Genomic DNA, 115,343 nt, shown 5'->3' on the forward strand with positions numbered 1-115,343 from the left:
TACTCACCACTGTAAGTCCACTCACTTAAGTGTGCTTTCGGTTGAGCTAGTGCATCTTGGAAATCACGTAAACCTTCCATACCCTCAGTAAGTAGACCAAAACGGTCAACCATGAAGATTTGAGAACGAGCTTGCTCATCGCTAATGCCTTCAGCAACCATAGTACTGATAATTTGCTCAGCGATACCACAGCCAGCAGAACCTGCGCCAACAAACACTACTTTTTGCTCAGAAAGCTTAGCACCTTTTACACGACATGCAGCAAGTAATGAACCCACAGTCACAGCAGCTGTTCCTTGGATATCATCATTAAAGCTACAAATTTCGTTACGGTAACGTTTCAGTAAAGGCATTGCGTTCGGTTGTGCAAAATCTTCAAACTGTAACAGCACACTAGGCCAGCGACGTTTAACGGCTTTAATAAATAATTCTAAGAATTCATCATACTCGTCTTGTGAGATACGCTTATGACGTGCGCCCATGTACATTGGGTCATTAAGCAGTTTTTCGTTATTTGTACCAACATCAAGCATTACAGGTAATGTATAAGCAGGGCTAATACCACCACACGCTGTGTAAAGTGATAATTTACCGATTGGAATACCCATGCCACCAATACCTTGGTCACCTAAACCAAGAATACGCTCACCGTCCGTTACAACGATAACTTTAACTTTACCTTTTGTAGCATTACGTAAAATATCATCAATTTGGAAACGATCTTCATAAGAAATAAATAAACCACGGGCACTGCGGTAAATATCCGAGAATTTTTCGCACGCATCACCTACTGTTGGTGTGTAAATGATAGGCATCATTTCTTCAAGATGATCACGCACTAAGCGGTAGTATAAGGTTTCGTTGTTATCTTGAATTGCGCGTAAGTAAATGTGCTTATTTAGGTTGTCGCTAAAGCTTGAATATTGCTGATAACAACGCTCAACCTGCTCTTCGATAGTCTCGTAACGAGGAGGTAATAAGCCAGCTAAGTTGAAACTTTCTCTTTCTTTTTGTGAAAAAGCGCTGCCTTTGTTTAATAGCGGCGTTTCAATAAGGCCTGGGCCTGAATAAGGAATATATAGATAATTTGGATCGGTATTTGTAGTCATATTTCCAAGCTTTGATGCGTCATAATTATGACCTGACATTATTACTGTTGAAGGTGAAATTGCAATGACAATCCACCTTGTCAGACCATTGAAGAAAATGAATTTTATGCTCTAAACTGCATACTCTTTAGTATACATGAAAACTCAGCAGCTTTAAGGCTGCTGAGCACGTTTTTAATGGCTTTTATCACTTAAAGCGATACCTTCACGACGCGGATCAGCAGCGCCGTAAAGTTTACCCTCTTTTAGTTCAACAGCATGTAAACCAGAGTTTAAATCTAAGATGCGAATATTGTGTCCACGGTTAACAAAATCAGCTTTATGATTTGCAAGCTCGGTGCCTTTTTCAAGGCTGGTATAATTATTTCGGTTTGTAATGCGTGGTAAGTTTATCGCTTCTTGCGCGTCTAAATTCCAATCAAGCACACCAACAACCACTTGCGCTACATAATCAATGATACGACTACCACCGGGTGAACCAACCACTAAGCGCAAGCTACCGTCTTTGTTAAACACCATTACAGGCGACATTGAGCTTCGCGGGCGTTTACCTGCTTCAACACGATTTGCTAAAGGTTTACCATCTTTTGTTGGCGATAAAGCAAAATCAGTCAGTTGATTGTTTAAAATATACCCGTTCACCATGACTGTTGAACCAAACGCCATTTCAATAGAGCTTGTCATCGAAACCGCATTACCTTCACTATCAACAATAGATACATGAGTTGTTGATGGCAATTCATACGCATCATCTTGTGCATAAGCAAGTGAGTTAGGCGGCGTGCCTGCTTCGGCATGAACATCTTTCTCTGAAATAAGTTTAGCGCGACTGGTAATGTACTCTTTGTTTAACAAGCCTGCGGTAGGAATTGCCATAAAATCAGGGTCACCCATGTATACATTTCTGTCGGCAAAAGCTAAACGCGATGCTTGAGTAAAATAATGAAGCGCTTGTACTGAGTTAGGTTCAAGTTTTGCCATTTCTTTGTGCTCAAGCAAGGCTAGAATTTGTAACACAGCAACTCCCCCACTACTAGGTGGTGCCATTGAGCACACTTCATATTGATGATAATCAACACACACTGGCGCACGCTCTTTGCTTTGATAGTTTGCTAAATCCTCTACGCGAAGTGTGCCTGGCGCTACAATTGAATTTTGCACTGCATGAACAAGTTGTTGTGCATTTTCGCCTTTGTAAAAAGCATCAATACCTCGTTTTGCTATTTCTTTATAAAGTGCTGCAAGCTCAGGGTTTTTCTTAACAGTGCCAATAGCGAGCGGCTTTCCGTCTGGAAAAAAGTAATCACGAATAACAGGTAACTTTGTAACCCCAGGATTTAGTTCTTTAGCTAGTAACTTATGCAAGCGAGGCGAAACAACAAATCCTTGTTCTGCAAGGGCAATTGCAGGTTGAAATAACGTTTCCCACGAAAGCTTGCCGTAGCGCTTATGAGCTGATGCAAAGGCATGTAAAATACCCGGAACACCCACTGAGCGACCACCAACCACCGCTTCAATCCATTTTACCGCTTTACCGTGCTCATCTAAAAACAGTGTTTCATCCGCATTACTAGGCGCAGTTTCACGGCCATCAAAACTTGTTAAGGTCTTTGACTTGTTATCAAAGTACATCATAAAGGTGCCACCACCTATGCCTGATGATTGTGGCTCAACTAATGTAAGGACGAGTTGAGTAGCGATTGCTGCATCAACGGCTGTACCGCCTTGTTCAAGCATTTTTTGCCCTGCTTTTACAGCATAAGGATTGGCTGCTGCGACCATATATTTATCGCCTTCAACGACTTGCTTATGAGCAAATCCCGTTGCAGCTTCTGGTTCTCTTGTTTCAATTTTTGCCGGTGCTGCTAAAAGTGTTGAACAATACAGTAATGAAGAAGAGAGCACGATAAGTGCTTTGGTTTTAAAAAACATAAAAAACTAAATCCCGGTTGTTTAATTGGCATCTTGGTGTGAAACGTGCACAATATGCAAAAAATTTCTAAGCTATAAAAATAACATGATCAACCTGCCCCTGAAACCACTATATGTACTTCCTCCCCTATGTTTAATCTTACTAAGCTCTTTTTTTGCGGCATTTAATCTAAATGATTATTTAGAATTTAACCGGTTGTTAGTTACAAATGGTGAATATTGGCGGATTTTCACTAGTCAATTCGTTCATGCAAATTGGCCTCATCTTTTATTAAATTGCGCTGGTATTTTTTTAATATGGGCATTACATGCTGAACATACATCACCATTTAGATACGCTTTTAACATCGCTGTTCTTGCACTTTGGTGTGGATTAGGCGTGTGGTTATTTTGCCCTGATATTTATATTTATACGGGACTTAGTGCATTACTGCATGGTGTAATAATTTGGGGATCGGTAAAAGACGTACAAGCAGGCCTATTTTCAGGCTGGTTGTTGTTCGTAGGCACATGGGCGAAAGTTATTTGGGAGCAAATTGCAGGCCCTAGTGATTCAGTTAGCCAATTAATTGCATCAAATGTGGCTATAGATGCTCATTTGATTGGTGCACTTGGTGGCACAGTACTGGCTTTGCCAGTATTTTTAAATGTTTTAAAGTCTACATATAAAAACAGCCACTAATAAGTGGCTGTTTTGTATAAGTTCTAAAACTAAAGCGTTTCTTTGAACAACTTATAAATACGACGGTATTCATCTAACCAGCTTGATGGCTGTACAAAGCCATGTGGTTCAACTGGGAAAATAGCTGTTTCAAAGTTTTCTTTTTCAAGCTCAATTAAACGCTGCACTAAGCGTACTGAGTCTTGGAAGAATACGTTGTCATCTACCATAGGTGCGTTGATTAATAAGCGATTTTTCAAACCTTCCGCAAAATAAATTGGTGAACTCTTCTCATACGCAATTGGGTCAACATCTGGGTGATTTAAGATGTTCGACGTGTAAGGACCATTGTAGTGAGCCCAATCAGTTACCGGACGAAGCGCTGCACCTGCTTGGAATAGATCAGGTTGTGTAAATAGCGCCATAAACGTCATGAAACCACCGTAAGAACCACCGTAGGTGCCTACCGCTTGTGTATCTACGTTAGCGTTGTCTGCCATCCAGCTTACGCCGTCTGCTAAATCTTGAATTTCTGGCGTACCCATTTGGCGATAAATTGCTGTACGCCAGTCACGCCCATAACCTTTAGAGGCACGGTAGTCCATGTCCATGACTACGTAGCCTTCTGAAGCCAGTAGTGAATGGAACATAAACTCGCGGAAGTAACCAGACCAACCCATGTGTGAGTTTTGTAGGTAACCAGCACCGTGGTTAAAGATAACCGCTTTACGGTTTTTACCTGTTTCGCCCTCTTTATAATCAGCTGGGTAATATACTTTTGCGTAAATTGGCTGATCAGTGTGGCTTGAAGGCACAGCAACAATCTTAGGTGCAATTAACTTCTTCGCTAAGAACTCACCAGATACCGTATGCGTTAGTTGAGTTGCTTGGGTATTTGCTTTTGCATCAGCAACATATAGCTCAGGCGGCGACATAATCTTAGAGTGGGTTAGCAATAGTTTGCTTTCATCTGGACTTAACTGGTAGTCAGTCATGCCATCAAGGTTAGTGACTTGCTCAGACTCACCGTTTGCAGGGTTTACACGATAGATTTCGTAGAGACCTGGGTGCTCAACGTTTGCTTTGTAGTAAATCGCTGAGTTATCAGCCGTTAACGTTAAGTTAGAAACAACAAATTGGCCTTTAGTAAGCTGCGTTGCTTTACCGTTAAGTGGCTTTTTGTAAATGTGGCTGTAACCAGACTCTTCAGATAAGTAGTAAAGCGTGTCTGAGTTGTTCAACCAACCAAAATCGTTGTATGCGTAGTTTACCCATGCATCGTCATGTAAACGGTGCTGTGAAACAAGTTTGTTGTTTTGTGTATCAACAGTGGCTAACCAACGGTCTTTGTTATCCCATGCTTCAAGCATAAGAGCCACGTGTGAACCATCTGTGTTCCACTGGATAGCACTTTGATCCCAACCCCAATCCATCATTAGGTTGATAGCGCGTGGCGCTTTTTCAGACTTGTAAGTTTTGCCATCACGAGCGTAGTTTTCTTTCTTAACAGCTGCAAGAACGTCTTCATCAAAACCTGGTAAGGTATCGAATGCAAGGGTTGTTTGCTCGCCTGATTTAAGGTCGATGTAAATAACATCTGAGCTGATTGGTTTTTCATCCGCAACGCGACGACGTACTTTTTCAGCTTTTACGCGAGCATCATCAGCAATGTAATTAGGCATGATATCGCCTTCATCACGCCATGAGCGGTTTTCAGTGGTTACTGCAACGAGTGCTTGGCCATTTGGTGAAAGCTGTACATCTGCTAAACGTTTATCTTTGCCTAAATAGAACTGTGAATTAGCAATACTGTCGTTTTGCTCATTAATTTGCTCTTTACGCGCTTCACGGTCTTTTTTGTTTTTGTGAGTCAGCGCAATGTAATCAATTAGTTTGTGCTGCTCTTTTGCAATATACGTGTCTGGCTCTTGCACACCTTTAGGTGCATCGTCTAGGTGTAAGTTAACTAATTCAACTTGACGGCCTGTTGCCAAATCAAGTTTATAAAATGCATTACCTTGGCGATACGCAAGGCTGCCATCCGTTAAGAACTGCGGCTTTGATTGCTGTGCGCTGTCGTGCGTAATTTGTGTAATTTGACCGGTGCTTAAGTTTTTAACAAAGATATTACCTTCAAATGCATACGCCTGTTGCTTCTTATCAGCTGAGTAAACTGCGTTTTTTGCACCTACGGTGTGCAATTTGTTTAACGCTAATTGTGATGCAGACTGACTATTAACCGCTTGAACATATAAATCGCGTAACTCACTACCCTGTTGCTTTTGTGCATAAACAATGCTGTTAGAATCACCATTCCAGAAAGCACGTTCTGGCTGACGGCCTAACCAATCAGGGTGAGCCATTGCTTGCTCTAACGTGATTTCAGCTGAGCCTGTGTCAGCAGGGGTAACAACAACTGGGGCTACATTGGTTACTTGTTCTTCAGAAGGTGTTGAGGCGGTTGATTGACAACCAGCTAGCATAAAGCTAGATGCGACTGCGAGAGCCACTAACGTTTTATTAGCAGTGGTTTTGAATTTCATAGTGCTTCTTACGGGGTTATTATAATTCGCCCTATTTAAGCAGAAGCACTGATGAAATAGCAATTTTTATAGGATAAACAGCCAAACTTTTCCGTTTAATTACAGCTTATTTCAAGCTGATATCAAGCCACACCATACGATGATCAGATGATGCATTACGATCTTTAATCAAACGGTATAATTCTGAACTTTTTATTGGCCAAAATACCCCGCCGTCGTTGATCTCAATACCATAATTAGAAGGGAGTACGTAATCAGCACGGGCTTGCCAATAAGCCGTGTAGTTTTTTGCATATTCTTCTTTATAGGATTGTTTAGCCCCTTTGCTAGAAGGTGTAAATGAGGTATTTATTAGAGGATTTTTCAAAATTTGGTCTGTTGTTTCAGGACGAGCTTTACTTCCTTCAGGTGCTGCATTTAAATCACCAACAATCACAAAGCGACTTTTCGCTTTTAAGCCCCCTTTTTGACCTTTATCATCATAAATGTAGTTAGCATTGTTGATGTAATCAGCAATCAGGCGCACTTCATCGTGGTTACGCTTACCGTTACGGTCTTCATCACCATCAAAAACTGGTGGAGTTGGGTGTGAAGCAAGTAAATGAACCGTTTTTCCTTTAACATCAATTGGTAAATCCCAAAATGATTTAGAGCTTAGGTGAATTGCTTGCCATTCCTCAGCAGAATACCAGTTTTTACCTGTTTTAGGGTCGATAGGCATTTGTGCATTAGGCATATCTTTATATTTGAATGTTTGTAAAGTACGCGCTTTATCTAAATCAATTGGGTAGCGAGAAAGTACTGCCATTGCATAATGCCCTTCAAAGAAGCCAAAGCCTTGCGCGTCGCCTTTGTAATGCCCCTTTACACCATCGTTATCTAAATCAAACTCAGTAGGTAACCCCGTATTGACTGGTGCAATAAAATAATACGGATAATCAATTGCAACCTGCTTATTTTGCGATACTTGCAGGTAGTTTTTACGAAATACGTTAATGCCTTTGTCGGCATCAATATAATCAAACTCGTTCAGTAGAATAACATCTGGTCTTACACGTTGAATAATCTCTGCTATGTTGCGAATTTGCTGGTGGTTACTTGCTAATGCTTTGCTTAATGCATCTTTATCGACCGCCTCACCTTTTTTAGCATAGTTTGTTGCATCCATGCTCACGTTGAAAGTGGCAACACGCAGATCTGCAGCCGCTAAATTATTAGCAAATAAGCCTGCAGCGAGTGCTATTGAAGAACTTAATAAGGAATTTTTCATGAAATAAATCCGTCTACTATTAGTAGTAAAATAATACTGCTGACAATGATCCATAAAATCATCGCCATGATAAAAGGTTTAATGCCCGCTTGTTTTAAGACTGAAATTGATAAACCACTGCCGATTAAAAATAAGGTCATTACTAAAACTTGCTTAGCACCGATGTTAAGGGCATGCCACAATGTTTGATACTCTGGAAAACTTGAGTTAATAAGCGCAGCCGCCAAGAAACCTATAATAAACAAGGGTATACTGGCTTTTTCATCAGACTTCCAAAACACACCCGCGATGCTTGTATAGGGGATGATCCACATCGCTCTGGTGAGTTTAATAGTTGTTGCAATAGCAAGTGCTGATGCGCCATAAGCAGCGGAAGCCCCTACTACACTACTGGTATCGTGAATCGCAAGTGCCGCCCAAACCCCAAATTGCTGCTCAGTCAGGCCAAAGTAATGACCAATCATTGGGAATAACACTAAGCCGAGGGCATTTAATAAAAACACCACAGCGAGTGATATAGCTACTTCGTGATCTTTGGCCTTTATAACCGGCGCCATTGCAGCTATGGCGCTACCACCACAAATGGCAGTACCAAATGAAATAAGTACACCGGTGTTTTTATTTAATTTAAATAACTGCGATAAAATTTCGCCAAGGCCAATAATCGCGGTAATACTAACGATTGTAAGCACAATAGAGCTACGCCCTACTTCTATTACTTGACTAAAATCAACAGCAAAGCCGAGGCCAATAACCGCTAATTTTAGCATCCATTTACTCATTTTTTGTGACTGTGCTGCAAATGGGTTACCTAATAACATGGCAAACAAAGCACCAACAACAAGTGCCGTAGCTGAGCCAACAAATGGCAAAGCAGATGCTATAAATAACGCTATAAATAGTATTTGTTTTGGGCGTTCGGCTATCACAACGGCGCTCTGATTAGTTTGTTGGTTAACTTATGTACTACAGGTGCGACAAAAATAACGGTAGGAAATGCCACACAAAAAGCAAAAGCCCATGCTTTAAGCCAAATGGTTGCAATGCTATCGATTAAACCAACATTAAAAATACTGATCACCAATGACATAAATCCAGACATAAACAGCGCCATAAAAAACGCAAATACGACTGTTCTAAATCGAGGATGTAACATAACAAGCTAATATTAATATAAAAATATTAGTCTATAGGAAGAAAAACCTGACGCAAGTGCTTTGAGACAAGAGGTGTTATTCTACTAGAGGAATTAAAAGCCGAGATAAACTCGGCTTCTTAGAATTTAAACTGATCAGTTTAAAATAAGTTGGGTACTGGTAGCAGCTACGCCTGGGTAATCGTGCTCGGGCAGCACTTCAGCAAGTGCCGCTAAACGCTCACCAAGCTGATGAAGATTATTGGCCGAAACATTAATATGCCCCATCTTACGACCCGGTTTAGCCGTTTTACCATACCAGTGACTTGTAACGTCTGGCGTTGCAAGTACTGAGTGTGGAATAGAAGGCTGGCCTAGTACATTGATCATAGCAGTAGGACGAAGTAACTCTGTACTACCTAATGGTAAACCAGCAACTGCACGCATATGATTTTCGAATTGTGAGCAATGTGTACCCTGCTGTGTCCAGTGACCAGAGTTATGAACGCGTGGTGCAATTTCGTTTACTAATAACGTACCTTGCACATCAAAAAACTCAATTGCTAATACACCTACATAATCAAGTTCTTGCGCAAGCTTGTTAAATGCAACCTCAGCTTGTTCTTGGATCGCTGCTTTTTCTTTACCCGCAACTGAAAGCGTAAGTACACCGTTAATGTGTTGGTTTTCAGTGAGGGGATAAATAACTGTGTTACCCGCTTTGTCGCGTGCCCCAATAATAGATACTTCACGGTCAAACGGAATCATCTTTTCAGCGATAATCGAGTGCGGTGCAGTTTCGGTGCCTGATGCGATGAAATCTGCCATTTCTGACCAGATTTGGTCAATTTCATCATCAGACTTTAAGCGCCACTGCCCTTTTCCATCGTAACCCGCTTGGCAAGTTTTGATCACAAGCGGCTTGCCTAAGCGCTCTACAGCAGCAATAAGGTGTGCTTTTTCTGTAATTAATTGGTAAGGCGCACATTCAACATTTGTTTTATCAAGTAATGCTTTTTCAAGGGCGCGGTCGCCACCGGTTTTAATCGCTGCTTTACCTGGGTAAAACTTATTGCTTTGACAGCATAGCGTTAGTACATCATCAGGAATGTGTTCAAACTCAGCTGTAATGGCGTCTGCGTTATCAATAGCTTGTTGTAATGTGCTATTGTGAACTTCACCGGTTAACGGATGAATGATTTTTTCAATACCCACATCGTAGGCAACAACATTTAAATCAAGCGGTGCACCCGCTAAGCTCATCATGCGAGCTAACTGACCTGCACCTAAAATTAGAATATTCATATTACTCTGCAGGATTAGGGTTAGCTAAGATAGTGTCTGTTTGTTCTTTACGGAAAGCTTCAACTTTTGCGAAAATTTCTGGCTGTTGGCAACCTAAAATTTGTGCCGCTAAAAGGCCAGCATTTGCAGCACCCGCTTCACCGATAGCCAGTGTACCTACCGCAACACCTTTAGGCATTTGGCAGATAGATAATAAAGAATCAACACCATTAAGTGTTTTAGATTTAACTGGCACGCCTAAAACTGGCAGTGAGGTAAACGCCGCGGCCATACCAGGTAAGTGCGCAGCACCACCGGCACCGGCGATAATAATTTTAATGCCACGATCTGCAGCTGAGCTTGCATAGTCAGCAAGTAATTGAGGGGTACGGTGAGCAGAAACAACTTTAGTTTCGTATTCAATGCCAAATTTTTCTAGCATTAATGCCGCATGTTCCATCGTTGGCCAGTCTGATTTGGAACCCATAATAATGCCAACTGTCATAAATACACCTCAGTTAAATTGTTTTCTAAAAAGCGGACTTTTGTCCTTATTTTGTGGCGGGTATTATATACCCAAACCACATCAAGATGCGAGTTTCAGTTGGAATTAAAAGCGATTTAGGCAAGGCATTGATTGCAAATAATAGTGGTTCTATTGTTAAAATCGATAACGCAGTATAAATCGCTTTTAAACCACATCAAGATGCGACTCTAGAAGCACAAAAAAGCCATGACATGCATGGCTTTTAATCACTCATAAGCACATTATGCTTCTTTGCTTGCTAGGTACTCAGTGTATGTACCTTTAAAGTCGATAATTTTGCCGTCTTTGATTTCCCAAATACGGTTAGCAAGTGATGATACAAATTGTCTATCGTGTGATACGAACAACAAAGTCCCTTCGTATGCTTCAAGTGCTAAGTTAAGCGCTTCGATAGATTCCATATCCATGTGGTTGGTTGGCTCATCCATTAATAAGATGTTTGGTTTATGCATCATAATTTTGCCAAACAACATACGGCCTTGCTCACCACCTGAAATAACTTTTACTGACTTTTTAATGTCGTTTTGTGAAAACAGCATACGACCTAAGAAACTACGAACAACTTGCTCGTCGTCACCTTCTTGTTGCCATTGTTCCATCCACTGGAATAAGTTCATATCTTGTTCGAACTCGTCAGCATGGTCTTGTGCGTAATACCCAATATTAGCGTTATCAGACCATTTAAACTCACCTTGTTTAGGTGCTAAACGACCTGCAAGGGTATTTAATAATGTAGTTTTACCAACACCGTTCTCACCGATGATCGCAATACGCTCGCCTACTTCAACTAAGCCTTCAAGGCCACTGAAGAGCATGTTATCGAAACCTTGTGCTAAGTTTGTTAGCTCTAAGGCATTACGAAATAATTGCTTTTCTTGTTCAAAGCGAATAAATGGGCTTTGACGCGAAGATGCTTTAACTTCTTCAAGCTGAATTTTATCAATTTGTTTAGCACGTGATGTCGCTTGCTTTGCTTTTGAAGCGTTTGCAGAGAAGCGCGATACAAACTGTTGAAGCTCAGCAATTTGGCTTTTCTTCTTCGCGTTTTCGCTAAGTAGACGCTCGCGAGCCTGTGTTGCAGCAAACATGTACTCATCATAGTTACCAGGGTAAATACGAAGCTCGCCGTAATCGATGTCAGCCATGTGTGTACATACTGAGTTTAAGAAGTGACGGTCGTGCGAAATGATGATCATGGTGCAGTCGCGCTGGTTTAACACGTCTTCTAACCACTTGATGGTGTAGATGTCCAAGTTATTGGTAGGCTCATCGAGTAGCATGATGTCTGGATCAGAAAACAGTACTTGTGCAAGTAACACACGCAGTTTAAAACCCGGTGCGATTTCAGACATAGGGCCGTAGTGCTGTTCTGTGCCAATACCAACACCAATCAGTAACTCACCCGCTTTTGCTTCTGCTGAGTAACCATCCATTTCGGCAAACTCAGTTTCAAGGTCTGCTACACGCATACCATCTTCTTCGCTCATTTCAGGCAAGCTGTAAATACGGTCACGTTCTTTTTTTACTTCCCACAGCTCTTTATGACCCATGATTACCGTGTCGATTACAGAAAACTCTTCGTAAGCAAACTGGTCTTGGTTTAGTTTTGCAACACGCTCGTTTGGATCTGTACTGACGTTACCTGAAGATGGTTCAAGCTCGCCACTTAGGATTTTCATGAAGGTTGATTTACCACAGCCATTCGCACCGATTAAACCGTAACGGTTACCATCGCCAAATTTTGCTGAGATATTTTCGAATAAAGGTTTAGCACCAAATTGCATGGTGATATTAGCTGTACTAATGATAGCGGTACCCTCCAGCGGGTAAAAAAGTAAAACGAAACTGTGTGCAATTTTAAACTAAAGCCGCCTAGCACGCTATGAAAGATTGTTTAAAACAACCTAGTCATTTTACAACTTAATTAACTAGGTCTATCTTTAGTGAACATGCTCACTTTTATTAGTGAACGCGCTCACTTTAAAATTACTTTAAATAAAACAAGATAATAGCTATGGGCAATCATAATAAGACACACCAGCATATTTTAAATACTGCGTGGCAGCTTTTCGCAGAGCATGGATTTAATGATACGTCTACACGTCAAATATCTTCTGCTTGTGGTGTTGCTGTCGGTACTTTGTTTAAACATTTTGAGAGTAAGATCGCGATTTTGGAGGCATGTATTGAATTGAGGTTTAATGATGTATTAGAGCGCGCTAAAGAAACCGATATTCATCGCCCTCCCCGATTAAAGATCAATCATTACGCACAATACTTTTACCAATTTTATTGCTTACATCATCAATTTTATAAAGTGCTATTTAGTGAGCGTTTATTTTCTAAAACATTCCAACAGCGACATATGGAGTTAATTCAAACTTTAGTGTTTTCTGAACAACCACAGTTTAATAAAGTAAAGGCTGCCATCTTGTTGGATTGTTATTTTATGACCCTTATTTATGGGTTAAGTGCTGAAATCCCTAATACCAAACTAATGCTCAGAACGTTGAGTCAAAAAGTGTCTATTTTTTAACTAGAGTAAGCCATTGATAATTCAACATAGTGAACCTAAAATGAATAAATTTTCCCCACAAAGCGGTTCTTTCATGATTTTTTTTCACTTTTTCATGCATTTTAGCTTTGATAATCTCATTCTTTTAGTTAATTTAGACCTATTAGGGACAACAATTAAACAAGGTACTTTATGAAAAGAACACACGCTGCCATTTTTCTCGCTGGCTTAACGATAATCCCAACAGCAAATGCCATTGAGATTTATAAAGATGAAACAAACAGTGTCACTTTTGGCGGCTTTATTGATGCAAGAGTTATTAACACTCAAGGGGAAACCGAAATTGTAAACGGTGCATCACGCATTAACTTTGATTTTAAACGACAATTAAAAAATGGCTGGCAAGCTTTTGCACTACTTGAATGGGGTGTAAACCCTGTTGGCAGCACAGACATAATCTACAATAACCGCTTTGAATCGATTCAAGATGAGTTTTTATATAATCGATTAGGTTATGTAGGATTAAAACACGATGACTATGGCCAAGTAACAATCGGAAAGCAATGGGGTGCATGGTATGACGTGGTCTACAATACAAACTATAGCTTAGTGTGGGACGGTAACGCTGCAGGTGTCTATACATACAATAAAGATGATGGTGCGGTAAATGGCACAGGCCGTGGTGATAAAGTACTCCAATACCGGAACACTTGGGGGAAATTTCATGTTGCATTGCAAGCTCAGTTGAAATCGGATGACTTTTATACCTGCGACATAGCGGATATATCTCGTAGTTCATGCGAATTATTATTTGAGCAAGGTAACCCTGCGGCGCAAAATGTTGAGTTTAACTCGACTTATGGCGCAGCTGTTACCTATAGAGCAACTGATAACCTAAAATTTACTGCCGGTATTAACAGAGGTGAATTCGATATTGTTTATGCAGATGGCCGTGACCAGCTTGTTACCGATTTAATTTACGGTGTAGGTATAACGTATGGTGACTTTTACAAACTAGGTTGGTATGCCTCTGCCAATATAAATAAAAATGAAAACCACGATACCGATAATTTAGGTCGTTTGATAAAAGATGCTGTCGGTTTAGAGTCTATCTTAAGCTATCGCTTTGATAACGACATTCGTACTTTCGTTGCTTATAACGTATTTGACGCAGGTGATGATTACGTAATTCAACCTAACTTTAACGCCGACCCACAAGACGTATTTAAACGCCAATTTGCTGTAGTAGGCGCGCACTACTTTATGAGCGATGACACTATTTTGTATATAGAAGCTCGTAAAGATTTTAGTGACTTTTCGAGTAATAACGCTGAGCAAGAAGCTCAAATGTCACAAACAGAAGATGATGGTATAGCCATTGGATTTAATTACACTTTGTAATTAGCAATTAACGCTTAAGCCCACCTTGGTGGGCTTTTACCTACCCTATTTTATGCACTACTCAAATATTTTGCTTTTTAGCCGCAATACCAATCAATAAACTAATTCTAGTTACATCAATTTCAAGCATTTCGTTTATGCTCTTTTACTAACTAAAAGAATCGGAGCGTTAGCTCGGATTATAGGATTTGTTATTGGTGTGGTGTTAATTATATTTAAATTAAAAAAGCATTGGGCGTTTTTAAAACAAACGTTTAAACCTTTATGAGCGGTACAAACTTGTTTTATAAACATAGCAGATCCATTACAGATAATTTGAGTTAGCCTAAAGATAGATATTTTTGTCAATTGATACGATCTGCTATGTTCCAGACTCTATAATCGGTGCAGCCCAATTGGAGTTGCATCTAGCTCGAGATTTTGGCAATAATTTGAGAGCATATAATCCAAATAGCTCAAGTCCTTAAGCTGCTCTAAATTGACAGGTCTCACTGTACATAATGGCCTGTGCCCTGCGATATTTATGTGAGTTAGATAAAAACGCTTACCCGAACCTTTAATCCCAAAACCACTTAAACCAAGCGAGCTTGCTAAAGAGGTATATGGCTCAAAGTCAAAACGATAAAAATTCATATCATTTATATCATTAGGGCTGACCTTATAACTCTGATTATAAGAAAAGAAATCGCTTGAAATTACAGCCATCTCATTAAACATGGCTTCAATTTCATCAAAGCCCTTAAGTACATAATTTCCCATGACGACCTCTTTTAAGCACAAAACCTATGAGAACAAACGCCTTATTTAGGGTTCATTAATATTTGGCTAAAATGTATTCGTAACCAAAGTTTCATTGTGTCTACTGAGTAACTCACTCAACTCTTTCTTACTTTGCTCAGGGGTGTTGCCCGCAGTATCTATGACAATACGTGCTGTTTCCCACAAGTGATAATCTCTTGAAATCACACTTTCCCATGATGGAAGTAAAAGATTTCGAATATCTGTTTGCCTGTTTTCTACACGTTGTCGATGTTCGGCTTTATTCGAGCAGATAACTTCAATTTCTATATAGGGTGATGAAGCTTTATTTGCTACGTTTATCCAACCTTCTCGAGATTCCAAAACTGGATTTGTTGAGTCAGCTACAACACAAAGGCCGCTTTTTAGATTTTCTAACGCAAGAGCAAAAGCTACCTTGTAACCTTCGTCATGTAACTTGTTAAAACCACAGTTTTTTAATTCTTGCTCAATAGTATCAATACGAATATGAACTGCGCCCAAGGAAGAAGCTAAAAACTTTGAAAGTTCAGTCTTACCTGTTGCGGGTAGACCGCCAAGGATATATAACATAAAGCCTATGAATTCCTTCCATGTTGCTTTTTAAAAGTGTGCATTTAGGGTGTTTGACACTTAAAATATTGTCATAAAAATTCAAGAAAAACGATCGCATTCGATAAACAGAGAAGATTCCACGCTTGAGTTCCTATAACTACTTACCCTGTTTACCAAAATACTTAAATTTAACGTTATGCTGAGATAGACCTTAACTTAAATACAGTATGATGTGTTCCTTTAGCGTTAGTGACTATTACAATGAATAATCACGTTCTACCTTCGCAATACGCGTTGTAAACGCGCTGTACCATTTGTCTTTACCCAGCTGTTGTGCGGTTAAGTGTTCTACGTTTTGCTTCCACGATTTAATGGCATCTAGATTTTGCCAATAAGATACTGTAATACCCAAACCATCACGAACAAACTCCATTCCTAAATAGCCAGGTTGTTGCTCTGCAAGCTCCACCATTCTATTCGCCATTTCTTCATAGCCAGCGGTATCGTCAGATAAGGTATTCGTGAAAATCACGGCGTAATAAGGCGGTTTTGGCGTATTCGCTATCATGGTTGTTACTTCCCTCTACTTGGTTCAAAACCATCGTAACATGGGATTTCTGTGTTAAACGTATCCCAGTTTGCTTTAGAGCTCACAAAGTTATGACTGATTGGACGCTCGTTTATATCGCTATCTAGTAAACCTAAGCGAATACGTAAGCGGTTTGAATCGTCTTTATTCTCGCTATATACAGGCGAACCACAGCAGCTGCAAAAATAGCGAATTCTACCTGGTTTAAATTCAAAGGCACTTAGATGCTGTTTGCCTTCTGTGAGGTTAAAACCATCTCGTTGAATAAAGCCATTGGTTGCGTAGGCTGTACCTGAGTTTTTACGGCATAAAGAGCAATGACAATGAATAATTGAGTCAATGCCACCAGCAATAGTTACTTTTACTTTGCCGCACAAACAACTTCCTTGATACATAGTCCCTCTCAGGTTTAAAGATTAATAACCGCGATGCTTCCAAAACTCAGTGGCAGTGCCTTCGGCTTCCTTTAATAAGTTAAAGGATTTATCGGCAATTATATGGCCATTTAACTCAATAGTCATGCGCCAAATACCGACTTTATTATCAACAGGCGCCCATATCGTATCACCTAAATAAAACTGCCAATCGTTTGTTTTAACGTACTGCTCTCCCTCAAACGGTGGCATGATCTCGCCATCCTCATCGGGGATATCTGGGTGGAAAACGCAAAATTTAATTTTTTGTCCTTTGGCCTTTTTAATATTAATAATAAAGCCAAATTCAATATCTAACTGTGCAGGAACGTCTGTTGTAAATTCGGTGATTTGAGGCAGGTCTTTTTCTTTTGCATCCCAATGACTGTAAATACCGTAACTTTCAATACTGGTAATTGCTTTGGCCTTTGCCATAGTTGCTGGCGCTCCTTTGTGAAAATAAGGCGCTATTTTATAGTAGCAACTCTAGCAGAACAAGATTGTACTATTATAGTAATTAGCAAACGTACTTTACCCAGTGAGCGTCATGTTGTTGAAAGCCGCATTTAGTCAAAAGTTTAATACTGGCGCTGTTATTTGGGTTAACTAAAGCGACCACACTGTTTAGTGGTGCCGTTACAAAGGTAGCCAGTTTTTCAAATAGCATATCTAATACCTTTTGCATTATTCCTTTGCCAAAGTATTGCGATGCCAATTCAAAGCCCAACATGCCCTGCCCGTCAATTATGTTAAATAAGCCCACGCTACCAATAACTTGCCCACTACTTCGTAAAACAATAACTAAACGAATGCCTTGTTGATTATAAAAACGTTCTATGTCGCCTTGAATAAAGTCATACACGTCACCTTTCGTTATATCAGTGTCGTAATCGTTAAACGTTTGTACTTGCGGATCTTTTAAAATATCCCATATCGCTTGGCAATCTTTATGACGAATTGGGCGTAAGTCAAAGGCTAAGTCATCGTGGCTAGACACGTTAATTTCTTCTTTTTTCTTTATGAGCTGGCATTATTGTCTTACTATAAACGCAATTTCAAGCAATTAGATTAAGTTCGATGAGTGAAGAATTTAAAGTAATTCAACCTACCACTACAGTTTACTGTAAAGAACGTGGCGAAGGCTGGACCTTAACAGGCATCACCAGTATTGATGAACACACATCTGTGATGTTCGATGGCGTAAGGTATACCTTACCAGCCCGTGAAATTGTTGAGGTATTATTGCCACAACAACTCGAGCACGAGAAAAAACAACAATAAAAAAGCCAGCATCAAGCTGGCTTTTTCGTGTTTAAGATTAACGTAATGCGTTAATACGCTCATCAAGAGGTGGGTGCGATGAGAATAACTCGGCAACACCTTTACCGCTTGCAATACCAAACGCCATCATTGAACCTTCTAGTTGTGATGGGTGGTTTTGTTTTAAACGCTCAAGGGCGCTACGCATTTTATCTGCACCTACAAGCTTAGCAGCACCGGCATCCGCAGAGAATTCGCGTTTACGGCTATAGTAAGCAACAATCACACTCGCTAACACACCAAATAGCACTTGGAAAATCATATCGAACAAGAAGTATGTCCAGCTACTACCGCCCTCTTCTTCATCACTATTAAGAAAATTATCAACAATACCTGCCAATACTTTCGCCATAAAGATAACAAAGGTATTCACTACACCTTGGATAAGGGTAAGCGTAACCATGTCACCATTTGCAATGTGAGATACCTCATGAGCCAATACCGCCTCAGCTTGATCTTGGTTCATATTGTGTAATAAACCTGTGCTCACAGCTACCAGCGAGTTGTTCTTACTTGGGCCGGTCGCAAAAGCGTTCATTTCAGGGCTATCGTAAATAGCCACTTCTGGCATCGCGATACCTGCTTTATTCGCTTGCGCTGCTACCGTCGAAACTAACCATTGTTCTGTTTCAGAACGAGGCTGTTCAATAACATGTGCACCGGTTGATTTTTTTGCCATCCATTTCGACATAAATAACGAAATAAACGAGCCACCAAAACCAAATACAGTTGAAATAACTAAAATGCCGCCTAAACTGCGATGGCTAATACCGAGTACGCTCATCACAATAGACAACACAATACCTAACACTAGCATTACCGCTAAGTTAGTCAGTAGAAACAAAAATACACGCTTCATAAAAACCTCAGAATAAACATACCAATTGTATTAACTAACGACATGGTTAAAAATCGTTAGTTAATAAAATTATCTGGGTGTTCTACCAACTCAGTTTAGGGCTTATGCAATTGGTTGCAAGGAACTAATTACAACCAATTGTGACAGAGTATGTCAAAAGTAACAACTCAATTATTATGGGTTGATAGATAAAATTTCAAGTAAGGTTTTGTAAATTTTTAATTTAGGGGTGCCGTCTGTATACGGACTAATCGCTAAAAGGGGGAAAGGTAATGCGGATTTTAAGGTTTCTAAATTGGCGTCTTGTTCACGCATATTTGGGTCTACATGATTTGCAATCCAGCCCACACAATTTATACCTAGCGCTTTGAAATGAGCTGCTGTCAGTAAAGCGTGATTTAGGCAACCTAGTTTCATACCCACGACTAAAATCACATCAAGCTGCTGTGATTTAACCCAATCACTGAGCAAATCGGTTTCGTTGATAGGTAAACACCAACCCCCTGCTCCTTCTGTAAGAATATAATCGGTATTGAGTGCTTTTACATTCGCATAAGCAGCATCGAGCTTGTCAAATGTCAGTCTGTCGCCTACTTTGGCAGCTGCAATATGCGGTGCAATGGGTGGCTCATAGGTAAAGGGGTTAACTATGTTATATTTAACCCCAATTGATGAGCTTTCCATTAAGGTTAATGCATCATCATTAACTAGTTGGCCAAATGCCTCTTCTGCACCTGCTGCAATGGGTTTAAAACCAACCGCACGCTGTTTATGTTGTGCTAGTAAGTTTAATAATAAACTGGTGACATGGGTTTTTCCGGCATCAGTGTCTGTACCCGTAATAAAAAATTCTTTCATTTTTAAGTTAATTCTATTTTTCTAGTACTAAAAGGACAACTTGATAGCTCACTCTAGCATGCCCATCAACCAGAGGGTAAGCCTTACAAACACGATTAAGTGCCTGCCTTGTTAATAACCCTTGGCGCTTTTGCTTAGTTTGCAATGAGGTAGCGCCAATCGCTTTTATCGAGCGCAGTGCTTCTAAGGGAGAGTTATAGGCATCTATATAACATCTATCGGCTGCAAAATTCAGTTTAAACCCCGCCAATTTTGCATACTCAATAATGTGAATAGCACAATGAAACTGATTAATATGGTTTTGCTCGTCTAAACAAGCAAAAGCCTGTTTGATCTCTTTGAGGGATCCATCTACCACGCAGCTTAAATAAACCTTACCACCTGCTTTTAGGGAATAAAAAAGACTTTTAAGTAGCCCTTTTAAATCAGCAGACCATTGCATTGCAAAATTACTAAACACACAATCAAGGGAGTTTTGCTGTAATGGTAGGTTATCCATATCAGCACACACTTTTAAACAACGCGGGCTTTGCTCTGTGCTTAGCATGGAATGACTTAAGTCCATTGCCAATACAGTATCAAAATGTGTTTTAAGCATTGCAGTGTTAACTAAAGGCCCTGCCCCTAAATCAAGGCAAGTACCCTGCTGATGTTTACTTGCCATCATTTTAAATAAATGCGCAGCCGCTTGTTTTTGTACATTAGCATGGCTCGCGTAATTTGCAGCCGCTTTAGAGAACTTGGTTTGTGTTGTTAGCTTATTACTGTGTTGAAAGCTTAAAGGCGCTTGCAGTTGAACACTCATAAACACTCCACTAACGAATCAACCAGCTGTTTTATATCGTCAGCTTGATGCGCGCTACTTATGGTTACTCTAAGTCGTGCCGTATTAAATGGCACCGTTGGCGGTCTAATAGCTGTTAACCACACGCCTTTATTTTTAAGCTTATTAGCAACGGCAAGCGTGTGTTCTGCATCACCCAATACCAAAGGCTGAATTGCCGTTGTTGATTCCATTAATGCTAAGTTATGTTCTTTTGCAAGCGCTCTAAAGTAGGCAATATTCTCTGTAAGCTGAGCGCGTCTCTTATCCGCTTTTAATAACTTTTCGAGTCGCTCTAAAGTACAACTTGCCATCAGTGGTGACATCGCCGTTGAATAAATGTATTCGCGATTAAACTGCAACATGTAATCAATCATTTGTTTTGATGTAAGCAGGCAAGCACCACTACTTGCTAGTGCCTTGCCAAAGGTGACGATCAGTAAATCAGGCTTGATTGCCTCACAACTTCCTAAACCTTGCTCGCCCAATACGCCAAAGCCATGAGCATCGTCAATCATCAGCCACGCATTGTATTGTTTAGCAAGTTTACAGAGTGCCTCAATGGGGGCTTGATCGCCATCCATCGAAAACACCCCTTCACTTACTATGAGCTTATGCTTGGCTTTTGACTTTTGTAACCGAGATTCTAAATGCTTAAGGTCGTTATGATTAAACCGCACCATGGCAGCGGCAGAGTGAAGACCGCCATCAATTAAGCTGGCATGATTGAGCTTATCTTGAAATATTGCCGATGATTGCGCCACGGTTTTATCTTGAAACAATGCTTTTAATACGCTGCTATTAGCACTAAATCCGCTATTAAATAACATGGCGCTTTCATAGCCTAATAACTCGCATAAACGCTGCTCAAGCTTTTGCTGCGCTTGATTATAACCATTTACTAGCGCTGAACTGTGGCTACCTAGTTGCTGCGCTTGTATTTCAATAAAATCATCCGCAAAGCCAAGGTAGTCATTACTGGCAAAATTTAAATACTGTTTGCCTGCAACCTGAATAAAGCGCCCGCTTGATTGCTCAACAAGTTGACGCTTTCTCAGTAATGCATCTGCTTGTCGCTCAACAAGATGCTCGGCAATAAAATCAAAAGCCATTTAATTGCTACGCTTCGTAAAATAATTCAGATGTTGCTTTATCGGCAACCTTTGATGAAAGTGATGCTTCTACTGCTTCATCTGAGTAATCTTCACGTGTTTCTGGGTTCATGCCTAATTTTTTAATCAGCATCATGTCTGCGTCTGCTTCAGGGTTTTCTGTAGTCAGTAGTTTATCACCGTAGAAAATTGAATTAGCACCAGCAAAGAAACACATAGATTGCATTTGTTCATTCATCGCCGTACGACCCGCTGATAAACGAACATAGCTTTTCGGCATCATGATACGTGCAACAGCAATGGTACGAATAAACTCAAAATGGTCTAAGTCTTCGACATCTTCAAGTGGTGTGCCTTTAACCTTAACCAACATATTAATTGGTACACTCTCTGGTTGCTGCGGCAAATTAGCTAATTGCATTAATAAACCAAAACGGTCAGCAGCCTGCTCGCCCATACCAACAATACCGCCAGAGCATACTTTCATGCCGGCATCACGCACGTTATCGATGGTGTTTAAACGGTCTTGGTAAGTACGGGTTGTAATGATCTGCTGGTAATACTCAGGTGAGGTATCTAGGTTATGGTTGTAGTAATCAAGACCCGCGTCTTTTAATGCATGGGCTTTTTCGTTATCTAACATGCCAAGGGTCATACAGGTTTCAAGGCCTAGCTCTTTAACCTCTTTTACCATTTTTGAAATATAAGGCATGTCACGTTCTTTCGGATCAGACCACGCAGCGCCCATACAAAAACGGGTTGCGCCTTTTTCTTTAGCAACACGCGCTTGCTCAACCACTTTTTCTACTTCCATAAGGCGTTCACGGTCTAAGTCTGTTTTATAATGACCTGACTGAGGACAATATTTACAATCTTCTGGGCAAGCACCGGTTTTAATCGATAATAAAGTAGAAATTTGTACTTCATTTGGATTGAAGTTTTCACGATGTACGCTGGCCGCTTTAAATAACAAATCATTGAACGGCATTTCAAATAATGCTTTTACTTCTTGGTGAGTCCAATCGTGACGGACAACTGCGTGCTCCATAATAGTCTCTTTTTTTAAATTATTGGGACGGTTAGATTGGCTTAGTCTACGACTTGACGTAACATTGTCAACGAATCAAAGTGATATAAAGTTTACATATGATTAATAAGCAACCAATAGATTTAGATTTTGATCGTGAGCATATTTGGCACCCTTATACTTCTATGACTCAGCCCCTTCCCGTGTCCCCTGTCAGCCATGCCAATGCAAATCGTATTTTCTTAGAAACAGGCGAAAGCCTAATAGATGGTATGGCTTCTTGGTGGAGTGCCATCCATGGTTACTGCCATCCTGTTTTAAATGAGGCAATCACCACGCAAGTTAGCAAAATGAGTCATGTTATGTTTGGTGGCTTAACTCATGAGCCTGCTGTTGAGTTATGTAAAAAGCTAGTCAGTATCACACCTAAATCACTCGATAAGGTGTTCTTAGCCGACAGCGGCTCAGTGAGTGTTGAAGTCGCCATAAAAATGGCCTTGCAATACTGGTTAAGCCAAGGATACACCAGCAAGCAAAAGTTAATGACGCCGCTCAAGGGCTACCACGGCGATACCTTTGCAGCCATGAGCGTTTGCGATCCAGTCAATTCAATGCACAGCATGTATTCAGGGTTTTTACCTGAGCATGTTTTTGTACCTGCGCCGAGTGCTAAATTTAATGGTGAGTTTAGTCCTGCAGAAGCTGATACACTTGAAAGCTATTTTGCTGCCCATCATCAAGATGTTGCTGCATTTATCATTGAACCCATAGTGCAAAATGCTGGGGGCATGAATTTTTATCATCCTGATTACTTAAAGCACCTGCGCATTCTGTGTGATAAGTATGATGTTTTACTTATTTGTGACGAAATCGCCACAGGCTTTGGCCGCACCGGCACCTTGTTTGCTGTTGAACACGCCAATATAGAGCCTGATATTTTATGTATTGGTAAAGCATTAACGGGTGGCATGATGACGTTATCAGCTACATTAACCACCAGCAAGGTTGCTGTTGGTATCAGTGAAGGTGAAGCAGGCGTATTAATGCATGGCCCAACGTTTATGGGTAACCCGCTTGCTTGTGCCACGGCCTGTGCAAGTATTGATTTACTATTAGAGCAGCCTTGGCAAGAACAAATTAAATATATAAATGATGTACTAACTACGCAGCTTGCTAAGTGTAAGCAGCTCGATGCGGTCGTTGATGTGCGAACATTGGGGGCAATTGGCGTTGTAGAGCTTAATCGAAGTGTAGATGTAGCAAAAATTCAACGCTTTTTTATAGAGCAAGGTGTGTGGATCCGCCCGTTTGGTAAATTAATTTACTTAATGCCACCTTACATAAGCGATGAACAAAGCTTAACTAAGTTGTGTAATGCTATTTATGCAGCCATTGAACAACAGGCGTATTGCTAAAAAGGAAGCTGATGCTTCCTTTTCCTTTAAACTTTACCATTCAAACATATAAGCCATTTTACTGATCATTCTAAGCGGTACTTTATGTTCACAGCGCTTCGCGTAAAGATGCTGCAATGATTTATCTTTAATTTCACCCACGATCACTTCTTTTACTTGATAACCCAATGCAGTAGCCGCTTGTGCGTAAGCGATAAATTCCCACTTTTTGATATTGGTGTTATCGACAATCACTAACGGGATTTCTTCAGCTAGCGCATTAATAAAACGCGCTAGGTTTAGGTTGTGGTATTCAGGTAACTTGTACTTATCAAATTGATACACACCTTCGCTATTGTAAAAATAATCATCTGTTGCGCACACTACATAATCACTTTCATTACCAGCCACCAGCTCATCAGCTAGGCTTTGCGCATAATATGATTTACCCGAGCCGGGTAAGCCGCGAAGAATAAAAACTTGTTTCATAGCACCTGATATACAAATTAATTAAAGATTAAAGGACCAATATCCTATTGAGAATTGTTAATAATGCCACAAAATAACCGATTAGCGCAGCGAGAATTTAAATAAACGCAAATTTTACGCAAAATATTGCTGCTATTTTACTCAATTGAAGAAAAACTACTAAAGAGTATGCCTGAATAGTTTTTTTATTTGATTTACGAGGGTAAGATAGTCGATTCAAGTGCAATGCACAGCATATTAAATATTAGGCAACTTATATCATTGGAGTGAAGATGAGCCATTTAGCGATTTCAGAGCTATTAAAAGGCAAGGTTGCGGTAGACAGCCAAGTAACAGTAAAAGGCTGGATCCGTACACGCCGCGATTCAAAAGCAGGAATTTCATTTTTAGCCGTTCATGACGGTTCGTGTTTTGATCCTATTCAAGCGGTAGTACCTAATTCACTTAATAATTATGATGAAGTTACACGTTTAACAGCAGGCTGCTCAGTATCGATTACGGGTGTACTGGTTAAATCAGAAGGTCAAGGTCAGTCTTTCGAAATTCAAGCTAACACTGTTGAAGTATTAGGTTGGGTAGAAAACCCAGATAGCTACCCTATGTCTGCTAAGCGTCACAGCATTGAGTATTTACGCGAACACGCGCACCTTCGCCCTCGCACTAATATCATGGGCGCAGTAACACGTGTACGTAACTGCTTAGCTCAAGCGATTCACCGTTTTTATCACGAGCAAGGTTTCTACTGGATCAGCACACCAATCATCACAGCAAGTGACTGTGAAGGCGCCGGTGAAATGTTCCGCGTATCTACATTAGATATGCAAAACTTGCCGCGCACAGACAAAGGTGACATCGATTACAGTGAAGATTTCTTCGGTAAAGAAGCGTTCTTAACAGTATCTGGTCAATTAAATGGTGAGACATATGCCTCAGCAATGTCAAAAATCTATACCTTTGGCCCTACTTTCCGTGCTGAGAACTCAAATACGTCTCGTCACTTAGCAGAGTTTTGGATGGTAGAACCTGAAGTTGCATTCGCAGATTTAGAAGATATCGCAAAACTTGCTGAAAACATGCTGAAATATGTTTTCAATGCGGTTTTAACAGAGCGTCGTGACGATATGGAATTCTTTGCACAGCGTGTTGAGAAGACAGCTATCTCTCGTTTAGAAGAGTTCGTGACTAAAGATTTCGCGCAAGTTGATTACACCGATGCTATCGAAATCTTAAAAGCATGTGGCAATAAGTTCGAATTCCCTGTTGAATGGGGTGTGGATTTACAATCTGAGCACGAACGTTACCTTGCTGAAGAACACTTTAACGCACCAGTTGTAATCAAAAACTACCCGCGTGATATTAAAGCCTTCTACATGCGTCAAAACGAAGACGGCAAAACAGTGGCAGCGATGGACGTAGTTGCACCAGGTATTGGTGAAATCATCGGTGGCTCTCAACGTGAAGAACGTCTAGATGTATTAGATAAACGTCTAGAAGAAATGGGCTTAAACAAAGAAGATTACAGCTGGTACCGTGACCTACGTAAATACGGTACGGTTCCACATTCTGGTTTTGGTCTAGGTTTTGAGCGTTTAGTTGCTTATGTAACAGGTATGGGCAACGTTCGTGACGTTATCGCCTTCCCACGTACTAAAGGTAGTGCAACATACTAATTTTAGTCATTATAGAAACCAGCCTATTGGCTGGTTTTTTTGCCTAAAAATCATTATAAAACAATTCATTCTAGAAATTTTTAGTTAATGTTCTATAGTCATAAGACCTGCCAAAAAAGGATCTATTATTGGTTATGTTCATTCGCTCACTAAAAGTACTCACACTGACTTTCGTTTTCCTAGGTAAGTCTAGCTTCGCACTTGATGAAGATATTAATACAAAACCTATTTTAATTGCGGGTTCAACATCTGTGACCGAGTTACTAATCCCGCTTAAAGATGATATAAGCCTCGCTTTAGACAATACATTGCAGATAAGACCGATGGGCAGTGACAAAGGTGTAAAAGCGATTGCTGAGGGTCTTATCGACATAGGTACAACATCACGGTACCTAACGAAGCAAGAGCAAGAACAATGGCCTCATTTAAGGCAGATAATCATAGCGCAAGATGCGTTAACATTTATTGTTAACAGCGAACTAAATATTAAAAATTTGAGTATCACGACTCTCAAAAATATTTATCAAGGTAAAATAACCAAATGGTCAGACGCCTCTCAGTTAACGCCTGAATTAAGTAATAAAAATGATGAAATACTGCTTTTTAGTAAAGCGACTCATCATGGCAGCTTCGATGTGTTTTTAGAATTTTTAGAACTGGACTATATCAAAGACCCTGAAAGCAACTTTATACGACTCAAAAATGCGGGTAATAGCGGTTTATTTTCAAATCAAAAAGTCGAACTGTATAACCAATTTAATCAAGCTCTTGGTATAGTTCAGCGTATTCCAAATGCGATTGCCTATGACTCGTATGGCGCCATTAGTAACCTTGAGAATGATCGCCGCATCAATAAAGTAACGACTCTATCGATAAATGGCGTTAAACCTAATTTGCAAACCATAAGTGATGGCGAGTATGCGTTTGTACGACCGCTCATTTTAATTGTAAACACACAGTCTCCTCGCTCTAAGGAGATAGGTGTGAAACTTACTGCATTACTTAAATCGCAAAAACTAAAAGATAAAATACGTGAACATGGTTACCTACCCGTTCAGTTTTAGCCTCAAAAAATAAAAAAAGCTGTGCACCTAAGTGCAACAGCTTTTAACAACCAGAATCGTTATGAGTTACAGAGCGGTTTCTAGCTCTGGTAACACATCAAATAGATCAGCAACTAAACCATAGTCAGCGACTTGGAAAATTGGCGCATCAGGATCTTTATTGATGGCAACAATCACTTTTGAGTCTTTCATACCCGCTAAGTGTTGAATTGCACCACTAATACCCACAGCAATATATAAATCTGGGGCAACAATTTTACCGGTTTGACCGACTTGCATATCGTTCGGTACAAAGCCCGCATCAACAGCAGCACGTGAAGCGCCAATGGCTGCACCAAGTTTATCGGCAATACCATTTAGTAGTGCAAAGTTTTCACCATTTTGCATACCGCGGCCACCTGAAATAACCACAGGTGCTGCCGTTAGCTCAGGGCGCTCTGATTCAGTTTGTTCTTCTGATACAAACTCACTCAAGCCAACTGAACCTTTACCCGTAACACTTGTTACAGACACTGGTGCTTGCTCTGATGAAACATCAAAGCTACTGGCACGAACGGTAATCACCTTTTTGCTATCAAGCGATTTAACTGTCGCAATTGCATTACCAGCATAAATAGGACGCTTAAAGGTATCTGCATCAATTACGTCAATGATTTCTGAGATTTGTGCAACATCTAATAGTGCAGCAACACGCGGCATAAAGTTTTTACCGGTTGTTGTAGCGCTCGCGACAATGTGTGAATAGTTATCTGCTAAAGATAAAACCAGATCCGCTAGGTTTTCTGCAAGCTGATGAGCATAAGCTGCATCATCGGCAATCAGTACATTGCTAACACCTGCAATTGACGCTGCTTGCTCGCTCATTGCAGCTAAGTTTTCGCCGGCAAGTAGCAAATCTACATCAAAGCCTAGTTTAACAGCAGCAGTAATCGTTTTATTGGTTTCAGGCTTTAGAACACCTTTATCGTGTTCGGCTATCACTAATGTTTTCATTTAGATCACCTTCGCTTCTGTTTTTAACTTTTCTACCAATGTTGCTACATCTTCTACAATGATGCCGCCACTGCGCTTTTCTGGCTCATTTACTTCTACCAGCTGCACGCGAGGCGCAAGATCTACACCTAGACTATCAGCAGCAATTACATCAAGTTGTTTACGTTTTGCCTTCATAATGTTTGGTAATGAAGCATAACGCGGTTCATTTAAACGTAAGTCTGTGGTTACGATAGCAGGTAGTTTAAGAGCAACTGTTTGTAAACCTCCGTCTACTTCACGCGTTACATTAACTGTACCCGCTTGTACATCAACTTTAGACGCAAACGTACCTTGGCCACGACCTGTTAAAGCAGCAAGCATTTGACCAGTTTGATTGTTGTCAGAGTCAATCGATTGCTTTCCTAAAATAACCAGCTCAGGTGACTCTTGCTCTACAATCTTGCTAAGTAATTTAGCAACATGTAAAGACTCAAGCTTTTCTTCTGTTTCAATATGAATGGCTTTATCAGCACCCAGTGCTAAGGCTGTACGTAATTGCTCTTGAGATGATTTATTACCAATAGTCACAGCAACAACCTCAGTGACCGTCCCTGCTTCTTTTAAACGAATAGCTTCTTCAATTGCAATTTCACAAAACGGGTTCATCGCCATTTTTACATTAGCTAGATCAACATCCGTTTTGTCGGCTTTAACGCGTGCTTTGACGTTGTAGTCAATTACTCTTTTAATTGGAACAAGGACTTTCATCGTGACTCCATCAATTGTGTGTTCTCAAAGTTGACCTACACGTCAACTTATTTATTTTATGAATTCAGACTACTTCCTGTTGACGTAAACGTCAACCTAAAATAACCTTAAAGTATTCACAGCCTGTAACGTTTCATTTGCAAGTATGAAATAAGGTTCTTTACAGCAGGTCCGTCACCGAGAAGAGGTTTATATGGTCGAACGCGAAGTCATGGAATTTGATGTAGTCATCGTAGGCGCAGGCCCAGCAGGTTTATCAACTGCAATTAGATTGGCTCAACAAGCACAAGAAAAACAACAAGAATTAATGATCTGTGTGGTAGAAAAAGGCTCTGAGGTGGGCGCGCACATTTTATCGGGTGCGGTTTTTGAAACCAAAGCATTGGATGAATTACTACCCGATTGGCAGTCATTAGGTGCTCCGGTTACCACTAAAGTAACGCAAGATGATATTTACTGGTTCAATAACAGTGAAAAAGCCACCAGCATCCCCCACTTTGCTAGCCCTAAAACATTCCATAACGAAGGCAATTACATTGTTTCTATGGGTAATGTGTGCCGTTTTTTAGCTGAACAAGCGGAAAACCTAGGGGTAGAAATCTTCCCAGGCTTTAGTGCGCACTCATTAATTATTGAAGACGAGACCGTAAAAGGCATTATCACTGGCGATATGGGTCTTGATAAAGATGGCAATGAAAAAGATGGTTACATGCCAGGTATGGAGCTAAGAGCCAAATACACGGTATTTGCTGAAGGCTGCCGTGGCCATTTAGGTAAAGAGCTAATCAAACACTTTGCCCTTGATAAAGATGCGTCACCACAGCATTACGGTTTAGGTTTCAAAGAAATTTGGCAAATCGACCCGAGTAAACACAAAGAAGGCACAGTAGTTCATGGCACTGGTTGGCCTTTAACCGGTGATACCAGTGGTGGTGCATTTATGTATCACAGCGACAACAATCAAGTAGTTGTAGGTTTAATAGTTGATCTTAACTACTCAAACCCGCATTTGAGCCCGTTTGATGAGTTTCAGCGTATGAAACATCACCCCGTTTTTAAAGATGTTTTAGAGGGCGGTGAACGTATAGCCTATGGTGCAAGAGCCATTGCTAAAGGTGGCCTGCGCTCATTACCAAAAATGCACTTCCCGGGTGGATTGCTTGTTGGTTGTGATGCTGGCACATTGAACTTCGCTAAGATCAAAGGTAACCATACTGCAATGAAATCGGGCATGGTGGCTGCTGATGTGATCATTGCAGCCCTTTGCGACGGTAAAGAAAATGCCGATTTAGCTGAATATAAATCAGCCTTTGAACAGAGCTGGGCGTACAAAGAGCTCTATCAATCGCGTAACTTTGGCCCTGTTATGCACAAACTCGGTAAGTTCTTAGGGGGGGCTTATAACACTCTCGATCAAAATCTATTTGGTGGCAGCTTACCGTTTAATTTTGAAGACAACATGCCAGATCATGCCACATTAATTGCAGTTGATCAGGCCGAAAAAATCGATTACCCGAAAGCAGACGGCAAGCTTAGCTTCGATAAACTTTCATCGGTGTTTTTATCAAATACCAATCATGAAGAATCGCAGCCATGCCATTTAAAGCTAAAAGATAACTCGATTCCAATTAAAGTTAATTTGCCGCAATTTGATGAACCAGCACAACGCTACTGCCCTGCTGGCGTTTACGAAGTACAAGAGGTTGAAGGTGAGAAAGAGTTTGTGATCAACTCACAAAACTGTGTGCACTGTAAAACGTGTGACATAAAAGACCCAAGCCAAAACATTACATGGGTAACACCTGAAGGGGCTGGCGGACCAAACTACCCTAACATGTAATAACGCACGTTACTCATTTAATTAAAATTTATCCTAAATTGCAGGGGCTTCGGCCCCTTTTTTAGGCTATGCTGAAATTGTCGTGTTTAAAATAGTGAGCAAAATATGCCGTCTTCAAGTGTAACCTTTCGTTTTTTAGCTGAACCTACCGATGTTAATTTTGGCGGTAAGGTTCATGGTGGTGTAGTAATGAAGTGGATTGACCAAGCTGGTTATGCCTGTGCTGCAGGTTGGAGTGGTCATTACTGCGTTACAGTCTCTGTTGCGGGTGTAAAGTTTCAGCGCCCTATTTTGGTTGGTCAAATTGTCGAAGTAAAAGCCAGTATTGCCCACACAGGTAAAACCAGCATGCAAATCTTTATTCAAGTGCGCTGCGGCGACCCAAAAACACAAAATCTCGTTGAAACCAATCATTGTGTAATTAGTTTTATTGCCATGGATGAAGCAGGTTACCCAATTGAGGTGCCTACTTACACTGCGGTTACTGATGAAGAAAAGAAAATCGAGAACTATGCAATAAAAATGAAAGAAATAGCCATAGAAACAGAAACATTGCTACAAAAAGCATAATTTGGCCCAGCTTGGTATTTTTAAACTGTACCTAGTAACTTCTACAGGGCAGCCTGAAATTGTTACGAGCGCCAAACTGAACACTTGGTTACAGTATCAACAAACTGAACAAAAAATCATTCATTTAGGCCTAAAAACAATGCTTTAGGCCTAAATAACAGTCTGGCACGGTCACTGCAATACTCCTTGGGAATGAAGCGAAACATTCGTTTATTTATTTTATAAAGGAGCTATTAAATGATTAAAGCAATCTCAATTTCTGCAATTTCTCTAGCACTACTAGGTTTCAACAATGCTGCACATGCAGATATTACCGAGATGGATTCACCACGTATTTATACTGGTATTGGTTATGGCCAATATTCATTTGAATTTGAAGACAGTGAAAACGACACTGACTTTGATGACGATTCACAAATGCTAAAAGGTTATGTTGGTACCCAATTCAATAAATACTTAAGCCTTGAACTTGCGTACCAAAATTTCGACGAAGCAAGCGATATTGATTCTAAAGTTGAGCTTGATGGTATCTCACTAGCTGCCCGTTTAGCGGCACCAATCACCGATAGCTTTTCTGTTTACGCAAAAGGTGGCTGGCTTGAATGGGATGCAGAAGTAGAGCAAGATTTAGGCGAACTTGGTAGCATTAGTGCCGATACTGACGGTGGCGATGTGTTTTATGGTGCAGGTATTGAGTATGCTTTCACAACAAACATGCAAGTACGTTTAGAGTATGAACGTTACGAATTAGAAGATGACATTGACCCAGATATGGATGTGGCTTCGGTATCATTCCAATACATGTTCTAATTTAGACCTGGCAGTCTAAATATTTAAAAGGCAGTCTCGACTGCCTTTTTTTGCGCTCACATGTAATGCATGTAAAATGTCGGCAGATTTTCTTAACAACAATGCACAATGAGCGAATACCAATTAACTGCCGTCGGCCATATTCAATCTCCTTATAAACAAAAGTTTGCTATACCTCGTCAACCTCGCTTGGTTCCTGAGGCTAAAGCTAAGCTGGTATTCAGTAGCGATTTCAATCGCGAAGAGTTTGTACGTGGTCTCGATGAATTTAGCCATATTTGGTTATTATTTAGATTTCATGAAACCGCTGATAAAGGTTACTCAGCGATGGTGAGGCCCCCTCGCCTTGGCGGTAATGAACGAAAAGGTGTATTTGCGACACGTGCTACCTTTCGCCCCAATGCAATTGGCATGAGTGCCGTAAAATTAGAGGGCATAGAATATAAAAATGGTCAGTTATGTCTGTTACTCTCTGGTATTGATTTACTTGACGGCACACCGATTTTAGATATAAAGCCATATTTGCCCTACTCAGACGCAATGACCGATGCCACCGCAGGCTTTGCCGATACCCGACCAGAAACCGATATGAGCGTTGAGTTTAGTGAAGAAGCCCTGGCGTTTATTGTAAAGCAAACTGAGCAACCTGAATTAAAAGCGTTTATAAGCAATGTATTAAAGCAAGATCCTCGCCCTGCTTATAAAAAGCAACGTGACTCAGAACAAAGCTACGGCATGACCTTATATGATTTTAATATTAGGTGGCATGTTCAGGACAATCATAATACAGTGACCAGCATTGAAAAATGCTAGTTTTTAGCATATAGAGCTTTTGTGTCAGTGCGTCCACTGGTAAACTTGGCGACTTGTTATTACTCAAACGTCTTGAGTAAACGATAATAATTTTAACACTACTTGGAATAGAGATGCGTACCAGTCAATATATACTCGCAACACTTAAAGAAACTCCGTCTGATGCAGAAATTGTTTCTCATCAATTAATGCTACGAGCAGGCATGATCCGCCGCGTTGCGTCGGGTTTGTATACATGGTTGCCCTCTGGTCTACGCGTACTTAAAAAAGTAGAAAACATTGTACGTGAAGAAATGGATAAAGCAGGCGCTATCGAAATGTTAATGCCTATTATCCAACCAGCTGACCTTTGGGAAGAGTCTGGTCGTTGGGAGCAATTTGGTCCTGAATTACTGCGCATCAATGACCGTCATAACCGTCCATTTGCCCTTGGTCCAACACACGAAGAAGTGATCACTGATTTTGTGCGCAAAGAAGTGAGCTCTTATAAGCAATTACCACTGACTCTTTATCAAGTACAAACTAAAGTACGTGACGAAGTTCGCCCTCGTTTTGGTGTAATGCGTGCCCGTGAATTCACTATGAAAGATGCTTACTCTTTCCACTTAAGTGATGAGTGTCTAGAGAAAACATACCAAGTAATGCACAAAGCATACTGTAACATTTTTGAACGCCTTGGTCTTGATTACCGCCCTGTTATCGCCGACACAGGTTCTATCGGTGGTAGCGTATCACACGAGTTCCATGTACTTGCAGAATCAGGTGAAGATGCAATCGCATTTAGTGATGCAAGTGATTACGCTGCAAACATCGAAAAAGCAGAAGCGCTCGCGCCAACTGAAGAGCGCCCAGGAGCAACTAAAGAGTTAAAAGCATTCCCAACGCCTGATGCAAAAACCATTGCTGAGCTTAAACAGCACTACGGTGTTAAACCTCATCGCGGCGTTAAAACATTAATCGTGTATGGTGCGCCAGATGAGAACGAACAACGTGGTTTGGTGGCGCTTGTATTACGTGGCGACCATGAGCTAAACGAGTTGAAAGCTGAAAAGCACCCGCTTGTAGACTCACCGCTTGAAATGGCGAAAGAAGAAGACATCGTTGCTGCTATTGGCGCAAAACCTGGCTCATTAGGTCCTGTAGGTCTTAAAATGCCAATTATTGTTGACCGTTCAGCTAACATAATGGCTGATTTTGTTGCGGGTGCGAATAAAGACGACGAACACTACAGCGGCATTAACTGGGATCGCGATGTAGAAAACTACGAAGTTGCTGATATTCGTAACATCGTTGAAGGCGACCCAAGCCCTTGTGGTCAAGGGTCACTGCAAATTAAACGTGGTATTGAAGTTGGTCACATTTTCCAACTAGGTACTAAGTACTCAGAAGCAATGAAAGCAGGCGTTCTGAGTGAATCAGGTAAAAACCAAGTCATGACGATGGGTTGTTACGGTATTGGTGTTTCACGTATCGTGGCTGCTGCCATTGAGCAAAATAACGACCAATACGGCATTAAATGGCCGCAACCTATCGCGCCATTTGATTTAGCAATCGTACCGATGAACATGCATAAGTCTCACCGTATTCCTGATATTGCAGATAACCTTTACAAAGGTTTAAAAGATGCAGGTTTAGATGTGTTATTTGATGACCGTAAAGAGCGCCCTGGTGTAATGTTTAACGATATGGAACTTCTAGGTGTACCTTTCACACTCGTTATTGGTGAGCGTAATCTTGATGAAAATAAGGTTGAGCTTAAAAACCGTCGTACCGGTGAAAAGTTAATGCTTGATTTAGATAGTGCTGCTTCCGAAATTGCCGCACTCGTTAAAGGCTAATTAAGCCAATCATTTATAAAAAAACCGCTTCGGCGGTTTTTTTATTTTTATCAATTGTCATAGATGTTTCGCTAAAGCGTCTTTTAACTGTCATTGATTCTGCCTAGCATTTACTTTATTACACCATGAGTAAATGCCATGAATAACACCACTTGCAGTAATAAAACCCACTATCCTGCCGTTTGGATTTCCGACGTTCACTTAGGTTACAAAGACTGCCAAGCGCAGTACTTACTAGACTTTTTAAATGCCATTGAATGCGATGTACTGTATTTGGTCGGTGATATTGTTGATTTATGGTCGATGAAACGACAATTTTTCTGGCACCCTAGCCATTATGATGTATTAGCGCTTATTCAACAAAAAGCGAAAGATGGAACTCGCGTGATCTATATACCAGGTAACCACGACGAAACGTTTCGCCAGTATGCCGATGAGTCTTTATTTGGTATTGAAGTACATCAGCAATATATCCACACAACAAAAGCCAATAAACGTTTTTTACTTTTGCACGGCGATGATTTCGACTCGGCAACCCGTTACAACAAGTTAATTAGTATTGCAGGCGATGCAGGATACGACTTACTGTTATTTTTAAATCGCTGGACTAATCGCATCCGCCGTTTATTTGGTGGTCATTATTGGTCGTTGGCGTCATGGATCAAAGCACGAGTGCATAAAGCCCGTGAAGCAATTGATGCATTCGAAAAAGCAGCTATTCATGAAGCAAAAAAGCAAGGTGTGGACGGTATTATATGTGGCCATATTCACCACCCAGCCGTTAAAGTAGTTGATGGTATTTTATATTGTAATGATGGCGACTGGATAGAAAACTGTACGGCTATTGTAGAGAATGACTGTGGAAGAATTGAATTACTTCACTGGAGTGAAACACAAAAAGTAATTCACTCAGCAGACATCGGCAAGCTAATGCCAAATCCCGCTCATAATAAAGATGCCGCATAGCCAAACTAATATCTAGTCAGCATTAAGCCACATAACGAGTTTATTTCGAAGTGTGGCTTGTTTTATCGGCTTGGTAATATAGTCGTTCATACCTACACTCAGACACTTTTCTCTATCGCCTGCCATCGCACTTGCGGTCATGGCAATAATAACAATATCTTGAAAACGTTCTGTTGCGTTACCTTGCCTTATTTGTTTGGTGCAATCATAGCCGTTCATATTTGGCATTTGGCAATCCATCAAAATAAGGTCAAACTGGGTTTCGCTATTTTTAAGAACCTCCAATGCTTCAATACCATCACTAGCAGACTCGATATTAATGTTTGTATCGCGCAAAATAGCTTTACTTACTTCAATGTTGATCAGATTATCATCGACAATAAGTATAGAGCGATTGCAAAAATCAACATCTACAATTTCTTTTACTATATTATTTTTATGATTGAGTATTTGCTCATCATAGTTAAATAACATCGCTAGCCGATAAAGAAGCTCATCTTGTGTTATAGGCTTTGCTATCACTGTCGCATTTGTTGGTAAAGAGTATTTTTTTTCTAATGCGGACAAAGTGCCAATCACTAACAGTTTACTATTGCTATCTTGATTAGCGTGTTCAATAAAGTCACTAATTTGTGGGTGTTTTTGATCCACAATGATGAGATCAAATTGGGTTTTATTTCCCTTTTCTAATAAGGACCACGACGTTATATGTTGCTCTTCCAATTGAGTAAAAGATTTTAATAGGCTTATTAAGTTTTGCTTCAAAGGCTCGTACAATAAAGCAAGTGCTACTTTTTTATTCGCTAGTATAGCAGTTTGACTATTCGATTTACTTGGTTGACTGAGTGTCATCAAAACCGTGGCAGTAAAACAACTACCCTGACCTTTTTCACTCTCAACATCAATATCACCACCCATTAGTTGCGATAACTTGCGACTTATTGAAAGACCCAATCCGCTGCCGCCATAGTGCCTAGTTGTACTTGAATCTTCTTGTGTAAAAACATCAAATAGCTTTTGTTGGCTATCTTTTGATATACCTATGCCCGTGTCTGTTACTTTAAAAGTTAATAATACTTTACCATCCAGCATTTCTCGTTCACTGATATGTAAACTAACAAATCCTTGGTGAGTAAACTTAAACGCGTTACTGAGTAAGTTATTAAGTATTTGCTTTAAACGATGGCTATCTCCAACAAAGCCCCTGTGGCTAACTAAACTTGAATCAAAGAGCACTTCCAACCCTTTCTTTTGGCCTTGTACTGCCATTGATGTCATCAAATCATTACACACAGAAACAACATCAAACTCATGGTGATCTAAATCTAGTTTGCCAGCTTCAATTTTAGAAAAGTCTAAAATATCATTAATCAGAGTCATTAATGATTGTGCGCTACTGTTGGCGTAATGTAGGTACTGTTTTTGCTGAGTTGTGAGGGGCTCAATTTCAAGCATTTCTAGCATACCGAGTACACCGTTCATTGGTGTGCGTATTTCGTGAGAGATATTAGCAACGAATTGGCTTTTAGCCTTACTTGCGGCCAGAGCCTGCTTTGTTGCTTCTTCTAGCTCAGCTGTACGATTTTGAACTTTTTCTTCGAGCGTTTCGTTTAGTTGCTCAAGTTGATGTTGTGCCCTTTTTAATGAGTTAATATTACGAATTATTGCAGCGACTTGGACTTGTTTTTTAAGCGCATCAAAAATCGGGGCCAGAGTAATTGAGAAATAATGGCACTGTGTTTCATCTATATAAATGGCTTCAAACGAGCAGCGTTCATTATTTTTTATAGCTTGTGCAATTCCTTGAAAATCTTCATCATTGTAATTGAACAAGTTATCAAAATTTGTTTCCTTTTCTTTTATGCTAAAAAACTCTTTTGCAGTTTGATTGGCATTGCAAATAGTGCCATCAGGGGTAACCATAATAATTGCATCAGAGGAGCTTTCTATAATTTTGCTGTTTTTTTCTTTGAAAAAGCTCAATTCGAGTTTTCGGCTTATGTCACGCTGATAAATTATAAATAGCACGATCACAGCAAGAATAATCAAACATAGCATGGCTATGAATTTATAGCGTTTACTTTTAATCTCATGCAACATAGTCTGGGTATCAACAGACACTGCCAGTGTAAGTGGCTTCATATCAATACCATTAGAGAACTGAATAACTTTCTTTAAATAAAGTTTCTCTGGCAAGCTCATAAAATCGAAAATATCAATTTGATCCATCGCCTGATTAGTTGAAAACTCTTGCTTCCAAAATCGCGCATCCCCTAACTCAAAGCTAAAACGGTATGCTTCATTTGGGTGATAAATAAATTGCTGATCAGCATTAAGAAGGTAGACATCAAAAATATTTGCTGTGTTTTCAACTAATCCGTTTAAAAGATCATCGGCATAATAGTTGACGATCAGAACAGCAAAGGGCTCTCCGTACGGGTCACGTACTAATTTTGATACGCGATACGCACTCACATAGGGAATTTGTATATGACCATTCTCTCTATTGTAATTAATAGACGAAACATAAACATGACCATTGGGTAACCCCTTTGTTATTTGCATGTAGTCTCGATGACCTTTTAACTGCAAATCAGCTTCAGCTATGCGCTTTACTTCGCCATTAATATTATCAACCCTGACAACTTCTTTACCTTCCTGCCCAATGTAGATATAGCGAGCTTGTGCTAAGTCTTTATCTGTCACCATAAAACCACTGAAGATCTTAGCTAGCCTATCTTTCCATGCTGATATTGGTGTGCCAAGAACAGGATCAATATTCTTATCGTTTGTAGCGCGCATAATCGCCATAATCGGGGGAGTGGCGTCTAAGAAATTAAGCGCAGAAATATTTTCTCTAAGTGTAGAGGTAAACCTATCCTCTTTTGTGGTTAGCTCTCGTTTCATTTGCTCTAATGTACGAGCATACACATCTTCACGGGTATCAAATTCAAATTTTATTATCGCAACGCACGCAAGAGAGATCAAAACCAACAGAGCAACAAAAGGAAGCTTGTGCCGATAAAAGAAATTAGTTGCTTTAAGCAAATCCATTGAATTAAAAAGCCTTATTTACCATTATTCACAGAGTATAGGAGAATTTCATAATAAAGATGGGGTATAAATAAAAAATATTAATCAATAAGGATGTAACACAAGGTAACATATTGAAAATATTAAAAAAGCACCAAGGTGGTGCTTTTTTGTTAGGTAAAAACAATACGTCTTTTATCTAAATAAGACATCTTCTTTATTAAACCATTTAACACAAAATGCGAGTAATGCACCTGCCACAATCACTGTCGCTAGAAAAATTAAACCCACGAGTGTGTAATCGACTGTGCCTTTAATGATTTCTTTGATTGCAAGTGAAACGTTTGTCACTGGAATAAAGGCTGTTTTGCTAGTCAGTTCAATATTAGGCAAAACTGAAAGCACTATAGGGAAAAATACACCCATGCTAAGTGGCGCCATGTAGTTTTGTGCTTCTTTAAAGGTTCGCGCATAAATAGAAATGGCCAACGCTAATGAAGAGAAGATTGCAGCGATTGGCAATAACAATACAAAAATCAATCCTAAATCCAACACGGTTAAAGAACTAAATGCGTTTTTAACAACCGCTAAATCCACAAAAGCAATGGCTATTGATACCCACACCCCCATACTAAGTACCGTTATGGTAGTTGTCGCAATTGAAGAAGCAAGTAGGGTTACAAACTTACCTAACACAAGCTGCGTACGCGTAATTGGTGTAAGTAAAAGCGTTTCGAGGGTTCCGCGCTCTTTTTCACCGGCACCTAAATCAATCGCTGGATATGTTGCGCCAACTAGGACCAGAGGTATTAGTAGATAAGGAATAAATCCACCAATTTTCTCACCAAGGTTTTCACGTTTATCTGCGGTATCGACCTTAACTACTTTAATAGGCTCAATAATTGCCGCTTGTTGCTGCTCGGATACGCCAAAACTAAGAAGCTTAGTCGTGCGCAGTTTATCGCCATATTCTTTCGCAAGCTCCTTAACGCGGTCAAATAAAAAGTTAATTGCTTTAGCGTCGTTATACACAACTTGCCATTCGCTTTGCTTAGCGTTATCTAAAGTTTGCTTAGCGTCTGACGGCAAATAGATACCCATATCTATGGTGCCCGCTTTAACTGCTTTGGTAAGGTCCTCTACTGTATTAAAGGTTTCGTCACCTTTATATAAAGCAAAGCTCTTGTGGTAAAACACCTTATCAGTAAACTCTTGCGCGTAATTACCATTGATGATGGCGTAAGTATGGACCTCTTGTTCTGCCTCTAATGCTGCTTGTGAACTAATAAATGCCATTACAGCAAATAATAATGGAAAAACAGCAACCGGCAGTGCGACCACGAATATTAATGTTTTACGGTCACGTAACAGCTCTTTTAATTCCTTTTTAAATACTTCAAACATCACGATTCTCCGTCAAAATATTCATAAACGCTTGGTTTAGCTCTTCGCTTTGCCCAGTTTGTTTAAACTCATCCAATGTGCCATCAAAACAACTTATGCCTTGGTTTATCACCGCAACACGGTCACAAAGTAACGCAACCTCATCTAAATGGTGTGTTGAGAAAATGACCGGTGTACCTTGCTCTTTAAGGCCACGAATAAACTTAATGACGGTTTGCGTGGTCATGATATCTAAACCCGTAGTGGGCTCATCAAGAATAACCACATCAGGGTGATGAACAACTGCACGGGCAATATTGGCTTTTTGCTTCATGCCAGTAGATAAATTCTCAGCACGTTTATCAATAAAGTTGTGCATATCAAGTAAGGTGAAAAGCTCGTCACAACGAGCGGCTACCGCCTTTTTACTCATGCCATGTAAACGGGCAAAGTATTCAACGTTTTCTTTAACCGTTAAACGTCCGTATAAGCCAGTACTCCCTGATAAAAAGCCGATTGATTTACGGCCAACTAAAGGTTTTTTAACAATATCGTGACCAGAGATGGTTATTGTTCCTTCATCAGGCTTGAGCGCTGTTGAGATCATTCTAAGTGTTGTTGTTTTACCAGCTCCGTTCGGGCCTAACAAGCCCAACACTTCGCCTTTATTACAGTGAAAGCTGACCTCTCTCACGGAATGAAAAAACTGCTTGTCTTCTCGGGGATCAATATTATCCGTGTTATTTTTTTTATGATCTTTTGTTAGCTTAAACTTCTTTTTAAGCCCTGCTACTTCAATCATTGCGTTTCCTTCGTTTCGGCCTAAAGTAGTCCGTGTTATTATAAAATTCTGGGTTATTATTCTCAGCCCACCAGGCAGGTACACCTAACAATGGTAAGGGTGACAAATTTTTATTGTCTCGCAAACAATCGTCAACTTTAATCATCTCATAGAGACGTTGATCTATATATGCATACTGCTCGGCTAAATCTTTACAAAATATGTCATCAGGCACAACAATAAATAATGCTTTACCCGTTAAACCTATATAAGGTTGTGTAAGCATTTCGTAGTTAGCATGACCAAACATGTAAGGACGTATAGTTTTACCCCATAATTCGCGCTGTACTACAAATGCTTGCTGCCATTGATGGTCACGTAATTGCTGTTGCCAGCTTTGTTCGGTAATGGCTAATACAACGCCGCATTCATCAAACAAGGTAAGTGCATTTCTGTGTTTACTGCGCTCTTTTAGACCGTGCAGTTTAATTTCTTCAATGTGCTGATGATTAATCAGCGCTTTAGTTTTTGGGAATAGACACCAAATAAAACCACCGAATAGATCATGCCAATTCTGCTGGCGTGTGGGTACTTGCCCTGTTTCAAAAATTATTTGTTCATAATACCGAGTTTCATCTGCAAACTTTTCATCTTCAGTAAAACTAATGGGGATCCCTTGCGAAGTCGAGGCGGTTAAAAATTGATTAAACCATTCACATGATGGCCAATCAGACAACTTATCTATATTAAACAGTTTAACTAAATCAGCAAACGCACCGGTTGTAAGGTACTGCGTTGACCACTGTTCGGGGGCGGTGAATCGTTTCATTTCTTATAACATTTAACTTCTTGATGTATTGTGACTAGTTTACCGCAAAAACTGGTTCTCATTAATAGAACCTCATATACTAATGCTACCTTAAAACAAAAAAGATTGATTATGGAACGTTATTTTTCAATGACAGTAATAGCAAGCGCGATGCTTGTAGGCTGTGCTTCAACAAGTAACACCTCAAATGATGTAGCTAACGCTTATCAGAGTATAAATTCACAGCAGTTAGCTGAACACATTAAAGTGCTAGCCTCTGATGAGTTTGGTGGTAGAGCACCTTCATCAAAGGGTGAAGAACTTACTCTAGCTTATTTAACTGATCAATTTAAAGCCCTTGGTTTTCAACCAGGCAATGGTGATAGCTTTTTACAAGAAGTTCCGCTTGTTTCACTTGAAGCAGACTCAAACATGGTACTTACCATTGGTGGCAAAGATTACCAATACAAGAAAGATATGGTGATGGGTAGTAGCCGTATTAGTGCAAAACAAAGCATTAAAGACTCTGAGCTAGTTTTCGTAGGTTATGGTGTAAACGCGCCTGAATATAACTGGAACGATTACGAAGGCCTTGATGTTGAAGGTAAAACAGTTGTAATGCTGGTAAACGATCCGGGTTTTGCAACAAAAAACCCTGATTTATTCACCGGTGATGCAATGACCTATTACGGCCGTTGGACATATAAGTATGAAGAAGCAAGCCGTCAAGGTGCAGCAGGTGCAATTATCATTCATGAAACAGCGCCAGCATCTTATCCATGGTCTGTAGTTGAAAACTCATGGAGCGGTGAGCAATTTGGTTTCCAAAAAGAAAATAACAACATGGATCGTGTTGCAGTTGAAGGTTGGGTAACAACTGATGTCGCCAAGGAGCTATTTACAAAAGCAGGCTTAGATTTCGACACCATGAAAGAAAATGCTGCTAAAGGGGCTTATCATGTTGATATGGGCGACCTGACAGCAAGCGTTGAAGTAAATAATACGATTAAAAAGTCGATTTCGTATAACTTCATCGCGACTTTACCGGGTAGTGAAAAACCAAATGAACATATTATTTACTCTGCTCACTGGGATCACTTAGGTACAGATAAAACCCGCAAAGGCGACCAAATCTATAATGGTGCCCACGATAATGCGACAGGCACTGCAGGCTTAATTGAAGTTGCTGAAGCGTTCGCTACTTTACCACATCACCCTAGCCGCTCAATGACATTCTTAGCAGTGACAGCAGAGGAACAAGGTTTACTTGGCTCTAAATACTATGCAGCTAACCCTGTTATCCCTGCAAGCCAAACCGTTGCTAACATCAATATGGATAGCTTAAACCTGTTGGGTAAAGTAAAAGACATCAGTGTTGTTGGCATCGGCAAATCAGAAATGGATAGCTTGCTAGAAACAGCTGCCAAAGACCAAGGTCGCACTGTATCTGGCGATCCTAAACCGTCTTCAGGTGGTTACTACCGCTCTGATCACTTTGCATTTGCAAACATGGGTGTGCCAGCAATGTACGCTGGTGGCGGTAGTGAAGCGCTTGATGAAGAAACCGCTAATTACCGTAAACGAATGAGCTTAGTGCTTCGAGGTTGTTACCATCAACCATGTGATCGTTACCGTGATGAGTGGGATTTATCAGGTGCGATTCAGGACCTTCAGTTATTCTATCAAGTAGGCTTTGATATTTCAGAGCGTGAAGAATGGCCTAAATGGAATACAAACTCTGAATTCCAACGCAAATAAATGCAAATGAGATTGATTTTCATTTAAAATGATACTACAGTGTAACCTGATTAATTTTTTAGGTTGCACTGTATGTATTTTTTTTCCCAAACGAGGTTAGTTCCTCAAAAAGCGAGGTGTTACATTACGGATAATAAGCGCTTGTTCTTACCCTTTCTATTGCTTACTGCATTAGCGATACCTGCAACCCGTGAATTTACATTACAAGCATTGAGCGATGCTTTCTTTCAAGTATCGGTCTTTGTTGCTGCCACTTTATTAATTTATTATTATTTAATCGATCGCCTTCCACAATTACAGCTTAGCTATTTACGCGCAAAATCAGGCATTCTTGAAGTCAGCTTTGCTTCTATCTTAGGTGCTTTACCTGGCTGTGGCGGCGCCATTATAGTTGTTACTCAGTTTACCAAAAAGCAAGCTAGCTTTGGCTCCGTTGTAGCCGTATTAACTGCGACAATGGGAGATGCTGCATTCTTATTACTCGCCACTCGCCCTCTTGATGGACTATTAATGATGTTGATAGGAGTGAGTGTAGGTATTATTAGTGGTCAAATTGTTAATTTATTTCATTCAAGTTCAAGTTTTCAACCAAGTAATGCGACTGAGTATAATGAAGAGCCACAGTGCCAACCAAAGATACTCGAATATAGCCGCCCTGTTTGGAAGTTAGCTTTAATACCTAGTTTGATTATCGCTTTTGTCATCGCAACAAACACAGATACTCGCTTTTTCGGTGAAGGTCTTGCTAACATAATCACTGTTTTTGGCTCCTTGATGGCACTTTTTACCGTGATTGTATGGGCTTTATCTTCAAAAGGAGCAAGTTATAAGCAAGTAACTAGCGAAGAAGCCCCTTGCACTCCTCCATCAAAGCTTACTAAAGTGTTAATGGACACTCATTTCGTTACAGCATGGGTCGTTGCTTCATTTATGGTGTTTGAAATTTTGGTGAATGTGGCTGGCGTAGATTTAGCTGCATGGTTTTCAGAATATGCCTACTTAGCACCCTTAGTTGCTGTAGCAATCGGCTTATTACCTGGTTGCGGGCCACAAATTGTTGTAATGACACTTTATATTCAAGGGATTATTCCGTTCAGTGCGATGGCAGCAAATGCAATATCGAATGATGGTGATGCCCTATTCCCAGCAATTGCACTAGCACCAAAAGCGGCCTTAATGGCGACGGTGTATTCGACAATACCTGCATTGTTACTCGGTTATGGTTTGTATTTTTACGGCATATAGCAAATACAATATTTAGAATTAAAAAAACCAGCCGAGGCTGGTTTTTTAATGCTTACGAGGACGTGTTGACCTTTGTAGATTGAAATTTGTTCACTCTAGGGGCGATTTAATCGCGGCGCGAGATTTGTAACCTAGTGGGCTAAGTAAAAATCGAGCAAAGCTACCGCATCCTGCTCACGCCCCTTACCTACATCCATGTAGGTAACAAAGAGTTAATCGCCCCTAGGAAGAACCCGAAGGGCAGCGCGTGTTTGGCATTGATGCTGCGTTATCGCCTATTTATGGGGAACAACCACACTACATAGGCTCTGCCTTGCCTAAATACCAAACACACTGCTGCAAAATCAACCACAAAAGGTCAACACGCCCTAATGTTAGCTCATCGCCATCATCATTTTTGCAGGATCTTCTAAGTAAGACTTCCACAAGTTGTTGAAGCGAGCAATAGTGCCACCATCAATCACTCTGTGGTCGCCAGACCAGCTTACTTGCATTATAGCTGCTGAAATCACATTACCTTGTGCATCAAAACGAGGTAAGTGCTGCAGTTTACCTAAAGCTACAATCGCCACTTCTGGCTTATTGATGATCGGGGTTGCAATTGTGCCGCCAATCGCACCGATGTTCGAAATACTAATCGTGCCGCCTTTTAAATCATCGGGTGATACACGACCATCACGTGCCGCCTCTGTTAAACGCGTAACTTCGTTTGCAACATCTACGATGCTCTTTGACTGACATGACTTAATGTTTGGTACAAGTAAACCAATCTTAGAATCAACCGCCATACCGATGTTATGATCATCAAAGTAAGTCAGTTCACTGCAATCATCATTAACTTGTGAGTTAAGTACTGGGAATTGCTTAATAGCTAACGACAGTGCTTTGATAAAGAACGGCATCATAGTGAGCTTAACGCCCTGTTGCTTATACTGCCCTTTTAGCTCACTGCGCATTGCGATCAGTTTTGTTAGGTCAATTTCATCACAGAAAGTAAAGTGAGGAATTGTCGATACTGACGCAACCATTTGCTTCGCCATTGCCGCTTTAATACCTTTAATTGGCTCAACACGGCTACCACCAACAGAAGTTGATGATGAAGCTTTAGGCGTAGTATCTTGTGATACAGCTTGACTTGGCGCTTGATTCAAGAAATCTTCGATATCTTGCTTATAAATCCGGCCATTTTTACCCGAGCCTGGCACTTGCGTTAAATCAACATCAAGTTCACGCGCTTTACGACGAACAGCAGGTGAAGCAACCGCTTTTTTGTTAAGTTGTTTTTCAACTTTAGGGGCTGTTTTTTCAGCCGGCTTATTCGCAGCATTACTTTGCGCTTTCACTACCGCAGAACTCACATCTGGCTCTGCGCTTTGTCCTGCAATACTCATTTGGAATAATGGGCTGTGAACCGCTGCAATATCACCTTTTTTGTAATAAAGCTTTTCGACTTTACCTGTGTATTTAGCCGGAATTTGCACCAGTGCTTTGTCTGTCATTACATCACAAACCGCTTGATCTTCAATGATTTCATCACCTTCACTGACTAACCACTCCACGATTTCACACTCAACGATACCTTCACCAATGTCCGGTAAAATAAAGTCCTCTAACTGTGTTCCTGAGGTTGAAGTTTGCGATGTTGGTTTTACTGGCGCATCCTCAGCGGTTTCAACTGATTGGCTTGGTGCTTCGCCATCAACATCCATAGCAAATAATGGCGCATGAACTTTAGCAATATCACCTTTTGCATAATAAAGTTTACTGATCACCCCATCATGGACAGCTGGAATTTGCACAAGCGCTTTGTCGGTCATCACATCACAAATTGGCTGATCTTCTTTTACAGAATCGCCTTCTGCAACTAACCATTCAACGATTTCACACTCTACGATGCCTTCGCCGATATCTGGCAAGATAAAATCTTTAGACATACTGACTCCTAAAACTCTACTGATTGCTTAATCGCAGCAAGCACTTTAAGTGCATCCGGCACATATTCTTTTTCAAGTGCTAATGGGTATGGCGTATCTAAACCACACACGCGAGCAATTGGCGATTCAAGATGTAAAAAACACTCTTGTTGAATTGTTGCAACGATCTCTGCACCAAAACCATTGGTGATTGGTGCTTCGTGGCTAACCACTAAACGGCCCGTTTTGATTACTGATTTCGCAATCGTTTCTACATCCCACGGTAAAATGGTGCGTAAGTCGATAACTTCACAGCTAATGCCTTGCTCAGCTGCTTTTTTAGCGGCATCTTCGATGATTTCCATCTGTGCACCCCAAGCAAGTAAAGTGACATCAGTGCCCTCTTGCACGATTTCAGCTTTTCCTAGCTCGATGCTGTAATCTTCTTCTGGTACTTCACCTGTTGATGCGCGATACAAACGTTTCGGCTCAAAGAAAATAACAGGGTTGTCATCTTTAATTGATGCACGAAGTAAGCCTTTTGCTTGATAAGGATTACGTGGCACAACTAACTTTAAACCCGGTGTATGAGCAAAATAGGCTTCTGGTGATTGTGAGTGATATAAACCACCGGCAATACCACCGCCGTATGGAGTACGAATTGTTAAGTTGCCTACATTGAATTCATTACCACTACGGTAACGGAATTTAGCTGATTCATTCACGATTTGGTCAAATGCAGGGAAAATATAATCTGCAAATTGAATTTCAGCTAAAGCAGGTGCACCAAATGCCGCTAAACCATTGGCAAAACCTAAAATACCTTGCTCAGTTAACGGTGTATTGAACACACGATGCTTACCATATTTTTCTTGCAAGCCAGATGTAGCACGGAATACACCACCAAAATAACCAACGTCTTCACCAAAAATACAGGCATTTGGATGCTCAGCCATGGTGATATCCAGGGCAGAGTTAATTGCATGAAGCATGTTCATTTTAGCCATTACTTTAATCTCCCTGCAGTAGTTGGATAAGCATCAGGATGCTGCAAAATATGCTCTTTTAGTTGTTCGTATTGTTTTTGCAGTGATGGAATTGGCGTATCGTAAACATCTGAAATAAGCTCTTCTAATGCAGGTTTTGCCACTTTTTCAGCACGCTTAAGAGCCGCTAAAATTTCTTCTCGAATTGTTTCTTTGTCTTTAGCGTCTTGCGCTTCGTCTAACCAACCTTGTTTTAATAACCACTTACGGAAACGCTCAATTGGACAGCCTTTATGTTTTGCTTCTTCGTCTTTTGTACGGTAGCCGCTTGGGTCGTCACTAGTCGAGTGAGCACCTAAACGATATGCAATTGACTCGATTAAAACGGGTTCGCCTTTAGTCGTTACTATTTCACGGGCTTTTTTCGTTGCAGCATAAACTGCAAGTGCGTCAGCACCGTCAACGCGGATTGTTTTAATGCCGTAACCAACACCACGTGATGCAATTCCATCACCTTTAAATTGTTCATCAGCAGGTGTAGAAATCGCATAACCATTATTACGAGCAAAGAAAATCACCGGCGCTTCATGAACAGCAGCCATGTTTAAACCAGCATGGAAATCACCTTCAGAGGCAGCACCTTCACCAAAGTAACAAATAGTAATGTTATCAATCGTGCTATTTAACTCGCCGGTTTGGGCATCAACATGACGCACTTTCTGACCGTACGCATAACCTGTTGCTTGCGGAATTTGTGTACCAAGCGGTGATGAAATGGTCATGTAGTTAAGTTCGCGTGAGCCATAGTGGATTGGCATCTGGCGACCTTTACCCAAATCTTTTTCATTTGAGAACATTTGGTTCATGAATTGGTCAAGGCTAAAGCCACGATAACGTAAAGCGGCTTGTTCGCGGTATTGGGCCATGATCATGTCGTTTTGATCAAGCGCTGCTGCTGATGCTGTTACAGCTGCTTCTTCACCTAAACATTGCATATAAAAGCTAACGCGACCTTGTCGCTGGGCAGCTTGCATACGCTCATCAAGAGCACGAATAAAACGCATTGTCTCGTATAGATGGATTGCTGTTGCTTTGTCGATATCAGGTGCGGTTGCACCCTCGTAGATGTCGCCTTCCTCATTAAGAATACTTAATGTAGGAATTGTTAATGCGTGACCATCAATAAATGACAGTTCATGATTAATGTTTAGCGATACGTTATTTGGATTACTCATAACCTACCTTCTTTCGTTGTCAGAAACCTACGCCACTGCCCTTATTTGTGTTTTTATCAGCTTGAGCTGCAAGGATAAAGTTTGCGCAATATTCAATCAAATTAAATTAAACTGCCGTCACTTTACGTTAACGTAAGTTGTTATTCAACTAATCATAGACGAATAGTCGATAAATGGCTAAATACGCATGGAAAGTTAACTATACAACAAAATAAAACTATTAAAGTCATACAGTTAACTACATTGAAATGGGTGTTAATGCAAAAAATTTAAATAAAGTTGCTATCAACTTTCATAGGGATAACGGTAAGCAAAGCACGCTGACCTAAGGCTACATCTGCATTTGGGAAGATAATCGCTTCACCGTCAACGTCCGCTTCATACCTGGTCTGACCATCAATCGCTAATAATTCACCTTTGGCAAAACCGGTGAAATTTTCCACATCATCAGCAAATGGGAAACTAAAGTCTTCGCAAGTACGGTTTATTGTTCTATAAACTGAAAACAACTCAAAATCTTCTGCATTGAATTCTTTGTATTCAACAGTTTCTTGACTAATTAATGCAGTTAACGTTTGTTTGGTTTTCTCAAAGCGAGACATGTCATTTTCGCCAAATGGCTTTACTTGACCAAGCTCAACCGTAAATGAGTCAGCGCCGTGGACATAAGACGAGTAGTAGCTAAACGTTGTTGCCGCAGATTTCATCATTAATACTGTATTTACGCCACAGCTGAGTAAAAATTGTAACTGCGACTTTTTCCAAGGCTTGCCATGTAAAAATGGATACACTGCAAATTTTTCATTTTTAGAGCCACGTATTGCCGTATGTAGGTCATAGTGAAAACGTTCACTGCTCTGGTTGCCTCGTTCGAAGAAATCAGAAACCACATCTTCAAGTAGCTTTGCGCGCACGCGCTCAGGGTTTGAGGCAATCCCTTCAACAGTATGGTGGCCGTTAAATAAACGGTTTAAGTTTTCATCAACAAAACGCTTACCAATATTAATTGATTTAGGGTTACCAAAAATAAACAATACGCGCTGTTTCAGTGTCAGTTCTTCTGCAATGATTGCTTTGATTAATTGATCGCAGATTTCAATTGGCGCTGTTTCGTTACCATGTATCGCACTTGAAAGCACAATATCTTTATTTGTTTGTTCTTTTGGTTGAAACTCTATGATACCCGTATCATGAACTGTTACATCCGTGCCATTTTTAAGGGTGAATGATGATGGTTCAAGTTGAAATTCATTGCTGCGAGTGAGTGTTAAAAAGTCGCCTGTACGTTTTAATTCATCTAGGTATGCAGAGGTTGAATAGCTCATTGTTCTATCCTAATAATGCGTGAGAGTAGAATACAAAAACGGCTGAGAGTATCAGCCGTTTTAAAAGATAAAAAAGAGATTAGCTAATTACTGAATCAACTAGTTTTTTCGCTTCTTTTTCAAGTAATGCTAAATGTTCTTCACCTTTGAATGATTCAAGGTAAATTTTATAAATATCTTCAGTGCCTGATGGACGCGCAGCAAACCAGCCGTTTTCTGTCACCACTTTTAAGCCACCAATTGCAGCATTGTTACCTGGTGCATGGGTTAGCTTTTGCGTAATGGCATCGCCAGCTAACGTACTTGCAGTAACATCATTAGCAGAAAGTGCTTTTAAACGTTCTTTTTGCTGTGAGGTTGCTGGCGCATCGATACGCTTATAGATAGGCGCACCAAATTCTTGTTCAAGCTCTTTATAAAGTTGTGAAGGTGTTTTACCCGTCACTGCCAAAATTTCAGCAGCGAGTAAACCTAAGATAAAGCCATCTTTGTCTGTGTTCCAAACTGTACCATCGAAGCGTAAGAACGACGCCCCTGCACTTTCTTCACCACCGAAAGCAAGAGTCCCTTTACCTAGGCCTTCAACAAACCATTTAAAACCAACAGGTACTTCTTTTACTTTACGATTGTTACGCTCTACCACTTTATCAATCATGCCGCTTGATACAAGCGTTTTACCAATCGCCACATCTTTTGACCAATCACGATTATTTAATAAGTAATCGATCGCCACCGCTAAGAAGTGATTTGGGTTCATTAAACCATCAGGCGTCACAATACCATGACGATCATAATCAGGGTCATTACCAATACCAATATCATAATCATCTTTGAGTGCGATTAAATTGGTCATGGCATAAGGCGATGAACAATCCATACGAATTTTGCCATCTTTATCAAGTGGCATAAAAGCAAAGCGTGGATCAACATCTTTATTTACGACTGTTAGGTCTAAATTGTATTTCTCCGCGATTACAGGCCAAAAATTAATGCCTGAACCACCAAGCGGGTCAATACCTACTTTTATGTTTGCTTCACTAATGGCTTTTAGATTAATTATATTTTCTAAATCGTCAACATATGGATTAATAAGGTCTTGATATTTTATAAAACCTGAGCGAGATGCTTTAGCAAATGGAAATAGCTCTACTTCAACGAGATCTTCAAGTAGTAACTGATTTGCTCTATCTTCAATCCATTTAGTTACATCAGTATCAGCAGGTCCACCGTTTGGCGGATTATATTTAAAACCACCGTCTTCTGGTGGATTGTGAGATGGTGTAACGACAATACCATCCGCTAATTCATTTGGATTTTGTTTATTATGTGACACAACCGCATGACTGATCACAGGTGTAGGGGTGTATTCGTCGTTTTCTTGCGTAATAACTTGTACTTCGTTAGCAACCAGTACTTCAATAGCTGAATTAAATGCTGCCTCACTCAAAGCATGTGTATCTTTACCTAGAAAAAGAGGGCCAAAAATATCATTTTCTTTGCGGTAATCACAAATAGCTTGAGTAATAGCTAATATATGCGATTCATTAAACTTAACATCGTACGAGCAGCCGCGATGTCCTGACGTACCAAAAGCCACACAATGCTCTGGATTTTGTTCAAGATCAGGCTCATTTAAATAGTAGGCAGAAACCAGTTTAGGTACATTAACTAAGCTTTCTTGTGGTGCGGTTTTTCCTGCATCCGGGTGAATCGCCATAATATTTCCTTATCGGTTATAAATAGTCACGGATTTTTTCAGCGTCATCACTGCTGTAACCTAAACACAGCGCGACTTCGTGAAGCATCATTTTCTTACGTGTTGTATTTGAGTTCGTCATCACCCAATATTCTGTATCGGTAATGTTTTTCGGGTTCATGCTACTACCACTTTCGAGTAATGCTTCTTTACTGGTAGCAAAATAAACGCGATCACGGCCTTTTATATCTAATACATTGACAAATTCATTTTTGTGAGAACGGTATAAGGCAGCTAAAATGAATAAGAAGCGCCCTACAACACCCTTTTGCATTGCAAGCTCTTCTTTGTTCAATACATTAAAAACATTCCCTTTGGCTTGGCTAGTAGCTTTGCTAGGAGCCGTTTTTTCTACTTCTGGCTCAGGCTGTTGTGTATTTTCAGTTGCGTGGTCAGTTACAGGTTCAACGGTTGAGGTTTCTTGTTCACTATGTTCATTCGTTGTTTCTGCTACCGTGTTACCATCAGAAAGGTTTAATAAACGACGCAAAATAGTTGATGCACTTTCACCAATACTTTGAGTGTTACTTGCTATGTATTGATATAACTCGTCGTCTATGTCGATTTTTTTCATGTTATTCCTGTCTTTACGGGTCACATTTTAAAAGTTCTCAATGATTATACCTAAGCTCGAAGTAATTCTCTATGTTTTGCAATTTGTAATTTCGCTAGGCAAAATACAGCGATTAAAAATAGGAGTTTAAAATGCTATTAAACTACCAACAATTGGGCCAAGGCCCTGACGTTGTATTGATCCATGGTTTGTTTGGCTCACTAGAAAACTTGAATGTTATAGCCAAAGCATTAGCTGAAAATTACACTGTTACTAATGTTGATTTACGAAACCATGGTAGGTCATTTCATAGTGAAACGATGAACTACGAAGTAATGGCAGACGATATTTACAACTTACTAAAGAACTTAAACATATCAAATGCACATATTATTGGCCATTCAATGGGTGGCAAAGCAGCGATGCAATTAGCGCTCAAGTACAATGATGTGGTCAATAAGTTGGTTGTATTAGATATTTCCCCTGTAGCAAATAAACCGCGACACAGTGCTATTTTTGCTGGTTTAAACGAAGTGGCTGAATCTAATGTTGCAGATAGAAAAGCAGCAGATCTACTATTAGCAAAACATATCGACGAGATGGGTGTTCGACAATTTTTATTAAAAAGTTTTGCGAAAAACGATCAAGGACAGTATCAATGGCGATTTAATTTAGATGTTTTAAATCAGCAATATGAAAATATTTTGTCGCAACTTGATGAAAATGATTCTTGTTTATGTGATACTTTATTCGTGAAAGGTAATGATTCAGACTATATTTTGGCTGAGCATCGTCCAATGATTATGAATTTATTTCCAAATGCGAAGGCAAAAGTAATTCATGGTGCGGGTCATTGGTTACACGCGCAAAAACCACTTGCTGTAAATAAAGCAATCAGCGATTTTTTACAGCAATAAAAGGCAAGAGAAAATTCACGTTTTTGATCTAGCCCACTAAATTATTATGATTTTGTGTGCTATAGTACGCGCCGTTTAATTTGAAGGTTTATACGTTGATGGTCAGTCAGTTAATTAACGAATTTGATACCTTAGGGTTGTATTTTGGCTTAGCCGGCATTTTCTTTTTTATTGGAATGGCAATTCAAGACGTCCTTAAAAAAGGTGATGTACCAAAATTTGGCCGATACATCGTTTGGTTAGTGCTGTTTTTAGGTTGCTCTGGGTTTATAGCTAAAGGACTTATACAAGTGTTTTGGCAAGGCGCAGGTGTAGGCTAGACATGGCAAAGTCAGAACTAGATAGAACAACACCCGATTTATTTGAATACGAAAAACGCCCTGGTAGGCCTAAAACAAACCCCCTACCTCGCGATATGCAATTAAAAGTGAATAAACGTAATCAAATAAAACGAGATAAAGCACGTGGTTTAAAGCGTGTAGAATTTAAGGTTTCATCACAGTTATATCAAGCATTAAGCGATATGGCAGATGCGCAGAATATTAGCCGTAGCGCGTTGATTGAAACAATTTTACAAGAAAGATTGGCTATTGATAGATAGAAGGTTTTAAATCCATGTCAAGCGTAGGTATTTTTTTCGGAAGCGATACAGGCAATACTGAACACGTAGCTAAAATGATCCAAAAAGAGCTAGGTAAGAAACTTGTCGCTGTTCATGACATTGCGAAAAGCTCTAAAGAAGAGATTGCTGAATTCGATTTGCTATTATTTGGTATCCCTACATGGTACTACGGTGAAGCGCAGTGCGATTGGGATGATTTTTTCCCTGAATTAGAAGAAATCGACTTCGAAGGAAAATTAGTCGCGATATTTGGTTGTGGTGACCAAGAAGATTATGCAGAGTACTTCTTAGATGCTATGGGTATGGTAAATGATATCGTAACAGAGCGCGGTGCAATCGTTGTTGGTAATTGGTCAACTGAAGGTTATGACTTCGAAGCATCAAAAGCACTTGTAGATGACAACCATTTTGTCGGCTTAGGTATTGATGAAGACCGTCAACCAGATCTTACAGAAAAGCGTGTTAAAGACTGGTGTGCTCAGATTCATGACGAAATGTGTTTAGCGGAACTTGCTGATTAATAACAAGTATTACTCGCATTTACTAGCTGCTGTAAAGATGCACAACCAATTCACTTTTGTTTGAAAAACCGGCAATTAAACGAATTGTTCTTTGCACTTAGTAACTAGGCACGTTATTCTACTAGTTGCTAATGTGTCGTGTGCATCTTAATGATGCCTAGTATAACTAAATAAATTGAGACAGATTGAATGACTGATCACAACTTGGAATTAAAAAAAGCAGGGTTAAAAGTAACGCTGCCACGTATTAAAATTTTAGAGATTCTGCAATCTCCAGACAATCAACACATCAGCGCTGAAGATGTCTATAAAATTTTATTAGACAAAGGCGAAGAGATTGGTCTTGCAACTGTCTATCGTGTTCTTAACCAATTTGATGATGCTGGTATCGTATCTCGCCACCACTTTGAAGGTGGTAAGTCGGTATTCGAACTATCAGGAAGTACACATCATGACCACCTTGTATGCTTGAAGTGTGGTAAGGTTGTAGAATTTGAGGATGATCTTATTGAACGTCGTCAAGTTGAAATTGCTGAAGAAAATGGCATTAAGCTAACTAACCACTCACTATACTTATACGGTGAATGCGTTGACACTGAAAAGTGTAAAGAATACGCTGAATCAAATAGTTAATATTTGTATCAGACATAAAAAAACCTGCAGTTAGCAGGTTTTTTTATGTCTATTAGAAACCAATTAGATAATTTCTAATAACTCAACGTCGAAGATTAACGTTGAGAAAGGTGCGATTGCAGCACCCGCACCGCGCTCACCGTAAGCAAGTTCATGTGGTACATATAGGCGCCACTTTGAACCTGTACCCATCATTTGCACAGCTTCTGTCCAGCCTTTGATAACACCACTTACTGGGAACTCAGCAGGTTGACCACGCTCATATGAGCTGTCGAATACTGTACCGTTAATGAGTGTACCGTGGTAATGAGCACGAATAGTAGAATCAGCTGTTGGTTTTTCACCCTCACCTGCTGTAAGAACTTCGTACTGTAGACCTGATTCAGTTACAGTGATCTCTGGGCGCTTTGCATTTTCTTCTAAGAAAGCAACACCTTCAGCAGCAAGTACTTTAGCTTCTTCTTCACGACGCGCTTGAATTTCAGCATTGATTTTTTCAAAAGCAGCTTGAATTGCAGGAATTTCGACTTGGAAATCACTACCGGCATACGCGTCTTTCATACCTTCAAATACAGAGTTAAGGTTTAAACCTTCAAATGGATTCGCTTTTAATTGTTCACCCATTTGTAAACCAATACCATAACTTGCTTTTTCAGCATCTGTTGTAAAAATATCTGACATGTTTAAATTCACGTTTATTAGTTAAAAGACAAAGCCATACTAACATAAAAAAACACTGAATATCGCCTAGTTTTACTGCGTTTGGTCAGTGTTTAAACTAATTCGTTGCTTTATTTTCTCAACGATAAAGGTAGCGATTGGTAAGCTTATAACCATTACTGGAATAAAGTACACATTCATTAACCCTGCCGTGCCTGTAAGAACCAAAGGCACAACAAGTAACCCGCCAAGTGCGATATATGACGCGGCAATAATTGGCCAATGTTTATCATATTTACCAATCAAATGAGCTACAAGCGTATTGAAACCTATACCATATGCAATGGCAGTTAATAGACTGTGTTCTGGCTTAGCATCATGCGCCATTGCAACAAGAACAGTTACACCACTATGATAAAAATAGGAAAAAACTGACCACAGCAACACATGTTTGATAATACGTTGTAGTTTTGAAGGTTCGCTTGTCGGCATTATTTATCTCCAGAAAGCAAAAAACCGCCAGTTAGGCGGTTTTTTAAATAATGGTGGAGAGATAGGGATTTGAACCCTAGAGGGGCTACAAACCCCTGCCGGTTTTCAAGACCGGTGCATTCGACCACTCTGCCATCTCTCCGTACGGCGCGCATAATAGTGTTTACTGAGTTTTTTGTAAAGGTTTATTTTTAAAATATTCAATAAAGTTAATAATATTGCTTGGGCCGTCTTGCTATCCATGAGCAAATCAAGCAAATTAACACGCTTATAAGTGCAAAGGCAGCTGCTTGAACAACAACATCGATGCGATTAAAGTTGTCGCTTGGAACGATAACAAGTAAAAAAGCAGGTAAGCTTGTAAATGTCAGAACGTAGCAACATATTTTAAATGCACGCCCGAAATCAAACCGTTTTGTACTTTGCATCCACCATGTGAGTAGAAATAACACCCCTACGGCCGACAATCCTAAGAATTGGGGAGCTTTAGTCGACATTGCAACAAAAAACGTAATAATAGCGCCAATTAATCCCCATAATGACCAAGCGAACCAATTTTCTTTTTCACGTAAAAATAAGTTTCCCATTTTTCTCGTCTTCTTTATCGTTATTTTTCTGAGACTTCCATTACATTATCAAAAAACAACCGATTAAAAAACATACCGAAGAAGATTTTTTAGTTTTGCGTCCAAGCGCTTCTTACAGCAAAGATAAACTTGAAAAAAGTAACATAAGCAAGCTTAATCAGATCTGACTATTAAAGTACAAGAAAGTTCAAAAATAATTATAAATTTTCAAAAAATCGTGATGGCTCGTGTCTTACCGGCTTTTTGCAGTCCACTTCTGGTGTTCCTAGATATAAGAACCCGACGATTTCATCCTCCTCTTTGCACCCTAAAGCAGATTTCACGAAAGGACTTTGCGCAAAATAACCCGTTCTCCAAATCCCACCTAGTCCTTGCGCAAAAGCAGCTTGTTGCATTGTTAGTACGCTGCATCCAGCACTTTGTACTTGCTCAATACGCGGTACTTTTAGATTATCAACAACATTAGCAATTGCAATTATTACCATGGGTGCACGTAATGGTAGAGATTTTGCTCGTTCAATGGTTCTTGCATCTTGCTGCTCAGCAACTGCTGCTTGGTGATAAATTTCACCTAACTTATGTAGCGCCTCGCCTTGTGCAACAATAAATCGCCACGGTGCTATGCAACCATGATCAGGCACTTTCAGTGCTGCGCGCTTAATAATTGATAATTGCTCTTGTGAAGGGCCTGGTGCAACAAGCCTTGGATCAGACTGTCGAGTTTGTAATAGCGTTAAAGCGTCCATTTTAAATCCGTAAATACATAATACGAAGCCCCTAATTAATAGGGGCTATAAAATTGAAGCTTAACACTTATTCTAGTTATCAATAAAGTCATTAGTTCGCTTTGTAACTAACCAGTAATCAATACTCAAATATCTTCCGCCCCCCATAAAGAATAGGCTCAAAAGCATAACAAAATAAATTGCTGAGAATTCTATACCATTATTTAAAATCACTGGTCGACCTGTTTCGTATAGATAACCGGTATGGCCATGTGTTTCTAATAAATCGCGCATTTTAGTTAATCTTTCTGAGGCTTGCGCTGAATTGTCTAAGCTTTCTTGTGCACCTGGGATATTTACCCAGCTTAAAACACGCGCAGGGCTTGTACTCGCATCTGTAGGAGTAACAGCAAACCAGCCATGTTCACTATGAACAGTCGTTGCGGCTACTAACATGGTAATCATAAGTGGTATAGTCACAAGTCGAGTTAAAAACCCAAAAAACAATAGTATTCCGCCCAAAAACTCTGTCCATGCGGCTAGAAAAGCTAACAGTGCAGGAAAAGGTAAACCAAGGCCCCACTCTTCATTTCCAAACCATGCGATGATATCTTCGGACGCCAAAAAGTATTGATAAAAATGAGAAACATCACCACTCAGTGCAAGCTTATTGAAGCCGGCTATTATCATAACCGGAGCTAAGATAAATCTGATAAGAAGAGCAGGAACACCGTCAAAAATACGGAGTTTATTTAAGGATTGATCATATGATTTTAGTAAAGTATTCAACATTGTGGCCTCAGTTATAAGACTAATAATTAGTATAGACTAAGACCACGTATAGCTGGCGTTTATTTCAATTAGATTTTTCTAGCTACCTGTAACGCTTCAAAAATTGCACGCTTAGCATCAATGGCTGCCGCTAACTTTGCCCCACCAATAACGTGAACTTTTGCATTTTCTTTATCATTTGCAAACGTTTCATTGTTAGACACTTGACCGATACATGCTATGACTGTATCAACATCTAACACTTTCTCTTCGCCTTTGACTGTGATCTTCAAACCCTGCTTATCAAAGCTTAAGTACTGACATTCTGCTATTTGTGTTACACCATGTTGTTTAGCAACTTGGCGATGTATCCAGCCTGTCGTTTTACCTAAGTCGCTACCAAAGCGCCCTTCACTTCGCTTAAGCATATAAAGCTTACGTGTATCTTTGTCTGGCTTGGCTTCACACTCTATTCCCCACTGGGTTTTAAACTGCTCAATAGTTTGACCTTTGTGTTCACTTAAAAATGCCACCATATCAAAACCAATGCCACCAGCACCCAATATAGCAATTTTTTCGCCGAGCTCTACTTCACCTCGAATCACTTCATCATAAGCGAATACACGTTTACCATCACTGCATTCGATTTTCGCTTCACGTGGACGTACGCCCGTTGCAAACACAACGTCATCGTATTGATTAAGCATATTATCTGTAAATTCAGTACCAAGTTTTAGATCAACATTAAGACGCGTTAATTCGTTAGTGAAGTAGTTAAGGGTATGATTAAAATCTTCTTTACCCGGTATTTGCATAGCCAGATTGAATTGACCACCCATTTTCTCTTTGCGCTCAATGAGTGTAACTTTATGACCTTTTTGTGCAAGATAACAACTCGCAGCAAGACCAGCAGGCCCTGCTCCCACAACTAGCACTAAACGTGAAGACGATGCTTTTTCTAAACTATAGTCTAATTCAAACGCCGCTTGTGGATTGACCAAACATGTCGCCCGTTTATTTTTAAATACATGATCTAAACAGCCTTGGTTACAACCAATGCAAACATTAATTTGTTCAGACTTATTATTAATGTATTTATTAAATAACTCAGGATCAGCCAAAAGCGGGCGAGCCATAGAAATAAGATCTGACTCACCTGCCTCTAAAATGCTATTGGCAATTTCAGGAGTATTAATACGATTTACAGCCACAACAGGTACTGACACAGTGTCTTTTAACCTTTTCGAAGCTTCTTTAAATGCACCAGGCGGAACCATACTGGCAATAGTTGGAACACGCGCTTCATGCCAACCAATTCCAGTATTGAATATGTCTACTCCCGCCTGTTCAAGTGCAATAGCTTGTTGCTTGACTTCATCAGGCGTTGAACCATTAGGGATCAGATCCATGACTGATAGGCGAAAAACAATAATAAATTTCTTAGTTACTTTTGCTCTAACAGCTTTAACAATCTCAACAGCCAAACGCATGCGATTTTCTAAACTACCGCCATAGCTATCGGTACGTTTATTTGTGTGATTAGCCATAAATTCATTGATCAGATACCCTTCTGAACCCATGATTTCAACACCATCATAGCCAGCTTTTTCAGCAAGCTTTGCAGAGTTCGCAAAATCTTTGATGGTCTTTTTAATTGAACCTAGTGACATTGCTTTAGGTTTATAAGGATTGATAGGTGCTTTAATTGCACTTGGCGCTTGGTTAAATGGATGATAGGCATACCGTCCAGCATGCAATAACTGCAAGCAGATTTTTCCACCTTGCTCATGCACAGCCTCTGTATAAGCACGGTGTTTAATCACATCATAATAAGAGCTAAACGTTGAAGCAAATGGGGTTAGTTTACCACGTATATTTGGGCTATACCCGCCGGTAATAATTAAACCTGTGCCCCCTTTCGCCCTTGCTTCATAAAATGCACGTAAGCGTTTACGGTTATGCCAGCCTTCTTCAAGTCCTGTATGCATTGATCCCATAACCAAACGATTACGAAGTTCAGTATGCGGTAATTGTAATTTTTGTTCTAACATGTGTGCCCCGTTAACTGGTCTAACCTCTATAATAATTAGATTCTGCTGCAATAACTGTAAATAATCAACTTTTAGCATCTAATAATCTGTAGCAATTTGTTGATTTAAACACTCTGTTACTATTTAACAGTTAATTTTAAGATTATTCTGAGCTAAGATGAGTTAACTACTAAGTTGTACTGAATTAAGGATTTATTTTGCTAGCAAAGATATTTAAAGGCATTTGGGCAGGGATTAACTTCTCACGCCGATTGGTTCTCAACATTATTTTTTTACTACTAGTAATACTATTTATTGTTGCTATATCTAGTGAAGAAGACAAAGTAAAAGTGGCCGATGGCACTGTATTACGTCTAAACCTAAATGGACCAATTGTTGAAGAGAAAACCTATGTTGACCCTGTTGAAGCAGCTATCAACGATGCAACTATGGGGCAAGAAGTACCATCAGAAATTTTACTTGATGATGTCATTGAAGTTATTAATCAAGCAACCAAAGATGATCGTATCTCAGTTATGCTGCTTGATCTACAAAAAATGCCAAGTGCACATATCAATAAGTTAAAGCAAATAACAAACGCTATTGATGCATTTAAAGATGCGGGTAAGCAAGTTGTTGCAACGGGCTATTACTACACGCAAGCACAATATTATATCGCGGCTCATGCTAACGAGGTGTCAATGCACCCTTATGGTGGTGTAAGTATTGAAGGCTATGGCATGTTCCCACTTTATTTCAAAGATGCACTTGAGAAGCTTAAAGTAACACAACATATTTTCCGTGTAGGCACTTATAAGTCAGCCGTTGAACCATTCATTCGTAACGACATGTCTGAGGCTGCAAAAGAGGCAAACAATGTGTGGCTAACCGCACTTTGGAACGAATATAAAACAGACGTCGCTGCAAGCCGTCCATTCGATGAAAGCAATTTCGATGAAGATATGGATGTCTACCTTGCTAAAATGCAAGCCGTTAATGGTAACTCAGGTCAATATGCACTAAACAACCAATGGGTTGACTCTCTGAAAACGTCACAACAAATTCGTCAACAATTAATTGATGTAGTTGGTACTGAAGAAACAGGCAAAACCTTTAAACAGGTTAGCTTCCGTGAGTATTTATCGCTTGTGAAGCCACCTATTGAATTTGATAACCCAATCACTGAAAAAGTAGCTGTTGTCGTAGCTAAAGGAACCATCGTAGACGGTGAACGCAAAGCAGGTGAGATTGGTGGCGACTCTACCGCCGCTCTACTTCGTGAAGCGCGCCTTGATGACAAAGTAAAAGCCGTTGTGCTTCGCATTGATTCAGGTGGCGGAAGTATGTTCGCGTCTGAAGTTATTCGCGCCGAAGTATTAGCGCTTAAAGCTGCTGGCAAACCGGTTATCGCTTCAATGAGCTCAGTGGCAGCATCAGGTGGTTACTGGATTGCATCTGCCGCTAACGAGATTTGGGCTGCCCCTAGCACAATTACGGGTTCAATCGGTGTGTTCGGTACTTTCATGACGTTTGAAAATACCATGGCTGAATTAGGTATTTATTCAGATGGTGTGGCAACGACCGATCTTGCTGGCTTTTCGATTGCTCGCCCACTTGATGAGAAAATGGCCGATATCATTCAATTGAGTGTAGAAGATGCTTATCAGCGCTTCTTAAATGTAGTAGCTGAAGCACGTAACATGACACCAGAACAAGTGAATGAAATAGCACAAGGCCGTGTATGGATTGCGACCCAAGCAAAAGAACTTGGTTTAGTCGATAAACTAGGTGATAAGCAAGATGCTATAAAAGCAGCGGCTGAACTTGCTAAGCTGGCTCATTACGATGTTAAAACTATTAAACAGTCTTTAACTCCTCAAGAGCAAATGCTGCTAGATATCTTTGGTACAGCAGCTGTTAAGAGCTTCTTTGCTAAGTCTGACTCATCACAATCAGTACTGGCTACACAAGCTAACTTACAAAGCCTTATTAATCAGTTAAGTAGTGAAATTGATAACCTAAAAGATTACAACGACCCACAAGGTGTTTACGCTCGTTGTTTAGTATGCAACGTAATTCAATAACTTACTTCGCTAAGCAATTTTAGGTATACTAAGCCCAGTTATTTTACTGGGCTTTTTTATGAAACGTAAACGTATATATATCGCCTACACGGGCGGCACAATCGGGATGAAAAAATCAAGTCGCGGTTATGTTCCGGCAGAAGGTTTTTTAACCGAAACAGTGGTTAATAATGCAGAGTTTAATCGCGATGAAATGCCTTTGTTTGATATTCACGAATATTGCCCGCTCATTGATTCTTCAGATATGTCCCCTGCCCACTGGCAACTCATTGCTGACGATATTAAAAGTAAATACCAAGATTATGATGGCTTTGTAGTTTTGCATGGTACCGATACCATGGCCTACACAGCTTCTGCCTTGTCTTTCATGTTCGAAAATCTAACAAAACCTGTGATTGTGACGGGCTCGCAAATTCCACTGTCGCAGCTTCGTTCTGATGGCCAAGTAAATTTACTTAATGCAATGTATTTAGCCGCTAATTACCCAATTGCTGAAGTAAGCCTGTTTTTTAATAACCAACTGTTTCGTGGTAACCGTGCAACAAAAGCCCATGCCGATGGTTTTGATGCGTTTGCTTCACCTAACCTTGAACCTTTAGCATTATCTGGAATTAATATTCAACTTATCAAAGGGCAACTTAGCCCTTACGTTGATAACGAATTACAGGTATCGAATATTACACCACAACCAATTGGTGTGCTTTATCTATACCCTGGTATAAGCCCTAAAGTGGTAAAAAGCTTAGTTAATGATGACATCAAAGCACTTGTTTTACTTAGCTTTGGTGTGGGTAATGCCCCACAAGATCCAGCGTTTTTAGATATTCTAAATGACGCTAGTAAACGCGGTATGGTGATTGTTAACCTAACACAATGCTTAAAAGGTCAAGTGAACATGGGGGGTTATGCAACGGGTAATGCCTTATTAAATTGTGGTGTGATCAGTGGCTACGATATGACATTAGAAGCGTGTTTAACCAAGTTACACTACTTATTTAGTCAAAAGCTTGAAGTAGAAACAATTCGTCACTTGATGCAAGACAACCTGCGTGGTGAATTAAGCCGATAATCAATACAATTGAATACAAAAAAGGCACCAACTGGTGCCTTTTTTATACTTTTGATAATTAACGAACTTTTTCGTCAATCTCAACTAAGTCTGTTAAATGACAAATCTCACCACTGTGAGTTTTAATACCATGCTCACCGAAGTAGTCACGTTGTGCTTGAACAAGGTGACCATTACTTGGTGTTGTTAACGTCGCAATGTAAGTTTGTGTTGCTGTTAACACAGGGAACGCAAGACCAGATGCAACTGCTGCGCCTGTCACTTTACGTAATGCTGCTGATTCACGCTGCATAGAATCGATAAACTCTACACCTTCAGCTACATTATCTAAGTAATCTGCACGGATGATACAACCAGCGCGCCATGTTTGTAGCGTTTTCGAAAGGTCAACTTTCCACTGATGGGCACGAGACGCACCTTTGATAAGTGCTAAGCCTTGACGATAAGCAAGTAAACTTGCCAGTGTGAATGCATCTTTTAACTCATCCAAATCTAAATCAACTGAGTCAGTTGCTTTAGCAGCGTAAGTCATTTCTTTCGCTGCATGTGTATCACAAGTATTTGTTAAGTGACGAGCTTGTACAGCCGCCACTAATGATGGCACTGCAATGCCAAGTTCTAGCGCATTTTGTGCAGTCCATAGGCCAGTGCCTTTAGCGCCAACCTTATTATCGATTAAATCGACTAGTGGCTCACCTTCTGTTGTTTCAAGGCTTAAGATATGGCTTGAAATTGACAGTAAGTAGCTATTTAAAGTCCCTTCTGACCAGTCATTGAAAATATCAGCCACTTCTTTCGGTGAACGATTGGTGCCTAAACGCAGTAATTGGTACATTTCAGCAATTAACTGCATTAACGCATATTCAATACCGTTGTGAACCATTTTTACAAAGTGACCACTTGCAGATTGGCCTACACGCGCAAAACACGACTCACCTTTGTAGCTTGCCGCTACTTTTTCAAACCACGGCTCTACACGTTCCCAGCCGCCTTCTGAACCACTCGCCATCATAGCAGGACCATGACGCGCACCTTCTGCACCGCCAGAAATACCCATAGTGGCAAATTCAAATTTGTTTTGATATTTAAGTTTACGGCTAATGCCGTCTTTGTAGTTACTGTTGCCGCAATCTACAATTATGTCATCACAGTCAACACCTGCTTCTGCAAGCTCTGTACATACTTTATCAACCAATTCACCAGCAGGAACTAATAGTAAGATTGAACGAGGCGGTTCTAAGCGTCTAACCATATCATTTAAATCAGACACTATGTGTAAACGGTCTGCCAAACCAAGCGTTTTCGCACAGCTTAGTAACTCAGCACCCGCATCAGGGTTTTTATCATAAGCTACTAATGTCAGCCCTTTTTCAATCAGGTTGAGGGCAAGATTTTTACCCATAACGCCTAACCCTACTAATGCAACTTGCATTTAGTGTCCTCCTCGGTAACAACTATTGGTTAGTTAATCAAAATAATTACGCGCGCATTATACCCAAGCAGCCCAAAAATGCGAGCTTGTAAGCTAAGTTGATATAAATCATCAAAATCATGAAGCGACGTTATGGTCAGTATATCAAAATAACGCAGGCATCGGACCAGATTTTTATAATACCCTTTAAAAAGGTATGTGTATTGACGCTACCTGACACCGGTGTCATAATAACGTCATTGTTACTTTGTATATTACAATTTGATACAGACAGTCTGATTCTCATACGTAAGAACACTATTTTTACTTATGAGTTCTACAGCGTGCTTATGTATAAGCCAATTATAAATGGTTTAATTGCACGGCTTTTTAATAGATAACCATCAATTTGCTTAATTTAATTAAGCGCACAGGAGAATTTGATGCTAAGACGCACAAAAATTGTTGCGACCCTTGGACCGGCAACCGATCGCGATAACAACCTAGAAAAAATTATTCGTGCAGGTGCAAATGTTGTTCGTTTGAACTTCTCACATGGTGTAGCACAAGATCATAAAGACCGCGCTGAAGCGGTACGCAGCATTGCTAAGCGTTTAAGCAAGCACGTTGCTATTCTGGCCGACTTACAAGGCCCTAAAATTCGTGTCTCAACTTTCAAAGATGGTAAAGTAAACCTAGAAGTAGGCGCAAAATTTACTCTTGATGCAGAAATGGAAAAAGGCCAAGGCGACGTAAACGCGGTAGGTATCGACTATAAAGAGTTACCAAACGATGTTAAATCAGGTGACTTACTACTATTAAACGACGGCTTAATTCAATTAACAGTTGATAGCGTAGATGGTGCCCTAGTTCACACGACTGTTACTGTTGGTGGCGTACTTTCAAACAATAAAGGGATTAACCGTTTAGGCGGTGGCTTAACAGCCCCTGCTTTCACTGATAAAGACAAAGAAGATTTAATCACTGCCACTGAAATTGGCGTTGATTACATTGCTGTTTCATTCCCACGTAGTGGCGATGACATGCGTTATGTTCGCTCTTTAGCAGAAGCAGCTGGCTCGAACGCGCAACTTCTTGCAAAAATAGAACGTGCAGAAGCGGTTGAAACAGTTGAAGCTATTGACGATATCGTACTTGCTTCTGACGCTGTTATGGTTGCACGTGGTGACCTTGGTGTTGAAATTGGTGATGCAGCCCTTGTTGGTAAACAAAAACTTATCATTAGCCGTGCGCGCTCACTAAACCGTACTGTTGTTACAGCAACACAAATGATGGAATCAATGATCGATAACCCAATGCCAACCCGTGCAGAGGTTATGGACGTTGCAAACGCAGTACTTGATGGCACTGATGCCGTTATGCTATCAGCTGAAACAGCCGCTGGTGACTACCCCGAAGAAACTGTTGCTACTATGGCCCGCGTTTGTTTGGGTGCAGAATCTCAAAAAGAAACGCACGTCTCTAAACACCGTTTAGACAGCCGTTTTTCATCAAATGCTGAATCAATAGCCTTATCTGCTATGTATGCAGCTAATCATTTAGATTCTGTAAAAGCGATTGTGACACTAACAGAATCAGGCAGCACAGCTAAGTTAATGTCGCGTATTAGCTCTGGTCTACCAATTTACTCACTATCACGTCATGCAAGCACATTGGGTCAAACAGCTCTTTACCGTGGCGTTTATCCTGTATTCTTCGATTCAACAAAATGTGAAGATGACAGCATGGTTCGTGACGCATTAAACACACTGGTTGAGCTTGGTTCTCTTGTGGCTGGCGATACAGTGATCTTAACGCACGGTGATGCGATGGAAACAATTGGTGCTACAAACACAATGAAGATTGTAACAGTTTAAACTAGTACAATTACTCGTTAAAAAGGCGCATTTAATGCGCCTTTTTGACTTAATTAGTGTCTATTGTTAACTAGCTGGCCAGTGCTGCTTTTACTTTATCACGGTAGCTACGGCTCACTTTTAATTCTTGGCCGTTATCAAGCACTAATAAATATTCACCGCTTACTTGCGTTACAAGCTTGCTAATTTGCTTAGTATTTACAATAGCACTACGATGAACACGTACAAATAATTGCGGGTCGAGCTCTTGTTCAAGCTCTTTCATAGTTTTACGTAAGATATGTGTTTGTCCGTCTTGGCAATGTAGGCACATATAATCACCTGCCGCATCAACCCATTGAATTGTCACCACAGGCACACGAACAATCTCACCCTGCTCTTTTACAGCGAGTGATTCTGGGTAACGCCTATCTGCTAGGCTATCTCCTGTTGCTAATTTCTTTAAAATTTCTTCGCAGTTGTTACCTGTAATACCCGCAACAAAGCTCGCTAGTTTCTTCTTATGGGCGTTATCTTGTTGTGTCTTTAAATAGGTATGCACTTTCTCTACCGCCTGTTTTAGTCTGTTGTCATCGACTGGTTTAAGAATATAATCCAATGCATGAATTTCGAATGCTTTAACAGCAAACTGATCAAATGCCGTTACAAAAACAATTGCTGGTAATGGATTAACACTCTCGCTTAATGCTCGCGCGACTTCAAAACCATTCATGTTTGGCATTTGGATATCCAAAAATACTAATTGAATGTTACCAGATAAACACTCATCAATTGCTTCTTGTCCATTGCTACATAAACGAATAACTTCCAAATCGTCAAACTCAGAAAGTCGTACAGCTAAGCCTTTTCTGGCTAATGGTTCGTCATCAACAATCAGCGTTCTAATTTTGCTCATTTATTTAACAGCCTTTTCAAACGGAACACGCAGATTTACCTTTAATCCACTTGGCGTATTGTCAGAGAGTACAAACGAATAATTGTTCTCATAAAGTGTTTTTAGTCGGTCTTTGGTATTTGCTATGCCAACGCCTTGAGAATTAACCAGTTGGCCATTTATCAGCTCGGTACCAGGACCATTATCGCCTACTTCCAATAATAGTTCATTTGCGAAAACTTGTGCTTTTATATCAATCACACCACCTTCATTTAGTTGTGCAATAGCATACTTAATGGCATTTTCGATGATCGGTTGCAGTATTAAACTTGGCACTAGCGCTTCTTTTGCTTGCTCACTCACTTCAACATTTACCTGCAAACGTTCATCAAAACGTACTCTTTCAATTTCTAAGTACAACATTAAAGCATGTAACTCCTGCTCTAATGGGACTTTTTTGATTGGATCTGTGTTTAACGTATAACGTAAAAAGTCACTTAACTTAGAGACCATTAGATTTGCATCTTTGTTCTCTTTTACCAATATCAATGTAGAAATAGCATTAAGCGTATTAAATAAAAAATGCGGGTTTAACTGATAACGAAGCATTTTTAGTTGAGCTTCATGGGCCATTGTTGTTGCTTTTAACGCTTTTTGTCGCTCACTTTGTAAAAGCTGGTAATACTTAATTCCAAAGTACAAACCACTCCAACACAAAATGATATAGACAGAATCTAAACCTTGTTGAAGGTAATAAAACCACTCATTTGGCCTATAACCATGGCGATATATTTCCCATAAGTTAAACTTTTGTACTACTGCCCAAAGCGTTCCCGTCAAATAAGACGCACCAAAAACAACGAGCATTAATACCCATGGTGACGCGTTCCATACTTTCCTATACATATAGCGTAAAGGTATCGTCATTAAGCATCCTGCATAAGCATTCAAAACGATAACAAACACGTATATGTCACGCATTTCAAATACTTTTGAGCCTATATAATTTACTAATGCATAGCCAATCCAGCCAGCGATCTGCAGGACCCAGAAAAAACGTTGTCGATTATCAACTAAAGATTGCCAATTCAAAATAACGAGTTACCTTATATACTTATTTTTATTATACCGATAGTCACGAGAATAAAGCACTGCCGCCTATCTTGATTTTTTATAGCCTTACCGCATTCTTCAGGCATTAAAAAAGCGAAGACTACTACAGCCTTCGCTTTATCATTGCTTTATTTTTAAGCTAATTTATCTGAAGCCACTTTATAATTTGGATCTTCAATCACATTAACTTCAACAATATCACGTGCTTTATGAAGGAGTTGAATGCAATCAGGACTCAAATGACGTAAGTGTAATTGCTTACCTGCTTTCTTATATTTATCCGCTAGGCTATCTATGGCTTCAATTGCACTATGGTCAGCAACACGGCTGTGCTTAAATTCAATGATCACATCTTGAGGATCATTTTTAACATCAAATAATTCAGCAAAGTTTTTCACTGAGCCAAAGAACAATGGGCCATGCAGTTCATATACTTTTGAACCTTGTTCGTCTATGTAATTACTTGTGTAAATGTGCTTCGCATGCTGCCAAGCAAATACCAGTGCAGATACAATAACACCCACACAAACCGCTATTGCTAAGTCGGTTGCAACGGTTACACCTGAGACTAATACAATCACAAACGCATCTGACTTAGGTACTCGCTTCATCATTTTGAAACTTGCCCACTCAAATGTGCCTAAAACAACCATAAACATAACACCAACTAGCGCTGCTAATGGGATCATCTCGATTAAACTTGCTGCAAACACGATAAAAACAAGAAGCAATAAAGCTGCACTAATGCCAGATAAACGTGAACGACCACCCGAGTTTATATTGATCATTGATTGACCAATCATGGCACAACCACCCATTGCACCAAAAAAACCACAGGTTACATTGGCAGCACCTTGACCTATACACTCTTTATTACTGTGGCCGCGAGTTTCTGTGATCTCATCAATTAAAGTGAGTGTTAATAATGATTCAATTAAGCCAATTGCCGCTAGGACTAATGCGTAAGGGAAAATAATTTTAAGCGTTTCTAAATTGAAAGGCACCATAGGAATATGAAATTCAGGTAAGCCACCTGCAATAGTCGCTTGCTCGTTACCTGTCATGCCTTTTAGAAAATCAAGTACCGTGCGCGCTTCTAAATCCAGACCAATGACTAAACCTGTCACGGTCACAATCGCAACAAGCGAAGATGGTACTGCTGTTGTGAGCTTTGGCAAAAAATGAATAATAGCCATAGTTAATGCAACTAAACCAAGCATAATATAAAGTGCTTGACCTTCCATCCACTGCTGACCGCCCATGCCATCCGGTACTTTAAACTGCCCTAACTGCGCTAAGAAAATAACGATTGCCAAACCGTTTACAAATCCCAACATCACTGGATGTGGCACCATGCGGATAAATTTACCGAGCTTAAAAACACCCGCTAAGATCTGCAATATCCCCATTAATAGTACAGTGGCAAATAAATATTCTACACCATGATCTAATACTAAACTTACCATCACAACTGCCAGTGCGCCTGTAGCACCTGAAATCATGCCTGGACGACCACCGAAAATAGCCGTTATTAAGCCAACAATAAATGCAGCATATAAACCGACTAATGGTTCAACGTTAGCAACGAAAGCAAATGCAACTGCTTCTGGTACTAATGCTAACGCTACAGTCAGGCCTGATAAAATATCGTTTTTAGCAGAGCTGGGGGCTTTGCTGAGTAAGTTAAACATTAAGATCCTCTTTCTTATGAATGCATTTTGGCAAGGCGCAGAATTCTAGCAAAAACTCGATACGTTAACAATTATTAACAACAAAACGGCTAGCACCATAAAATGCTAGCCGTTTTTTGAAAAAGACTAAGTGTAGTAAATAAAAGAATTAAAGTGGTAACGACGTACTACGTTTAACACACGTCATTGTAACATTCGAATGTACTTCTTGAACGAACTCTAGATTCAAAAGGTTGTCACGAACAAACTGCTCATAACCTTCTATTCCTTTTGAAATGATACGCAACATAAAGTCCATTGTCCCCGCCATACTATAACATTCAGTGACTTCATCATAACTCATGATCAAACGTTCAAATTCAGCAAGATTTGTTCTGCCGTGGTTAGACAAGCGAACGTGGGCGTAAACCAACATATCAAAGCCAAGCTTTTTTTCGTCGAGCAAAGCAACTTTACCTTTGATATAGCCATCCTGCTCAAGCTTCGCGATACGACGCCAACATGGAGATTGAGATAAACCAACTTTATCGGCAATTTCTGCCGTTGATAAGCTAGCATCTTGCTGTAACAATGCCAAAATTTGGCGATCTACTTGGTTTAGAGACATTTTATTTCTTTTTCTTTAAAGTTATTGGTTAAATTATACTACTGATTTAAAAATCAGTCTGCTCATTTTCAATTATTTATGCAAAAAAATGCAATTTTAGCCATAGCGTCCACTAATAAATGGGTTTGTTTTTCGTTCATGGCCTACGGTCGTATTCGGACCGTGCCCCGGAAGAATTTTAACGTCATCTGCTAGACTCAAAATTTCAGACTTAATAGATGCAATAAGTTGCGCACTGTCCCCTTTAGGAAAATCTGTACGCCCTACTGAGCCTTGAAAAATTACATCACCAACGAAAACTTGCTCTGATGCATCATGGTAAAAAACAACATGCCCAGGAGTATGCCCAGGGCAGTGGCGAACTGATAAACAAGTCTCTCCAACATAGATTGTGTCACCATGAGCTAACCATGCATCTGGATAAAATGGCGTAATCGGCGCAAAACCAAACATTTTCGCTTGCATTGGTAACGAATCAAACCAAAACTTATCATCAAGATGTGGCCCAATGATTTTTACACCAAATTTATCAGCTAGTTGTTTCGCTGCACCAACGTGATCAAGGTGACCATGGGTTAAAAAGATAGACTCAAGTTCACACCCTAATGTAGAGAGCTCTGCGCTTAGTTTATCGGCGTCCCCGCCAGGGTCTATCAATGCCGCTTTATTGGTATTTGTACAAACAACAATACGACAATTTTGTGCAAAGCCTGTTACTGGAACTGTAACAACATTCATTTTATTGCTCCATTGAAGGTTGTTCAAAAGCCATTAAAATTGGATACTGCAAATAAGCCTGATCATAAAATGGTGATCGCTTGTATAGCCAATTAAGTCGTGCTTCTGGGTCTTTAGCAAAGGCTTTATCTTCACGGACCTTTTGATCAAACTCTAGCGCAAGCTCTGGTTGCTCTTGTAACATTTGCTTTGCGTAAGGTATCAAAGCATAGTTTTCCATATACTCAGTGCGCTGAAAAATAGTATTGAACTCTCCCCATGCAAAGAATGAATCAGGTGCTTCAGGGTGCAGTAAATGAGTTGCTAACTCTGAGTATGGCTGATTTGTTGATACCTTATACCAGCCAGCTACATCAACATCATTGATACTCTTGTAATCGAAGCTTGCTTCAACTCGAAAACGTCCTTCAAAAGGCACGTTAGCAAAAGTATAGTCTTTTACCGAAGCCTGTGTTAACGATTTAGGCCCAGTGTCGTTAACACGCAATACTTCGACACCATGTAGTTTTAATTTACTAATAATTGCACTATAAGCTGGCGGAATATAAAAGGCGCTAGGCACATTAACTGTTTTTTTAACGATTTTTTGCCAGTAAATAGGCAATGCATCATAACTTTCTTCTTCACCAAGATAAGCTACTTCCGCTTGCCCTGATAATTCACTTTTACTACGCGTATATTTAATTCCTTTAAATACCAGTGTATCTAGTTCTGTAGCATAGCTGCGCTCAACCACCAGTTGCGTAGGTTTAAATTCACGTTCTTTTTTAACCGCAGCTTGTAACGCTTGATTATTTTTTGCGAGTGCATCAATTGCACCATCTAAAAACACATAAGTGCCAAGTACACGCTGTTTATAAGGCTTCAAAGAGTGATTCTCAACTAAAATACTCGGTAAAGAGCGTAAATCACCCCAGCCGTTTGAATAACGGGGGGTTGCGACCCAACCGGCTAATCCCTTTTTAAAGTCACGTTTATCCATAACAAAAACTAACGGACCAGGGATATGCCCCATTTTTGTCAATTTAGCATCGATAATTGGTTTGAACATTGTATCAAGTGCTTCTGAAACACTGGGTGATTCACTTGAAAAAACAGGATTATAGCCATACGTTACATCATACTGATAATCAGCGCCGTCAGTGACATGCACATCGACATAGAGATCGGGTTTGAACGTATTAATAACCTTCAAGACACCTCGCACTTCTGGGGTATCTAACTTAGTGTAATCTCGATTAAGGTTTAAATTTAAACCATTGGTTCTAAAGCCCATTTCAACGGGGCCACGCTGATTTATACGATTGAATTGGCTACTTCTTTCATGTCCATCAACATTTAAAATAGGAATGAAGAGTATATTCACTTTACTCAAGATATCACGGCGCTTGCCTGTTGCAATGTCACGCAGCAGCATAAACATGGCGTCTTTGCCATCAATCTCACCACTGTGTATACCTGCTTGAATAAAAATTGTTGGCTTAGCATCAGACGTTAACTGCGCTGCATCGAACAAACCTTGCTCATTCGCCACTAACATTTTTATCTTACGCCCTGCACTGCTTGTTGCTATTGTTTGTACTTTAAACTGTGTGGGGTTGGCAGCCACAAGTCTATCAACAAATGCCATGGTATCTTCATAATTTGGCGAACGCATACCGCCACTTAATTCAAAATCTGTAGTTAATGGACCTTTTTCTTGCATCAAAGTCACACTTTCACCTTGCCAAGGTTTTAAGGGTGGTAAGTGACTGTCCATGGTCACAGCAGCAGATAAAAACATTAAGCTAGCAAACATATTACTCTCAGGTGCGATACTTATTTAATTAGAAGAAATTATAACAACTAATCTGAAATGATTGCGTAAACTGCGGTGATTCAACAAAAAAATGGAGCAAATGACATGCGTATATAATTATTTCGCAAAGAAATGTTTTGAGTTTGAGATCAAAAAAAGGAGCACAAGGCTCCTTTTTAAAACTTTTATGAAAAGCGAATTAAGCCGCTAGGCCTTCTTTTGCTTTTTCAACAAGTGCTGCAAATGCAACTTGGTCATAAACTGCGATATCTGCAAGGATCTTACGATCGATTTCTACAGAAGTCTTTTTAAGACCATTGATAAAACGGCTGTATGAAAGACCGTTTTGACGAGCTGCTGCATTGATACGTGCAATCCAAAGTTGACGGAAAGTACGTTTCTTAGCACGACGGTCACGGTAAGCGTATTGACCCGCTTTAGTAACTGCCTGGAAAGCTACGCGGTAAACACGTGAACGTGCTCCGTAGTAACCTTTAGCTTGCTTTAAAACTTTTTTGTGACGTGCACGTGCGATAACACCGCGTTTAACTCTTGCCATTTCTGAAGACTCCTATTAAGCGAATGGTAACATACGTGAAACTAGACCATGGTCATTCTTATGAACCATCATCTTAGGACGTAAGTGTAATTTACGCTTAGAAGTTTTCTTAGTCAGAATGTGACGAAGATGCGCTTGTTTACGCTTGAAACCGCCAGAAGCAGTCTTTTTGAAACGCTTAGCAGCGCCTCTGTGAGTTTTTAGCTTATAAGCCATTGCAATAACTCCAAATGTATTGCTTTACGATTAGGCAAGCAGGCGAGAGGTAAATAAATAACTCTACTTTATAAGGCCAAACTTACCGCCAATGTCCGGTGAAAACTCAGTCAATATAACTGCAATTTTACTTTAAACCGGTTATTTCAGGTGAACAGCAAGCTGTTACTTGGAGACCTGAAATAAATTCGGTGCGCATTATCGCTTGTTTATTACTTTTTAGCAATAGGGGCCATCATCATTACCATTTGACGACCTTCAACACGATTTGGGAAAGACTCAACTTGTGATACATCTTCCAAATCAGCTTTAACACGATTTAATAATTCAATACCAATTTCTTGGTGAGCCATTTCACGACCACGGAAACGAATAGTAATTTTAGCTTTATCACCCGCTTCTAAGAACTTACGCAAGTTGCGAAGCTTAACCTGGTAGTCACCTTCATCCGTACCTGGACGGAATTTGATTTCTTTAACCTGGATCTGCTTTTGCTTTTTCTTTTGTTCTTTTAGTTCTTTGCTTTTTTCAAAGATGAACTTTCCGTAGTCCATAACCTTACATACAGGTGGCTCTGCATTAGGACTAATTTCTACAAGATCTACACCCGCATCATCTGCCATAGCTTGCGCTTCTTTTAATGACACGATGCCAGCTTGCTCGCCGTCAATGTCAATTAAACGAACTTCTTTAGCTGTAATATCTTCGTTGATACGATTTTTTTGAGCTGTTTGTTGCCCTTTCTTGCCGCCTCTAATGGTACGATCCTCCAAGAATATAAAATAAAAAGCGTGTAGTTGGCTGTTTGTTATGCCCTACACGCTCATGATTTATTGTCGATTTTTTATTTCGTCGCTAATTTTAGCTACAAAATCATCAACATTAAATTTGCCTAGGTCTTCACCTGTGCGAGTGCGTACTGCCACTTCTTGTTGTTCAACTTCTTTGTCGCCAACAACAAGTAAATATGGAATACGTTTTAACGTATGTTCACGGATTTTAAAGCCAATCTTCTCATTTCTCAAGTCAGCAGCGGCTCTAATTCCAAGTTTATTTAATTTTTGTACAATTTCTTGAACATAATCAGCTTGTTTATCTGTGATATTCATGATCACAACTTGCTTAGGAGCAAGCCATGTCGGGAACAAGCCTGCGTATTCTTCAGTTAAAATACCAATGAAACGCTCGATTGAACCTAATATAGCACGGTGGATCATAACGGGTGTGCGACGTTCGTTGTTTTCAGCAACATAAGTTGCACCTAAACGACCCGGTAATGCAAAATCAAGCTGCACTGTACCACATTGCCATGCACGGTCTAAACAGTCATACAATGTAAATTCAATTTTAGGACCATAGAACGCACCTTCACCCGGTAGATAATCAAACTCAATGTCGTTTGCTTTTAATGCATCAGCTAGCGCAAGCTCAGCTTTATCCCACATTTCGTCTTCACCGATACGTTTTTCTGGGCGAGTAGATAGTTTTACTACAATCTTCTCAAAACCAAACGTTTCGTATGTGTCGTAAACCATTTTGATACATGCCGATACCTCATCCATGATTTGCTCTTCAGTACAGAAAATATGCGCATCATCTTGAGTAAAGCCACGTACACGCATTAAGCCGTGCAATGCACCTGATGGTTCGTTACGGTGACAGCAACCGAATTCAGCCATACGTAATGGCAGATCACGGTATGATTTTAAACCTTGGTTAAAGATTTGTACGTGACCTGGGCAGTTCATTGGTTTAATGGCATATTCACGTTTTTCAGATTCAGTTGTGAACATGGCATCTGCGTATTTATCCCAGTGACCTGATTTTTCCCATAAACCACGGTCCATCATTAATGGACCTTTCACTTCTTCGTAATCATACTCACGTAGTTTTTCACGAACAAAGTCTTCTAGTTCACGGTAAATGCTCCAGCCATCATTGTGCCAAAACACCATGCCAGGCGCTTCTTCTTGCCAGTGCCAAAGGTCAAGTGCTTTACCAATACGACGGTGATCACGTTTTTCAGCTTCTTCTAAACGTTTTAAATACGCTTTAAGTTGCTTTTTATCTGCCCATGCCGTGCCATAAATACGCTGTAGCATTTTATTTTCTGAATCACCACGCCAATATGCACCCGCCACTTTCATTATTTTGAAGTGTTGGCAGAATTTCATATTTGGTACGTGTGGGCCACGACACATATCCACATATTCTTCGTGATGGTATAAACCTGGACGGTCATCTTTTGCGATATTCTCGTCTAAGATTTCCATTTTATATGTTTCACCGCGTGCTTCAAAAGTATCACGCGCTTCTTGCCAGCTGACGGTCTTTTTAACCACATCGTAATTTGTTTTAGCAAGCTCAAGCATACGCTTTTCAATTGCATCTAAATCGTCTTGGCTTAAAGAATGCTCCATATCGATATCGTAATAGAAACCGTTATCGATGGTCGGACCGATTGCCATTTTCGCTTCAGGGAAAAGTTGCTTAACTGCATGACCAATAAGGTGCGCACATGAGTGACGAATGATCTCTAAACCGTCGTCGTCTTTTGCTGTGATGATTTCTAAGCGTGCGTCATCGGTAATTAAATCACATGCATCAACACGCGAGCCATTAACACGGCCTGCAATGGTTGCCTTGGCAAGACCAGGACCGATATCACTTGCTACATCATAGGTACTTACTGGGTTTTCGAAACTACGCTGACTACCGTCAGGGAGGGTAATAACTGGCATTATAAATCCTTACTACAGTGGTGATGCCTACAATGCATCACATGTATTTTTTTAAAAATTAATTTGTAAACTCTGCAACGCTTTTACGAATAAGCATTGCCATTTAGTGCCTATTTAGGCTCATATTCACTGAGTCTTCGCAAACATGAACAACCATTGTCGCCGCTAGTGAATTCAAATACAAGTAGTTAGAAGACTAAATTGACAATTACTTATCCCATTTCATACTTAGTGAAGATAACTTTTTGGGTAAATATGATGTCAAAACCTCGCACAGTTAAATTTGCAACGTTTAATTTGCTAAATTATACAGCCCCCCCCTATTCTTTTTATCAGCAACATGAACATTATAATAAAACCCAGTGGCGCCAAAAGCAGCAATTTATCGCCCAATTTCTAAACCAAACCCAAGCCGATATAGTCGCTTTTCAAGAGGTTTTTAGCTATCAAGCATTGGAAATACAATGTAAAGAAGCAGGTTATGACTACTTTGAAATAGTTGACACACCAAGTCACGATGCGCTGTATCCACAGGTACTTTTCAACCCCATTGTCGCCTTAGCCAGTAAGTACCCTTTAAAAAGCTGTGAACCACTAACACCCTGCCCAGAACTGCTTGAATACTTGAATAACCAAAATGAGTTCAAGTTCAATAGAACCCCTATCAAATGCTTAATCTCAATCCCTTTTTTTGGTGACATTTGTTGTTATGTTGTTCACTTTAAATCACAACGCGTGCAATCAATGGCGCATATTTTAAACATTCACAATCTCGAAGACCCATTACTTCAATTACTACATCAGACAGTGGGAACCATGCAATCGCAAATATCACGTTCCCTTGAGGCGTCTATTGTTTATTACGATGCTTTAAAGACCCAGCGTGAAAAGCAATGTGCAACTATTGTGATGGGTGATTTTAATGATGTACTTACAAGCCCAACACTGTCATTTATGACGCAAGGTTTCCATCCAACACGCTGTGAACCATGCATTGAGCAAAATGAACCTGTGGTCGGATTAACGGATGTGTATCAATTTAGTGATGAAAATAAAGCAGGTTATACTAAGCCTTACAGTCATTATTATCACCGCCGTGGTAGCGTACTTGACTATATACTTGTTTCTGCACATTTCAATCCTGAGTGTGCAATGTCAAAAGTCAGCTCTGTCTCATACTCAAGCTTTGAAGATCATTTAAATCCAGCCGAAACACTTGAAGACATAAGCGTCAGTGACCATAGTGCGATTGCAATTAAAATTCATTTTTAAAGCAACTGTTTTTCAATTCGTTACTTGCTATAATTGCGAAAATTAAGTTATTTAGAGAATGACCATGAGAACATGCGGTGTAGAAATTACCGGCAGCGACGTACTGCTGTGTATTTTAACAAAAGATAATGATGTCTTTGATATCCGTGATATAAGACAAACTCGCTTTACCTTAGCTAACGGTAACGACACTGAAGTTATGCGTAAATTTCAATTTGATTTCAGAAAACTAATGCAAGACTATCAAATTGATTCTGTAGCAATTAAAGAGCGTCAACCGAAAGGTAAATTTGCCGGTAGTGCAAAAGGTTTTAAGATGGAAACAGCTATCCAACTTATCGAAGAACTAGATGTAGAAATATTAAGCGCAACGGCAATAAAAGAGCAACTAAAACGTAACCCTCTCCCTATTGCATTTGAAGATACAGGCCTTAAAAAGTTTCAAGAAAATGCCTTTATTAATGCCTACGTTTATCTGATGCGTAAAACATACAAGCAAGGCGAAGCCTAAGCCTAAACATCATCAATACTTAAAACGTGCTTATGCACGTTTTTTTGTGTCTGTAAAAAGCCATCCTTTCCTCTGTACTTAAAAATACACTCTGTACATTAGTCTTATATTACTTTCATTTGTCGACAATCTATGCTTAGTTAAACATGTAAGCTAATGCTATAAAATATTCAACTTATTGGGTTAGCTATTTTCGCATCAAGTCCATGACAACAATTTAATAGGACACGGAGAACACAATGCAAGCAAATAACATACATGGTAACAGTCTCCCATTAACACAAAGCTATTTCCAAGGCGCTACTGACGTTCCCTTGATTGACAAAACAATAGGTCAGTACCTTGACGCTATTGTCGACAATAACCCCGACCACCCCGCTATTATTGTTAATCATCAAAACATTCGCCTGACGTACAAAGAATACCAACAGCAAATTAATCAACTCGCTATGGGGCTGCTCTCCCTTGGCGTTAAACCAGGAGACCGTGTTGGTATTTGGTCTCCTAATAATATTGAGTGGTGTTTAACGCAATTCGCAACCGCAAAAATTGGTGCCATTATGGTATGTATTAACCCTGCATATCGTCCGAGTGAATTAAAATATGCTCTTAACAGCGTTGAGTGCTCAACGCTCATTACCGCAAGTGAGTTTAAAGCGAGTAACTATATAAGTATGCTTAATGAACTTGCACCTGAGCTAAAAAGTTCACATGCAGGTGAATTAAACCTAAATGCCCTTCCACATTTAAAAAACATAATCCGTATTGGTAATGAGCCAGCTCCAGGAATGTTCAGTTTTGATGATATTATGCAACGCGCTACAGATGCTCATAAACTCGAGCTCGATGCGATAGCTGCTACATTGCATTGCGAGCAAGATATCAATATTCAATTTACATCAGGTACCACTGGTAACCCAAAAGGCGCGACCTTATCCCATAAAAACATTCTCAATAATGGCTTTTTAATGGCTGAGGCTATGAAACTAACATACCAGGATAAGCTCTGTATTCCTGTGCCTCTGTACCATTGTTTTGGTATGGTATTAGGTAATTTAGTGTGTATTAGTAAGGGCGCAACAGCAGTCTTCCCTGGTGATTCATTTGATCCTAAAACAACCCTTGAAGTAGTAGAAAAAGAACGCTGTACCGCTCTTCATGGCGTACCGACCATGTTTATAGCAGAATTAGAACACAAAGAGTTCGCTCAATATGATTTATCTAGTCTACGAACAGGCATCATGGCTGGTTCGACATGTCCTGAGCAAGTTATGCGCAAAGTTCATTCATTAATGCACATGACTGAAGTCGTGATTGGTTATGGTCAAACCGAATGTAGTCCGATTAATAATGTGACTGAAACTGACTCACCAATTGAAAAGCAAGTGAGTACTGTCGGCCGCGCTCTAGCCCACACCGAAGTAAAAATTATTGATGAACTGGGTGATATTCAACAGGTTGGCCTCCCAGGTGAAGTATGTAGTCGCGGTGCGGGTATCATGCGCTGCTATTGGAACGATAAAGAGAAAACGGATGCAACCATCGATAAGGATGGCTGGTTACACTCTGGTGATTTAGGGGTAATGGACGAAGAAGGGTTTGTTTCTATTGTTGGCCGCATTAAAGATATGATTATACGTGGCGGTGAGAACATATACCCACGAGAAATCGAGGAGGTACTTTACACCTATCCAGGTATCCAAGATGCCGCTATTTTTGGAATTAGCGATGAAAAATATGGCGAAGAAGTGTGTGCGTGGATACAACCACAAGATGATGCAGTGCTAGATGAGCATGCCATTCGCACTTTTTTAAAAGACAAGCTTGCCTATTTCAAAGTACCAAAACATATTCGCTTTGTAGATGAATACCCAATGACAGTTACGGGTAAACTGCAAAAGTTCAAAATGCGTGAGCAAATGCAGGAGTTGCTCAGTGAAAAAACATTCTCGTAATTAAGAGATAGCTAAAGCTCTGCATTACCTGAGCTTTAGCTAAAAGCACATTTTCTATTTATCTAAAATAGTCTCAAAGCCCCCATATATCATGCGCTTGCCGTCAAATGGCATGGGGTTGTTCTCAGGGCTCATTCGAGGGTCGCCCATTATGTTCTGCCAACCGTTATCACGAGCATCTTTGGATGGCCAGATCACCCAAGAAAACACCACCGTTTCATTCTCTTGAGCTTTAACAGCCATAGGAAATGAAGTTACTTCTCCATCAGGAACATCGCTTCCCCAAGCCTCGACCACCTTTAATGCACCGTGTTCTTTGAATATTTCGGCTGCTAACTCTGCATGAACTAGGTACTTTTCTTTATTTGCTGTTGGTACAGCGGCTACAAATCCATCGATAAATGACATAAGTTATCTCCTTTCGTTAACACATTAACCATAGTTAAAGAAAAGAGAAGTACATAATGATTTAATCAATAAACGCTTAAAGCTACCAAAATGGCACTTACTCAGCTATACAACGCCTTGTTTTATCATCGCTTCTGCTACGCGTTCGAAACCAGCTATATTAGCACCAAGGCTTAAGTCGTCCTCATGAGAATATTGTTTCGCTGTCGCCGAAACAGTCTCGAAGATAGTCCTCATAACTTGTTGGAGTTTTTCATCAACTTGCTCTGGTCGCCATGTTTGCATGCTAGCATTTTGTGCCATTTCAAACTGACTAGTTGCCACACCACCCGCATTTGCGGCTTTGCTAGGTCCAAGATAAACCTTATGTTTTTTAAAAACAGTAAGCGCTTCTGCTGTGCTTGGCATATTTGCACCTTCACATACTATTAAACAGCCATTCTCTACAAGTGAAGTCGCATCATTTTTAGTAATTTCATTTTGAGTTGCACAAGGTAAAGCAATATCAGCTTCATATTGCCATACTTTATGGCCATTGCTTGGGTACTGATTAACGGGTGTAAACTCTGCTTCAGCGTGCGTGTTTAGGTAGTCTCGAAGCTCAGCTCCTTGTTCGGTTTTCAAGTGTTTAACAAGCTCAACATCTAAACCATCTTTGCAGTATAAAGTCCCTTTTGAATCGCTACAGGTTAAAACGATAGCATCACACTGGCTAAGCTTATCCATCAGATGCAATGCTACATTACCCGCGCCAGATACGAGACAGCGCTTTCCTTTTAAAGAGTCATTTTTAGCATCAAGCATAGCACTTAGAAAATAAGCTATGCCATAGCCTGTCGCTTCAGCCCTTAATACAGAGCCCCCCATCAGCAAAGGCTTACCCGTGAGCACCCCTTGAAACTGATTAGTTATGCGCTTGTATTGGCCAAATAAATAGCCTATTTCTCTTGAACCTACGCCTATATCACCCGCTGGTACATCCGTTGTAGCACCAATGTGCCTATATAGCTCTGTCATGAAAGATTGGCAAAAGCGCATAATCTCGTTATCACTTTTCCCTTTCGGGTCAAAGTCTGCACCTCCTTTTGCACCGCCTAAGGGTAAACCCGTTAACGCATTCTTGAGGATCTGTTCGAAGCCTAAGAACTTAACGACTCCTAGATTTACGCTGGGATGAAAACGTAGACCTCCTTTAAAAGGCCCAAGGGTAGAGCTAAACTCAATACGATATCCCCTGTTGACGTGCACATTCCCGTTATCATCAAGCCATGGAACTCTGAAAATAATTTGCCTTTCTGGCTCAACTAATCGTTCGATAATGCCCAGTTTTTTGAAATCATTATTACCATCTACAACATGGTTAAGCGATGATAGTACTTCCTCAACAGCTTGATAAAACTCAGGTTCGTTAGGGTTAGATTCCTTTACTGTTTGCAGAATTCCTTGTAGATATTGCATGCCAACTCCTCTTTTAAGCTATTGAAATGACTAGTTACTAATTAAACTCATCCCTACAGATGATCGATCACTTACTGTTACCGAATAATAAACTCGGCACTGTGTTGGTTATCATGATGCCAATAATAACGAAGGGGCTCATTTTGTGTATCATAAAACCAAATTTCGGCCACCAGCTCTAATGAGCTATTTGCAAGCATCAAAGTAGCTGATAATTTACTTTGCTCCAATGCTGTACGTAACAAACATTGATTGTAGTCTGCTTTGCCATCTTCTCCTTTTAGACAAATATTAAGATACGCTTTGTTATCACCCATTTGCAAATCCACATTAACGCGAAGTTGCATTTTACTACTTAGGTCAAACTCAGGGGCAATGTTTAAGTCAAGCATTGTTTCAACGCCTATGCTTGTATTAGCAGGTGTTTCAGGCTGAGTAGTGACGGTAGATACTTCTGGTACAGTTGAACTGGCACTTTCAGTTGATGAGCCACTTCCGCCACCACATGCAGACAAAAATAAACTTAAAATAACTAAAGTATAATGTTTCATAACTATTCTCCACGTGAGATCACATTAGTAAGTTGTGCGTTATTAAACCAAAATGGGTTTTCACGACCAGATGATTCAGCAAACGATCTAAAACCACTGTAGGCACGTGTGATGTCTATGCCTTCTTTCGGATGTGCCCACGCAGTACCTATCTCCATAGCCCAAGGCAAGCCACTGTCTGTTTGGAAATAATATTTTTGCAAGCTATTACTGGCATCGTCAGAGCCGACTAGCGAAAATAATGCTGTATTAAATTTCTCTGTCGGCTTTTGGTTTTTAAGATGCACTTCCCAGCCACGAGGGTTTTGTCCTGCTAAGAACTCACCATGATAATAACCTTGAGCAGCAAAAATAAATGGGTCTAATGTATACTTTGGAGCCGCAGCGGTCGTGACACCGCTTTTGAGGGCTACAGATAAAGTAAACGACACTTTACTGTTTGTATCGCAGCCTGTTTCCGTTCTGAAATAACTACAACTTGACTGTTTATCTGCAACGTCCCAAGTATCTGGCATGATAATGAAGATGGCATCCTCAACATCCTCTTCTAAAATTGAATGTGATTGAGTTACTCCATCAACAGTTAACCTAATTGAACTTGTATCTATTTGACTCCGTAAGATTCGCTTGTCAACATCGCCGACTATCGTTTGATACAATCGCACTGCAAAACTATTGTGGAAATCGGCACCAATACCTACAAGCTCTCCCTCTATTTTGTAGCCAGTTGCTTGACCATCTTTATCCATCAAAGTTGTGCGATAGTTAACAACTAAATCATTAAAATCATAATCTCCTGAAAAAGGCCACTGATCTTCATAAGCAAGAGTTACCCAGCTATTCTCACTTGGATAAACTAAACTACCATAAGTAGTGATCAAGTAATCTTCTACCTCGCCCCCAGATACGCCACCGGTTGCAGTGATTGGATTTATTTCACTACCATCCGTAACTCGAAAGCGCGCCCATGTTGAGCCCCTAACAGCATCACTCGGTACATCCACAAGAATACTATTATCACCTTGATTTAATTTGTATTTATTCAACGACATTTCGTCTGAATCAAACTGAAAATTTTGGTCCCAATCGAACCACACATACAAATAGCCTTTATCGTTTGGCGACGAGACTATTATTTTACTTGTTGCGCCAAGAACAAAATCGGTAACAAATTTAACGCCATCATCTGAACTATCGACTGGTGAAGCCAATAAATCTGCTGTGGTATTGATGTTTTCACCATCAACAGACGTTCCTAAATAGACTAAATTAGATTGATCTTCGTTAGGGTCAAATAAATGTCGAGCGCCACTGGATGAAAGCGCTGTTTTATAGGGCATGGGAGCATCACCAAAGTCAATTGAGTTGTCAGTCACTTTTACTTCTGCTACAGCACAGCGCGCTCCATCGTTTTGATTTGATGTCGGCCCCAATGTAAATACAGCAGCGCTAGGTGTATATCCGCTTACTGGACTGATATTTAAATCAACTTTATGTATTTTCCCACTGCGATTATTACTGAAGTAAAACTGCCCTTGGACATCAAAGTAGCCAGCACCATTCGCTCCAGTATCGCCTGCAAGGTCTAGGTTTACTAAAAACTTAGGTACCTTAGTTACTAAATCTATTTCGTACAAATCACCATCTGACTCAACCGCATACAATAAATTGCTATGAGGATGAAACGCAAAGTCATAGATAGCTAGCCCCCAGTTAGCAGAGCCTTCAACTAATACCGCCTGATACTCTAGACCCTGCTGTGACAAATCGATAGCATAAAGACCAAACCTAGAGTTATATAAATAGTAAACAGCCTGGTTGGTGCCTTTATTGACATGAACATCACCAACATAAAAGTTAGCATCAGGTAAGCCGTTTACGTCTAAACGCTCTAAAGAATAATCATCACCAATTCGCACAACACTTTTAGGGGCTTGCTTACTAAAGCCATACATGTATTGATCTTGATAATTGAAGCCAACGGCATTCACACTCTCATTGTTGACTTCATTGATAAAATCTAGGTTAGCAGCAAGCACTTTAGTTTTTGCCGAGACAAGATCAACACCATACATTTGAGCAGGCGTACCTTGAATTAAAAAGGCTTTACTTGGGCAGTATTCAAATGGGCCAGCACTCACAAAGCAAGTCATTAGCGCAGTTGCTACGCCAATATATCTATTACTTTTCATAATAACATCCTCTTGTGAATATGTTATTACTCACTGCAGCAACCATTCCAAAACTTAACTAAATGATAATTAAAGAATAAATTTTTATTAATAGATGCTATTGCAACTTGCAACTATTAAAATTGCAAAATGCGATTCTTTTTAAACCGATGTACTAAATAGGTTGGTATATTTATTTTGATAACCAATGGAAGAGGAGAGATTTTCCTGAGTGTGGCAGAAAGAATTGTTTATTTTAAACCAAACGAAAAAGTAAACTTTACACAATTTATGTTCCTAGCTCACCATTAAAGAACCATGCTGAGCTAGGTAGTTTTTGCTACAAGAAAGTTATTCTTTTTTTGCTGGCCACTCAAATGCGCCCACATCCCCTGGGAACACAACCGGCGATTCAATACCGTCTTTGTTCACTGATGCGACACCAAAATAGTAATTATCGATCACGACATTTTTAAGGGTTGCTTCGGTTACCTTGCCAACGTCCCGGCTAAACTGCCACTGTGGTTCACTGGTATAACGCCAATAAATTTTATAGCTAACCACAGTTGGATCATCACTTTTGTGCCAAGCTAGTGTTGTACTTGGCTTTACAGCACCTGAAATACTGACACCTGTCGGCGGGGCTGGTGCCCAGGCCATTGACGCCATAGTCACAGCATTTAATGAGGTTAATTTAGCCGCATAGGCAAAATCAACATGATCGATGGTGTCACCGTAAGTGATACCATTTTCAGTACGTAGGTCTTGATGCTGTTGATTGTAATTTTCATTGGTTTCCATAATGCGCACCGCTGCAAAGCCAACATCATTAAATGGACGATGATGCCCTCCTCGACCAAATCTATCGAGTCGATAGACCAACATGGTATCGAGATTTTCAATATATCTATCGGCAATTGTATCAATGTAGCGTGCAAGGTTACGACTTGCAGAGTCGACCTCACCACCGGTAAAACGGCGTTTATGAGCTTGCTCTTTTGTTTCTATGACGCGTGTACCTTCTGAGAAAATACGTGCCGTTGTGTTATCTGTAACGCCATTAATACCGGTTGAATTACCAATCATGTCGTTATTTAAAACACCATGAACACGCCAGTTATGCTCTTGTGCATATTTAGCTAAAATTTTACCACCAAACAAGCCTTGTTCTTCACCAGATAGTGCTGCATAAACAATCGAGCCATTAAATTTATACTTTGATAAAACACGCGCAGATTCGAGCACACCAGCCACACCAGATGCATTATCGTTAGCCCCTGGCGCATCTGATGTATAGTCCATTACATCAGAGGCTCTCGAGTCAATATCTCCGGACATCATTATCATGCGATTTTCATCAACTTGGCCGCGCTGAATAGCCACGATATTGACAACCTCTACTGGGTTTGGAATACGTTTTTCACCAGAAATAGTGTCTTTTACTTCAATAATTTCTAAGCAATTACCACAGGCTTTTGAAATAGCCTCGAACTCAGATTTTATCCAGCGCCTTGCCGCACCGATTCCGCGCGTATTTGATTTTGTTTCCGATAAGGTGTGACGAGTGCCAAAATCAACCAGCGTTTGAATGTCTTGCTCTATACGCGTTTTTGAAACTGCATTTGCAATATCATGCAAAGCTTGTTGATCTTTGTATTGAGGTGTCGTGGCATGCGCTGCCGCTGTTAATAATAGTGATGAGCTAAACAAAGCACCACTTGTGGTTATTATTTTACGCTTAAACATAGTTTCACTCCTTCAATGAATCATTCAAGGCTAACTAATATTTCATTTCACGCAATAGTTATGAGTTAGAAGACAGATTATTAGGTTAAAACAATTGGTAAACTAAATTTAGTATGAGGCCGATACTAAGATTTATCAGCCTAAATGGTCATTTTTTCTAAAACTACTCTGGCTGTTTTACACTGGGGAGTTTTATCCCGCTGTGATAAAAAATGACTCGATTGCCACCTGAGTTTTTTGTATTATACATCGCCTTATCAGCACATTGGATTAAATACTCAGCATCACCATAATGCTCGGGGAATAAAACTGCACCAATACTTGGCGAGTAACTTAGAAACTCATTATTATATTCAAGAGGTTTACAAATCTCTTGACGTAATAAGTCAACGATTTCAACAACATCTTGCTTACTACTAATGCTGTTTAAAATAACAACAAACTCATCTCCCCCCAAACGCCCTACACTATCTTCTTTTTTAAGTTGGTGACGAAGACGTTTCGCAACTGTTTTTAATAGCTTGTCACCCGCTGCGTGACCATGAAAGTCATTTACTTGCTTAAACCCATCTATGTCAATAAAGAGGACAGCGATAATTGTCGATATTGTATTAGCAACAGATAATGACTCTTCTAGCTCTGAAATCAAAAAGCTGCGATTAGGTAAATCTGTCAATGGATCATGACCTGCCATATAAATCAGTTTTTGTTCGAGATTCTTTTGCTCGGTAATATCATAAGCAATGGCCACCCTGACTTGTTTTTCTTCAGACCAATACACTGACCATAAAACATGCACAATACGGCCATCTTTTCTAACCCACCTGTTTTCAAAACGTGGTTGCTGATTATTTATAACAATTTGATTAATAGCATTGATAGTTTTAGCTCTGTCTTCTGGGTAGACAAAATCTAACATATTTCTACCGATAGCTTCTTCAAGCGTGTAACCAAAGATAGTTTCAAAAGCAGGGTTAGAAAAAAGCAAGCAGCCCTTTGCGTCTACTACACAAACAGCATCTAATAAAAGCTCAATAATATCAGACAAGTATTCAGGCGTTTCTTTCTTCATAAGCGACTTTCAAGCTGACTATAAAATGAGTATAGCCTAAACCGAGCAAGTAACTGAGCAATTAAGTATTAGTTGGGTACAACTTTCTTGATAAAAAAGTAGATACGATACAGAAAAATACAATGCCGCTTAAATCCGCAAGTAAATCAACGAGATCAAAAGAAGGCGTGGCAATAAAGTATTGGCTGAACTCCTCCAAGAAGACAAAAGTAAATACAATTAAAGCAGCCCAATATATTCTAATCCCCCCGATAACACTGGCTTTGAACTTAAACGCTAAATTTATAAATAGTGTGAGCAATCCAAACAAGAAAAAATGTCCTAGCTTATCGCCATAAGGTATTGCAGCAACTAAATCAAAAAACACCGATTTTTGACCTGTATTAGCAAGATAAATGACCCAACCGATAAACCCAAAAAAACCAATTGCTAATAGAACAAGAAAACGTTGAAACATGTGGTTACGGTGCCATATGAGAAGTTAAAAACAAAAACTGATAGGGAATGACTTTATTCCAATAATGCCAATCATGAATCCCTGGACGTTCAATATAATCATGTCGAATACGCAGTTTTAACATCGCTTGATGCAAGGCTCGATTTTGCTGAATAAAAAAGTCATCAACACCAATATCGAGCATGATAGGAAGATTATCAGCGCTTTTTTTCCATGCTGTATTACCTGCTGCAATTTTATGAAGGTTATTAACTATCGCGATGCTATCCCACCTTGCTTGATTTTCTGCATAATTGCCAAGCACCTTAGTAAGATCAAACTCTGCACTGAAAGGTCTTACATCAACCCCCGCAGACATCGCCGATACGGCTGCAAACCGATGAGGATGATTAATCGCAATATGCAGCGCGCCAAAGCCACCCATCGATAACCCTGTAATTGCTCGGCCAGTTTTAGACCGATTAGTCGAATAATTAGAATCAATATAATCTACAACGTCTTCAACAATATATGTTTCATATTGCGATGTTTTGTCGACCTCTGAATCTAAATACCAAGAGCCAAAGTTACCATCAGGATTAACAACGATAACATTATATTGGTTAGCAAGTTGTTCAATGTTAGTGAGCTTTGTCCAATCAGTGTGATTACCACTAAAACCATGTAAGACGTAAACAACATTGTAGGTTTTAGACTCTTCGTAGTGGTCAGGTAAAGTAATTGTCAGCGGTTTTTCTATCGCGGTCTTCTTACCTTTAAAGGTGAAAGTGTCTGTTTGATAAGCACTTATAGGTAAGCTAATCATGAGTGCAAATAAGCTAAGCAGTTTTTTCATGGTGAGTTCCTTTTTCTTATTATAGTTCCATGGCAATTAAGATATGTAAACAATTGAATCATGATGTATTTTAATAGTTTTTTAGGTAAATCAACTGCTAAAAATTCTGCTCAGTGATATAGTTAGGCAATCTTACTTTGAAAAGTGTCGTGTATGTATCGTTTATTTGAACGGATGATAAATCCATTTCCAAAAGAGCAGCCTTCCCAGCCACCCAATACATTATTTGCATTTTGCCGCCATTATACTCGAGGCATGGAGTTATCACTGATACTGATGTCTTTAAGTGCTGCAGCTTTGGCTATTTTAGAGGTGTCGCTCTTTAGCTACATGGGGCAACTAGTTGACTGGTTAGGCCAATACACTCCAGAGACATTGTTTGACCAACAAAAGTCAGAGTTAATAAAAATGGCTGTCGTATTATTGGTTGTTTTGCCAATCGTCGTTTTTTTTCACTCTGCAATTTTACACCAAGCCTTGCTTGGTAATTACCCTATGTCGATCCGTTGGTTAGCACACCGTTATTTGCTGCGACAAAGTATCGGTTTTTACCAAAATGAGTTTGCCGGACGAATAGCAACGAAAGTGATGCAAACATCACTGGCAGTGCGTGAATCTGTCATGAAGCTACTCGATGTGTTGATGTACATTGTTGTTTACTTTGGCGCTATGGTGTTTCTAGTTGCAGACTCAGATTGGCGCCTAATGATCCCGTTATTAGTGTGGTTACTCTTTTATGCCGCTATACAAATGTACTTTGTACCACGATTAAAAAAGATCGCGAGTTCACAAGCTGATGCTCGTTCGGAAATGACCGGTCGAGTGGTAGATAGCTATACGAATATCTCCACCATCAAATTGTTCTCATACACACAACGCGAAGAACAATATGCCAAAGATAGTATGGATGTATTTTTACAGCCTGTTTATCAACAAATGCGCTTAGTAACGAGCCTAAACTTTTCAATCAATACACTAAACTACCTTCTTGTATTTAGTATTGCTGCTTTGTCGCTGTACCTATGGTCGATTAGTGCAATATCAGTGGGGGCAATTGCTATTGCTGTGAGCTTATCACTTCGCTTAAATGGCATGGCTCAATGGATTATGTGGGAGATCAGTAGCTTATTTGAGAATATTGGTACAGTAGCTGATGGCATGAAAACCCTATCAACACCTATTGATGTCGATGATAAACCAAACGCAGAAACATTAGCTGTAACGCAAGGTGAGATTATGTTTGATTCAGTACAGTTTAACTATGGAAAAGCGGCGAATGAAACCCACAGAGGCCCTGTTATCAATGGATTAAACCTTACTATCAAGCCTGGCGAGAAAATAGGTTTAGTTGGCCGCTCTGGTGCGGGGAAATCCACACTCGTCAATCTGTTACTACGCTTTTATGATGTTGATTCAGGTTCAATTAGTATTGATGGCAAAAACATCGCCAACGTAAGTCAGGAAAGCTTACGCAAACATATTGCGATGGTCACACAAGATACGTCCTTATTACATCGTTCAGTCAAAGATAATATCCTCTATGGACGACCTGATGCCTCTGAACAAGAAATGCTAGCAGCAGCAAAACAAGCAAAAGCAATTGAGTTTATTGAAGACTTAGAAGACAGCAAAGGCAATAAAGGTTTTGCTGCACAAGTCGGCGAACGCGGTGTGAAGCTTTCTGGTGGACAGCGTCAACGTATCGCTATAGCCCGTGTGTTATTAAAAGATGCCCCTATTCTTATTTTAGATGAGGCAACCAGTGCTTTAGACTCAGAGGTAGAAGCTGCTATACAAACAAGCCTAGATGACTTAATGACTGGCAAAACAGTTATTGCCATAGCCCACCGTTTATCAACAATTGCACAAATGGATAGACTTATTGTGCTTGATGAAGGCGGCGTAGTTGAACAAGGCTCTCATGAGGAACTAATCCAGAAAGGGGGTATTTACGCTGCACTTTGGTCACATCAAACCGGTGGTTTTATTGGTGTAGAGTAGCCCTATCAGCGTTTTTACATGAACATCTAAATTTTCGCTCCGCAGCCAAGTCCGCAGTCAAAGTTTAGATGTTCGTTATACCAATTCGCTTAATCATACATCAACGATGTTTACAGTATAAAGTAAAGCTCGCTTGCTTGCTTGAGTCACTACAAAGCGTTACCATTGCGCCTAAAATAAACACAAAATAATGGATTATGAAACATTTATTCTCGCTTTTAATTCTCACAGCCTCTTTCTCTTCGCAGGCTGACACGCCCTACTTCGGAGTTGATTACATGCTCAGTGATATTGAGATCAGTAGCGAAAGTGCCAAACCAACAGCCACTTTTTTAAGAGCTGGTGTAAATAACAAAAATATGGCATTTGAAGCTCAATACCTCGTTTCAAGTAATGATGATGATATCTACAATATAAATTTCGATATTGATAAAAGTGTTGGTCTTTATTTTGTAATGCAATCAAATATCGTCAATGGTTTTGGCCTAGATGTTTCATTGGGCTATGCGAAAACTCAAATGAAAGTAACTTCAACTTCCCAAGAGCTTCCTACCGACTATGACTACGATGGTTTTGCATGGGGCGTCGCAATACATCAAGAAGTGCCTTACATTAAAAATACACATGTAAGACTTGCTTACCAGTCTTTGTTTGAAGGCGATGATGTTGACATCAGTGGTGTAACGCTAGGTTTCACCTATCAATTTTAAGTAGTCAGTCAAAAGGAATTCCATGAAAAAAATATCAAACATTACAAAACTGTCAACTGTTGCTCTTATTGTCACTTCAATTCTAGGTTGCGGCTCAGAGACTGACTCATCAAAACTAGCAAAAGAAGTTGAGCTAGAAAAGCTTCGCGAAAATGGCACTATTATTGAGACCGTCAGCATTGAAAATAGTCAGGTTCGACTCAAAGCGGGTGAAACGCATCAATTAATTGCAACCGGTATTGATAGCAACGGTGATTCGAGAGATATTACTGACGAGTTAACTTGGCAAACAAGTGATGAAAGCATCGCGAAAATAAGTAGTAGCGGGCTTCTAACAGCTCTAAAAAATGCTGACTCTAGCCAGGGGCTGTTAACCATAACGGCAACCACTATTAACGATATTTTTGATGAAGAGGAAATTTCTATCAGTGATGTGGCAGCCTCGTCAATTTCGTTAAAACAAATAGCGCCAGCATCAGGGAGCATTAACACCTGTATGCCAGCTAGAATATCGGCTGATATTACCTATGCTGATGGGTATATCGCCCAAAATAGTATTAGAGGTGTTAATTTTAGTATTGATGAAGACTCCACAGCTAAAATAAATAACCATGGCATCATTTATACCTCTGCTGCAGACATAGAAAACACAACTGTTACTGGAACAATCAATAATGTTTCAGGAGAGTTGGTTGTTACTGCAGATCCTGTCAATTTAGAAAGTTTAAATCTAATTGTTGCGGAAGAAACAGTGGATGAGATCACACTGAATGTTGGCGAACAAATCCAACTCGCTGCGCAAGCAACTTATGATGAAAGTGTTTCTGAGCAAGCTGTTAATATCAACCCGAGTGTCAATTGGTCTGTGATCAATGCAGGCTTAGTTGGGCTTTCAGAAAATATCAGTACTGATGAGGGTGACAATGCAACTATTTTAGCTTTAAAACCAGGCGTAACACAGTTAATTGGTTCGTGTGGTCCAAAACAAAAAATAGCGACATTGGTGATAGAAGGTAATGACGATCTCAATTCTATTCAGATAAACGAAGGCAATAGCGAATATACAATCTCATCATCTGAGACATTAGATTTGCAATTAACAGCAAATTACAATTCAAGCCCTCAATCTTTAAATGTCACTGAGTTTGCTACTTGGAGCACGAATGATAGCAACTTAATAACAGCCAAACTAATCAACCCTGGTACTCAGCAGGCGGCTTTTAGAGTAACGAGTAAGGCTAATAATTTAGGTACCGCAGTTATCACTGTGACATATGACTCGCAGGTAAGCAGTACCCTCATTAACATCGAGTGACCATAAATAGGGCTCTTTTACTAAAGAGCCCTTCTCTATTAATACAGTAGACGTATTCCTACCAGTACTAGCATTGTAATATTAGATACCAAGCCAATTAAGAAGAAATAGCTACGTGGGCTTGGATTTTTCTCAGTGGCTATCGAGTAATAAAGCATCATATGTACTGCTCTTGCTACCACATACAACCACACGCACAAGGCAAAGACACCACTAGTGAGGTTCAGTGTAAAAGCGAGCAACAAAGTTCCTATAAATAAGGGGCTATTTTCCAATGTATTCATAAAAGTGCGATGGGCACGAAATGTGAAACTCTCATGGCTCAATTCAGGTTCAAGCTTGCCAGGGATTGCCCCCGCTCGTTTTGCCTTTGAAACAGTTGCCACCAACCATTGAATCAGCAGCATTATGAGATATGCGTAGAACGCAAAATATACAGTTAACGATAATTCGGTCATTTATTGCTCCTTCAAAGTAGTCTAAATAATAGAAGCAAAAAACAATCCAAAATAACGCCTTGAATAATATGGTTTTTTAATAAATAAAATATATTTCAATCTATAATTTACTTGGTTATGTATAAACTTTTCATACTCGTTAAATAACCTTTTAGTGGTGATTGTCTATCCTTGATGCACTATTTGATTAATCAATATGCATCAAGTTGCTCAAATAATTGTTGTTGATAGTCGTCACAATTATTGGTGGCAAGAAAAGTAAATACGTTTTTATCAAGTAGATGCTTGAATAGCGCATAGCTGTAACCGTTTGATCCATCGTAGGAAATGCGCTTGTTACTGAGTATATCTTTCTCTAGCAATAAGATGAGTTGTGATCGGTAGTTTTGTGTCGTAAAAACCTTGCCAACACTATTTTTAAATTGAGCCTATACAAAGTCGGTATTCTCTGCAAGCGTGGTTTGCTGTTTTTTATTTTGCTAAACCACTGATAAAAATACAACACTCAACTACATTAAAATCACGATGAATCTATCTACGTTATGTAATACTTCCATAAAAGAAAGTTGTAACTGTTCACCTATTTTACTTTACCCTGCTCTTTAGTCCCTATACCCTTTGGTTCAATCTGTTGAACATTTGTTTTTTGGTACTTTTCACCTTAATAAAACAGCATTCTAATAATAAAAGGTTTTTTATGCGTTTAGGACTAGGACTTCTTGTCACTGCCGCCTTTATCGGCCCAGGCACCATCACCACTGCAAGTGTAGCCGGTGCTAATTTTGGTTTTGCTTTGATATGGACGTTACTTTTCTCAGTTATTGCCACCATTCTACTTCAATCAATGGCTGCTCGCTTAGGTGTAGCAACTGGGCATGACTTAGCATCAGCTTTAAGAACAACGATTCAAACACCCGTTTTTAAAGCTTTAGCAGCTATTTTAGTGATCAGCGCCATAGGTATTGGTAGTGCAGCTTATGAAGCGGGTAATTTGACAGGTGCAAGTTTAGGTCTGCAAGAAATTGTTCCTTCTGTGAGCCCATTATTATGGACTCCACTGATAGCAATTCTAAGTGCTGTACTTTTATATACAGGTAAACATAAGGTAATAGAAGGCGCATTAATTGTTCTCGTTGTACTAATGAGTATAGTGTTTATATCAACTTTAGTAATGGCTGCACCGTCTTTAACGTCGGTTTTAAAAGGCTTCATTCCAAGCCTACCTGACGAATCAATCACAACTGTACTGGCATTAATTGGCACGACAATTGTGCCCTATAATTTATTTTTGCACTCCGGTGTCCTTGCCGAAAAATATGATAAAAATAAAGACATCCAAAAAGTAATAAAAGAAACAAACCTTGATACTGGTATATCAATCACGCTTGGCGGTGTGATCACCTTAGCAATTTTATCGACTGCTTCCGTGGCTTTTTATGGTACTGAAGCTGGCAAAATATCTGCCGCTAACATGGCCGTACAACTCGTACCTTTATTAGGTTCAATGGCTCACTACTTCTTCGCACTTGGTTTGTGCGCAGCAGGCCTAACAAGTGCTATAACCGCCCCTCTAGCAGGCGCTTATGCTGTGTGCGGTATGCTTGGCTGGTCAACACAAATGAGTAACACGCGTTTTAAACTTGTTGCAATTACTATTTTACTGTTTGGTGCATTTGTTGCTTCACTCGGTCTTGATCCTGTCGCTGTTATTATTTTTGCACAAGCAGCTAATGGCCTCCTGCTACCTATTGTAACGACGTATTTGGTATGGCTAGTCAATCAAAAAACTGTAATGGGAGATTACACCAACTCTATGCTAGTAAACCTAGTAACATTACCCGTACTTGTACTTATTTTTGGACTGAGTAGCATCAAGTTGTTTAGCTTGATTTTTTAAATACTTATCTAATTGCAACTTTTGAAAGTAGCCTTTAATAATAATCCCAATTATTGAGGGTTACTTAGTGCAAGCATTAAAAAAATCATCAGTAGAAATTATAATTTGTTGTTTGTGCTCGCTAACATTCTTTTCAATCTCTTCTCGGTCTAACATAATAGTACACCCTTTTGCATTGGTTGCCTCAACCATAGATAAATCCTCATCTATTTTTGTAATAACCAATGATGACTGCCTATATTCCCAAACACTACTATCATTAGACTCTATAGGCATAAGTTCCAAGACCTGTGTTCCATACTCATTTATAAACGTTAGCTTTACTTGAATAACTTCGTCAGTGCTATTTTTTATAATACCCCAATAAATATTTGTACAAGCATTTAACAAGCTTCCAAAAAGTAATATCAAAATATATTTAAGGTATTTTCTCAAGCTATCCATTTTATCTGTGAGCTCCAAATTAATCTTTTGATATCTATTTCCATTGCTATAGAATCATTTATACGTTGTAGGTTTTCAGGCTGTTGCTTTTTATCATCATAATATTTCATTAAATCTATTTTACCTTTTGAGGGATAACCTGGTGTAGTTGATTTCACATTTTGTAATAATAAGTTTGTTGAGCCCTTATGTCCCCAAGATAAACGAATCCCACCTGTGTACATTAAAACTGAGTGACCAAATTCATGAGCCGATACAAATTTGAAATCTTCATTAATAAATTTTTCAGGTGCACCTAGCTTTAATAAACCTCTTTGATAAACAAAACTCGCATCAATACCTAAAATAGCGGGATTCATGGAACGACTATAACTTTCACTTTCTTCAATCTCTAAATCCACAGCAATAGCGTTAGAACTATTTTTATGCACAGGGTTAACTATTACGTTAAAGCGAACACCGGCAACTGTAATTGTGTTTGACCAATATTGCTTAATACCCGCGATGGCGAGCTCTTTTAGTTTGAGGTAATCACCTTGTCGTAAACTATTTTGTTTAAAGTTAAGGTAAACATCAATATAAATAGTTCTTGTTAAGCTGTTGACTGTTGTTTTAGCCCATGTGGCTTTATGAGCTCCATTATGAACTTTTAACTTAGCTCCTCGACCATTTCTTGAAGGCCCAACACGAACCGTACGATAATTAACTGTTGGTTTGTCGATTGCCTTATGGAGGTGCTCTTCGAAGATATCGAGCGTAAGTGAGTTTTTTTGCGAGTATGTTGCTGTTAAATCCATATTATATTCCATTATCACTATAAAATTGTTGCTAGTAGTGTTTTATCTAGCAACCTTAGTTATTCCTTTAACTTCCTTAATATACGTCTACGAATATTTTTTGTCAAAAAAGCAATTAGACGACAGGTACTAATAAGCTTTAAAGCCAATTTATTTACTTTTATAAAAAAGCCGTTGCTCATAAAAACAACGGCTTTTTTATTTCTGAGGCTTTAAGCTAATAAGCTTAGGCTTTACCAATCACTTCTAAGCCACCCATGTATGGGCGTAACACTTCTGGTACAACAATTGAACCATCAGCTTGTTGATTATTCTCTAAGATAGCAACAAGAGTACGACCAACCGCTAAACCTGAACCATTTAGTGTATGAAGTAGCTCTGGCTTTTTCTCGCCTTGACGACGGAAACGCGCTTGCATACGACGCGCTTGGAAATCAACCATGTTTGAACATGATGAGATTTCACGATAGGTGTTTTGTGCAGGCAACCATACTTCTAAATCGTAAGTTTTTGCTGCGCCAAAGCCCATATCACCCGTACATAAAATCACTTTACGGTAAGGAAGTTCTAATGCTTGTAAGATTTGTTCAGCGTGACCTGTAAGCTCTTCTAGCGCTTGCATTGAATCTTCTGGTTTTACTAGTTGTACTAATTCAACTTTGTCGAATTGGTGCTGACGAATAAGACCACGTGTATCACGGCCATAGCTTCCCGCTTCACTACGGAAACAAGGTGTATGTGCGGTTAAACGAATTGGTAAGTCGCTTTCGTCGTAAATTTCGTCACGAGCACTGTTCGTAAGCGGTACTTCAGCTGTAGGAATTAAGCTAAAACCAGGTTGTTGCTGACCGTCGTCATCCACTAAACCTAATGTGTGGAATAAGTCACCAGCAAACTTAGGTAATTGGCTTGTACCGTATAAGCTTGCGCTATTAACAAGGTAAGGCACATACATTTCTGTATAGCCGTTTTTGTCTGTGTGCGTATCCAGCATGAACTGCGTGAGAGCACGGTGCATACGTGCAACTTGACCGCGCATAACGGTAAAGCGTGCGCCACTAATTTTAACGCCCATTTCAAAATCTAGGCCATTTACGTCTTGACCAACATCAACGTGATCTTTTACTTCAAAGTCGTATGACTTAGGCGTACCCCATGTAGAAATTTCAACGTTTTGGTCTTCGTCTTCACCTACTGGTACAGACTCATCAGGTAAGTTTGGAATAGCAAGTGCAATTTGCTTAAGCTCTTCGAGTACTGCGTCTTGCTCTGCTTTTACGCTGTCTAGTTGGTCGCCAAGATTACTGACTGAATCAAGAAGCTGTTGTGCTTTTTCGTGCTCGCCTTTCGCTTTTGCTTGACCGATAGCTTTGGAACTTGCGTTACGCTCACTTTGAAGTTCTTGCGTTTTTACTTGTAATGTTTTGCGTTTTTCTTCAAGTGCAGTTACCGCTGCAGTATCAAGTTCGTAACCGCGTGATGCTAAACGTGCAGCCGCTTGTTCGATATCTTGACGTAAATATTTAGAATCTAACATGTTAGTTTTTAACCTTTTTGCATTACCAGCTGAAGGCCCAGCCAAGCCATAAATATACACACCACCACGTTTAAGGTGATATTGAGGGCCATTTTAAAAAAGTGACCTTGTTGCAACAGCAACAACGAATCCATTGAGAATGTTGAAAAGGTGGTCAATGCACCTAAAAAGCCAATACCAATTAAGGTTTTAGCGGGGCTAACAGCGATTATTTCTTTTTCAATCAAGCCGTATAAAATGCCCATTAACAATGAACCAAGAATATTAACTGTCAACGTGCCAAAAGGGAATCCCCTACCGAGCAGTTTTAGCATGGTTTCGCTAAGAAAATAGCGTAAACACGCCCCTGAAGCACCGCCCATTGCAATCATCATGTAAAGTTTCAAACTATTCATAACGTTTAATATCACTTTGCTCGTTGCGCTGAGTTAAATATTCCAGCTTTTGTTTAATTTTTTGTTCAAGGCCGCGATCAGTTGGAAAATAATACTGGCGATCATTAATAGCTTCTGGGAAGTATTTTTCACCTGCAGCAAAGGCACCTTCTTCATTGTGAGCATAACGATATTCAGCGCCATAACCCAAGTCTTTCATTAAGCTAGTTGGTGCATTACGTAAATGCTCTGGCACCGGATGACTCGGCTCATTTTTAGCATCTTGCAGCGCTTGGTTAAACGCCATATACACAGCGTTACTTTTCGGCGCACTGGCTAAATAAATGGTGGCTTGTGCTATAGCGCGCTCACCTTCACTTGGGCCAACACGTTGAAAAATATCCCACGCATTGAGTGCGACTTCCATAGCTCGTGGGTCGGCATTGCCAATATCTTCTGTGGCAATCGCTAATAAGCGCCTTGCCACATAAAGCGGGTCACCGCCACCAGCTAGAATACGGCAATACCAATATAAGGCGCCATCAGGTGAACTTCCACGCACTGACTTGTGAAACGCTGAAATCAAGTCGTAAAACTCATCGCCGCCTTTGTCATACTTGGCTAAATGTGTTGGTAGCACTTGGCTTAAAACATGTTGATCAACAAGATATTTGCCCTGCTGCTCTGTGGTTAAATCAACGGCTTGTTCTAACAAGTTAAGCACTTTACGCGCATCGCCATCACTTGCTTGGCAAAGGGCTTGTTTAGCGTTTTCGGCAATGTCAATGTGTTTTTGGCTGAGCTCTACGTCTTCACGTAAGGCGCGCTCAATGACGGTAAATAAGTCGGCTTGCTCAAGTGCTTTTAATACATAAACACGGGCACGAGATAGTATCGCGTTATTAAGTGCAAATGATGGGTTTTCAGTGGTCGCACCAACAAAAATAAAGGTACCGTCTTCGATATGTGGTAAAAATGCATCTTGCTGAGATTTATTGAAGCGATGTACTTCGTCTACAAATAGTAAGGTGCGTTGCCCTCGCCCTGCAAGATTTGCTTTCGCTTCGCTTACTGCCTCACGAATATCTTTTACACCCGCTGTGACTGCCGACATTTGAATAAGGCTGGCATCGGCATGGTTAGCAATAATCTGTGCTAATGTAGTTTTTCCAACGCCAGGTGGTCCCCACAGAATAAGACTGTGGCAGCGACCTGCAAGAATCGCTTGGTAAAGAGGTTTATCGGGGCTTAATAGGTGCTGCTGACCTATGTAGTCATTGAGTGTTTCGGGTCGCATGCGCGCCGCAAGTGGGCGCACATCAGGTCCAAAGTTAAATCCGAGGTTACTCAAGCCTTAATCACCTTGGCTTTGGTCGTCAACTTCAACGCCCTCAGGAATAGTAAATTCAAAGGTTTGAGTTGCTAGTGTTTCGTTTACCTTGGCATCCTTAAAGGTAAATAAAGATTGCTGGCCTGAAGTATCTAGTACAGTCAGAGATGCTAGGCCTTGCTCTTTGGCATTAAAGCTAATGTCTAACTTTTCAACTTGGCTCTCAACGCCTTTGTTTGGCGTGACACTAAAGCCAGCATCGGTTGCCACAACTTGGTATTTAGCCCATTGCTCTGGATCTTTTGAGGTCAACAACACAAATGGTGTTGAATCAATCAGGCTGTGGGTATTCATAATGGTAACTTGCTCAGCAAAGCTATCGAAGTAATACGTTTTATCGCCATTTGATACAAACAAGGTATCGTCTGGGCTTTGTTGTTGCCAGCGGATCATCATAGGCTGCTGAAGGGCAATATTCCCCTCACCTTGCATAATAGCTTCACCTTGCGAATCGGTCACTTGCTGTGAAAACTCTGCTTTAAAACTTTTAATCGCAGCCAGTTGTTGTTGCAACGCTTCGCTGTCATCTGCAAAACTTTGACCGCTTAATAAACAGCCCACAACTAAGGCTAGGTATTTAAATTTTTTCATTAATTTGCTCCACCATTTGGCACTAAGACTTCGCGGGCACCGTTGTGTCCTGGTGCGCTAACAATGCCTGATGTTTCCATTTGTTCAACTAAGCGTGCTGCGCGGTTATAACCTACGCGAAGCTTACGCTGTACACTCGATACCGACACTTTGCCGGTTTCTATTACAAATGATACTGCTTCATCGTAAAGCGGATCTGACTCTTCATCACCGTCTTCACTGGTTTCTCCTGGGAGTAAAATTTCCTCTGCGGCATCACCACTTAAAATTTCATCGATATAATTTGGTTTACCACGTTTTTTCCAATCGTCTACAACCGCGTGAACTTCATGGTCATCTACAAACGCGCCGTGTACACGCACTGGTACACTGGTACCTGGCGGTAAGTAAAGCATGTCACCCATACCTAGTAAGTTTTCAGCGCCTTGCTGATCTAAAATAGTACGCGAGTCAATTTTACTTGATACTTGGAACGCCATACGGGTTGGAATATTCGCTTTAATTAAACCTGTAATAACGTCAACCGATGGGCGCTGTGTGGCTAGTACTAAGTGAATACCTGCAGCACGGGCTTTTTGCGCGATACGTGCAATCAGCTCTTCCACTTTTTTACCCACGATCATCATCATGTCGGCAAATTCGTCAATTACCACCACAATACTCGGTAGTTTATCTAGCTCTTCAGGGCCATCGGCCATGCCGTCGGTATCTTTAAAAAGAGGATCGAGTATTGGATGACCCGCTTCTTTGGCATCACGTACCTTTTGGTTATAACCTTTTAAGTTACGCACCCCAAGTGCCGACATAAGCTTATAACGACGTTCCATTTCACCTACACACCAACGCAATGCATTGGCTGCTTCTTTCATATCGGTAACAACTTCACATAATAGATGTGGGATGCCTTCGTACACAGAAAGTTCAAGCATTTTCGGGTCGATCATGATCATACGTACATCATCGGGGCCCGATTTGTACAGTAAGCTTAATATCATTACATTAACGCCCACTGACTTACCTGAACCTGTGGTACCCGCAACAAGTAAATGTGGCATTTTGCCAAGGTCAGCACAAACAGGCTCACCTGCAATGTCTTTACCTAGCACCATAGTGAGCGGTGATGGATTTGATTCAAACTTAGGTGCGTTAATAACTTCGCTTAGACGCACTATTTCACGATGTTTGTTTGGCAGTTCTAAACCAACATAGGTTTTACCCGGAATAACCTCTACAACACGCACACTGACAGCAGACAGTGAACGCGCTAAATCTTTAGCTAAGCCAGTGATTTTAGCCACTTTAATACCCGGCGCCAAATCAAGCTCAAAACGTGTAACAACAGGGCCTGGGTATACACCTACAACTGCTGCTTGAATATTGAAATCAAGGAGTTTGGTTTCAACTAAACGCGAAATACCGTCAAGCTCTTCTTGGGATAACGGATTCTTCGCTTTATCTGGTCGATCTAATAAATCAAGTGACGGTAAAGGATTAGCCGGCGGCTCTTCATCTAATAACGCTTCAAATTTTTCTTTCGCCGTTGGCGGTGGCTGATACGCAGGCTTTGGCTTGGGCATTGGGCGCGCAGGTGATACGACTGTCGTAGTCGGTTTTTCTGGTTCAGCATCTACTACAGGGCTTTGGTCAAGTGCATTCAGTGCCGATACGGTGTCGAAGGATTCGTCATCAAGTGCACTAAAACCTATTTCTTGATCCAAAATATCATCTAGCTCATCAAACCCTTCAAACTCGCTATCTGGCTTTTTAGTCTCGTTCGATGATTTTTGCTTAGCTTCATTCTCTTTACTAAAGCTGATTGACGGCTCGTTATCTGGCTCAACAAAGTTAGCATCCGACTCAGTCTCTGTTACAGGTTTGATAGCCTCTTTTTCTCGATGTAACCACGCAGATAATTGTTCACGCAAGAAATAGAAAGCTTGCATGACCCATTTACCCACAAAATCAACAAATTGAACCCACGACACACCGGTTAAAAGTGTTAACCCAGCAAAGAAGAAGCAGAGTAAAAGAATCGAAGTACCGGTAAAATTAAACGTTGGCATCATCGCTGAGGCAATGATATCCCCCACTACCCCACCAGATGAGAAGTTATAAATATCATCAAAATTTATACTACTAATTGCTGTCGCTGACGTTATAAATAAAGCGAACCCGATAACTCTTAACGACAATGTGGTGTAGTCAAGCTGGAAAATGCGATGTGGTTGTTTAAACAGTAAATAGCCGAACAATTGGATAGCGGCAGGCACTAGATAAGCTAACCAGCCAAATGTAAGCAGCAATATATCTGCTACCCAAGCACCCGCAGTACCTGTAATATTTTTTACATTGACGAACTCACCAGTTTGCGACCATGATGGATCGGCCGGATCAAAACTAATTAATGCACATAAAATAAATACTGCTGCAAAGGTACTAATAATTAGTCCTGTTTCTAGCAGTCTTTGAACACCATTTAGGCGCATAGCTCCCTATTCCTTATTATTCTTTACAACTGATCGGTTAGCAATGAAATACCTTAGCAGGAAATGCCGTTTTATGCACTTTATCTTAACCTTGATGGACTGATAATGAACAAGTTTTTATTACTCTACCTACATTTTAACAGCTTAAGCAATATATGGGCGAATAATCACGCCTTGCTCACCTTTCACTTCTTCCATAACTACATAAGTACGACTTTCACTCACATTAGGGAGCTTTAACAAGATATCCCCTAAAACATTGCGATACTCTGACATATCGTTAACACGTGTTTTTAATAAAAAGTCAAAGTTACCTGACACTAAGTGGCACTCAATGATTTCATCGTGTTTTTTTACAGCAGCATTAAATTCTTCAAATACATCAGGTGAAGTTTTAGTAATAGTCACTTCAACATAAACAGACAAACCTTGCCCAAGCTTAGCAGGGTCAACTACAGCCTTGTAACCTACTATATAACCTTCCCTTTCGAGCTTTTTTACCCGCTCTAAACAAGGGGTGGCACTTAGCCCTACACGCCTTGCTAGTTCTACGTTAGAGATCCGACCATCAAGCTGCAATTCCATCAAAATTTTACGGTCAATTCTGTCGAGTAATTGATGCATAGCGCCAACCAGAGTTTTAAACTATTAAAAAATATATTTTAGATTATATCACTAGATAATACACAAAAAAAGGTGAGACACACTGCCTTGTCATGAATATAATAGTCGAAAATTTCATCCCGTTCTATTAAGGCGAAAATTATGATTATTGGTGTACCTAAAGAAATTAAAAACCATGAATACCGTGTAGGTATGGTTCCTGCGAGTGTTCGTGAATTAGTAAACCATGGCCACCAAGTGTTTGTTGAAACTGATGCAGGTATGGGCATTGGCTTCACTAATGAAGACTATGTTATTGCAGGCGCTGAAATTCTTCCTACAGCAGCAGACGTTTTTGCTAAAGCTGACATGATCGTTAAAGTAAAAGAGCCACAAGCTGTTGAGCGTGCGATGTTACGTGAAGACCAAATTCTATTTACTTATCTTCACTTGGCACCAGATCTTCCACAAACTGAAGACCTAGTTAAAAGTGGTGCTGTGTGTATCGCTTACGAAACAGTAACTGATGCACGTGGTGGTTTACCACTTCTTGCTCCTATGAGTGAAGTTGCTGGCCGTATGTCTATTCAAGCGGGTGCACAAGCGTTAGAGAAATCTAACCACGGTCGTGGTATGTTACTTGGTGGTGTACCAGGTGTTGAGCCAGCTAAAGTTGTTGTTATCGGCGGTGGCATGGTTGGTCGTAGTGCAGCGCAGATGGCTGTTGGCCTAGGTGCTAACGTTGTCGTACTTGATCGTAATATCGATGTACTTCGTGCTCTAGACGCGCAATTTGGTAATAAAGTACAAGCTATCTACTCTACTGCTGACGCGTTAGAAAAACACGTACTAGAAGCTGACCTTGTAATCGGTGGCGTATTAATCCCAGGTGCAGCTGCGCCTAAACTTGTAACTGCTGAGCACATTAAAGCAATGAAACCTGGTTCTGCAATCGTTGACGTTGCAATCGACCAAGGTGGTTGTATCGCAACATCTAAAGCAACAACTCACGCAGATCCTACATACATCGTTGATGACGTTGTTCACTACTGTGTTGCTAACATGCCAGGTGCTGTTCCACGTACTTCTACGTTCGCACTTAACAACGCGACATTACCATTTATCATCAACCTTGCTAACAAAGGCTACAAGAAAGCGCTTCTTGACGATGCACACTTCTTAAAAGGCTTAAACGTGATCAAAGGCCAAGTTACTTATAAAGAAGTAGCTGAAGCATTCAACATGGAATATGTTGACCCACGTACAGCGGTTGAAAATGCTTAATTAGCATTTTGGCACAAAAAAAGCAGCGAATTCGCTGCTTTTTTTATATCTGTTTATTACTGAGATTAAATAAACCGTTTGATTATAAAGTCGACCTTTACACGCTTAGCTTGCCCAAGTAACTTTTTAACTGGCAAAGGATAATCGTCCATTGTTTCTAAGTCCTGCGGCCCTGTCAGTCGACGACAGTGAGTTAAAATGGCTTTTTTCTCTTGCTCAATTTGTGGCAAGATTCGTTGCTCAGGATCATCAATTAAAATACCATTCTCGATATCTAATCCCCACGCACGAGGGTTTAGATTATGACCACTCAATAAATGAGTACGATTATCTCTGCAAATTCCCTTCAGATGAAAAGAATTGCTTTCATGCTTCCACAGATAGACATTTAAGTTGCCATTGACAATATGACGCTTTTGGGATTTTAAAAACTTATATAAAATCGTTTCATATAAATACGGTAATGCCCCAATTTTACTAAATGGCTCACTGGGTGGAAGATAAAAATCATTTGCCGTTTTATCGCCTACCACAATAGTCACTTGTTTACCTTGTTTTAATAATCGACGTAGCGATCGCAGTAACGGCGCAGGAAAATTAAAATAAGGTGTGTACAGAACTAACTCTTGCTCTGTCGTATCAAACAAAGACTTAATTAAGCGGTTTAGCTTATTACTACGGCGACCGAGGCCCAAAAATAGCCGAACCCCCAGTTGTGCTGAACTAGCTTCACTGGCACTGTTATAGCTGGCAGATTTAAGCTCTCTCATTAGCTGCTTTTGCGCAACTTTTATATCATTAAATTTTGTTAAGGGACGGCAGTCGAGACGCGGGACAGCTTCAGAACTAAGTAGGTACGTATGTATAAAATCAATAACCGAATTACATAAGCCTGCTTGATTAACAAGAAAATAACGGTCAAGGCGATATTTATCATCTTGTTGTAAGTACACGTTATTTAGGCTTGCTCCGCTGTAAAGCAAGGTGTCATCAATAACAAAACCCTTTAAATGTAGTACGCCAAATAGCTCTTTTGCCTTAACTGGCACACCATAAACTTGCACATTAGATTGAAACTCTTCGAGAAAGTCGCAATACATGCTGGCGTTACCCTCTGATTTTGCAGCGCCTATTAAACCTCGTTGCGCGCGATGAAAGTCTACCAACACCTTTATATCTAATTCGGGATTAGCCAAAGATGCTTCATGTAAAGCGCTTAGTATTTCACGTCCTGCTTCATCATCTTGCAAGTACAACGCAGTAATATAAATTCTTTTTGTCGCTGTGCGAATTAGTCGTAATAACTCACTGCGATATTCTTTTGCATTGGTTAAGACTTTTATATCTTCTGTAGTCAGCCCAAATGCGGGCTTTTCCTGCCAAAATACCATAGTTGCCTGTTCGGTTGTTTAGCTCTTGTGTGTAAGCTAATATCAAAATTAGCTAAAACATACCAAAAAAAAATTGCTTGGTCATGAATAAACGTACTTTGTTGGTGCAATACATTACTTTGTGATTATTTAATAACCAAAACCGAGCTCTAAACTCTACTAATAGAGTATTTACTTAATAAGTACGTACTGCTGGTTTGACTCGTATATTTGTTTATACATACTTTTTTAAGTAAGGATTATTTGACAGCTTTGCGATTTCTGCAAAAAAATAATCAGCCCTTTTGTTTACATCCGCCTTGTTTTTCTTAGAATCGGGCGCATTAACAATCGTATTAAAACGTATTTAGGAAAAACCATGACGAACGCAAAACATTGTAAACTTCTCATTTTAGGCTCAGGCCCTGCTGGTTACACCGCAGCTGTTTACGCTGCCCGTGCCAACCTTAATCCGGTTCTTATTACTGGCATTCAACAAGGTGGACAATTAACAACCACCACAGAAGTTGAAAACTGGCCTGGTGATGCTCATGGTCTAACGGGTCCTGCGTTAATGGATCGAATGAAAGAACATGCTGAGCGCTTTGAAACAGAAATTGTTTTTGATCATATTAACAAAGTAGATGTATCTAAACGCCCTTTCACATTAACTGGTGACTCTGGTACGTATACCTGTGACGCGCTTATCATTGCAACAGGTGCTTCTGCAAAATACTTAGGCTTAGAGTCTGAAACAAACTTCCAAGGCCGCGGTGTTTCAGCGTGTGCAACCTGTGATGGTTTCTTTTATCGCGGTCAAAAGGTAGCAGTTGTTGGTGGTGGTAATACGGCTGTTGAAGAGGCGTTATACTTATCTAATATTGCAGAAGAAGTTCATGTAATTCACCGTCGTGATAGTTTCCGCAGTGAAAAAATCTTATCAGATCGCTTAAAAGAGAAAGCACAGAACGGTAATGTAGTTTTACATTATAACCGTACTTTAGACGAAGTATTAGGCGATGAAATGGGTGTGACAGGTATCCGTATCAAGGCTACAGATTCACAAGAAACAGAAAACCTTGATCTTGCTGGTGTATTTATCGCAATTGGTCACAAACCAAATACCGACATGTTTGAAGGTCAGCTTGAAATGAAAGACGGCTATTTAGTTGTTGAATCTGGCTTAAACGGTAACGCAACACAAACAAGCGTCCCGGGCGTGTTTGCTGCAGGCGATGTGTCTGATCACATTTACCGTCAAGCAATCACATCAGCTGGTACTGGCTGTATGGCAGCACTTGATGCAGAGCGTTTCTTAGATAACCTATAATTTTGTTAATCTAACACAACAAATTTAGGGGCTGTTACCAACAGCCCCTTTTTTATAACTAAGATTTTGTTAAAATTAAGCTAAATAACAACGATAACGCAATATGATCAAGCAACTATACCAACTCTCAGCCGAGGGTGTTGATTTTCCAAATCCTGAATTTGCGCTTGACGAGCCAGATGGCTTATTAGCTATTGGTGGCGATTTATCCGTTGAACGCATCAAAAATGCTTACAAACATGGTGTCTTTCCATGGTTTAGTGATTATGAGCCGATTATGTGGTGGTCGCCTAGCATGCGTGGTGTTATCGAGTTGGACGAATTTCACGTGAGCCGAAGTTTGAAAAAACATTTGAAGCGCACTCCTGTTCGCGTCACGGTCAACCAGGCGTTTTCACATGTTATTAATGCCTGTCGAGAGCAGCGCTTAGATGCCGAAGGTACGTGGATCACTGAAAAAATGATGCATGCCTACATCGAAGCACATCATCAAGGTGTCGCGCATAGCCTTGAAATTTGGCAAGATGACCATTTGGTCGCTGGCCTTTATGGCATTATGCAAAACGGTATATTTTGTGGCGAATCAATGTTTCATCATACATCCAATGGTTCGAAGTTAGCTATGTGGGCGCTTGTCAATTGGTTAAAAAAACATAATGCACATTTTATTGATTGCCAACTTGAAAATCCCTACCTGATAACGCTAGGTGCAAAAGTTATCCCGCGGACTGAATTTTTAACTAGACTTAAACTAGCCCAACAATACGTACCAACATCGCACATGTGGCAACCGCAAGAGTTGATAAATATTTATGACTGAGCATTTACCCACTAGGCTAGGTTTGAGCCAGCAATTTGATTGTAGTTATTTACCAAACCGACAAGAACAACTGTTAGTTATTCTTGATCCAAGCTGTTACTGCGCTGAGAAGTTTGAACAACTACTCGCGCTAGGATTTAGGCGCAGTGGCGATCAAATTTATCGACCGCACTGTCCAGCGTGCAATGCATGTAATTCGATAAGGGTGCTTGCACAGACGTTTCAACCCTCAAAATCACAAAAACGTAAATTAAACAAAGCGCAAAAAGTATTCACTGTTAATTACAGTGAGTATGAACGAGCAGACTATTACCCTCTTTACTGCAAATACATAACGCAGCGCCATCAAGATGGTTCAATGTACCCACCAGAACAAAATCAGTACGAAAGTTTTTTATTCTGTCAGTGGTTACCTATCACATTTATTGAGCTACGTGATGGAGATAAACTTGTTGCAGTTGCTGTTACTGATAATATGGATAATGCCGTCTCTGCTATTTATACGTTTTTTGACCCTGACTACGAATCGTACAGCCTCGGCAGTGTAATGATCATGCACCAAATAGAATTTGCAAAGCAACAACAAAAACAATTTGTCTACTTAGGCTATCAAATAGACGAATGTAATAAAATGAAATATAAAACCCAATTTTTGCCAGCACAAAAGCACATTGGCGATCAGTGGTTGGCGATTTAATTTACAAAATTAAGCCCTGTAGCTTTACTTATTGCTGTATTTTCGGCAAAATCTGCAGCGTTTAACTATTAAAGAGGTGTTACGCTAAACATGGCGAAAGAAGACGTAATCGAAATGCAAGGGACAGTCCTTGATACTTTACCAAATACGATGTTCCGAGTTGAGCTAGAAAATGGTCACGTTGTTGTGGCTCATATCTCTGGTAAAATGCGCAAAAACTACATCCGCATCTTAACTGGCGACAAAGTAACCGTAGAAATGACTCCTTACGATTTATCGAAAGGTCGCATCGTATTCCGTGCTCGCTAGTGCGTTAACGAGAGATTTAGCTTTTTGCTGCTTTGAATGAGCAGATGTGTTTATTACAAAGAGCTAAAAGCGTTTGTTAAATGGTGTTAAAACTAGTCTTAGTTTTAATTCCATTTAATAAACAAAAAGCCCAGCATTTGCTGGGCTTTTTGTTGCCTGTTTTAGGCTGTTTCTAAGCTTGTTTCATATTCAAAGTGAATTTTCTTATCCTTCACGGAGACTTTTACAGAGCCCCCATCTGATAACTCACCGAATAATATTTCATTAGCGAGTGGCTTTTTAAGCTCCTCTTGGATAACGCGAGCCATAGGACGCGCACCCATTGCTTTATCGTAGCCTTTATCAGCTAACAGCTCTCGTGCTTTAGAAGTCAGCTCCAAATTAACCGATTTTTTATCAAGTTGTGCTTGTAATTCAACAATAAACTTATCAACCACTTGTAGGATCACCTCTTTTTCAAGGTGGTTGAACCAAATAATATTATCTAAACGATTTCTAAATTCTGGTGAAAATACCTTGTTAATTTCACTCATTGCATCGTGTGAATGATCTTGCTCAGTAAAACCTATTGACTTACGCACAGTCTCTTGCACACCTGCATTCGTCGTCATCACCAACACAACATTTCTGAAATCAGCTTTGCGGCCGTTATTATCAGTCAATGTACCGTGATCCATAACTTGTAATAAGATGTTGTAAATATCAGGGTGTGCTTTTTCGATTTCATCAAGGAGCACCACGGCATGCGGGTTTTTGATAACCGCTTCAGTCAATAGACCGCCTTGCTCAAAACCAACATAACCTGGAGGCGCACCAATTAAGCGGCTGACTGCATGACGCTCAACATACTCAGACATATCAAAGCGAATAAATTCAACGCCCATACACTTAGCAAGTTGTTTAGTCACCTCTGTTTTACCAACCCCTGTAGGACCTGCAAATAAGAACGAGCCCACTGGTTTATCTTCATTTGCAAGGCCTGAACGTGATAATCGAATTGCAGACGTGAGCGCGTCAATTGACTGGTCTTGCCCAAACACTAACATTTTTAAGTTACGGTCAAGGTTTTTCAGCGTTTCTTTATCACTTGAAGACACGCTTTGCTGTGGAATACGCGCCATTTTCGATACGATCAGTTCAATATCGGATACGCCAATCGTTTTCTTACGTTTTGATATAGGCTGTAAGCGCTGATTGGCCCCTGCCTCATCAATAACATCAATCGCTTTGTCTGGTAAGTGGCGTTCATTAATATATTTAGCACTTAGCTCTGCAGCTGCTTTAAGTGCTTTTTGTGTATAGCGAATGCCATGATGTTCTTCATAACGCTCTTTCAAACCATTGAGAATCTTAGTGGTGTCTGAAACACTTGGCTCAAGAACATCAATTTTTTGAAAACGACGTACTAGTGCACGATCTTTTTCAAAGATATTTTTAAACTCGTTATAAGTGGTAGAGCCCATGCAACGCAATTTACCACTTGAAAGTAGCGGTTTAATTAGGTTAGAAGCATCCATTACACCACCTGATGCCGCTCCAGCGCCGATGATGGTGTGAATCTCATCGATAAATAGAATAGACCCAGGTTTTGCTTGCAGCTCTTTGAGCAGTGATTTAAAGCGTTTCTCAAAATCACCACGGTATTTTGTACCGGCCAGTAATGCACCCATATCAAGCGAATAAACAACTGCATCAGCAATCACTTCAGGTACTTCTTTGTTGACAATACGATAAGCAAGGCCTTCTGCAATGGCCGTTTTACCTACCCCAGCTTCACCAACAAGCAGCGGGTTATTTTTCTTACGACGACATAAAACTTGAACAGTACGCTCAACTTCACTGTCTCGCCCAACCAGTGGATCAATGTTGCCATCAATCGCTTGTTGGTTAAGATTTGTTGTAAAGTTCTCGAGCTTAGTCGGCTCTTCACCTTGAACTTCTTGTACCTCTTCATGGATATCATCATGGTCTTCACCGCCAATTTCATCATCGGCTTTGGAAATGCCATGAGAGATAAAGTTGACAATATCAAGACGATTTACATCCGCTTTTTTCAGTAAATAGACGGCTTGGCTTTCTTGCTCAGAAAAGATAGCCACCAGCACGTTGACGCCAGTAACTTCATTTTTACCTGATGATTGTACATGGAATACAGCACGTTGCAGAACACGCTGAAAACCTAACGTTGGTTGTGTTTCACGGTCTTCTTCTAAATCAGGAATAACAGGCGTCGTTTCATCGATAAATTCAGATAACTCGACTTTTAAAGTGCCCATATCTACGCCACACGCATTGAGCGCTTCTCCAGCAGAAGGGTTATCGAGCAGCGCAAGTAAAAGGTGCTCGACGGTCATAAATTCATGGCGGCGTGTTCTCGCTTCGCGAAACGCCGCATTTAAGGTTAGTTCTAAGTCTTTGTTTAGCATTGGCAACCCCTTACTGAGATAATATTTATATACCGTTGTGATGGGCTAAATGTTCACCCTACCTTGGTATTTATTCCTGCTCACAACTACATAGCAGTGGATGCTCGTTATCGCGTGCGTAACGATTAACTTGCTCAGCTTTGGTATGTGCAACATCGGCGCTATAAACACCGCAAATTGCTTTACCATTATGATGAACCTGAAGCATCACATCTGTTGCTCTTTCGCTATCCATATTAAAAAACGTCATTAGTACTTCTATCACAAAGTCCATAGGCGTGTAATCATCATTATTCAAAATGACTTTATATTTTCGCGGTGGTTGCAGCTTTTGCTTCTCACTATCGCGAACCGTTTCAATAACACCAGAATCTTTCATGCCACTCATAATTAAATATAGTCTTGTCTTTAGAACTCAAGCAAACTTGAATAAAAAAATAAATAAATTGTTAAAAAATAGTTCAAAACACTTGACTGATTGACTAAATAAACTACAGTCAAAGATAGATTGATTAAACCTTAGTCAGTCTAGCAAATTACACGGTTTAGAATAACTAAATTAGTCAACTTATAGAAGGATGTAGAAGTATGGCTTGTGGAAAAGTCAAATGGTTCAACAATGCCAAAGGTTTTGGCTTCATCGTAGAAGACGGCAGCGAGACTGATATATTCGCTCATTACTCAACGATTGTAATGGACGGTTATAAAACACTTAAAGCTGGTCAAGATGTAACATTCGAATTGCAACAAGGTCCAAAAGGGTTACACGCAACGAATATTGCCCCTAATGATGAGCTCTCTTAGGTAAAACCTGTTCGAGTACCAAGCGAGCGACCTTGTTAAGATCCTCGCTTACTTCCCTCCCCTAATGTTTCTGATATGACCTTGAAAATCTATTTTTCAACCCCACTTCTACTTTTATTAATAGCTGTTTGACGACAAAATTGTTGAATTGTTATTAGCCCTTTAGAGTCAAGCTTGTTACACTCTTGTTGCTTAAATTTAGCGATTTAGTCAATTTTGACTAAGGCTAATGGCTAATTTTATTTTGTCAGCTGTTAAGCTAAAAAACCTTACAGTCTGTCAGTTGTAACTATTTTGATAGCCAATATTAAGTAGTAACACCTAACAGACTGATTGCTATTTTATAGCAGTAAATTTGCATTGTTGAATATGGCTAATTAAGGGTGGCTGTTCACAGCTTAACCAACCATTACGCCAACTATCTAGGAATGATGATGACATCAAAAATTATCTATACTAAAACAGATGAAGCGCCAGCATTGGCAACATATTCATTGTTACCAATTATCCAAGCTTACACTAACGCAGCTGGTGTTGAAGTTGAGACGCGTGACATTTCATTAGCGGGCCGTGTAATTGCTAACTTCCCAGAATACCTAACTGAAGAGCAACGCATTAATGATGCCCTTGCTGAATTAGGAGAAATGGCTAAAACGCCTGAAGCAAACATTATCAAGCTTCCAAACATCAGTGCGTCAATTCCACAACTACGTGCAGTAATCAAAGAGCTACAAGAAAAAGGCTATGCCCTGCCTGACTATCCTTCTGAGCCAAAAACAGACGAAGAGAAAAAAGTTAAAGCAACTTACGACAAAATTAAAGGCAGTGCTGTAAACCCTGTACTTCGTGAAGGTAACTCAGACCGTCGTGCTCCAGGTTCAGTAAAAGAGTACGCGCGTAACAATCCACACTCAATGGGTGCATGGAGCAAAGATTCTCAATCTTACGTTGCAAGCATGGAAGACGGTGACTTCTTTGGTTCTGAGCAATCAGTAACGGTTGCACAAGCAACTGACGTACGAATCGAGCACGTTGCTGAGAATGGTGACATCACAGTTCTTAAAGCAAGCACACCATTACTCGCGGGTGAAGTAATTGATGCTTCTCGCATGAGTGCTGCTAAGCTTCAAGCTTTCCTTGCAAAAGAAATTCAAGCAGCAAAAGATAAAGGTGTGCTGTTCTCGTTGCACATGAAAGCAACGATGATGAAAGTGTCTGACCCAATCATCTTCGGTCACGCTGTAAAAGTATTCTTTAAAGACGTATTCACAAAACACGCTGCTCTTTTCAAAGAACTAGATGTTGACGTAAACAACGGTTTTGGCGATGTTTTCTCTAAAATTGAAAGTTTAGATGCTGCTAAAAAAGCAGAAATCGAAGCTGATATCCAAGCAGTTTATGACAACAACCCAGCTATTGCGATGGTTGACTCTGACCGTGGTATCACTAACCTTCATGTTCCAAGTGATGTGATCATTGATGCGTCAATGCCTGCTGCAATTCGTTCAAGCGGTCAAATGTGGAACAGCGAAGGCAAATTACAAGACACGAGCTTTGTCATTCCAGATCGTTGTTACTCAGGTGTTTACCAAGCAACTATCGACTTCTGTAAAGAACACGGTGCATTCGATCCAACAACAATGGGTAGCGTGCCTAATGTTGGCTTAATGGCTCAAAAAGCCGAAGAATACGGTTCACATGATAAAACGTTTGAAGTAGCGGCTGCAGGTACTATCCGTGTAGTAGACAGCGCTGGTACAACTTTACTTGAGCACGCTGTTGAGCAAGGCGATATCTGGCGTATGTGTCAGGTGAAAGATGCACC

The 115,343-nt window shown here is 40.1% G+C and carries 107 protein-coding genes and 1 tRNA gene (2 of these 108 cut by a window edge); 37 read left to right on the forward strand and 71 right to left on the reverse strand.

Features of this window, described 5'->3' with window-relative positions:
- Positions 1 to 1,109: the 5' portion of an NAD-dependent malic enzyme gene (locus tag LY624_RS08570; RefSeq protein ID WP_130150099.1), read on the reverse strand. 586 nt of this gene lie to the left of the window's left edge; 1,109 of the gene's 1,695 nt are visible here — the first part of the coding sequence; the start codon lies at positions 1,107 to 1,109; its stop codon lies off the left edge, out of view.
- A gap of 174 nt (positions 1,110 to 1,283) precedes the next feature.
- Complete coding sequence (gene ggt, locus LY624_RS08575) at positions 1,284 to 3,041, reverse strand: gamma-glutamyltransferase (RefSeq protein ID WP_341804349.1); 1,758 nt, start codon at positions 3,039 to 3,041, stop codon at positions 1,284 to 1,286.
- Between the two features lie 85 nt (positions 3,042 to 3,126).
- Here ggt and rrtA point away from each other — a divergent pair, with 85 nt between their 5' ends.
- Positions 3,127 to 3,723, forward strand: a complete 597-nt coding sequence (gene rrtA, locus LY624_RS08580) for a rhombosortase (protein WP_341804350.1) — start codon at positions 3,127 to 3,129, stop codon at positions 3,721 to 3,723.
- Positions 3,724 to 3,752: 29 nt separating this feature from the next.
- Here rrtA and LY624_RS08585 read toward each other — a convergent pair whose 3' ends face one another.
- From LY624_RS08585 to LY624_RS08615, 7 genes are all read right to left on the reverse strand, one after another.
- Positions 3,753 to 6,245: a prolyl oligopeptidase family serine peptidase gene (locus LY624_RS08585; RefSeq protein WP_341804351.1), complete on the reverse strand. Its 2,493-nt coding sequence runs from the start codon at positions 6,243 to 6,245 to the stop codon at positions 3,753 to 3,755.
- Positions 6,246 to 6,351: 106 nt separating this feature from the next.
- Entirely contained in the window at positions 6,352 to 7,515 is a 1,164-nt protein-coding gene (locus LY624_RS08590) for an endonuclease/exonuclease/phosphatase family protein (protein ID WP_341804352.1), read from the reverse strand.
- Positions 7,512 to 8,444: a YeiH family protein gene (locus tag LY624_RS08595; protein ID WP_341804353.1), complete on the reverse strand. Its 933-nt coding sequence runs from the start codon at positions 8,442 to 8,444 to the stop codon at positions 7,512 to 7,514. Before LY624_RS08595 ends, LY624_RS08590 begins: the two co-directional genes overlap by 4 nt.
- A complete protein-coding gene (locus tag LY624_RS08600) occupies positions 8,441 to 8,617 on the reverse strand; it encodes a DUF2798 domain-containing protein (protein WP_237118547.1) in 177 nt (58 codons plus the stop codon). The genes LY624_RS08595 and LY624_RS08600 overlap by 4 nt, the downstream gene beginning before the upstream one ends.
- A gap of 189 nt (positions 8,618 to 8,806) precedes the next feature.
- Positions 8,807 to 9,955, reverse strand: a complete 1,149-nt coding sequence (locus tag LY624_RS08605) for a 5-(carboxyamino)imidazole ribonucleotide synthase (RefSeq protein WP_341804354.1) — start codon at positions 9,953 to 9,955, stop codon at positions 8,807 to 8,809.
- A 1-nt stretch (position 9,956) separates the two neighbouring features.
- The gene (purE, locus tag LY624_RS08610; RefSeq protein WP_054553887.1) at positions 9,957 to 10,439 is read right to left on the reverse strand and encodes a 5-(carboxyamino)imidazole ribonucleotide mutase; all 483 of its coding nucleotides are present in this window, start codon (positions 10,437 to 10,439) and stop codon (positions 9,957 to 9,959) included.
- A gap of 263 nt (positions 10,440 to 10,702) precedes the next feature.
- Complete coding sequence (locus LY624_RS08615; RefSeq protein ID WP_083515305.1) at positions 10,703 to 12,289, reverse strand: ABC-F family ATPase; 1,587 nt, start codon at positions 12,287 to 12,289, stop codon at positions 10,703 to 10,705.
- A gap of 206 nt (positions 12,290 to 12,495) precedes the next feature.
- On the opposite strand from LY624_RS08615, the gene LY624_RS08620 reads away from it, so the two are divergent.
- Together LY624_RS08620 and LY624_RS08625 are read left to right on the forward strand one after the other, a co-directional pair.
- Positions 12,496 to 13,017: a TetR/AcrR family transcriptional regulator gene (locus LY624_RS08620; RefSeq protein WP_341804355.1), complete on the forward strand. Its 522-nt coding sequence runs from the start codon at positions 12,496 to 12,498 to the stop codon at positions 13,015 to 13,017.
- Positions 13,018 to 13,188: 171 nt separating this feature from the next.
- On the forward strand, positions 13,189 to 14,397 hold the full coding sequence (locus LY624_RS08625; RefSeq protein WP_341804356.1) for a porin: 1,209 nt from the start codon (positions 13,189 to 13,191) through the stop codon (positions 14,395 to 14,397).
- Positions 14,398 to 14,772: 375 nt separating this feature from the next.
- Here LY624_RS08625 and LY624_RS08630 read toward each other — a convergent pair whose 3' ends face one another.
- From LY624_RS08630 to LY624_RS08655, 6 genes are all read right to left on the reverse strand, one after another.
- Positions 14,773 to 15,156, reverse strand: a complete 384-nt coding sequence (locus LY624_RS08630; RefSeq protein WP_341804357.1) for a hypothetical protein — start codon at positions 15,154 to 15,156, stop codon at positions 14,773 to 14,775.
- 66 nt (positions 15,157 to 15,222) lie between these two features.
- Positions 15,223 to 15,747 carry an AAA family ATPase gene (locus LY624_RS08635; protein ID WP_341804358.1) on the reverse strand — a complete coding sequence of 175 codons (525 nt, stop codon included), beginning with the start codon at positions 15,745 to 15,747 and terminating at the stop codon, positions 15,223 to 15,225.
- 238 nt (positions 15,748 to 15,985) lie between these two features.
- On the reverse strand, positions 15,986 to 16,297 hold the full coding sequence (locus LY624_RS08640; RefSeq protein ID WP_341804359.1) for an antibiotic biosynthesis monooxygenase family protein: 312 nt from the start codon (positions 16,295 to 16,297) through the stop codon (positions 15,986 to 15,988).
- Between the two features lie 5 nt (positions 16,298 to 16,302).
- Positions 16,303 to 16,713 carry a GFA family protein gene (locus LY624_RS08645; RefSeq protein ID WP_341804360.1) on the reverse strand — a complete coding sequence of 137 codons (411 nt, stop codon included), beginning with the start codon at positions 16,711 to 16,713 and terminating at the stop codon, positions 16,303 to 16,305.
- A 21-nt stretch (positions 16,714 to 16,734) separates the two neighbouring features.
- Positions 16,735 to 17,166 carry a DUF3859 domain-containing protein gene (locus LY624_RS08650; protein ID WP_341804361.1) on the reverse strand — a complete coding sequence of 144 codons (432 nt, stop codon included), beginning with the start codon at positions 17,164 to 17,166 and terminating at the stop codon, positions 16,735 to 16,737.
- A gap of 82 nt (positions 17,167 to 17,248) precedes the next feature.
- Positions 17,249 to 17,728: a GNAT family N-acetyltransferase gene (locus tag LY624_RS08655; RefSeq protein ID WP_341804362.1), complete on the reverse strand. Its 480-nt coding sequence runs from the start codon at positions 17,726 to 17,728 to the stop codon at positions 17,249 to 17,251.
- Positions 17,729 to 17,808: 80 nt separating this feature from the next.
- Here LY624_RS08655 and LY624_RS08660 point away from each other — a divergent pair, with 80 nt between their 5' ends.
- On the forward strand, positions 17,809 to 18,012 hold the full coding sequence (locus LY624_RS08660) for a hypothetical protein (RefSeq protein WP_341804363.1): 204 nt from the start codon (positions 17,809 to 17,811) through the stop codon (positions 18,010 to 18,012).
- Positions 18,013 to 18,049: 37 nt separating this feature from the next.
- Here LY624_RS08660 and htpX read toward each other — a convergent pair whose 3' ends face one another.
- The 5 genes from htpX to bioB all read right to left on the reverse strand — a co-directional run bounded on the left by htpX (position 18,050) and on the right by bioB (position 22,751).
- Positions 18,050 to 18,910: a protease HtpX gene (gene htpX, locus LY624_RS08665; protein WP_341804364.1), complete on the reverse strand. Its 861-nt coding sequence runs from the start codon at positions 18,908 to 18,910 to the stop codon at positions 18,050 to 18,052.
- A 174-nt stretch (positions 18,911 to 19,084) separates the two neighbouring features.
- Positions 19,085 to 19,768 carry a dethiobiotin synthase gene (gene bioD / locus LY624_RS08670; protein ID WP_341804365.1) on the reverse strand — a complete coding sequence of 228 codons (684 nt, stop codon included), beginning with the start codon at positions 19,766 to 19,768 and terminating at the stop codon, positions 19,085 to 19,087.
- A gap of 13 nt (positions 19,769 to 19,781) precedes the next feature.
- Positions 19,782 to 20,573, reverse strand: coding sequence for a methyltransferase domain-containing protein (locus tag LY624_RS08675; RefSeq protein ID WP_341804366.1), 792 nt, complete (start codon positions 20,571 to 20,573; stop codon positions 19,782 to 19,784).
- Positions 20,570 to 21,703, reverse strand: a complete 1,134-nt coding sequence (locus LY624_RS08680; protein WP_341804367.1) for an aminotransferase class I/II-fold pyridoxal phosphate-dependent enzyme — start codon at positions 21,701 to 21,703, stop codon at positions 20,570 to 20,572. The genes LY624_RS08675 and LY624_RS08680 overlap by 4 nt, the downstream gene beginning before the upstream one ends.
- A 7-nt stretch (positions 21,704 to 21,710) precedes the next feature.
- Positions 21,711 to 22,751, reverse strand: a complete 1,041-nt coding sequence (bioB, locus tag LY624_RS08685; RefSeq protein ID WP_175081914.1) for a biotin synthase BioB — start codon at positions 22,749 to 22,751, stop codon at positions 21,711 to 21,713.
- Between the two features lie 98 nt (positions 22,752 to 22,849).
- Between bioB and bioA the strand changes: the two genes are divergently transcribed.
- The gene (gene bioA / locus LY624_RS08690) at positions 22,850 to 24,145 is read left to right on the forward strand and encodes an adenosylmethionine--8-amino-7-oxononanoate transaminase (protein ID WP_341804368.1); all 1,296 of its coding nucleotides are present in this window, start codon (positions 22,850 to 22,852) and stop codon (positions 24,143 to 24,145) included.
- Positions 24,146 to 24,178: 33 nt separating this feature from the next.
- On the opposite strand, the gene LY624_RS08695 is transcribed toward bioA, so the two are convergent.
- Positions 24,179 to 24,613, reverse strand: a complete 435-nt coding sequence (locus LY624_RS08695) for an AAA family ATPase (protein WP_130051532.1) — start codon at positions 24,611 to 24,613, stop codon at positions 24,179 to 24,181.
- A 272-nt stretch (positions 24,614 to 24,885) separates the two neighbouring features.
- Between LY624_RS08695 and asnS the strand changes: the two genes are divergently transcribed.
- Both asnS and LY624_RS08705 read left to right on the forward strand, forming a co-directional pair.
- Positions 24,886 to 26,283, forward strand: coding sequence for an asparagine--tRNA ligase (asnS, locus tag LY624_RS08700; RefSeq protein WP_341804370.1), 1,398 nt, complete (start codon positions 24,886 to 24,888; stop codon positions 26,281 to 26,283).
- A gap of 134 nt (positions 26,284 to 26,417) precedes the next feature.
- A complete protein-coding gene (locus tag LY624_RS08705; protein WP_341804371.1) occupies positions 26,418 to 27,347 on the forward strand; it encodes a PstS family phosphate ABC transporter substrate-binding protein in 930 nt (309 codons plus the stop codon).
- 66 nt (positions 27,348 to 27,413) lie between these two features.
- Here LY624_RS08705 and LY624_RS08710 read toward each other — a convergent pair whose 3' ends face one another.
- Positions 27,414 to 28,340, reverse strand: a complete 927-nt coding sequence (locus LY624_RS08710) for an FAD-binding protein (protein WP_341804372.1) — start codon at positions 28,338 to 28,340, stop codon at positions 27,414 to 27,416.
- Complete coding sequence (locus LY624_RS08715; RefSeq protein ID WP_341802789.1) at positions 28,341 to 29,090, reverse strand: electron transfer flavoprotein subunit beta/FixA family protein; 750 nt, start codon at positions 29,088 to 29,090, stop codon at positions 28,341 to 28,343.
- A gap of 193 nt (positions 29,091 to 29,283) precedes the next feature.
- On the opposite strand from LY624_RS08715, the gene LY624_RS08720 reads away from it, so the two are divergent.
- From LY624_RS08720 to LY624_RS08745, 6 genes are all read left to right on the forward strand, one after another.
- Positions 29,284 to 30,930 (forward strand): electron transfer flavoprotein-ubiquinone oxidoreductase, encoded by a 1,647-nt coding sequence (locus tag LY624_RS08720; RefSeq protein WP_341802790.1) that lies wholly within the window; start codon positions 29,284 to 29,286, stop codon positions 30,928 to 30,930.
- A 105-nt stretch (positions 30,931 to 31,035) separates the two neighbouring features.
- A complete protein-coding gene (locus tag LY624_RS08725) occupies positions 31,036 to 31,500 on the forward strand; it encodes an acyl-CoA thioesterase (RefSeq protein ID WP_130149918.1) in 465 nt (154 codons plus the stop codon).
- A gap of 237 nt (positions 31,501 to 31,737) precedes the next feature.
- A complete protein-coding gene (locus tag LY624_RS08730) occupies positions 31,738 to 32,310 on the forward strand; it encodes an outer membrane beta-barrel protein (protein WP_237118528.1) in 573 nt (190 codons plus the stop codon).
- Positions 32,311 to 32,418: 108 nt separating this feature from the next.
- Positions 32,419 to 33,123, forward strand: coding sequence for a tRNA (N6-threonylcarbamoyladenosine(37)-N6)-methyltransferase TrmO (gene tsaA / locus LY624_RS08735; protein WP_341802791.1), 705 nt, complete (start codon positions 32,419 to 32,421; stop codon positions 33,121 to 33,123).
- A gap of 113 nt (positions 33,124 to 33,236) precedes the next feature.
- Positions 33,237 to 34,961, forward strand: a complete 1,725-nt coding sequence (locus tag LY624_RS08740) for a proline--tRNA ligase (protein WP_341802792.1) — start codon at positions 33,237 to 33,239, stop codon at positions 34,959 to 34,961.
- A gap of 138 nt (positions 34,962 to 35,099) precedes the next feature.
- Positions 35,100 to 35,927 (forward strand): UDP-2,3-diacylglucosamine diphosphatase, encoded by an 828-nt coding sequence (locus tag LY624_RS08745; RefSeq protein WP_341802793.1) that lies wholly within the window; start codon positions 35,100 to 35,102, stop codon positions 35,925 to 35,927.
- Between the two features lie 12 nt (positions 35,928 to 35,939).
- On the opposite strand, the gene LY624_RS08750 is transcribed toward LY624_RS08745, so the two are convergent.
- The 4 genes from LY624_RS08750 to LY624_RS08765 all read right to left on the reverse strand — a co-directional run bounded on the left by LY624_RS08750 (position 35,940) and on the right by LY624_RS08765 (position 41,953).
- Positions 35,940 to 38,981 carry an ATP-binding protein gene (locus tag LY624_RS08750; RefSeq protein ID WP_341802794.1) on the reverse strand — a complete coding sequence of 1,014 codons (3,042 nt, stop codon included), beginning with the start codon at positions 38,979 to 38,981 and terminating at the stop codon, positions 35,940 to 35,942.
- Positions 38,982 to 39,155: 174 nt separating this feature from the next.
- Positions 39,156 to 40,364, reverse strand: a complete 1,209-nt coding sequence (locus LY624_RS08755) for an ABC transporter permease (protein ID WP_341802795.1) — start codon at positions 40,362 to 40,364, stop codon at positions 39,156 to 39,158.
- Positions 40,357 to 41,145 carry an ABC transporter ATP-binding protein gene (locus LY624_RS08760; RefSeq protein WP_130149924.1) on the reverse strand — a complete coding sequence of 263 codons (789 nt, stop codon included), beginning with the start codon at positions 41,143 to 41,145 and terminating at the stop codon, positions 40,357 to 40,359. The genes LY624_RS08755 and LY624_RS08760 overlap by 8 nt, the downstream gene beginning before the upstream one ends.
- On the reverse strand, positions 41,138 to 41,953 hold the full coding sequence (locus LY624_RS08765) for a DUF3025 domain-containing protein (RefSeq protein WP_341802796.1): 816 nt from the start codon (positions 41,951 to 41,953) through the stop codon (positions 41,138 to 41,140). The genes LY624_RS08760 and LY624_RS08765 overlap by 8 nt, the downstream gene beginning before the upstream one ends.
- A gap of 111 nt (positions 41,954 to 42,064) precedes the next feature.
- Here LY624_RS08765 and LY624_RS08770 point away from each other — a divergent pair, with 111 nt between their 5' ends.
- Together LY624_RS08770 and LY624_RS08775 are read left to right on the forward strand one after the other, a co-directional pair.
- The gene (locus LY624_RS08770) at positions 42,065 to 43,690 is read left to right on the forward strand and encodes a M28 family metallopeptidase (RefSeq protein WP_341802797.1); all 1,626 of its coding nucleotides are present in this window, start codon (positions 42,065 to 42,067) and stop codon (positions 43,688 to 43,690) included.
- A gap of 72 nt (positions 43,691 to 43,762) precedes the next feature.
- Complete coding sequence (locus LY624_RS08775; protein ID WP_341802798.1) at positions 43,763 to 44,935, forward strand: putative manganese transporter; 1,173 nt, start codon at positions 43,763 to 43,765, stop codon at positions 44,933 to 44,935.
- A 374-nt stretch (positions 44,936 to 45,309) separates the two neighbouring features.
- Here LY624_RS08775 and LY624_RS08780 read toward each other — a convergent pair whose 3' ends face one another.
- From LY624_RS08780 to seqA, 6 genes are all read right to left on the reverse strand, one after another.
- A complete protein-coding gene (locus LY624_RS08780) occupies positions 45,310 to 46,869 on the reverse strand; it encodes a dihydrolipoyllysine-residue acetyltransferase (RefSeq protein WP_341802799.1) in 1,560 nt (519 codons plus the stop codon).
- An 8-nt stretch (positions 46,870 to 46,877) separates the two neighbouring features.
- Entirely contained in the window at positions 46,878 to 47,855 is a 978-nt protein-coding gene (locus LY624_RS08785) for an alpha-ketoacid dehydrogenase subunit beta (protein WP_130149929.1), read from the reverse strand.
- Positions 47,855 to 49,069 carry a thiamine pyrophosphate-dependent dehydrogenase E1 component subunit alpha gene (locus LY624_RS08790; RefSeq protein ID WP_130149930.1) on the reverse strand — a complete coding sequence of 405 codons (1,215 nt, stop codon included), beginning with the start codon at positions 49,067 to 49,069 and terminating at the stop codon, positions 47,855 to 47,857. Before LY624_RS08790 ends, LY624_RS08785 begins: the two co-directional genes overlap by 1 nt.
- Positions 49,070 to 49,338: 269 nt before the next feature.
- Entirely contained in the window at positions 49,339 to 50,394 is a 1,056-nt protein-coding gene (astE, locus tag LY624_RS08795) for a succinylglutamate desuccinylase (protein WP_237118516.1), read from the reverse strand.
- 79 nt (positions 50,395 to 50,473) lie between these two features.
- Positions 50,474 to 52,111 (reverse strand): phosphoglucomutase (alpha-D-glucose-1,6-bisphosphate-dependent), encoded by a 1,638-nt coding sequence (gene pgm / locus LY624_RS08800; protein WP_237118515.1) that lies wholly within the window; start codon positions 52,109 to 52,111, stop codon positions 50,474 to 50,476.
- 16 nt (positions 52,112 to 52,127) lie between these two features.
- Positions 52,128 to 52,724 carry a replication initiation negative regulator SeqA gene (gene seqA / locus LY624_RS08805; protein ID WP_341802800.1) on the reverse strand — a complete coding sequence of 199 codons (597 nt, stop codon included), beginning with the start codon at positions 52,722 to 52,724 and terminating at the stop codon, positions 52,128 to 52,130.
- Positions 52,725 to 52,855: 131 nt separating this feature from the next.
- On the opposite strand from seqA, the gene LY624_RS08810 reads away from it, so the two are divergent.
- The 5 genes from LY624_RS08810 (at position 52,856) to fur (ending at position 55,396) form a co-directional block, all read left to right on the forward strand.
- Positions 52,856 to 53,620 (forward strand): alpha/beta fold hydrolase, encoded by a 765-nt coding sequence (locus LY624_RS08810; RefSeq protein ID WP_341802801.1) that lies wholly within the window; start codon positions 52,856 to 52,858, stop codon positions 53,618 to 53,620.
- Positions 53,621 to 53,718: 98 nt separating this feature from the next.
- Complete coding sequence (locus tag LY624_RS08815) at positions 53,719 to 53,940, forward strand: DUF2788 domain-containing protein (RefSeq protein WP_062569139.1); 222 nt, start codon at positions 53,719 to 53,721, stop codon at positions 53,938 to 53,940.
- 2 nt (positions 53,941 to 53,942) lie between these two features.
- The gene (gene ybfE, locus LY624_RS08820; RefSeq protein ID WP_062569140.1) at positions 53,943 to 54,221 is read left to right on the forward strand and encodes a LexA regulated protein; all 279 of its coding nucleotides are present in this window, start codon (positions 53,943 to 53,945) and stop codon (positions 54,219 to 54,221) included.
- Positions 54,222 to 54,235: 14 nt separating this feature from the next.
- Complete coding sequence (gene fldA, locus LY624_RS08825; protein WP_130149935.1) at positions 54,236 to 54,763, forward strand: flavodoxin FldA; 528 nt, start codon at positions 54,236 to 54,238, stop codon at positions 54,761 to 54,763.
- Positions 54,764 to 54,952: 189 nt separating this feature from the next.
- The gene (fur, locus tag LY624_RS08830) at positions 54,953 to 55,396 is read left to right on the forward strand and encodes a ferric iron uptake transcriptional regulator (protein ID WP_062569142.1); all 444 of its coding nucleotides are present in this window, start codon (positions 54,953 to 54,955) and stop codon (positions 55,394 to 55,396) included.
- A gap of 63 nt (positions 55,397 to 55,459) precedes the next feature.
- Here the strand turns inward: fur and LY624_RS08835 are convergent, their stop codons facing one another.
- From LY624_RS08835 to LY624_RS08865, 7 genes are all read right to left on the reverse strand, one after another.
- The gene (locus tag LY624_RS08835) at positions 55,460 to 56,077 is read right to left on the reverse strand and encodes an FKBP-type peptidyl-prolyl cis-trans isomerase (RefSeq protein ID WP_130149936.1); all 618 of its coding nucleotides are present in this window, start codon (positions 56,075 to 56,077) and stop codon (positions 55,460 to 55,462) included.
- Positions 56,078 to 56,149: 72 nt separating this feature from the next.
- A complete protein-coding gene (locus LY624_RS08840; RefSeq protein WP_237118512.1) occupies positions 56,150 to 56,548 on the reverse strand; it encodes a hypothetical protein in 399 nt (132 codons plus the stop codon).
- Between the two features lie 51 nt (positions 56,549 to 56,599).
- Positions 56,600 to 56,690, reverse strand: a tRNA-Ser gene (locus tag LY624_RS08845).
- Positions 56,691 to 56,757: 67 nt separating this feature from the next.
- Positions 56,758 to 57,135, reverse strand: a complete 378-nt coding sequence (locus LY624_RS08850; RefSeq protein WP_130149938.1) for a hypothetical protein — start codon at positions 57,133 to 57,135, stop codon at positions 56,758 to 56,760.
- Between the two features lie 197 nt (positions 57,136 to 57,332).
- Positions 57,333 to 57,881, reverse strand: coding sequence for an NAD(P)H nitroreductase (locus tag LY624_RS08855; protein ID WP_341802802.1), 549 nt, complete (start codon positions 57,879 to 57,881; stop codon positions 57,333 to 57,335).
- Between the two features lie 72 nt (positions 57,882 to 57,953).
- Positions 57,954 to 58,652 (reverse strand): HvfX family Cu-binding RiPP maturation protein, encoded by a 699-nt coding sequence (locus LY624_RS08860; RefSeq protein WP_341802803.1) that lies wholly within the window; start codon positions 58,650 to 58,652, stop codon positions 57,954 to 57,956.
- A 68-nt stretch (positions 58,653 to 58,720) separates the two neighbouring features.
- The gene (locus tag LY624_RS08865) at positions 58,721 to 60,682 is read right to left on the reverse strand and encodes an oxidoreductase (RefSeq protein WP_237118509.1); all 1,962 of its coding nucleotides are present in this window, start codon (positions 60,680 to 60,682) and stop codon (positions 58,721 to 58,723) included.
- A 197-nt stretch (positions 60,683 to 60,879) separates the two neighbouring features.
- On the opposite strand from LY624_RS08865, the gene sppA reads away from it, so the two are divergent.
- Entirely contained in the window at positions 60,880 to 62,745 is a 1,866-nt protein-coding gene (gene sppA, locus LY624_RS08870) for a signal peptide peptidase SppA (RefSeq protein WP_341802804.1), read from the forward strand.
- A gap of 58 nt (positions 62,746 to 62,803) precedes the next feature.
- Positions 62,804 to 63,814: an asparaginase gene (ansA, locus tag LY624_RS08875; RefSeq protein ID WP_054561413.1), complete on the forward strand. Its 1,011-nt coding sequence runs from the start codon at positions 62,804 to 62,806 to the stop codon at positions 63,812 to 63,814.
- 58 nt (positions 63,815 to 63,872) lie between these two features.
- On the opposite strand, the gene gndA is transcribed toward ansA, so the two are convergent.
- Positions 63,873 to 65,246 carry an NADP-dependent phosphogluconate dehydrogenase gene (gene gndA, locus LY624_RS08880; RefSeq protein WP_062569150.1) on the reverse strand — a complete coding sequence of 458 codons (1,374 nt, stop codon included), beginning with the start codon at positions 65,244 to 65,246 and terminating at the stop codon, positions 63,873 to 63,875.
- Positions 65,247 to 65,668: 422 nt separating this feature from the next.
- On the opposite strand from gndA, the gene pyk reads away from it, so the two are divergent.
- Positions 65,669 to 67,102, forward strand: coding sequence for a pyruvate kinase (gene pyk / locus LY624_RS08885; RefSeq protein ID WP_130149943.1), 1,434 nt, complete (start codon positions 65,669 to 65,671; stop codon positions 67,100 to 67,102).
- 70 nt (positions 67,103 to 67,172) lie between these two features.
- Here pyk and LY624_RS08890 read toward each other — a convergent pair whose 3' ends face one another.
- The 10 genes from LY624_RS08890 to thrS all read right to left on the reverse strand — a co-directional run bounded on the left by LY624_RS08890 (position 67,173) and on the right by thrS (position 77,439).
- Positions 67,173 to 67,997, reverse strand: coding sequence for a LytR/AlgR family response regulator transcription factor (locus LY624_RS08890; RefSeq protein ID WP_130149944.1), 825 nt, complete (start codon positions 67,995 to 67,997; stop codon positions 67,173 to 67,175).
- Positions 67,998 to 69,068: a sensor histidine kinase gene (locus LY624_RS08895; protein WP_062569153.1), complete on the reverse strand. Its 1,071-nt coding sequence runs from the start codon at positions 69,066 to 69,068 to the stop codon at positions 67,998 to 68,000.
- Between the two features lie 155 nt (positions 69,069 to 69,223).
- Entirely contained in the window at positions 69,224 to 70,780 is a 1,557-nt protein-coding gene (locus LY624_RS08900) for a SulP family inorganic anion transporter (RefSeq protein WP_062569154.1), read from the reverse strand.
- Between the two features lie 148 nt (positions 70,781 to 70,928).
- Positions 70,929 to 71,387, reverse strand: coding sequence for an Lrp/AsnC family transcriptional regulator (locus LY624_RS08905; RefSeq protein WP_036968198.1), 459 nt, complete (start codon positions 71,385 to 71,387; stop codon positions 70,929 to 70,931).
- 96 nt (positions 71,388 to 71,483) lie between these two features.
- Complete coding sequence (locus tag LY624_RS08910) at positions 71,484 to 72,125, reverse strand: MBL fold metallo-hydrolase (protein WP_341802805.1); 642 nt, start codon at positions 72,123 to 72,125, stop codon at positions 71,484 to 71,486.
- A gap of 1 nt (position 72,126) precedes the next feature.
- Positions 72,127 to 73,923, reverse strand: a complete 1,797-nt coding sequence (locus LY624_RS08915) for a M14 family metallopeptidase (RefSeq protein WP_341802806.1) — start codon at positions 73,921 to 73,923, stop codon at positions 72,127 to 72,129.
- A 199-nt stretch (positions 73,924 to 74,122) separates the two neighbouring features.
- Positions 74,123 to 74,482: a 50S ribosomal protein L20 gene (rplT, locus tag LY624_RS08920; protein WP_062569157.1), complete on the reverse strand. Its 360-nt coding sequence runs from the start codon at positions 74,480 to 74,482 to the stop codon at positions 74,123 to 74,125.
- A gap of 15 nt (positions 74,483 to 74,497) precedes the next feature.
- Entirely contained in the window at positions 74,498 to 74,698 is a 201-nt protein-coding gene (gene rpmI / locus LY624_RS08925; RefSeq protein ID WP_054554888.1) for a 50S ribosomal protein L35, read from the reverse strand.
- Between the two features lie 212 nt (positions 74,699 to 74,910).
- Positions 74,911 to 75,471, reverse strand: a complete 561-nt coding sequence (gene infC / locus LY624_RS08930) for a translation initiation factor IF-3 (protein WP_083515308.1) — start codon at positions 75,469 to 75,471, stop codon at positions 74,911 to 74,913.
- A gap of 57 nt (positions 75,472 to 75,528) precedes the next feature.
- A complete protein-coding gene (gene thrS / locus LY624_RS08935) occupies positions 75,529 to 77,439 on the reverse strand; it encodes a threonine--tRNA ligase (protein WP_130149947.1) in 1,911 nt (636 codons plus the stop codon).
- 255 nt (positions 77,440 to 77,694) lie between these two features.
- Between thrS and LY624_RS08940 the strand changes: the two genes are divergently transcribed.
- The 3 genes from LY624_RS08940 (at position 77,695) to LY624_RS08950 (ending at position 81,177) form a co-directional block, all read left to right on the forward strand.
- Positions 77,695 to 78,711: an endonuclease/exonuclease/phosphatase family protein gene (locus tag LY624_RS08940; protein WP_341802807.1), complete on the forward strand. Its 1,017-nt coding sequence runs from the start codon at positions 77,695 to 77,697 to the stop codon at positions 78,709 to 78,711.
- Between the two features lie 64 nt (positions 78,712 to 78,775).
- Positions 78,776 to 79,222, forward strand: coding sequence for a DUF3010 family protein (locus LY624_RS08945; RefSeq protein WP_130149949.1), 447 nt, complete (start codon positions 78,776 to 78,778; stop codon positions 79,220 to 79,222).
- A gap of 239 nt (positions 79,223 to 79,461) precedes the next feature.
- On the forward strand, positions 79,462 to 81,177 hold the full coding sequence (locus LY624_RS08950) for an AMP-binding protein (protein WP_341802808.1): 1,716 nt from the start codon (positions 79,462 to 79,464) through the stop codon (positions 81,175 to 81,177).
- 54 nt (positions 81,178 to 81,231) lie between these two features.
- Here LY624_RS08950 and LY624_RS08955 read toward each other — a convergent pair whose 3' ends face one another.
- The 8 genes from LY624_RS08955 to LY624_RS08990 all read right to left on the reverse strand — a co-directional run bounded on the left by LY624_RS08955 (position 81,232) and on the right by LY624_RS08990 (position 89,875).
- Positions 81,232 to 81,585: a DUF1428 domain-containing protein gene (locus LY624_RS08955; RefSeq protein ID WP_237118502.1), complete on the reverse strand. Its 354-nt coding sequence runs from the start codon at positions 81,583 to 81,585 to the stop codon at positions 81,232 to 81,234.
- A gap of 105 nt (positions 81,586 to 81,690) precedes the next feature.
- Positions 81,691 to 83,043 (reverse strand): NADP-specific glutamate dehydrogenase, encoded by a 1,353-nt coding sequence (gene gdhA / locus LY624_RS08960; RefSeq protein WP_341802809.1) that lies wholly within the window; start codon positions 83,041 to 83,043, stop codon positions 81,691 to 81,693.
- A 77-nt stretch (positions 83,044 to 83,120) separates the two neighbouring features.
- Complete coding sequence (locus LY624_RS08965) at positions 83,121 to 83,594, reverse strand: hypothetical protein (protein WP_341802810.1); 474 nt, start codon at positions 83,592 to 83,594, stop codon at positions 83,121 to 83,123.
- A 2-nt stretch (positions 83,595 to 83,596) separates the two neighbouring features.
- Positions 83,597 to 85,786: an LruC domain-containing protein gene (locus tag LY624_RS08970; RefSeq protein WP_341802811.1), complete on the reverse strand. Its 2,190-nt coding sequence runs from the start codon at positions 85,784 to 85,786 to the stop codon at positions 83,597 to 83,599.
- Between the two features lie 330 nt (positions 85,787 to 86,116).
- Complete coding sequence (locus LY624_RS08975) at positions 86,117 to 87,511, reverse strand: M28 family metallopeptidase (protein WP_341802812.1); 1,395 nt, start codon at positions 87,509 to 87,511, stop codon at positions 86,117 to 86,119.
- Positions 87,512 to 87,674: 163 nt separating this feature from the next.
- On the reverse strand, positions 87,675 to 88,583 hold the full coding sequence (locus LY624_RS08980; RefSeq protein ID WP_341802813.1) for a diguanylate cyclase domain-containing protein: 909 nt from the start codon (positions 88,581 to 88,583) through the stop codon (positions 87,675 to 87,677).
- A gap of 61 nt (positions 88,584 to 88,644) precedes the next feature.
- Complete coding sequence (locus LY624_RS08985) at positions 88,645 to 89,040, reverse strand: VanZ family protein (RefSeq protein ID WP_341802814.1); 396 nt, start codon at positions 89,038 to 89,040, stop codon at positions 88,645 to 88,647.
- Positions 89,041 to 89,044: 4 nt separating this feature from the next.
- Positions 89,045 to 89,875 (reverse strand): alpha/beta hydrolase, encoded by an 831-nt coding sequence (locus LY624_RS08990; protein ID WP_341802815.1) that lies wholly within the window; start codon positions 89,873 to 89,875, stop codon positions 89,045 to 89,047.
- 153 nt (positions 89,876 to 90,028) lie between these two features.
- On the opposite strand from LY624_RS08990, the gene LY624_RS08995 reads away from it, so the two are divergent.
- The 3 genes from LY624_RS08995 to LY624_RS09005 all read left to right on the forward strand — a co-directional run bounded on the left by LY624_RS08995 (position 90,029) and on the right by LY624_RS09005 (position 93,901).
- Complete coding sequence (locus LY624_RS08995) at positions 90,029 to 91,876, forward strand: ABC transporter ATP-binding protein (protein ID WP_341802816.1); 1,848 nt, start codon at positions 90,029 to 90,031, stop codon at positions 91,874 to 91,876.
- 197 nt (positions 91,877 to 92,073) lie between these two features.
- Positions 92,074 to 92,586 (forward strand): outer membrane beta-barrel protein, encoded by a 513-nt coding sequence (locus LY624_RS09000; protein WP_341802817.1) that lies wholly within the window; start codon positions 92,074 to 92,076, stop codon positions 92,584 to 92,586.
- Between the two features lie 22 nt (positions 92,587 to 92,608).
- Entirely contained in the window at positions 92,609 to 93,901 is a 1,293-nt protein-coding gene (locus tag LY624_RS09005; RefSeq protein WP_341802818.1) for an Ig-like domain-containing protein, read from the forward strand.
- Between the two features lie 38 nt (positions 93,902 to 93,939).
- On the opposite strand, the gene LY624_RS09010 is transcribed toward LY624_RS09005, so the two are convergent.
- The gene (locus LY624_RS09010; protein ID WP_341802819.1) at positions 93,940 to 94,359 is read right to left on the reverse strand and encodes an MAPEG family protein; all 420 of its coding nucleotides are present in this window, start codon (positions 94,357 to 94,359) and stop codon (positions 93,940 to 93,942) included.
- Between the two features lie 697 nt (positions 94,360 to 95,056).
- On the opposite strand from LY624_RS09010, the gene LY624_RS09015 reads away from it, so the two are divergent.
- Entirely contained in the window at positions 95,057 to 96,256 is a 1,200-nt protein-coding gene (locus tag LY624_RS09015) for an Nramp family divalent metal transporter (protein ID WP_341802820.1), read from the forward strand.
- 60 nt (positions 96,257 to 96,316) lie between these two features.
- On the opposite strand, the gene LY624_RS09020 is transcribed toward LY624_RS09015, so the two are convergent.
- The 8 genes from LY624_RS09020 to lrp form a co-directional block, all read right to left on the reverse strand.
- Complete coding sequence (locus LY624_RS09020; protein WP_130149964.1) at positions 96,317 to 96,700, reverse strand: hypothetical protein; 384 nt, start codon at positions 96,698 to 96,700, stop codon at positions 96,317 to 96,319.
- Positions 96,688 to 97,497 carry a hypothetical protein gene (locus LY624_RS09025; RefSeq protein ID WP_130149965.1) on the reverse strand — a complete coding sequence of 270 codons (810 nt, stop codon included), beginning with the start codon at positions 97,495 to 97,497 and terminating at the stop codon, positions 96,688 to 96,690. The genes LY624_RS09020 and LY624_RS09025 overlap by 13 nt, the downstream gene beginning before the upstream one ends.
- 226 nt (positions 97,498 to 97,723) lie before the next feature.
- On the reverse strand, positions 97,724 to 99,034 hold the full coding sequence (gene serS / locus LY624_RS09030; protein WP_130149966.1) for a serine--tRNA ligase: 1,311 nt from the start codon (positions 99,032 to 99,034) through the stop codon (positions 97,724 to 97,726).
- An 8-nt stretch (positions 99,035 to 99,042) separates the two neighbouring features.
- Positions 99,043 to 99,429, reverse strand: coding sequence for a fluoride efflux transporter CrcB (crcB, locus tag LY624_RS09035; RefSeq protein WP_082389253.1), 387 nt, complete (start codon positions 99,427 to 99,429; stop codon positions 99,043 to 99,045).
- Positions 99,422 to 100,759 (reverse strand): replication-associated recombination protein A, encoded by a 1,338-nt coding sequence (locus LY624_RS09040; RefSeq protein ID WP_130149967.1) that lies wholly within the window; start codon positions 100,757 to 100,759, stop codon positions 99,422 to 99,424. Before LY624_RS09040 ends, crcB begins: the two co-directional genes overlap by 8 nt.
- Positions 100,760 to 100,762: 3 nt before the next feature.
- Positions 100,763 to 101,389: an outer membrane lipoprotein chaperone LolA gene (lolA, locus tag LY624_RS09045; RefSeq protein WP_341802821.1), complete on the reverse strand. Its 627-nt coding sequence runs from the start codon at positions 101,387 to 101,389 to the stop codon at positions 100,763 to 100,765.
- Positions 101,389 to 103,875: a DNA translocase FtsK gene (locus LY624_RS09050; protein ID WP_130149969.1), complete on the reverse strand. Its 2,487-nt coding sequence runs from the start codon at positions 103,873 to 103,875 to the stop codon at positions 101,389 to 101,391. Before LY624_RS09050 ends, lolA begins: the two co-directional genes overlap by 1 nt.
- A gap of 144 nt (positions 103,876 to 104,019) precedes the next feature.
- Complete coding sequence (gene lrp, locus LY624_RS09055) at positions 104,020 to 104,499, reverse strand: leucine-responsive transcriptional regulator Lrp (RefSeq protein ID WP_062569178.1); 480 nt, start codon at positions 104,497 to 104,499, stop codon at positions 104,020 to 104,022.
- Between the two features lie 141 nt (positions 104,500 to 104,640).
- Between lrp and ald the strand changes: the two genes are divergently transcribed.
- Entirely contained in the window at positions 104,641 to 105,762 is a 1,122-nt protein-coding gene (ald, locus tag LY624_RS09060; protein ID WP_130149970.1) for an alanine dehydrogenase, read from the forward strand.
- A gap of 65 nt (positions 105,763 to 105,827) precedes the next feature.
- Here the strand turns inward: ald and pssA are convergent, their stop codons facing one another.
- Positions 105,828 to 107,153 carry a CDP-diacylglycerol--serine O-phosphatidyltransferase gene (gene pssA / locus LY624_RS09065; RefSeq protein ID WP_130149971.1) on the reverse strand — a complete coding sequence of 442 codons (1,326 nt, stop codon included), beginning with the start codon at positions 107,151 to 107,153 and terminating at the stop codon, positions 105,828 to 105,830.
- A 358-nt stretch (positions 107,154 to 107,511) separates the two neighbouring features.
- On the opposite strand from pssA, the gene trxB reads away from it, so the two are divergent.
- From trxB to infA, 4 genes are all read left to right on the forward strand, one after another.
- Complete coding sequence (trxB, locus tag LY624_RS09070) at positions 107,512 to 108,462, forward strand: thioredoxin-disulfide reductase (protein WP_062569181.1); 951 nt, start codon at positions 107,512 to 107,514, stop codon at positions 108,460 to 108,462.
- 103 nt (positions 108,463 to 108,565) lie between these two features.
- On the forward strand, positions 108,566 to 109,282 hold the full coding sequence (gene aat, locus LY624_RS09075) for a leucyl/phenylalanyl-tRNA--protein transferase (protein WP_341802822.1): 717 nt from the start codon (positions 108,566 to 108,568) through the stop codon (positions 109,280 to 109,282).
- Positions 109,275 to 109,979 (forward strand): arginyltransferase, encoded by a 705-nt coding sequence (locus tag LY624_RS09080; RefSeq protein ID WP_341802823.1) that lies wholly within the window; start codon positions 109,275 to 109,277, stop codon positions 109,977 to 109,979. The genes aat and LY624_RS09080 overlap by 8 nt, the downstream gene beginning before the upstream one ends.
- A gap of 90 nt (positions 109,980 to 110,069) precedes the next feature.
- Positions 110,070 to 110,288: a translation initiation factor IF-1 gene (infA, locus tag LY624_RS09085; RefSeq protein ID WP_002962494.1), complete on the forward strand. Its 219-nt coding sequence runs from the start codon at positions 110,070 to 110,072 to the stop codon at positions 110,286 to 110,288.
- A gap of 161 nt (positions 110,289 to 110,449) precedes the next feature.
- On the opposite strand, the gene clpA is transcribed toward infA, so the two are convergent.
- Complete coding sequence (clpA, locus tag LY624_RS09090) at positions 110,450 to 112,714, reverse strand: ATP-dependent Clp protease ATP-binding subunit ClpA (protein ID WP_130149974.1); 2,265 nt, start codon at positions 112,712 to 112,714, stop codon at positions 110,450 to 110,452.
- A gap of 70 nt (positions 112,715 to 112,784) precedes the next feature.
- A complete protein-coding gene (gene clpS / locus LY624_RS09095) occupies positions 112,785 to 113,093 on the reverse strand; it encodes an ATP-dependent Clp protease adapter ClpS (RefSeq protein WP_193988873.1) in 309 nt (102 codons plus the stop codon).
- Positions 113,094 to 113,302: 209 nt separating this feature from the next.
- Here clpS and cspD point away from each other — a divergent pair, with 209 nt between their 5' ends.
- Entirely contained in the window at positions 113,303 to 113,518 is a 216-nt protein-coding gene (gene cspD, locus LY624_RS09100) for a cold shock domain-containing protein CspD (RefSeq protein ID WP_062569186.1), read from the forward strand.
- A gap of 434 nt (positions 113,519 to 113,952) precedes the next feature.
- On the forward strand, positions 113,953 to 115,343 hold the 5' portion of the coding sequence (locus LY624_RS09105) for an NADP-dependent isocitrate dehydrogenase (protein ID WP_130149975.1). It continues 832 nt past the right edge of the window; 1,391 of the gene's 2,223 nt are visible here — the first part of the coding sequence; the start codon lies at positions 113,953 to 113,955; its stop codon lies off the right edge, out of view.

It is taken from the genome of Pseudoalteromonas sp. N1230-9, assembly GCF_032716425.1.
Taxonomy (GTDB): domain Bacteria; phylum Pseudomonadota; class Gammaproteobacteria; order Enterobacterales; family Alteromonadaceae; genus Pseudoalteromonas.

Excerpts from the sequence above, each read along its gene's own strand:
- ggt (WP_341804349.1), bottom strand. The coding sequence starts at position 3,041 with ATGTTTTTTAAAACCAAAGCACTTATCGTGCTCTCTTCTTCATTACTG.
- rrtA (WP_341804350.1), top strand. The coding sequence starts at position 3,127 with ATGATCAACCTGCCCCTGAAACCACTATATGTACTTCCTCCCCTATGT.
- LY624_RS08585 (WP_341804351.1), bottom strand. The coding sequence starts at position 6,245 with ATGAAATTCAAAACCACTGCTAATAAAACGTTAGTGGCTCTCGCAGTC.
- LY624_RS08590 (WP_341804352.1), bottom strand. The coding sequence starts at position 7,515 with ATGAAAAATTCCTTATTAAGTTCTTCAATAGCACTCGCTGCAGGCTTA.
- LY624_RS08600 (WP_237118547.1), bottom strand. The coding sequence starts at position 8,617 with ATGTCTGGATTTATGTCATTGGTGATCAGTATTTTTAATGTTGGTTTA.
- LY624_RS08605 (WP_341804354.1), bottom strand. The coding sequence starts at position 9,955 with ATGAATATTCTAATTTTAGGTGCAGGTCAGTTAGCTCGCATGATGAGC.
- purE (WP_054553887.1), bottom strand. The coding sequence starts at position 10,439 with ATGACAGTTGGCATTATTATGGGTTCCAAATCAGACTGGCCAACGATG.
- LY624_RS08620 (WP_341804355.1), top strand. The coding sequence starts at position 12,496 with ATGGGCAATCATAATAAGACACACCAGCATATTTTAAATACTGCGTGG.
- LY624_RS08625 (WP_341804356.1), top strand. The coding sequence starts at position 13,189 with ATGAAAAGAACACACGCTGCCATTTTTCTCGCTGGCTTAACGATAATC.
- LY624_RS08630 (WP_341804357.1), bottom strand. The coding sequence starts at position 15,156 with ATGGGAAATTATGTACTTAAGGGCTTTGATGAAATTGAAGCCATGTTT.
- LY624_RS08635 (WP_341804358.1), bottom strand. The coding sequence starts at position 15,747 with ATGTTATATATCCTTGGCGGTCTACCCGCAACAGGTAAGACTGAACTT.
- LY624_RS08640 (WP_341804359.1), bottom strand. The coding sequence starts at position 16,297 with ATGATAGCGAATACGCCAAAACCGCCTTATTACGCCGTGATTTTCACG.
- LY624_RS08645 (WP_341804360.1), bottom strand. The coding sequence starts at position 16,713 with ATGTATCAAGGAAGTTGTTTGTGCGGCAAAGTAAAAGTAACTATTGCT.
- LY624_RS08650 (WP_341804361.1), bottom strand. The coding sequence starts at position 17,166 with ATGGCAAAGGCCAAAGCAATTACCAGTATTGAAAGTTACGGTATTTAC.
- LY624_RS08660 (WP_341804363.1), top strand. The coding sequence starts at position 17,809 with ATGAGTGAAGAATTTAAAGTAATTCAACCTACCACTACAGTTTACTGT.
- htpX (WP_341804364.1), bottom strand. The coding sequence starts at position 18,910 with ATGAAGCGTGTATTTTTGTTTCTACTGACTAACTTAGCGGTAATGCTA.
- bioD (WP_341804365.1), bottom strand. The coding sequence starts at position 19,768 with ATGAAAGAATTTTTTATTACGGGTACAGACACTGATGCCGGAAAAACC.
- LY624_RS08675 (WP_341804366.1), bottom strand. The coding sequence starts at position 20,573 with ATGAGTGTTCAACTGCAAGCGCCTTTAAGCTTTCAACACAGTAATAAG.
- LY624_RS08680 (WP_341804367.1), bottom strand. The coding sequence starts at position 21,703 with ATGGCTTTTGATTTTATTGCCGAGCATCTTGTTGAGCGACAAGCAGAT.
- bioB (WP_175081914.1), bottom strand. The coding sequence starts at position 22,751 with ATGGAGCACGCAGTTGTCCGTCACGATTGGACTCACCAAGAAGTAAAA.
- bioA (WP_341804368.1), top strand. The coding sequence starts at position 22,850 with ATGATTAATAAGCAACCAATAGATTTAGATTTTGATCGTGAGCATATT.
- LY624_RS08695 (WP_130051532.1), bottom strand. The coding sequence starts at position 24,613 with ATGAAACAAGTTTTTATTCTTCGCGGCTTACCCGGCTCGGGTAAATCA.
- asnS (WP_341804370.1), top strand. The coding sequence starts at position 24,886 with ATGAGCCATTTAGCGATTTCAGAGCTATTAAAAGGCAAGGTTGCGGTA.
- LY624_RS08705 (WP_341804371.1), top strand. The coding sequence starts at position 26,418 with ATGTTCATTCGCTCACTAAAAGTACTCACACTGACTTTCGTTTTCCTA.
- LY624_RS08710 (WP_341804372.1), bottom strand. The coding sequence starts at position 28,340 with ATGAAAACATTAGTGATAGCCGAACACGATAAAGGTGTTCTAAAGCCT.
- LY624_RS08715 (WP_341802789.1), bottom strand. The coding sequence starts at position 29,090 with ATGAAAGTCCTTGTTCCAATTAAAAGAGTAATTGACTACAACGTCAAA.
- LY624_RS08720 (WP_341802790.1), top strand. The coding sequence starts at position 29,284 with ATGGTCGAACGCGAAGTCATGGAATTTGATGTAGTCATCGTAGGCGCA.
- LY624_RS08725 (WP_130149918.1), top strand. The coding sequence starts at position 31,036 with ATGCCGTCTTCAAGTGTAACCTTTCGTTTTTTAGCTGAACCTACCGAT.
- LY624_RS08730 (WP_237118528.1), top strand. The coding sequence starts at position 31,738 with ATGATTAAAGCAATCTCAATTTCTGCAATTTCTCTAGCACTACTAGGT.
- tsaA (WP_341802791.1), top strand. The coding sequence starts at position 32,419 with ATGAGCGAATACCAATTAACTGCCGTCGGCCATATTCAATCTCCTTAT.
- LY624_RS08740 (WP_341802792.1), top strand. The coding sequence starts at position 33,237 with ATGCGTACCAGTCAATATATACTCGCAACACTTAAAGAAACTCCGTCT.
- LY624_RS08745 (WP_341802793.1), top strand. The coding sequence starts at position 35,100 with ATGAATAACACCACTTGCAGTAATAAAACCCACTATCCTGCCGTTTGG.
- LY624_RS08750 (WP_341802794.1), bottom strand. The coding sequence starts at position 38,981 with ATGGATTTGCTTAAAGCAACTAATTTCTTTTATCGGCACAAGCTTCCT.
- LY624_RS08755 (WP_341802795.1), bottom strand. The coding sequence starts at position 40,364 with ATGTTTGAAGTATTTAAAAAGGAATTAAAAGAGCTGTTACGTGACCGT.
- LY624_RS08760 (WP_130149924.1), bottom strand. The coding sequence starts at position 41,145 with ATGATTGAAGTAGCAGGGCTTAAAAAGAAGTTTAAGCTAACAAAAGAT.
- LY624_RS08765 (WP_341802796.1), bottom strand. The coding sequence starts at position 41,953 with ATGAAACGATTCACCGCCCCCGAACAGTGGTCAACGCAGTACCTTACA.
- LY624_RS08770 (WP_341802797.1), top strand. The coding sequence starts at position 42,065 with ATGGAACGTTATTTTTCAATGACAGTAATAGCAAGCGCGATGCTTGTA.
- LY624_RS08775 (WP_341802798.1), top strand. The coding sequence starts at position 43,763 with ATGTATTTTTTTTCCCAAACGAGGTTAGTTCCTCAAAAAGCGAGGTGT.
- LY624_RS08780 (WP_341802799.1), bottom strand. The coding sequence starts at position 46,869 with ATGTCTAAAGATTTTATCTTGCCAGATATCGGCGAAGGCATCGTAGAG.
- LY624_RS08785 (WP_130149929.1), bottom strand. The coding sequence starts at position 47,855 with ATGGCTAAAATGAACATGCTTCATGCAATTAACTCTGCCCTGGATATC.
- LY624_RS08790 (WP_130149930.1), bottom strand. The coding sequence starts at position 49,069 with ATGAGTAATCCAAATAACGTATCGCTAAACATTAATCATGAACTGTCA.
- astE (WP_237118516.1), bottom strand. The coding sequence starts at position 50,394 with ATGAGCTATTCAACCTCTGCATACCTAGATGAATTAAAACGTACAGGC.
- pgm (WP_237118515.1), bottom strand. The coding sequence starts at position 52,111 with ATGGCGATTCACCCGGATGCAGGAAAAACCGCACCACAAGAAAGCTTA.
- seqA (WP_341802800.1), bottom strand. The coding sequence starts at position 52,724 with ATGAAAAAAATCGACATAGACGACGAGTTATATCAATACATAGCAAGT.
- LY624_RS08810 (WP_341802801.1), top strand. The coding sequence starts at position 52,856 with ATGCTATTAAACTACCAACAATTGGGCCAAGGCCCTGACGTTGTATTG.
- LY624_RS08815 (WP_062569139.1), top strand. The coding sequence starts at position 53,719 with ATGGTCAGTCAGTTAATTAACGAATTTGATACCTTAGGGTTGTATTTT.
- ybfE (WP_062569140.1), top strand. The coding sequence starts at position 53,943 with ATGGCAAAGTCAGAACTAGATAGAACAACACCCGATTTATTTGAATAC.
- fldA (WP_130149935.1), top strand. The coding sequence starts at position 54,236 with ATGTCAAGCGTAGGTATTTTTTTCGGAAGCGATACAGGCAATACTGAA.
- fur (WP_062569142.1), top strand. The coding sequence starts at position 54,953 with ATGACTGATCACAACTTGGAATTAAAAAAAGCAGGGTTAAAAGTAACG.
- LY624_RS08835 (WP_130149936.1), bottom strand. The coding sequence starts at position 56,077 with ATGTCAGATATTTTTACAACAGATGCTGAAAAAGCAAGTTATGGTATT.
- LY624_RS08840 (WP_237118512.1), bottom strand. The coding sequence starts at position 56,548 with ATGCCGACAAGCGAACCTTCAAAACTACAACGTATTATCAAACATGTG.
- LY624_RS08850 (WP_130149938.1), bottom strand. The coding sequence starts at position 57,135 with ATGGGAAACTTATTTTTACGTGAAAAAGAAAATTGGTTCGCTTGGTCA.
- LY624_RS08855 (WP_341802802.1), bottom strand. The coding sequence starts at position 57,881 with ATGGACGCTTTAACGCTATTACAAACTCGACAGTCTGATCCAAGGCTT.
- LY624_RS08860 (WP_341802803.1), bottom strand. The coding sequence starts at position 58,652 with ATGTTGAATACTTTACTAAAATCATATGATCAATCCTTAAATAAACTC.
- LY624_RS08865 (WP_237118509.1), bottom strand. The coding sequence starts at position 60,682 with ATGTTAGAACAAAAATTACAATTACCGCATACTGAACTTCGTAATCGT.
- ansA (WP_054561413.1), top strand. The coding sequence starts at position 62,804 with ATGAAACGTAAACGTATATATATCGCCTACACGGGCGGCACAATCGGG.
- gndA (WP_062569150.1), bottom strand. The coding sequence starts at position 65,246 with ATGCAAGTTGCATTAGTAGGGTTAGGCGTTATGGGTAAAAATCTTGCC.
- pyk (WP_130149943.1), top strand. The coding sequence starts at position 65,669 with ATGCTAAGACGCACAAAAATTGTTGCGACCCTTGGACCGGCAACCGAT.
- LY624_RS08890 (WP_130149944.1), bottom strand. The coding sequence starts at position 67,997 with ATGAGCAAAATTAGAACGCTGATTGTTGATGACGAACCATTAGCCAGA.
- LY624_RS08900 (WP_062569154.1), bottom strand. The coding sequence starts at position 70,780 with ATGTTTAACTTACTCAGCAAAGCCCCCAGCTCTGCTAAAAACGATATT.
- LY624_RS08905 (WP_036968198.1), bottom strand. The coding sequence starts at position 71,387 with ATGTCTCTAAACCAAGTAGATCGCCAAATTTTGGCATTGTTACAGCAA.
- LY624_RS08910 (WP_341802805.1), bottom strand. The coding sequence starts at position 72,125 with ATGAATGTTGTTACAGTTCCAGTAACAGGCTTTGCACAAAATTGTCGT.
- LY624_RS08915 (WP_341802806.1), bottom strand. The coding sequence starts at position 73,923 with ATGTTTGCTAGCTTAATGTTTTTATCTGCTGCTGTGACCATGGACAGT.
- rplT (WP_062569157.1), bottom strand. The coding sequence starts at position 74,482 with ATGGCAAGAGTTAAACGCGGTGTTATCGCACGTGCACGTCACAAAAAA.
- rpmI (WP_054554888.1), bottom strand. The coding sequence starts at position 74,698 with ATGGCTTATAAGCTAAAAACTCACAGAGGCGCTGCTAAGCGTTTCAAA.
- thrS (WP_130149947.1), bottom strand. The coding sequence starts at position 77,439 with ATGCCAGTTATTACCCTCCCTGACGGTAGTCAGCGTAGTTTCGAAAAC.
- LY624_RS08940 (WP_341802807.1), top strand. The coding sequence starts at position 77,695 with ATGATGTCAAAACCTCGCACAGTTAAATTTGCAACGTTTAATTTGCTA.
- LY624_RS08945 (WP_130149949.1), top strand. The coding sequence starts at position 78,776 with ATGAGAACATGCGGTGTAGAAATTACCGGCAGCGACGTACTGCTGTGT.
- LY624_RS08950 (WP_341802808.1), top strand. The coding sequence starts at position 79,462 with ATGCAAGCAAATAACATACATGGTAACAGTCTCCCATTAACACAAAGC.
- LY624_RS08955 (WP_237118502.1), bottom strand. The coding sequence starts at position 81,585 with ATGTCATTTATCGATGGATTTGTAGCCGCTGTACCAACAGCAAATAAA.
- gdhA (WP_341802809.1), bottom strand. The coding sequence starts at position 83,043 with ATGCAATATCTACAAGGAATTCTGCAAACAGTAAAGGAATCTAACCCT.
- LY624_RS08965 (WP_341802810.1), bottom strand. The coding sequence starts at position 83,594 with ATGAAACATTATACTTTAGTTATTTTAAGTTTATTTTTGTCTGCATGT.
- LY624_RS08970 (WP_341802811.1), bottom strand. The coding sequence starts at position 85,786 with ATGAAAAGTAATAGATATATTGGCGTAGCAACTGCGCTAATGACTTGC.
- LY624_RS08975 (WP_341802812.1), bottom strand. The coding sequence starts at position 87,511 with ATGTTTAAGCGTAAAATAATAACCACAAGTGGTGCTTTGTTTAGCTCA.
- LY624_RS08980 (WP_341802813.1), bottom strand. The coding sequence starts at position 88,583 with ATGAAGAAAGAAACGCCTGAATACTTGTCTGATATTATTGAGCTTTTA.
- LY624_RS08985 (WP_341802814.1), bottom strand. The coding sequence starts at position 89,040 with ATGTTTCAACGTTTTCTTGTTCTATTAGCAATTGGTTTTTTTGGGTTT.
- LY624_RS08990 (WP_341802815.1), bottom strand. The coding sequence starts at position 89,875 with ATGAAAAAACTGCTTAGCTTATTTGCACTCATGATTAGCTTACCTATA.
- LY624_RS08995 (WP_341802816.1), top strand. The coding sequence starts at position 90,029 with ATGTATCGTTTATTTGAACGGATGATAAATCCATTTCCAAAAGAGCAG.
- LY624_RS09000 (WP_341802817.1), top strand. The coding sequence starts at position 92,074 with ATGAAACATTTATTCTCGCTTTTAATTCTCACAGCCTCTTTCTCTTCG.
- LY624_RS09005 (WP_341802818.1), top strand. The coding sequence starts at position 92,609 with ATGAAAAAAATATCAAACATTACAAAACTGTCAACTGTTGCTCTTATT.
- LY624_RS09010 (WP_341802819.1), bottom strand. The coding sequence starts at position 94,359 with ATGACCGAATTATCGTTAACTGTATATTTTGCGTTCTACGCATATCTC.
- LY624_RS09015 (WP_341802820.1), top strand. The coding sequence starts at position 95,057 with ATGCGTTTAGGACTAGGACTTCTTGTCACTGCCGCCTTTATCGGCCCA.
- LY624_RS09020 (WP_130149964.1), bottom strand. The coding sequence starts at position 96,700 with ATGGATAGCTTGAGAAAATACCTTAAATATATTTTGATATTACTTTTT.
- LY624_RS09025 (WP_130149965.1), bottom strand. The coding sequence starts at position 97,497 with ATGGATTTAACAGCAACATACTCGCAAAAAAACTCACTTACGCTCGAT.
- serS (WP_130149966.1), bottom strand. The coding sequence starts at position 99,034 with ATGTTAGATTCTAAATATTTACGTCAAGATATCGAACAAGCGGCTGCA.
- crcB (WP_082389253.1), bottom strand. The coding sequence starts at position 99,429 with ATGAATAGTTTGAAACTTTACATGATGATTGCAATGGGCGGTGCTTCA.
- lolA (WP_341802821.1), bottom strand. The coding sequence starts at position 101,389 with ATGAAAAAATTTAAATACCTAGCCTTAGTTGTGGGCTGTTTATTAAGC.
- LY624_RS09050 (WP_130149969.1), bottom strand. The coding sequence starts at position 103,875 with ATGCGCCTAAATGGTGTTCAAAGACTGCTAGAAACAGGACTAATTATT.
- lrp (WP_062569178.1), bottom strand. The coding sequence starts at position 104,499 with ATGCATCAATTACTCGACAGAATTGACCGTAAAATTTTGATGGAATTG.
- ald (WP_130149970.1), top strand. The coding sequence starts at position 104,641 with ATGATTATTGGTGTACCTAAAGAAATTAAAAACCATGAATACCGTGTA.
- pssA (WP_130149971.1), bottom strand. The coding sequence starts at position 107,153 with ATGGTATTTTGGCAGGAAAAGCCCGCATTTGGGCTGACTACAGAAGAT.
- trxB (WP_062569181.1), top strand. The coding sequence starts at position 107,512 with ATGACGAACGCAAAACATTGTAAACTTCTCATTTTAGGCTCAGGCCCT.
- aat (WP_341802822.1), top strand. The coding sequence starts at position 108,566 with ATGATCAAGCAACTATACCAACTCTCAGCCGAGGGTGTTGATTTTCCA.
- LY624_RS09080 (WP_341802823.1), top strand. The coding sequence starts at position 109,275 with ATGACTGAGCATTTACCCACTAGGCTAGGTTTGAGCCAGCAATTTGAT.
- infA (WP_002962494.1), top strand. The coding sequence starts at position 110,070 with ATGGCGAAAGAAGACGTAATCGAAATGCAAGGGACAGTCCTTGATACT.
- clpA (WP_130149974.1), bottom strand. The coding sequence starts at position 112,714 with ATGCTAAACAAAGACTTAGAACTAACCTTAAATGCGGCGTTTCGCGAA.
- clpS (WP_193988873.1), bottom strand. The coding sequence starts at position 113,093 with ATGAAAGATTCTGGTGTTATTGAAACGGTTCGCGATAGTGAGAAGCAA.
- cspD (WP_062569186.1), top strand. The coding sequence starts at position 113,303 with ATGGCTTGTGGAAAAGTCAAATGGTTCAACAATGCCAAAGGTTTTGGC.